Source organism: Aureispira sp. CCB-QB1, assembly GCF_000724545.1.
Classification (GTDB): domain Bacteria; phylum Bacteroidota; class Bacteroidia; order Chitinophagales; family Saprospiraceae; genus Aureispira.
Map to the genome: position 1 here is coordinate 346,029 of NZ_JHBV01000041.1, position 82,142 is coordinate 428,170.

General features: G+C 35.1%; 63 protein-coding genes and 1 tRNA gene. 30 read left to right on the plus strand and 34 right to left on the minus strand.

The features are described from left to right. Positions 1 to 54 precede the first annotated feature (54 nt). From CG11_RS21885 to CG11_RS21895, 3 genes are all read right to left on the minus strand, one after another. Entirely contained in the window at positions 55 to 939 is an 885-nt protein-coding gene (locus CG11_RS21885) for a nucleoside phosphorylase (protein ID WP_052598977.1), read from the minus strand. Between the two features lie 149 nt (positions 940 to 1,088). Further along, positions 1,089 to 1,934 carry an ion transporter gene (locus CG11_RS21890; protein ID WP_052598978.1) on the minus strand — a complete coding sequence of 282 codons (846 nt, stop codon included), beginning with the start codon at positions 1,932 to 1,934 and terminating at the stop codon, positions 1,089 to 1,091. Positions 1,935 to 2,024: 90 nt separating this feature from the next. Beyond that, positions 2,025 to 3,650, minus strand: a complete 1,626-nt coding sequence (locus CG11_RS21895) for an acyl-CoA carboxylase subunit beta (protein ID WP_052599055.1) — start codon at positions 3,648 to 3,650, stop codon at positions 2,025 to 2,027. A 455-nt stretch (positions 3,651 to 4,105) separates the two neighbouring features. On the opposite strand from CG11_RS21895, the gene CG11_RS21900 reads away from it, so the two are divergent. The 7 genes from CG11_RS21900 (at position 4,106) to CG11_RS21930 (ending at position 10,695) form a co-directional block, all read left to right on the plus strand. Next, positions 4,106 to 4,837, plus strand: coding sequence for a DUF434 domain-containing protein (locus CG11_RS21900; RefSeq protein WP_052598979.1), 732 nt, complete (start codon positions 4,106 to 4,108; stop codon positions 4,835 to 4,837). A gap of 178 nt (positions 4,838 to 5,015) precedes the next feature. Continuing rightward, positions 5,016 to 5,103: transfer RNA gene (locus CG11_RS21905), tRNA-Ser, on the plus strand. 729 nt (positions 5,104 to 5,832) lie between these two features. Further along, complete coding sequence (locus CG11_RS21910; RefSeq protein ID WP_052598980.1) at positions 5,833 to 6,951, plus strand: hypothetical protein; 1,119 nt, start codon at positions 5,833 to 5,835, stop codon at positions 6,949 to 6,951. 2 nt (positions 6,952 to 6,953) lie between these two features. Then, complete coding sequence (locus CG11_RS21915) at positions 6,954 to 7,634, plus strand: hypothetical protein (protein WP_052598981.1); 681 nt, start codon at positions 6,954 to 6,956, stop codon at positions 7,632 to 7,634. A 405-nt stretch (positions 7,635 to 8,039) separates the two neighbouring features. Continuing rightward, positions 8,040 to 8,576, plus strand: coding sequence for a dCTP deaminase (gene dcd, locus CG11_RS21920; protein ID WP_052598982.1), 537 nt, complete (start codon positions 8,040 to 8,042; stop codon positions 8,574 to 8,576). Between the two features lie 40 nt (positions 8,577 to 8,616). Beyond that, complete coding sequence (locus CG11_RS21925) at positions 8,617 to 9,609, plus strand: DUF6438 domain-containing protein (protein WP_052598983.1); 993 nt, start codon at positions 8,617 to 8,619, stop codon at positions 9,607 to 9,609. A 138-nt stretch (positions 9,610 to 9,747) separates the two neighbouring features. Further along, complete coding sequence (locus tag CG11_RS21930; RefSeq protein WP_052598984.1) at positions 9,748 to 10,695, plus strand: C45 family autoproteolytic acyltransferase/hydolase; 948 nt, start codon at positions 9,748 to 9,750, stop codon at positions 10,693 to 10,695. Between the two features lie 43 nt (positions 10,696 to 10,738). On the opposite strand, the gene CG11_RS21935 is transcribed toward CG11_RS21930, so the two are convergent. The 4 genes from CG11_RS21935 to CG11_RS21950 form a co-directional block, all read right to left on the minus strand. Further along, positions 10,739 to 12,367, minus strand: a complete 1,629-nt coding sequence (locus tag CG11_RS21935) for an aspartate:alanine exchanger family transporter (protein ID WP_052598985.1) — start codon at positions 12,365 to 12,367, stop codon at positions 10,739 to 10,741. Between the two features lie 199 nt (positions 12,368 to 12,566). Continuing rightward, a complete protein-coding gene (gene moaA, locus CG11_RS21940; protein WP_052598986.1) occupies positions 12,567 to 13,556 on the minus strand; it encodes a GTP 3',8-cyclase MoaA in 990 nt (329 codons plus the stop codon). 34 nt (positions 13,557 to 13,590) lie between these two features. Next, the gene (locus tag CG11_RS21945; RefSeq protein ID WP_052598987.1) at positions 13,591 to 14,559 is read right to left on the minus strand and encodes an XdhC family protein; all 969 of its coding nucleotides are present in this window, start codon (positions 14,557 to 14,559) and stop codon (positions 13,591 to 13,593) included. A gap of 124 nt (positions 14,560 to 14,683) precedes the next feature. Next, positions 14,684 to 16,114 (minus strand): aldolase/citrate lyase family protein, encoded by a 1,431-nt coding sequence (locus CG11_RS21950; RefSeq protein ID WP_052598988.1) that lies wholly within the window; start codon positions 16,112 to 16,114, stop codon positions 14,684 to 14,686. 219 nt (positions 16,115 to 16,333) lie between these two features. Between CG11_RS21950 and CG11_RS21955 the strand changes: the two genes are divergently transcribed. Both CG11_RS21955 and CG11_RS21960 read left to right on the plus strand, forming a co-directional pair. Next, positions 16,334 to 17,194: a LytTR family DNA-binding domain-containing protein gene (locus CG11_RS21955; protein ID WP_052598989.1), complete on the plus strand. Its 861-nt coding sequence runs from the start codon at positions 16,334 to 16,336 to the stop codon at positions 17,192 to 17,194. A gap of 173 nt (positions 17,195 to 17,367) precedes the next feature. Continuing rightward, on the plus strand, positions 17,368 to 18,396 hold the full coding sequence (locus CG11_RS21960; protein ID WP_052598990.1) for a hypothetical protein: 1,029 nt from the start codon (positions 17,368 to 17,370) through the stop codon (positions 18,394 to 18,396). A gap of 9 nt (positions 18,397 to 18,405) precedes the next feature. Here the strand turns inward: CG11_RS21960 and CG11_RS21965 are convergent, their stop codons facing one another. The 4 genes from CG11_RS21965 to alc form a co-directional block, all read right to left on the minus strand. After that, positions 18,406 to 18,642: a hypothetical protein gene (locus CG11_RS21965; RefSeq protein ID WP_052598991.1), complete on the minus strand. Its 237-nt coding sequence runs from the start codon at positions 18,640 to 18,642 to the stop codon at positions 18,406 to 18,408. 221 nt (positions 18,643 to 18,863) lie between these two features. Continuing rightward, a complete protein-coding gene (gene uraH, locus CG11_RS21970; protein WP_052598992.1) occupies positions 18,864 to 19,202 on the minus strand; it encodes a hydroxyisourate hydrolase in 339 nt (112 codons plus the stop codon). Further along, positions 19,199 to 19,702 carry a 2-oxo-4-hydroxy-4-carboxy-5-ureidoimidazoline decarboxylase gene (uraD, locus tag CG11_RS21975; RefSeq protein ID WP_052598993.1) on the minus strand — a complete coding sequence of 168 codons (504 nt, stop codon included), beginning with the start codon at positions 19,700 to 19,702 and terminating at the stop codon, positions 19,199 to 19,201. Before uraD ends, uraH begins: the two co-directional genes overlap by 4 nt. A 229-nt stretch (positions 19,703 to 19,931) precedes the next feature. Continuing rightward, positions 19,932 to 20,933, minus strand: coding sequence for an allantoicase (gene alc / locus CG11_RS21980; protein WP_052598994.1), 1,002 nt, complete (start codon positions 20,931 to 20,933; stop codon positions 19,932 to 19,934). Between the two features lie 769 nt (positions 20,934 to 21,702). On the opposite strand from alc, the gene CG11_RS21990 reads away from it, so the two are divergent. Both CG11_RS21990 and CG11_RS21995 read left to right on the plus strand, forming a co-directional pair. After that, complete coding sequence (locus tag CG11_RS21990; protein ID WP_197043909.1) at positions 21,703 to 22,554, plus strand: peptidoglycan-binding domain-containing protein; 852 nt, start codon at positions 21,703 to 21,705, stop codon at positions 22,552 to 22,554. A gap of 137 nt (positions 22,555 to 22,691) precedes the next feature. Then, entirely contained in the window at positions 22,692 to 24,239 is a 1,548-nt protein-coding gene (locus tag CG11_RS21995) for a DUF5691 domain-containing protein (RefSeq protein ID WP_052598997.1), read from the plus strand. A 40-nt stretch (positions 24,240 to 24,279) separates the two neighbouring features. On the opposite strand, the gene CG11_RS22000 is transcribed toward CG11_RS21995, so the two are convergent. The 7 genes from CG11_RS22000 to CG11_RS22030 all read right to left on the minus strand — a co-directional run bounded on the left by CG11_RS22000 (position 24,280) and on the right by CG11_RS22030 (position 30,029). Further along, a complete protein-coding gene (locus CG11_RS22000; protein WP_052598998.1) occupies positions 24,280 to 24,855 on the minus strand; it encodes a hypothetical protein in 576 nt (191 codons plus the stop codon). A 12-nt stretch (positions 24,856 to 24,867) separates the two neighbouring features. Beyond that, positions 24,868 to 25,869: a GTPase ObgE gene (gene obgE, locus CG11_RS22005; protein WP_052598999.1), complete on the minus strand. Its 1,002-nt coding sequence runs from the start codon at positions 25,867 to 25,869 to the stop codon at positions 24,868 to 24,870. A 417-nt stretch (positions 25,870 to 26,286) separates the two neighbouring features. Then, complete coding sequence (locus CG11_RS22010) at positions 26,287 to 26,745, minus strand: carboxymuconolactone decarboxylase family protein (RefSeq protein WP_052599000.1); 459 nt, start codon at positions 26,743 to 26,745, stop codon at positions 26,287 to 26,289. Positions 26,746 to 26,900: 155 nt separating this feature from the next. Continuing rightward, on the minus strand, positions 26,901 to 27,485 hold the full coding sequence (locus tag CG11_RS22015; RefSeq protein ID WP_052599001.1) for a Crp/Fnr family transcriptional regulator: 585 nt from the start codon (positions 27,483 to 27,485) through the stop codon (positions 26,901 to 26,903). Further along, positions 27,478 to 28,608 (minus strand): hypothetical protein, encoded by a 1,131-nt coding sequence (locus CG11_RS22020; protein ID WP_052599002.1) that lies wholly within the window; start codon positions 28,606 to 28,608, stop codon positions 27,478 to 27,480. Before CG11_RS22020 ends, CG11_RS22015 begins: the two co-directional genes overlap by 8 nt. Continuing rightward, complete coding sequence (locus tag CG11_RS22025) at positions 28,601 to 29,515, minus strand: hypothetical protein (protein ID WP_156039854.1); 915 nt, start codon at positions 29,513 to 29,515, stop codon at positions 28,601 to 28,603. Before CG11_RS22025 ends, CG11_RS22020 begins: the two co-directional genes overlap by 8 nt. Positions 29,516 to 29,765: 250 nt before the next feature. Further along, positions 29,766 to 30,029, minus strand: coding sequence for a hypothetical protein (locus tag CG11_RS22030; protein ID WP_052599004.1), 264 nt, complete (start codon positions 30,027 to 30,029; stop codon positions 29,766 to 29,768). Between the two features lie 546 nt (positions 30,030 to 30,575). On the opposite strand from CG11_RS22030, the gene CG11_RS22035 reads away from it, so the two are divergent. The 6 genes from CG11_RS22035 (at position 30,576) to hpt (ending at position 36,951) form a co-directional block, all read left to right on the plus strand. Further along, positions 30,576 to 31,112, plus strand: coding sequence for a hypothetical protein (locus tag CG11_RS22035; RefSeq protein WP_052599005.1), 537 nt, complete (start codon positions 30,576 to 30,578; stop codon positions 31,110 to 31,112). 91 nt (positions 31,113 to 31,203) lie between these two features. After that, positions 31,204 to 31,668, plus strand: a complete 465-nt coding sequence (locus tag CG11_RS22040) for a hypothetical protein (RefSeq protein WP_052599006.1) — start codon at positions 31,204 to 31,206, stop codon at positions 31,666 to 31,668. A 221-nt stretch (positions 31,669 to 31,889) separates the two neighbouring features. Beyond that, a complete protein-coding gene (locus CG11_RS22045) occupies positions 31,890 to 34,043 on the plus strand; it encodes an OstA-like protein (protein ID WP_052599007.1) in 2,154 nt (717 codons plus the stop codon). Next, positions 34,033 to 35,286: a PAS domain-containing sensor histidine kinase gene (locus CG11_RS22050; protein ID WP_052599008.1), complete on the plus strand. Its 1,254-nt coding sequence runs from the start codon at positions 34,033 to 34,035 to the stop codon at positions 35,284 to 35,286. The genes CG11_RS22045 and CG11_RS22050 overlap by 11 nt, the downstream gene beginning before the upstream one ends. Further along, positions 35,283 to 36,332 carry a response regulator gene (locus CG11_RS22055; RefSeq protein ID WP_052599009.1) on the plus strand — a complete coding sequence of 350 codons (1,050 nt, stop codon included), beginning with the start codon at positions 35,283 to 35,285 and terminating at the stop codon, positions 36,330 to 36,332. Before CG11_RS22050 ends, CG11_RS22055 begins: the two co-directional genes overlap by 4 nt. An 88-nt stretch (positions 36,333 to 36,420) precedes the next feature. Beyond that, a complete protein-coding gene (gene hpt, locus CG11_RS22060) occupies positions 36,421 to 36,951 on the plus strand; it encodes a hypoxanthine phosphoribosyltransferase (protein WP_052599010.1) in 531 nt (176 codons plus the stop codon). 69 nt (positions 36,952 to 37,020) lie between these two features. Here hpt and CG11_RS22065 read toward each other — a convergent pair whose 3' ends face one another. The 8 genes from CG11_RS22065 to CG11_RS22100 form a co-directional block, all read right to left on the minus strand. Beyond that, positions 37,021 to 38,025, minus strand: coding sequence for an Rpn family recombination-promoting nuclease/putative transposase (locus CG11_RS22065; protein ID WP_052599011.1), 1,005 nt, complete (start codon positions 38,023 to 38,025; stop codon positions 37,021 to 37,023). A 93-nt stretch (positions 38,026 to 38,118) separates the two neighbouring features. Next, positions 38,119 to 38,715, minus strand: coding sequence for a hypothetical protein (locus tag CG11_RS22070; protein WP_052599012.1), 597 nt, complete (start codon positions 38,713 to 38,715; stop codon positions 38,119 to 38,121). A 34-nt stretch (positions 38,716 to 38,749) separates the two neighbouring features. Continuing rightward, positions 38,750 to 39,565 carry a tol-pal system YbgF family protein gene (locus CG11_RS22075; protein ID WP_052599013.1) on the minus strand — a complete coding sequence of 272 codons (816 nt, stop codon included), beginning with the start codon at positions 39,563 to 39,565 and terminating at the stop codon, positions 38,750 to 38,752. Between the two features lie 91 nt (positions 39,566 to 39,656). Next, positions 39,657 to 40,544, minus strand: coding sequence for an alpha/beta hydrolase (locus tag CG11_RS22080; RefSeq protein WP_052599014.1), 888 nt, complete (start codon positions 40,542 to 40,544; stop codon positions 39,657 to 39,659). Positions 40,545 to 40,670: 126 nt separating this feature from the next. Then, positions 40,671 to 41,342 (minus strand): hypothetical protein, encoded by a 672-nt coding sequence (locus tag CG11_RS22085; RefSeq protein WP_052599015.1) that lies wholly within the window; start codon positions 41,340 to 41,342, stop codon positions 40,671 to 40,673. A gap of 134 nt (positions 41,343 to 41,476) precedes the next feature. Beyond that, on the minus strand, positions 41,477 to 42,667 hold the full coding sequence (locus CG11_RS22090; protein ID WP_052599016.1) for a class I SAM-dependent rRNA methyltransferase: 1,191 nt from the start codon (positions 42,665 to 42,667) through the stop codon (positions 41,477 to 41,479). Positions 42,668 to 43,051: 384 nt separating this feature from the next. Further along, positions 43,052 to 44,626: an FAD-dependent monooxygenase gene (locus tag CG11_RS22095; protein ID WP_052599017.1), complete on the minus strand. Its 1,575-nt coding sequence runs from the start codon at positions 44,624 to 44,626 to the stop codon at positions 43,052 to 43,054. Between the two features lie 43 nt (positions 44,627 to 44,669). Further along, positions 44,670 to 45,083, minus strand: a complete 414-nt coding sequence (locus CG11_RS22100) for a thioesterase family protein (RefSeq protein ID WP_052599018.1) — start codon at positions 45,081 to 45,083, stop codon at positions 44,670 to 44,672. Positions 45,084 to 45,651: 568 nt separating this feature from the next. Between CG11_RS22100 and CG11_RS22105 the strand changes: the two genes are divergently transcribed. The 9 genes from CG11_RS22105 to CG11_RS22145 all read left to right on the plus strand — a co-directional run bounded on the left by CG11_RS22105 (position 45,652) and on the right by CG11_RS22145 (position 61,266). After that, complete coding sequence (locus CG11_RS22105; RefSeq protein ID WP_052599019.1) at positions 45,652 to 46,368, plus strand: OB-fold-containig protein; 717 nt, start codon at positions 45,652 to 45,654, stop codon at positions 46,366 to 46,368. 237 nt (positions 46,369 to 46,605) lie between these two features. Next, on the plus strand, positions 46,606 to 47,286 hold the full coding sequence (locus CG11_RS22110; RefSeq protein WP_052599020.1) for an SPFH domain-containing protein: 681 nt from the start codon (positions 46,606 to 46,608) through the stop codon (positions 47,284 to 47,286). Between the two features lie 341 nt (positions 47,287 to 47,627). Then, positions 47,628 to 49,757 carry an SPFH domain-containing protein gene (locus CG11_RS22115; protein ID WP_052599021.1) on the plus strand — a complete coding sequence of 710 codons (2,130 nt, stop codon included), beginning with the start codon at positions 47,628 to 47,630 and terminating at the stop codon, positions 49,755 to 49,757. 112 nt (positions 49,758 to 49,869) lie between these two features. Continuing rightward, positions 49,870 to 51,705 (plus strand): hypothetical protein, encoded by a 1,836-nt coding sequence (locus CG11_RS22120; RefSeq protein ID WP_052599022.1) that lies wholly within the window; start codon positions 49,870 to 49,872, stop codon positions 51,703 to 51,705. An 88-nt stretch (positions 51,706 to 51,793) separates the two neighbouring features. After that, on the plus strand, positions 51,794 to 54,535 hold the full coding sequence (locus CG11_RS22125) for a C2 family cysteine protease (protein ID WP_052599023.1): 2,742 nt from the start codon (positions 51,794 to 51,796) through the stop codon (positions 54,533 to 54,535). A gap of 15 nt (positions 54,536 to 54,550) precedes the next feature. Next, positions 54,551 to 55,153 (plus strand): hypothetical protein, encoded by a 603-nt coding sequence (locus CG11_RS22130; RefSeq protein ID WP_052599024.1) that lies wholly within the window; start codon positions 54,551 to 54,553, stop codon positions 55,151 to 55,153. Positions 55,154 to 55,187: 34 nt separating this feature from the next. Further along, positions 55,188 to 60,158 carry a DNA repair ATPase gene (locus CG11_RS22135; protein WP_052599025.1) on the plus strand — a complete coding sequence of 1,657 codons (4,971 nt, stop codon included), beginning with the start codon at positions 55,188 to 55,190 and terminating at the stop codon, positions 60,156 to 60,158. A 38-nt stretch (positions 60,159 to 60,196) separates the two neighbouring features. Beyond that, positions 60,197 to 60,652: a hypothetical protein gene (locus CG11_RS22140; protein ID WP_052599026.1), complete on the plus strand. Its 456-nt coding sequence runs from the start codon at positions 60,197 to 60,199 to the stop codon at positions 60,650 to 60,652. Positions 60,653 to 60,786: 134 nt separating this feature from the next. Then, positions 60,787 to 61,266 (plus strand): HAD domain-containing protein, encoded by a 480-nt coding sequence (locus tag CG11_RS22145; protein WP_052599027.1) that lies wholly within the window; start codon positions 60,787 to 60,789, stop codon positions 61,264 to 61,266. Positions 61,267 to 61,342: 76 nt separating this feature from the next. On the opposite strand, the gene CG11_RS22150 is transcribed toward CG11_RS22145, so the two are convergent. Then, positions 61,343 to 63,637, minus strand: a complete 2,295-nt coding sequence (locus CG11_RS22150; protein WP_052599028.1) for a T9SS type A sorting domain-containing protein — start codon at positions 63,635 to 63,637, stop codon at positions 61,343 to 61,345. Between the two features lie 236 nt (positions 63,638 to 63,873). Further along, a complete protein-coding gene (locus tag CG11_RS22155) occupies positions 63,874 to 64,554 on the minus strand; it encodes a hypothetical protein (protein WP_052599029.1) in 681 nt (226 codons plus the stop codon). A 124-nt stretch (positions 64,555 to 64,678) separates the two neighbouring features. On the opposite strand from CG11_RS22155, the gene CG11_RS22160 reads away from it, so the two are divergent. Together CG11_RS22160 and CG11_RS22165 are read left to right on the plus strand one after the other, a co-directional pair. Next, positions 64,679 to 65,275, plus strand: coding sequence for a thioredoxin family protein (locus CG11_RS22160; protein ID WP_052599030.1), 597 nt, complete (start codon positions 64,679 to 64,681; stop codon positions 65,273 to 65,275). Positions 65,276 to 65,661: 386 nt separating this feature from the next. After that, positions 65,662 to 68,940, plus strand: a complete 3,279-nt coding sequence (locus CG11_RS22165) for a CHAT domain-containing tetratricopeptide repeat protein (RefSeq protein WP_081909625.1) — start codon at positions 65,662 to 65,664, stop codon at positions 68,938 to 68,940. Positions 68,941 to 69,334: 394 nt separating this feature from the next. Here CG11_RS22165 and CG11_RS22170 read toward each other — a convergent pair whose 3' ends face one another. The 4 genes from CG11_RS22170 to CG11_RS22185 form a co-directional block, all read right to left on the minus strand. Next, positions 69,335 to 70,309, minus strand: coding sequence for a transglutaminase domain-containing protein (locus CG11_RS22170; RefSeq protein ID WP_052599032.1), 975 nt, complete (start codon positions 70,307 to 70,309; stop codon positions 69,335 to 69,337). A 204-nt stretch (positions 70,310 to 70,513) separates the two neighbouring features. Then, positions 70,514 to 72,895 carry a M14 family zinc carboxypeptidase gene (locus tag CG11_RS22175; protein ID WP_052599033.1) on the minus strand — a complete coding sequence of 794 codons (2,382 nt, stop codon included), beginning with the start codon at positions 72,893 to 72,895 and terminating at the stop codon, positions 70,514 to 70,516. Between the two features lie 45 nt (positions 72,896 to 72,940). Further along, positions 72,941 to 73,804: a peptide chain release factor N(5)-glutamine methyltransferase gene (prmC, locus tag CG11_RS22180; RefSeq protein WP_052599034.1), complete on the minus strand. Its 864-nt coding sequence runs from the start codon at positions 73,802 to 73,804 to the stop codon at positions 72,941 to 72,943. A 9-nt stretch (positions 73,805 to 73,813) separates the two neighbouring features. Further along, on the minus strand, positions 73,814 to 74,872 hold the full coding sequence (locus CG11_RS22185) for an OmpA family protein (RefSeq protein ID WP_052599035.1): 1,059 nt from the start codon (positions 74,870 to 74,872) through the stop codon (positions 73,814 to 73,816). A gap of 929 nt (positions 74,873 to 75,801) precedes the next feature. Between CG11_RS22185 and prfB the strand changes: the two genes are divergently transcribed. Beyond that, a protein-coding gene (gene prfB / locus CG11_RS22190) for a peptide chain release factor 2 (RefSeq protein ID WP_156039855.1) occupies positions 75,802 to 76,888 on the plus strand; the annotation gives its coding sequence in 2 pieces (ribosomal slippage) (positions 75,802 to 75,861 and positions 75,863 to 76,888; 1,086 coding nt in all). A gap of 69 nt (positions 76,889 to 76,957) precedes the next feature. On the opposite strand, the gene CG11_RS22195 is transcribed toward prfB, so the two are convergent. Next, on the minus strand, positions 76,958 to 79,144 hold the full coding sequence (locus CG11_RS22195; protein WP_052599037.1) for a DUF3857 domain-containing protein: 2,187 nt from the start codon (positions 79,142 to 79,144) through the stop codon (positions 76,958 to 76,960). Positions 79,145 to 79,159: 15 nt separating this feature from the next. Beyond that, positions 79,160 to 81,049, minus strand: coding sequence for a transglutaminase family protein (locus tag CG11_RS22200; RefSeq protein ID WP_052599038.1), 1,890 nt, complete (start codon positions 81,047 to 81,049; stop codon positions 79,160 to 79,162). A gap of 376 nt (positions 81,050 to 81,425) precedes the next feature. Here CG11_RS22200 and CG11_RS22205 point away from each other — a divergent pair, with 376 nt between their 5' ends. Then, the gene (locus CG11_RS22205) at positions 81,426 to 82,001 is read left to right on the plus strand and encodes a Crp/Fnr family transcriptional regulator (protein WP_052599039.1); all 576 of its coding nucleotides are present in this window, start codon (positions 81,426 to 81,428) and stop codon (positions 81,999 to 82,001) included. Positions 82,002 to 82,142 lie beyond the last annotated feature (141 nt).

The following is an 82,142-nucleotide window of genomic DNA, read 5'->3' on the forward strand; positions in this document are numbered from 1 at the left end:
CTATAAGTTTTTTGTCTTAATATTTTGTTTATTATGTATGGGTAGTAAGCTCAACTACGCTCCTAAATATACTTCAAAGAACGAACGAATCAGTTTCTTTTCCAATTCCTTTGGTGCTGTTGCAAAAGCTCCTGTTGGGCGGTTGGCAAGGATAACATTCAAAGCCAATGCTTTGTGCCCCAAGACACTTGCTAGACCATAAATTGCAGATGTTTCCATCTCCAAATTTGTTACATTTAAGTTATCATAAGAAAATGGTTCCAGCAAATCAAACAATTCAGGCACAATACTCTCCGCTCTAATGGTTCTATTTTGTGGCGCATAAAATCCAGTTGCAGTCGCCGTAATTCCATGTTTCCATTCTGGTGCTTGAAACAAATCAATCAATGATTGAGAAGCACTACTGTAAGTTGGAGGAATTGGAAAGTCGAAATTTAAGTTATCTAAAAAAGCATTAAAATCTCGCTTCAATCCCTTCGTTCTCTCATTGAGATACTGTTTATAAAAGAGCATCAAACCATCAAATCCTATCCCATAATCCGCTACAACGAAACTTTCTACAGGAATATCTTTTCGGATAGCTCCAGAAGTTCCTAGGCGAATCAACTTCAAAGCCGTGTGTTCTTCTTTAAAAGTCCTAGTTTTGAAATCGACATTTACCAACGCATCCAATTCATTGACTACAATGTCAATATTATCCACTCCTATCCCACTAGCCAAACAGGTAATTCTTTGATTACCAATTCGTCCTGTTGTGGTAATAAATTCTCGTTTCTGCTTTGTCAATTCAATAGAATCAAAATGCGCAGCTACTTTTTTTACTCGCTGCGGGTCTCCAACGAGGATAATTGTTTCTGCAATATCTTCTGGACGAATTCCCAAGTGGTAAATACTTCCATCAGGGTTTATAATCAAATTGGCGTCTTTTAATGCTTCCATAGTTGTCTATTTCTATCTATTTTATATTCTCTACAAGGAGAAAAATTAATATTTAGGTCGTCTAAAAACCTAAACCTCTAAAGATAGTAAAGAAAAAACGTTGCGACAAGAAAAAATGAACATAGATAGTCCTGTACTATTGAAATGCCTTAAATCTGTGGCGGAGACTTTTTCTGCTCCTCCAACAAGGTTAAAATGCGATCTACTTTATTTTCTAGTTTTTTTACATCTTCTTTAATCATCCCTACCTGCTCTTCCAATTCATCGTTATTATCACTAACCATCGCGTCAACAAAAATAGAATTGACAATTGACAACCCGATAACACCTCCAAAAACTAGTATTACAATAAAGTACAACTTGGTAAAAAATGCCTGTAATAGATTTACTTTCCCACCTTCAGCAATAGCTTCAGGAATCGCATTCCAACCTTCTATTGTAAACACTTTGAACATACTATAGTAGGAAACAATAGGGTCACCAAAATATTCAGGTGCAATATTTTGATACATATAGCACGATAAGATGGACATGATAAACACAAAAAGAAAAAAACCTATCAAGACCATAAAAGAAGCACGCATTGCTTCTCGTATGGAATTAAAAATATGCTCTACCTGTGGAAAGAATTGTATAAATCGGAAGAATTTGAAGACTCGAAAAACTCTAAACACCAGTAAGAAACCAATGTTTGCCGTTTCATAATCAATAAACATTCGTGCAACTAAAGGAGGCAACGATAATAAAATTAAGGCAACATCAAATTTATTCCAAGTAGGTTTTAAATACTCTCTTAACCCAAAATGGCGCCCTTTAACAAGCACCTCTACCAAAAAACAAAAAGAGATAATATCATCAATCAACATAAACAGATGATGCGCCTCTACTCCTATTGTTTTAATTGGAAAACCTTGTAGAAAAATAATCACAGCATTGATAGAAATCAAGGCAAGAATTATCTTGTCATTTAGAAAGATTTTTTTTAGTAGATTCATAAACGGATTATAAGGATATTATAAATGCTGATGGTGAACTATTTACAAATAGTTCACCATCAGAAATTTAAAGTGCTGTACTTTCAAAATCTAAGTCTGAATAATACCTGGATTAAATTTCTCTACAGGTGCATTATTAGCAGCTTCGATTCCTTGAGAGATCACAAAACGTGTTTCTGTAGGGTCAATAATAGCATCTACCCACAAACGAGCAGCCGCATAATACGGTGTTGTTTGCTTGTCGTAACGATCTGTGATTTGATCCAACAATTTCTTTTTCTCTTCTGGTGTTACTTCTTCTCCTTTTGCTTTTTGAGAAGCAGTTTGTATTTGGAGCAAAACCTTGGCGGCTTGCGAACCACCCATAACGGCAACTTTAGCTGTTGGCCAAGCAACAATCAAACGAGGATCATAAGCTTTGCCACACATGGCATAATTTCCTGCACCATAAGAATTTCCCATGATAACAGAGAACTTTGGTACCGTAGAATTAGATACAGCAGATACCATTTTTGCCCCATCTTTAATGATTCCACCATGTTCTGAACGAGTACCAACCATAAATCCAGTTACATCGTGCAAGAAAACTAAAGGAATTTTCTTTTGGTTACAGTTCATAATAAAACGAGCTGCTTTATCAGCAGAGTCAGAATAAATCACTCCACCAAACTGTACCTCGCCTTTTGCGCTTTTCACGACTTGGCGATTATTAGCAACAATCCCAACAGCCCAACCATCAATTCGAGCATAAGCACAGATGATTGTTTTTCCATACCCTTCTTTGTATTCTGTAAATTCAGAATTATCCACCAAACGCTTTATTATTTCTTTACTATTGTATGGTTTAGAACGCTCTGCAGGTAAGATACCAAAAATCTCTTTAGGATCTTCTTTAGGCAATTGTGGTGTTTCTCTAGAAAAACCAGCTGTTTCAAATGTTCCAAACTTATCGACTAAATCTTTGATGGTATCCAAGCAAGTCTTATCATCTGGCATTTTATAATCTGTTACACCAGAAATTTCGCTTTGAGTCGTAGCCCCCCCCAATGTTTCTTGATCAACCGTTTCTCCAATAGCAGCTTTTACCAAATAAGGTCCTGCCAAGAAAATAGAGCCTGTACCTTCTACAATCAACGCCTCATCCGACATAATTGGCAAATATGCCCCTCCAGCTACACAACTCCCCATAATAGCAGCAATTTGAGGAATACCTTGGCTTGACATTTGAGCATTGTTGCGAAAAATACGCCCAAAGTGCTCTTTATCGGCAAAAATCTCATCTTGCATAGGCAAGAAAACACCTGCTGAATCCACTAAATAAATAGTTGGCAAGCGGTTTTCCATCGCAATCTCTTGAAAACGCAAATTTTTCTTTCCTGTAATAGGAAACCATGCCCCTGCTTTTACGGTAGCATCATTCGCAATAATCATACATTGGCGTCCACGAATATATCCAATACCACCAACAACACCCCCTGCTGGACAACCACCATAATCTGCATACATCTCATGCCCAGCAAAAGCACCTATTTCTAGAAATTCTGTATCATCGTCAATCAAATAATTGATGCGCTCACGGGCTGTCATTTTACCCTTTTTGTGTAATTTATCAATTCGCATTTGACCTCCGCCCAAACCAATGGTTTTAAGCATACGACGCATTTTAGCAACCTCTAGTTTGTTTGTATCTTCGTTTCTATTAAATTCTAAGTCAATCTTTGTAGGTGTTTCCATATTGTATGATTATAATTGATAGTGTTTTGTCATTTAATGATTTATCTTATCTTGACCGATAATTCTATCATTTTATTTTTGTACAAACCTCCAATAGTTCTAAACAAACATACGAAACTGACTATCAAACCAGTTTAAGATGCTTTTGGTATTTTTCATCTATCAAATGAATACTTTTATTTATTGAATAAATAAAAAACAAAGAACTATTAAATTTCAATACAACTTAATTTTTATGGTTGACAAAGATAGAATTTTTTGTGAAAAAATGAACAGCTACACGGTATAATTTCTAGAGCTTACTTTGCTCTTAAAAGGAACCTTTTTAATGGTTTTCGAGTTATTTCATCCAAATATTAGCAATTCTTTGCATTTAATACTGCGCTACTACTGCGTGGTCGCTCGGATTATTACAAACAATAAAACAATACCCTATCATGAAACATAGAGGCAAACATTCTCAAGACAATACTAATTTTGCTCCCAAATGGCATCCTATTTTTGCAGCGGCAGCAGGAGATTTGTCTTTTTTACTTGGCAAGCAGTATGGCGAAAAGTCCGCCTTGGCTTTGGTTGGCAACCGTTATCAACTGAATAAACGCCAACAAAGAGCCTTGAGTTTGATTACTTGCCCTTCTGACAAACTCTATACTCGCTCTCAAAAAGCTCTTCTTCCGCAAGCTTTAAACAACCAATCTGTAGCTATTGATGGGTATAATTTATTGATTACAATAGAAGCGGCTTTATCAAAAGGATATATTTTGGTTGGTCAAGATGGCTGCTATCGAGATATCGCAAGTGTACACAGCACCTACAAAAAAGTCAATGAGACCATTCCTGCTTTGCTGTTAATTGACAAAGCACTCAAAGAACTCGATGTAAAACACGTTCAGTGGTATTTTGATGCGCCCGTTTCTAATAGTGGTCGATTAAAAGTATTACTCTATGAATTAGCAGAGAAAAATAAATCTAATTGGGATGTTGACTTAGTCTTTAACCCAGACTCTACACTTATTGAGAAAGAAAAAATTTGCATTACAGCAGATAGTTGGATTTTAGATGAAGTAGGAGCTTATTTTGATTTGGCTAAATACATTATCACAAAAGAAATAACGGATGCACTTGTCTTAGATTTCTTCTCCTCCACTACGTCTCTCAAACCTGATTAAAAAAACTTAAAAAAAATCAAAAAAAAATTCAGGATCTATCTAACTGATTCTGAACAATCAACAAGCAACCTCAAAAAAAAACTTAAAAAAAAGACACATTTTTTCTTCTAAAAATTTGCAAATAAAGAAAACTGCCGTATATTTGCATCGCAGTCAACGAAACGGCTACTAAAAAAAAGGAAGTTTGGCAGAGCGGTTGAATGCACCAGTCTTGAAAACTGGCGTGGGTTAATAGCCTACCGGGGGTTCGAATCCCTCAACTTCCGCACGATAAAACCGTAAGTAATTCACTCGAATTATTTGCGGTTTTTCTTTTTATTTCCCAGTCTATTTTCTAGCATCGTCTATCTTTTTAGCTTTCTTATTCTATTCAAGAATAAACGACTTACACCCCTCCCTAAAAGAATTTTTCTTTTTCAATTATTTCTACTATCCTTTATGAACAAAATCCTCCCTAAAACAGTTACAATAAATAACTGCACCTTAAAGTAGATGCTAAAAAATAAGGCTATATTTTATCTTTCTGGACGATTACTAAAACAAACACATTGGTTTTAACCTACATGATTATTCTTATCAATACATTTTACTGATTGTTGCTAATACGAATTGAGTTTAAAACATTTCAATAAATTCTAATTTAGTTTTTACTTTAACAACAATAAAATCATCATGTTTACTGAGTATAAAAAGGTGGGAAGCCATGTATTCCAAACACACATTCGTCCCCCCAGTCTAAGCGTATTATCTCCTGTCAGTTATGCTGTTATCAAACGGGAAAGTTCCCCCAAAAAGGTATTAACCAATTCAGCAACTTATTCTACTAAAAAATACCTATCAATCGTGTCTTTTATCTTAAAAAGAGCCAGATCCTATCCGTCACAAAAAAATAAGTTAGCGTTAAACTTTTATTTATTACTTTCTACTCTGCCCTATTTTTCGGAAATTTAGTCGACCAATTCTTCAATCCTTTTTCATTTAAGTCTTTAAAATTTATGAATTTAAAACACATTTTTAATAGCTTTCTTTTTACGCTCCTGTCTATTATTTGTATGAACACCCTACAAGGTCAAAGTATAAAGCCCTATAATAAAGCTTTAATATGGCGAGGCTTTGAGCATCAATGGACCTACAACCATCGAATTAATAGAATTGGCAGCCTAGTTTCGATGCAACAAGATAGTGGATACTGTGTACATTATAGCGCAACAGGCTTGGGCTCTGATAGTACCTTTGCGACAACCCATTATACTTATGTAGAATCACCAAATGTTTTTTTTAAAGAAACTGAGATCAAAATATTGGTTAATGGACATGAAGGAGACTTATTAACAAAAACGGAAAACATTTATTTGGATTTAGATAAATGGATGCAAGGCAAATCGCATTATGATGTACTTGTCAATGGTTTTGAAGTAAAATCAATGACCAAAGCAGACCAACTTCAACTCCTCCATTTTTTGGTAGAAGACCCCCTGTACATAAAGGAAACAAAACAAATTTATCTAACAGCTAATTTTAATTTGGTTACCAACTGTAGAACACTTGAATGCGAGCTTTTTAAAGATCAAACAGCCTATGAACTTACGCTACATTTGCTGGTTATTGGTTTTGAAGAAGATGCAGGAGAAATTAGAAATTCATATACTACTAGAAATTATGCTTGGGATATTGCTGTAGAGGTAGAAGACGTTAGCAAAGAACTCACTATTCAAGGGCAAAAAGATGAATATCCTACTGCTTGTGTCGGCATCAAAGGATTGGGGATTGTATTAAATGAGGAACATTGGCTCTTGCAGTTGGATAATTACATCACTCCTCTAGATTACAACGAAGAAAATGGACAAATGCGCAGCCATGTCAATATGAAAGTTATTGCATGGAACAATGGAATGGAAAATTTTTCTGTAGCTCCCTTTAAAGCTGAATTTGCAAAACGAAAAAGTGGCTATGCTATGCTAGATACGAATCCTAGTTTAATTCAGTTTTCTGATGCTAAAATCAAGCATGGGCAAAGCAAAACATCCTTGTATTGGCGTGGTAGAAACAAAAGCTCTGAGGCTCCTGAGGCCGAAAGCATCAAAAACATTACTAAACATTTAAATTTCGATTAAATATGAAAATCATTCTATCCAATTCTCTAATGCTGCTCTTGCTTTTTTTCATAAGTACTTCTAGCATTTTCGCGCAAAAAAATGGTGTGAGTGGTTATGGACATACTGAAATTTTGTATGTCGGTTCTGAATTATCTGGAGATGTCTATCTTGGTGCTGGTGGTGGTATTGTTGTTAACGACAACTTCCAATTTGGAGTATACCTGAGAGCTCTTAACAAACCTTATAAGTACGATTTATTTGAATCAAATCCCGATAGTTTGTTTGGCAAAAACAATCATCCCTTTTCTCGAAATGATTTTGCAATTTCTAGTAGTGCTAGTAATATCGAAACAGGTGTTAATGTTGGTTTTAATGTGATGCCTGACAAACCTTTTCAAATTACATTTAATGGAATGTTAGGTCTTAACACGGTATCTTTCAGTGAACTTACTGCCATCGAAGACCCTAATAATTCTATAGGGGTCATTTTTGAAGATGATTTGTATACTATGTTTGGACTCAATAGCTCCTTGGAAATAAACTTACAAGTAAAAATTGGTGGATTTCTTAAACTTGGAGCCAAAGGAGGATATCATTTTGCAATTATAAATGGGGAAACACGCAATGGCAATCTGCTCAAAAGTCCTGCCATGTTTTCAGGTCCTTATGTGGGCGCTAGCGTTGTATTTGGTAGTTTTTAGGCTGAGTCTCTTTCTGCAAATCGTAGAAAAAGTAAGGATACAATCAAGATTTTTCAGCAGAAAAATACTTGTAGTTTAGTATATCTACGGCTTCTTTAGTCGGCAAGGAATTAATTATTTTAATTCCTTTTGGCTTTTTTTTGCATAGCTGTTGAGAGTTCTTAAATTTGCCTCGTCTAATGGAACGCTTTGTCAACTTACAATACTTTGTGACAAAATCGTATCCGTTAAACTACACTACTACTCGGTGGTATTTCAAGTTGATTACCATCAAAATCCTTTTAAACGCCCAAAACATAAAACATTTATAATCAACACCAATACAAAGATACTTTTTTGTTTTTGCAACAGCAAAGCGAAAAATCTATGCAGTACTAAACTTACACATTACTATAATAAACAATCATGATATTATCAGATAAGGAAATACTAAAAGCAATTGAAAATAAAGAAATTGTAATCGAACCTTTTGACCCAAATTGCTTAGGTACTAATTCTTATGATGTACACTTGGGAAAATATCTAGCCACGTACAAAAATCGTGTTCTAGATGCCAAAAAGCATAATGAAATTGAATCTTTTGAAATTCCAGACGAAGGTTTTGTCCTTCAATCAGGAATGCTTTACTTGGGGGTTACCGAAGAATACACAGAAACACATAATTCTGTTCCTTTTTTAGAAGGAAAATCTAGTGTTGGACGTCTGGGGATTGATATTCATGCCACTGCTGGAAAAGGTGATGTTGGTTTTTGCAACACTTGGACATTAGAGATTTCATGTACTCACCCTGTTCGTGTATACAAAGGTATGCCTATTGGGCAATTAATTTATTTTATGGTACATGGCGACATAAAAACGTATTATAACAAAAAGCAAAACGCAAAATACAACGAACGTACCATCCGTCCTGTGGAGTCCATGATGTGGAAGAACAAGTTCTAATAGGAACTCCTTTTGCTTTATTCTTAATTAATATGCGTCCATGACCACTTTTCTTGTTATTGTTGGTACTTTTCTTCCTTTTTTGATAATTTTTGGAATTGTCATTCGAAAAAGTGCACGCATTCAAGAAAAGTTGCAACGCTTGGAAGAGGAACGCAACGAGTTGCAAGACCTCAACTCATTGCTAAAAATAGAAAAAGCAGAACTCCTAAAAAAACAAGCTCAACTAGATCAAGAACTTAGCTTAGCGATACAAAATAATAGCCAACAACAAGAAGCACTAGAGTTGTATGCTACTCGACAAACGGAATTTCATATTATTAAATTTGGGCGAATTCCAGCTTGGGGTAGTCCTTCTTATAGTATTTCGGTAGATGCCTTGGGCAATGTCCTTTTTCATGGAAAAGAAGCGGTTCGGCTAATTGGCTTTTTTCAGTGGAAAATTTATAGGAAACGTATTCATAACCTTAATAACATTATCAAAAAATCAGGCTTTTTCGATATCAAAGAGCCTTCTTTTAAAAGTTCTATTGATAATATTTCGGGTGTTGTCATTGAAATTTATCTCAAAAATGGGTTTCACAAAAAAATTACTTACGATCATGCTGCCAACTATCCTATAGACTTAGGTTTTTTGGAACGAAAGTTAGATATTATCTTAGGCACTCAAAAGCTTTGGCTTTATTGGGATCAAAATGTTGTACAATTCTCTATTAAAAGAGGGCTTAACTACAAAGTTTCTTTTATTCTAAATCAAGGCTTGCTCTATACCATTTTAGGGGAAGAGTACTTTAGTGATGCGTATCAAGATGGCTGGGAAAGCCTCAATAAATTGGTGGTAGAATATGAGCACTTATTCTCAGAAGCAACCAACTATTCTTACCAAAGACACCCTCGTGACACGATCTGGGTAGAACTAGAAACTGGTTTTCGCTTTTTAATTCTCCCTGACAAACACAAAGAGCTTTACCATCGCTTTGCTAAAATTGTTGAAGATTACGGCAATGAATTGCAAAGCAAGACCGAAAAGTAGGCTAAAGGGAGGAACTTTTTTGTAAAGATGTCTGTTCCCAATCTTAGTTATTGCTAATCATAGTCATAACACCCCGTTCCATAAATCCTTATTTACATCCCCTAAGTAACATTTTAAACACTTCTACAAATCTATCCCATGGAATCTATAGAAATAAATTTGGACCTTCCTCCCAAAGAAAGGTGGCATTTTGCAGCTAACTATCGTACAGAAATCAACGAAATTATCGCTTGTTATTGGGTAGATTTAGCAGATTATGTAGCACTTATAGAAAGCGTCTTAGATAACTACAAAGCATTATTTATTCCCTCGAGTTATCTCGAAGAGATTGAGTGCATTGCCAATTATTGTGATTATACTGCCGATCAAATACTGATTGCTAATTTATATTACGACATTGTCAAGTTTGCTTTTGCTTGTACTGCCTTTGCTTTTGAAAAAGACGGTAGCATATGGCATGCCCGTAATCTAGATTGGTGGACAGAAAATGACGTTTTAAAGAAATACACCAAAATTTTTACGTTTACCAAAGGTGGTCAGACTGTTTTTCAATCCATTGGTTGGGTTGGTTTCGTTGGTGTTCTTTCAGGCATTAAACCTCACCGATTTTCAATTACCTTAAATGCAATCGTGAGCGATGAACCTCCTATGATGGCAAAGCCTGTTAGCTTCTTACTTAGAGAAGTTCTTGAAGGAGATTATCACTTTCAACAAGCGCAAAACATGCTTGAACAAACCACTATTGTTTGCGATTGTTTATTACTACTATCTGGAACAACTGCTGGGCAAATGCTCGTTATTGAACGAACACCTCAATCAAGTAAAACTAGACAAGCTGCCAATGGTTTTATTATTGTTACCAATGATTATAAAAAAATCAACTACAAAAGCAATAACCAAAGTGCTCTCAAAGACACGTCATGTGGTCGGTATAATCGCACACAGTTGTTGCTAGAGCGAGAACTTCCTTCCAATCCAATGGATTGCTTTTCCATCTTAAATGACAAAGCTGTTAAAATGCAAATCACAGTGCAACAAATGGTTTTTAATCCCCAGCAAGGACTCCTTGAAATTAAAGTTCCTTAAAATACAAGGCAACTAGGGCAATTACAATTAAATCCCATTAATTCTAATGCAACACTAAGAACAAGACTTGTGCAATAACAATCTTCATAATCAATGCCAACGGAAACATCATGGCATAACCAAATACAGGAATTCTATTTTTTGTTCTTGAGGCTGCAAAATCCAGAATAGCAGGCTGATTGGATACCATACCCATCAGAAAACTAAATGGTAATTTTATAATTTTATAACCTACAAATAAAATAGATAATGCTGTCAGTAGGCTGATAACAGCACTTGCTCCAAACACATAAATGCCTTCCATAGAAAAGCTATCAATAAAAGAATTGCCAGAACGAACCCCAATGGCAGTCAATAACAAAATCAATCCTATCTGTTCTAAAGTAACATTGGCAGAATATGGCAGCGACCAGACAATTGGTCCCGTTCTTCGCAAGGCTCCTAAAATTAGTCCTACAATTAAAGGACCTCCCGCATAGCCTAGCTTAAAGCTAAAGCTTGATCCTAGGTTTAATTCAATAGTTCCTAAAATTAATCCCAAACCAATTCCTAGTCCAAAAGAAAATAGATTTACTTTACTAGATGCTTGATAAGAGTCCCCAAAAAGTTTAGACAATTTTTTAATATCGTCCCTTTGTGCAACAAATCGAATTCGATCTCCCAACTCTAAAATCGTATCCCCATTTGCCAGCATATCAACATCTCCCCTTCTAATTCGTGTGATTTTAGCATAATATTTTTCCTCTAAATTTAGGGATGCAATAGAACGTCCAGCCACTTCTGGATTTGATACAAAAATTCTAGTGGTATCAAAATTAGAACGATCGTAAACCATAAGAGAGTCGGTTTCTTTTCCTAAGACTTGTTTCAACCTAGTCAACTCTTCTTGATTCCCAACTACAGTCAAAATATCCCCCAACAAAAAATGGGTATCTCGGCTAATTAAGTCCATCTTTTCATCTCGTATAATCCGACAAAAGGCAACTTTCCATTGATGTTTTTTTAACAACTCTCTAAGTTTGATATGCGTTGCCTCCACCTCACTTACTTCTATAGATATGCGCTTCAGTTCTTGTTCCAAAGGATAATGATCCTGCAAGTTTAGTTTTTCTTTTTCATAATTAATCCGAAATACTTTTTCCATAACAATAATGGCAATAATACCTCCTAAAACGCCCATTGGATAAGAAAAAGAGTAGCCTACGACTAGCTCTTGCGTTAATTCTGCAGCTTGCTCCTTCGGAAAAGTATTGCTCATATAATCAATTACTCCTGCTAAAGCAGCTGTATTGGTGGTACTTCCTGCATACGCTCCTGTAATCGTAGCAGCAGAAAAGCCAAATAAATACCATAAGGTAGCTGCTATACATCCCGATAAAATGAGCATGGATATAATAAACAGAAAATCTCGAATGCCATTTTTGCGATAAGATTCAAAAAAAGCTGGTCCCGAACTCAAGCCTATAGAATAGACATAAATCGACAACCCAAGCAATAAAACAATTTCTGGAATTTGTAATTGAGCATCTATAGCACCAAAAAACAATCCTGTAAACAAAATGGCAGCAACGCCTAAAGAATTTCCTTTGATGGATATATTACCAATTAAATACCCTAAAGAAGCAACAACAAAAAGCAACAACAAGGGATATTCTGCGAGGATTTGAATCATTGTTAATCGTATCATTAGTTCGCTTGAACTACACAGTAGCAGCTAACTAAGCTTGCGAGCTCACGAAGCAAAACAAGTTAAAAACTAAAAATTAGTCAACTATTATTGTTATTGTATAATAGCTATTTTATCTTTCTAAAGAAGTTAAATTCAAAGATGGGAAAAATTCCCAATAATAAGCAATTATTGGATTCAATGTTTAGCCACCAATCAAAATCATAGAGCGATTTTGTCCATGATTTTCTGGTTTAGAAAATGCTTCTAAACTCTCCCAACCACCTCTAGCAGGTGCTTTTGACTGAATACTTTTCAGAATAATTGGTCGAATATCTTCCCCTGCTCGAAATGGCGTTAATAAATCTGTTTCGCTGGTTGAAAACAAGCAGTTTTTAATTCGTCCATTCGCTGTTAAACGGATTCGATTGCACGTACCACAAAACGGATTTGTAATTGTACTAATAATAGCAAACGATCCTTGATACCCTCGTACTTTATAGTTAACAGCAGTATCGTTGGGTTTATCTGCTATCCGAAGGATATTGTTTTCATTGTAATAATTAGTTGCTTTCTCTACAATTTCTGCTAACGAGATACCTTTTTTCCAATCCCATTGATTTCCATCAAAGGGCATAAACTCTATAAATTGAATTTGTAAATTTTGAGCCTTGGTCAATTCTATAAAATCAATAATTTCGTCAAAATTAATGGCACGCATCAAAACAACATTAATCTTTACATGAAAGCCTTCTGCTAATAATAAATCAATATTTTGGCGTACTTTCTGAAAATCATCTCGCTTGGTGACCAAAGCAAATTTATCCCGATCCAATGTATCCAAACTAATGTTAACAGCCTTTAGTCCTGCTTTTTTAAATGCCGCAACAAACCGATCTACAATAATTCCGTTTGTTGTAATTGCTAATTCTACAGGGAGTGCTCCGAGTGCTTCTATAATAATAGTGGCATCTTTGCGGACTAATGGTTCTCCACCTGTTAGGCGAATTTTTTTCACGCCCATTTCGACAAATGTGGTAGCAATTGACAAAATTTCCTCATAAGTCATCAAGTGCGACTTAGGAGCCAACTCTACTCCTTCCTCAGGCATGCAATAAAAACAGCGTAAATTACAACGCTCTGTCAAAGAAATGCGTAGATAATCATGTATTCTATTATGTTGGTCCTTAATCATTAATCCCTATTTTCCTTCTAAGATTTTTTTTTCTCTAATTGATTCGATTTCTAATGTCTATCATTTCTGCCGCTACGCTCACGGCAATTTCTGCTGGGCTTTTGCATTTGATAGGAATGCCTATTGGCGTTTTGACCCGCTCAAAATCTGCTTCTGAATAACCTTTTTCTAGCAATATAGTTCGAATTCGATTGACTTTAACTTGGCTTGCCATCATTCCAATATAACAAGCCTCTTTTCGAATTAACTGACTCAATATCAATGTATCTAAAGCACTAGAAAAGCTCATAATGACAATATAATCTCGTTTTGTACTTGGAACAAAATTAGCTACTTTTTTATAGTTGGTTATAATTTTTTTAGAAATAAATTCGTCATATTCCTCTGTTGGCAAATCGGCTCGGTTGTCAATTAAGACCACCTTAAAATTAAGCCACGCAAGTTGGCGGCACAATGCTAAGCCCACATGCCCTCCTCCGATTAAATAGACTCGATCTTGATTGTTTATTATAAAACGATAGGTCCAATTTTCAATAGAACTAAAAGTATATTCAAACTTAGGCATTGCCCCATTCGCTTCCTCTACAACTAGCGTATTATCAGCAGCCAACACCAAATGATAATCTTTTTCATCTGTACAAGCCCATACTATTTTCTCAACGAATGCCTTGTGTTCTCTATTCAAAAAGAAAGTCAGGACTGTCTGTTCACCAGAACAAGACAGACCCGACCATTTACTTCTATCACTTTTATCATGGACTAGTTGCTGCCGAGTACAAGTATTGGTTGTAGTTTTTAATAATTTTTTGCATACTTCTACTTGTTTGTATTCCATAGCACCACCGCCTATTGTTCCGTACATACTAGCATCTTCACTCACCGCCATATAATGTCCTTGTCGCCCAGGGCTACTCCCTATACTTTCGGCAACAAACATTAGAGCAACCCGTTGATTGGCATTGATTTTTTGAGCAACAAATTTCCATAATTGTACTTCTTTCATTCAATAATTGTTTGAATTTGTGAGGTGCTTTTTTCCCTTTAGTTAGATTAGCAATTATTTATTAGCACTTCTGCGGTGCTACTGCATGGTTCTAACAAACTATTGGCTTCTTATAATGATTTGATTATTGTGCACGGCGACCTTTTAATATTGCTAAAAAAGAACGACTTCGAATCTCTTCTAGTGTCAATCCTGTTGCCATTGCTTCCTCTTCTGAAATTGCACCACTATTCATTCCTTTCAAGAAATAATTCAACAAGCCTTGCCCCGTTGCCGCATCATCAAAAATATCTGTTGTCAAGGTTGCTCTAGCTGCCTTATCAATAAAATTTTTCAACCGCAAAGCTGCATCGCTATAACTTTCCAAGAAAAAGGCATAAACAGCCGCATAACGAGCAATAAATTGCGCAGGGTGTAAATCCCATCCTTGATAAAATCCATTCCAAAGAGAATGACGGACATGGTCATAGCCCATTTTCCAAGCACGATGTACAATCTCTGTATTTTCTTTTAATTGAGCATAACTTAGCTCCTCTCCTCGATGAGGCCCTACAGGCATTACATTTGTTGCTCCATCCGACAACCAAATTCCAGTATGTGCCAAGGCTACTTTTGTCATATGGTGCGCAAAATCACAAACAGGATGATCCATTGTTTGGTACTTAGCAGTGATACTACAAGAAGCCGTATAATCATAAGTTCCAAAATGGCAGGCAATTAAACGCCCTTTGCTAGCACGGATAAAACGCATTAAAGGATTTCGACCTTCCTCTCCCATAATAGATTGCGTTGTCTCAACCATCATTTCCATTTTTAAAGTCCCTTTAGCAATGCCATTAGCAGCCTCCAACCATTCAAACAACTGCACTAATGCTTCTACTTGCCCTTCAATGGTTACTTTTGGGAGCATTACAACAAAATTTTCAGGCAATTGCCCGCCCGTTGCTGCGCAAAGTGTGCTAATAAAAATATCTAGGGTGCGAATTCCTCTCTCTTTTAAATCTTCACTAAAAGGCTTGATTCGTATACCAATAAAAGGCGGCAAGGTTCCTTCTTGCATCCCTTTAGCAACTTCTTCCGCCGCTCTAGCTGCTGTTGCATCTTCCTCTTCGTCACTTCTATTACCAAAACCATCCTCAAAATCAATTCTAAAATCTTCTAAAGGCTCATGCTCTAATTTTGCAACTAACTTATTGTAGACGGTATAAGCCAACCAATGAGGTTCTTTTTTCCGTTCCACCTCTGGCAAATTATCCAATCGTTCTTGAAGAATTTGAATTTCATTAGTACTCGTAGGCAAATGTTCCCAACCTTCCAGTTTTAACACACGACCCAATACACAAAAATTAGGTGCATAATATTTTAAACTACTGATAGCTTTGGTTTGTAATTTGGTAACAATTGTTGCATCAAAAAGATTAGCACCACCATATACAGTATGTACTGGTTGTCGGTCTGCTCGATCGCCTTTATAAATTTGTTGAAAAGCAAGGTTATGTTTGCTTAACTCGTTGGTAACAGCACTTTTTTGTACTGGGGTTATTGATAATTTCATATATTACTGTATCGTTAGTTTAACAATGGAGAATTCTACTTAGACATTAAAAAAAGCAAACACTGCCCCCTTCAGTCTAAACTTTATTCCAAGATAAAAATAAAAAGATAGGACTTTTAAAGCTAAAAAAAAATACCTTCTGTATATTTTCGGCAAAAAAGGAATTTCTTGTTTTTGAACGATTACTTTTTTTGTTTGACCATAATTTTTTTTAGATCTATGCAATTCTTAGTCTGGCTCCAAAAGCCTTATCCTGTTTTAGAGACCTTCTTTCAAAAAGAAGTTTTAGCCTGTAGCTTTGGGCTATTTATTTATCTATTTTTAACACTTTTTCAACCATTCAATATACAAGATATTGCTAGCCAAGAATCTAGATACATTTTAGGTTTTGGAATTGTTACAACAGTTTTCATGAGTATCAATTACTCCTTCTTTCCCCTTCTTTTCCCTGTTTGGTTTCACAAAGAATCTTGGACAGTTGGCAAAGCACTATTGTTTATTATTTTTAATATTCTATGTATCGCATTCGGCAATTATTATTACCATATTTTCAGCACTGGAAATGACCTTTATATTTTTGATTTAAGCAGCTTCCTATTCATGACGACTATGGTTGGTATTTTTCCTGTACTTTTTTTTCTTTTCACAACCGAACTCTTATTATCCAAACAATTAATAAAAGAAGCCAATACTATCAACAAGCAACTTGTAATCGAACAAAAAAATAATTCAGCAACCTCCGTCATTCATTCAATCCAATTGCAAGGAAAAGCATCTACTGATTGCCTAAACTTAGACTTGCAACAGTTTCTATTTGCTCAATCCGAAGGCAATTACTCTAAAATACACTATTTTAAAAATGATTTTCTACAAACCAAACTACTTAGAGTATCCTTAAAAGAATTAGAAATACAATTCAAACAATACACTGAAATTATCCGATGTCATCGCTCTTTTATTGTTAACAAAAATCATATTGCCTCTCTATCTGGCAATGCTCGTTCATGCAATATTCATTTTATCAATAGTAACCTAACCGTTCCTGTTTCTAGAAGCTTCTCCAAAGAGAAATTGATTTAATGAAAAACGCTCCATAAATGCTAACCTATTAAAAATGTACTTTCTAAACGCATTCTTAGAACAGAGATTCCCATTTATCCCTTTCATTTCCCATCTATCACAAAGACTTGATTGTAACGTATTTTAGTTTTTATATTGGAGCTTTATTCTTCAACCACAAAATTTAATCTACGATGAAAAAATTAGGCGTCTTTCTAGTTTATTCTCTTTGTCTTATTAGCTGTTCTACTATTATTCCAATATTTACAAAAAAGAAGCTCGCCAGCCAATCATTTAGCTCGTTGGCAACTTCTGCTGATCATTATTTTTGGAAACACTTTCACGAAGGTAATTATGACAGTATCCCACAAATACTACACCTCCTAAAAGCAGCATATATAGAGAACCCTAATAATGCTACGCTTGCTGCACATATTGGTTTTACGCATGCCTGGGCACTATCAGAACGCATTCGATTGCCTAAGCCCTCCGCTAATGTCATTGACCATGCCACATTAGCAAACAAGTATTTTAAAGAAGCCATGCAATTAGACCCCAGTGATATACGGCTAAAAGGGTTTCATGGTGATTTTTTAATGTCAGAAGGAAGCATTGACCAAGATCAAAAGAAGATCGTCAAAGGGTACCTTGAGACTAAAAAAGTCGCTAGACAATGGCCAGAATGGGGAGATTTCACCTTGAGTTATCCATTAAGTTTATCTAACAAAACAGACAAACGATTTCAAGAGTCCATAGATTTAATGTGGCACAATGCCGATGCTTGTGCCTGTGAAAAAGTAGATCGAGAACATCTAGATTGGAAAAAATATTATCCTCTATTAAATACAGATTTAACAGAAAAAAATAGGCGAGCTTGCTGGAATACTTGGATTGCTCCTCATAATTTGGAAGGTTTTTTCATTCACTTTGGCGATATTTTAATCAAATCAGGTGACTTAAAAAAAGGACTTATGATGTACCAGAACGCTAAGTCTGTTCCCGAATATGAAAGTTATCCATATAAAGAAGTTGTCGAGCTTCGAATAAAAAATGCTCAAGAAAATCTCCAACGTTTTAATCAAGCTATTGAAATTTCAAATGGCAATAGCAACAATGTCCTAATGATTAATAGCAAGATTTCATGCATGGGATGTCATCAGAAGACAAAATATATTGCTCCTGATACTTCAAGGTCTTATGTTGCGCCACATCTAAAAAGATAATCATTAAACCTATGGCTCAATATCCTCTGATACAGGGGAAGAAGTCGTAATAATAAGCCTAAGAAAAGAAATAATTAAAGCAAACATGGAGGTGTACATAATTAAAGCAATCAAATTAGCACCAGAGTCTCCCACAAAAAGCTGCGTAAAACTTTCTGTTTGTGCATCTAATAAACCTAAAATAATAGCTAAAATTACTGCAATAATTAAAATAAAGGGGGTGGATTGATTGGAGTGCATTTTCATAATAAAAATCGATTAGAACAACGAGTATCTCAAAATAGCGTTTATGTAGTCATTCTATAAACGCTATTTTGAGACCAACATTAATTTAACAGTGGAGCAATATCTTTGGTAATTGTTTAAAAACTTAGCAAACAATTCCTTCTTATAATAAAGACGTTGTCCAACTCATATTGGTTGGTATTTTTACTATGCAAATATATAAAAAAAACATATCAACTTAATCAACTCCCTCTATAAGTTGAAAATCCAAAAGGATTTAGTAACAATGGCACGTGATAATGTTCCATATTAAAAGTTTCAAATACAATTCCTATCTCAGGGTAAAATGTCTTTACATTCAGTTTTTCATAATAACTTCCCGTTTCAAAAAACATCCTATAAATTCCAGGGCTAATCGTTGTTCCTTCTTTCAATAGATCTCCAACACGTCCATCTAAATTCGTTATCCCCGTAGCGATAGTTTCCCATTCTTTTCCATCTTTTCTTTGCAAACGAACCTGCACTCCTGCTGCTGGTTTGCCCAGACTTGTATCTAATATATGCGTTGTAATTTGACTCATGCTAATAGTTTTTGAATTCTCAAAGTGGTAATTTTATGCTGTTCTCCTGCTGCAATTTTCAACTCTGTGGCTCGATCATTGGGCAATCGCTCCAATAACAAATCCAACATTTGCTGCGCTGTTTTCCCTGTTGCAAAAACAATAAAAATAAATCCAAAGCGAGCTTCATAAGCAGCATTTCCCTCAGCCAAAGCTTCAATCACCTCCATAGAGGCTTGTTGTACTAATTTTTGCTCATTACCAGCCCAATCTTTAGTTGCTTGGAATTTTTTTGCCAGACTATTAACATCGCCAATTTTAGGGTGTCCTTCAAAAGCCTCTAAGTAATCTAACTCTGAGCATGTATTCCAAATACGGTCAGAGGCTTCCTTCAAATCATGGATTGTTTCAAAAGGAAACTCGGCAGCCAATTCCTTGTACCATTTCTTAGCAGCACAACAATACTCTAATTTTTGTTCCAAATCACCCAAATTGAGTTCGTTTAATTCTTCCAAAGTCATACGTCTTTTTTTAACTTCACATTCAACATTACTTCGTCCAAAATCAGATTCACTTAATTATCAAGGATGCTTTTTATGTTTTTCATAGCCTCTAAACCGACCATAACAAACTGATGACCATAAAGAGCGAACTAAATCACTGCACAACGAGCTATCACACAACAGCACCAAATGTAATCAACGGAGTATTCATTCAAACAACAAGACAATATAGAACCAATCAATAGTCCTAAACAAAATTACCAAACAATCGCATTCTGCTCACCCCCCCATCTGGATAAATATTCAAACGAACATGAGTAAACACTTCTTCTGTTGGTATATTATTATAATAGTGTTCTTGATCTGCTTGCAACTTCTGCTTGGACAAAATTTCTTTCCAAGGCAACTCATCTACATTCTCTGCTGTTACAGCGCTATGATTGGGCAAGTTAATTCCATCTAAAGAAAAAGTATCTGGATAATTACCTTTAAAATGACAGGTGTCAATTAATGCTTGATTAATTTTGCCAGGTCTAGCCAATTTTACAACTACCCAATCACGATTATGCAAAGTTCTATTTCGTTTAGTTTCCCATCCATCACCCATATTTAGCCCTCTATTAGGCATAATTAAATTATCCATATGGCTAAAGAACATATCATTGCAAAGAATAGCCTTCGCGCCCATATTAGCCGCAGCTAAATCAATCGTGCTATTTTCATCATACATTGACCAATCTACATGCACGTGACCATACACTTTAAATCTGGCAATACCTCCATCTGGATAAATACGGAGTTTTAGATGTGTATAAATGTAATCTGAATACATATCAATAAAATGCTGTGACCCAGGTTTCAAGGCAATTTTCTTAACCAAATCATCCCAATCATCATGATTCAATACAGTGTCTACATCTGCATCCAAAGGCAAGCAACAAGCTTCTACAGAAGCATAAGGAGGATGATTTCCTAAGAAATGATTGGTATCAATATCTAATCCTCTTAGGCGTCCCATTGCCCCTAACTTTATAATACAAAAATCATGACCTTCTGTCCTCTTTCTTCTAGACTCCCATCCGTCCATCCACTTGCCTCGATCTGTATATTTGTCTTCTATAAAAATACCTCTACCAGGTTTCAATAAATTCTCCACTGGAGCAAAGAAATCATCTGTACAATACAATGCTTTTGCACCAAAACGTTCTGCGGCTAAGTTCTGTAAAGCTGTAAAATCTGGTTCTTTCATTTTACTCAATTTGATATTTTAACAATAGAACAATTCTCTTCAAAAAAGCACACGCTGCTATGACTACTTGTTCTACATTTAGGTTAACGATTATGGATTACATATGACAATAAATTGTCAAGAATTGCTAAGATAAGAATACTTCATAGAATATAGAACTTGTATAGAATTCGCTTCTCTTTTTGCATTAATTTCCCCTATTACTATTCAATTCAAAACTACAAAATAATGACTACTATGTCAGCTATTTTTTGATTAGACCTCTACAAGGTATAAATTTGTTTTTTCATCTTTTATTCCAATTTCTACTATAAAAATTCAACAAATACGATTATAATTGAGTCTAGCTCCTAAACTAAAAGTCAAAATGGGAAAATATTAAATTTTTTAAAATTTATAATCGACAGATAATCAATAGAGTTAAAAACGGCATTAATTTAGGATTTTATAAAGAAACAGAATGCAGAGCTCTGTTACTCGAATTTTTTTAAAAAAAATATTCTTTTTATGCTCATAATCAACAAAATAGAGCTCTGTTCTTTTTCCTAACTCATGATTATAAAATAAAAGAAACAACTTTTATTTTTTGTTTATTCAAAAATGGTATAACTTTAATCATTACTTTATTTGATGCCAAATAATCTCCATTTTTTTGAATATTTAGAAATAGATAAAAAATGCTTGCAAATAATCTTTTTTTAAGGTTTTTTAACTTTTTTTTGTTATTTTTAGTGGCAATAACTTTCTCTGCATGCAAAACATACTCAATATGAATCTAAAATTTGTACTTATCCTTAGTTTGATTTGCTTTTTTGGGGGCAAAACACAAGCACAGGACAACTTAGAATCTCTTTTGAGCATAGTTGAAACTGGCAAAACTTACGCTTTGTACAAAGCAAAAGCTGGAGATACTAAAATAATCAAAGAAACTAAGACACACTACTTGAAACTTGTTCCAGCAAAATATGAAACGGTATTAGATACAATCGAGCTTGCACCTGCGTTGAACGGTAATTTAGATACTAGTAATTACTTCATTCAGACCGAAGTTTTGGTTCTAAAAGAACCTGGTGCGGAATGGAAAACAGCCAAGGTTTCTCCTTTGTGTAGAAAAGATGATGGTGTGCCTCACCTTGCACTTTGCTTATTAAAAACAACGCCAGATTATAAAATTGTACATCGCAAGTTTTTTCCTTTTAAAAACATCATTGATACTACCACAACAGACTATGTTATTCCTGCTGAAACGATTATCGTTAAGCGCAAAGTATTAGTGCAAAAAGCACGTATTTACTATGTCACTGCTGAAAAGAAAAATGAGCTAGGTCCAGGAGAGAAAATAATTGAAATTCCTGCGGGTTCTTGGAGACAATGGGCAGAAATAGTTTGTCCTTTTGGAGACTTTAATGACCCTTCTATAGAAGAAATCCAAAAAGCTCTCAAAAAACAACAATACGACGTTCGAATCACAGGGAAATTTGACGAGCAGACAAAAAGACATTTGATGATGTTTCAAAAAGATAATATGCTCACAGATGATGGAGGAAATGTCACCCCCGAAACTTTAGATCGGTTGGGAGTCAAAAGAGAAAAGTTAATTCAAATTGATTTCTTAAACTAAGCTTCATTTTTTACCTTTAAAGTAGCAAACGTCATTCTAGTCTATAGAATGACGTTTGTTTTTGTTATTTACGTTGTCTAAAAACAACCAACATAGTACTATCATTTCACGACCATTCTTAATTTATTATCTGAAGCATGAATGCCTGGCAAGAATTAGTAAGACAAGCTTTGATTGGAAATATTTCTAGTAATAAAATTTCTCCACTCCTTCTGGAGCAGTTTCGCAAATATGGTTTAAGTATAGCTTCCAACCAAACTCCCGAAACTATCTTGTTGAAAGCCGCTGCCATACAAAATAAATTGTATAGCGTTGCACAGGTTCCCCGCTCTACGCCATCTGAAACGGAGCAGGTTGCGCCTAAAGAGACATGCAATTATTATCACCCTCAACGCAGGTATCAACTTCAATACATTTTGAAGCATCGATATGACGAAATGCTAATAGAATTTTTGGAATTGTTAAAAGATCAGTGTCAAATCATTTCTCCCGAACTTTTACCCGAACTGCTAGATTATGGCATGAAGCGCCCTCATCTGCAGGAGTTTATCATTGCTTGTATAGGTAATAGAGGAAAATGGTTAGCTCAATTTTCAGAACAATGGACTTACGCACACCCTTTGATAGAAACAGATGATGTATTCTTTTATGGAAAATACGAAGAACGTCTACATTTTTTACAGAAAGTTCGTGCGACAAATCCTACTCGTGCAATTGAGTTGCTTGAACAAGTTTGGGAGAGTGAAGGATTCAATACAAAAGTTGGCTTTTTAAAATTACTCCAACAAAATTTAAGTTCAGGCGATGCCTCATTCTTAAATACAGCTCATCAAGACAATCGTCAAGAAGTTCGAAACCAAGCAGCTATTTTATTGGCTTTGATTCCTGATAGTCCGTTAGTTCAAAGAATGCAACACTTAGCAACAACACTTGTTAGATACAATCTCAAGAAAAAAAGTATTGACATAGAACTGCCGAGTTCTTGTACGGCACAAATGAAACTTGATGGGATTGCTCCTCGACAAATTTTTATAAAGGACCATGGTCCCAAAGCCAATCAATTGGCTCAAATCATCTCTAAAATTCCACCGCAATGGTGGGAAAAAACATTTTGCCAAAACCCTCAACAGCTTTTTTTATTGGCTGCCAAAACCGAATGGAAAAATATATTTGTTTGGGGCTGGGCTATGGCTGCTAAGAATTTTAATTCTAAAGATTGGATTATTGCTTGTCATCGCTTTTATCTAGATACTTTTTTCAAACACAATTGGTCCAATATTTCTATTGATTTTTTATATCAAGACTTGCCCAACGATTTATTTAATGCTCTAGCAGGAGAATATTTAAAAACAGACAATCGCCTAACATTGTCCGATGACCATCCTATTATTTCATTCTTACTGGCAGAAGGGCAAGCTTGGAATGACGTTATTACTAAAAAAATTATCCAACGCATTAAAAATACAATAGAACAGGATACTTATGTATTTCAATGGAGCATTAAAGCGGTTATCAAAAGAGCAGCTTTTTCTATACCTCCCAAACTTTATGATACAGTAAGTGAAGGTTGGCCAACAGCTTCCCAAGCATGGCATTCATGGCAAAAAGAAGTAGATGCTATGCTATCGATTCTAAAAATACGACAGGAAATGTACGATTTAGAAGATTTTACCATTCATCAATAATGTGATGATCGCATCAAAAAGCATTTTATTCGCCAATTGATTAATCCCAAAATAACATCGAAAATTTCCTCAAAGTTAGCAGATTCTCGTTGCCTTCTCCCTCAACAAGAGGGTATACATCGACATACCGTACTTGTGTCATGGTATTGTACTCTCCTATGCTATGATCCAAATAGATGAGTGCTGCGATTCCATAACGGCGATCTTCTTTTATATAATTTTTGCAATAAATTTTCACATCAAATAGCCCCGTTTCTGGTACAATAGAATATTGTACGAGTATTTCGTCCTCTTCAAACTGAATGCCATCAACGATTGCTGGTAAAAAGCCTATGGGCTGACGATATTTGCAGGTTTTCCAACCTTTGATAACAGGAAAAGCATCACACAACTCTTCCACCCAAGGAATTCCTTCCTTGCGACCATCACAACTAATAATTAAGACATGATCCCCATTTTCTTCTATGGTCAATTCAGGTATTAACAAATCACAATAGCTTTCAAGCTCTGCACAAAGGGCTTCATAAGGTTGAGGGTTTGTAAAATCACTTTTTAAGAATTCCTCTAGTTCTAGTTTGTGATTGGCTAACCAAATCCAAAAATCAATTGCTTCCATTCACTATTTCGCTTAAATTTCTGAATTAATAGATTCCCACAACATATCTTTTAACTCAGCTATTCCTATTTGTGCAACAGATGAAATAAATACAGTAGGAACATTTTTAGGCAACTCCTCTTTCAACATTTCTTTTAGTTCTTCGTCTAAGATATCAGCTTTTGTAATTGCCAAAATGTGGGGTTTGTCCAATAGTTCCTCGTTGTATTGCTTCAACTCATTGACCAAAATCTTATATTCTTTGGCTATATCATCACTGTCCGCAGGAACCATATACAACAAAGTGGCATTTCGTTCTATATGCCTCAAAAATCGGTGTCCTAGCCCTTTACCCTTGTGCGCATCTTCTATAATTCCAGGAATATCTGCCATTACAAAAGAACGATTATTACGATAACTAACCATTCCCAAATTAGGCACTAAGGTAGTAAATGGATAATCGGCTACTTTTGGTTTGGCCGCAGATAGTACCGACAACAAAGTAGATTTACCTGCATTAGGAAAACCAACCAAACCTACATCTGCCAAAACTTTTAATTCAAAAATCTTCCATTCTCTGCGTCCTGCCCCAGCAGGAGAAGTATAAGTTGGAATTTGATTGGTTGGCGATTTGAAATGCCAGTTTCCCTTTCCTCCACGACCCCCAGGTGTGACAATGACCGTTTGACCATCTTCTGTGATTTCGTGTTCTATTTCACCTGTTTCAGCATCTTTTATCAAAGTCCCCAAAGGCACATCTAAAATAACATCTTTTCCTTCTGCTCCTGAAGAACGACTTGACCCACCATTCTCACCTTTTGTTGCAATCACGTGTTTTTTATATTTCAAATGCAATAAGGTCCACATTTGGCTATTTCCTCTGGCAATAATATGCCCCCCACGACCTCCGTCTCCTCCATCAGGTCCCCCAGTACTCGTCCACTTATCTCTAAAGAAATGTGCTGATCCAGATCCTCCTTCACCAGAGCGACAACAAATCTTTACATAATCTATAAAATTTGAATTATCCGCCATAAACTATCTTTATTATACGTCTAATGAGTTTTTTAACGCTTCAGATTTAATTGACTGTTAGTCATTTTTTTTAATAATGCTCAAACACAAACAAGAACCACAAAAAACTGATTAACAAAATCTTAAAAACTAAAACAAACTAAAATGTATTCTTCTAACAATCTATTGTAATAAACTATTGTTCAAACAAAACGACAAAGTTACGTTTAAAGTTTCAAAGTATAAAATGTAGGGAAAGTATCTTTAATTTTAATCTTTAGTTGACTTAAAATAAGTAGGAAGTTTTTTCTCTATTTTTAATCAAAAAAAAATGATTATCACGAAACCATTAAACAGGTTCCATGATAATCATTACTTGTCTTATTTACTAAAAACTGTCCAGCCAAATGATGACCACTTTACGTTAGCACAGTATTATTAGACTGCACCTTCTACTTGATATTTCCCAGATTCAAACTGAAATGTCTTCATCAATTTATTCCAAGTATTGATTTGTGCCACAGCCAACGTCAAATAGCAAATTTCTTCTTTACTAAAAAATGATGTTAATGGATCGTATACTGCATCTGGAAGGTTTTTTCTAGTGCCTTTTGACAATGCTTCTGCAAACGTCAGAACAACCTGCTCTTTCTCTGAGAAAAGTGATGTTTCTCTCCATACACAAAGCATCGACAAGCGCAAATCGGATTCTCCTAAATGTTTCAATTCTTTGTGGTGCATATCGACACAATAGGCACATAAATTCAACTGAGATACCCGCAAACGCATTAGCTCCAACAATTGTTCAGATAAAGAGGATTGTGCTATAAATGTTTCCAAATCTCTCAACTTTTCAAACATTGCACTCGGTACATCTTGATAGGATATTCGTCCCATTTCTTTTAAGTTTTAATGATAAAAATTTTAATAACTCAAAAGTAAGCGACCTCAAGCGCAAAAAAATTAAGAAATCTTAAGAAAGAAATTTTGCCTTAACAATAGTTCGTTGAAACCACGCAGTAGCAGCGCAGCTAACTACTATCTTAAAATAATTATTGTTTTTTCCTCAACTCGCTCAAATACTCTGGTGTAATTTCTAGGTACGAAGCTAGCATATACTGAGGAACTCTTTGAGCAAAATTAGGAATTGTTTGCATCAAAAAATCATAGCGCTCCTTACTGCCTTTGCGCATATAAAAATCCGATCTTCGTTGAATGGCAATTAGGGTTCTTTCTGTTATGATTCGAAACAAACGTTCTAGTTTGGGAACCTTCTCGTACAGCATTTCCATATCTGAATGACTCAAGCGCAAAACACTTGTTGGTTCAATTGCCTGAATGGATACCATCGAAGGAGTTTGATGTTTAAAACTTTCTAAGTTGGTGATCCACCAATTTTCTATGCCAAATTGCGTAATGCATTCATTACCTTTATCATCAATATAAAAAGTACGCACCAATCCTTGAAGGATGAAAAAATAATATCGACAAACTTGTCCTTCTTGTACCAACCAACCTCTTTTCTTAATCGTTTTTTGTTCTAGTTTTTGATAAATAAAATCTACCTCCGCAGTTTCGAATCTAAGATCGTAGCGATTCAAATAATTTTGCAGTTGAACTTTAATAGAATCAGTCATAATACTCTATTATTCTACTTGTTTCTAAGATCAATTCTTCACCATCTTTGTGCCACTTTTTTAGCCAATTTCCATTTGCATCGTACTCATACTGATAGTGGACCACATACTTATCAGCGGGTGTCAAACCACTCTCAATTTCCACACAATTACCCTGCTGATCATAGGTATAGTGCATTTTTTCGATCATAACGCCATTCTCATATTCTATAAGGCTAGTACACTGGCTTTTCTCATCAAAAATTTGCATTGTCTTTCGAATTACCGTTTTGGGTTTACCTAAGAGCTCGTCCAAGTTCTTACTTTCTTTAGTAGCTATTTTTTGGTAATAAACTTCATCCACCTCTACATTGGTTGCTTCTCGTACCGTATAAATCATCTGAATAGGATTAGCCGCAGCATCCATCGTGTATTTTTTAACAGCAACCTTTCGATTAGGCGTATAAAAAGTTTCTTTGACGACATTGCCAAATGCATCATTTTCATAAACCTTCATCTCTCTTATATAATCTTGATGTGCTCTTTGAGTAGCTTTCTTTGCCAAGAAGCCATTATTATCATAGGCATATTTTACAGTCGTAAAGACTTCTTTCCCATCAATAGATTGGCTAATTTCTCTTAACAATTGTCCTTTATCACTATATTCCAATATATATTTATAACCATTTCGACCAGTATCCACTGTCTGATAAGCAATCAACTGCCCTTTGGCATCGTATGTATTTAAAATTGTATCTGAAAAATAGGTAGAAAAATCATCTTCTGGATCATACACTCGACCACCATCATAAAGTTTCAATGGATTACCAAGACTATCAAACTCATAAGTATGCCCACTAAAGCCCTTTGAACCAAAAAAATTCCCTTCCTTAATCAAACGCCCCAGAGCATCAAACATCACAATAGAAGAATCTCCTGTTTCACTCAACGAAAGCACGGACTTAACCTTACCTTTCAATTCTGCCTTTTCTTTATCATTATTAGAGCTGATTCTTTTCTGTGTAGCTTTAGAAATAGAGGAGATAAGAGTTGTTTCCTCCTTATTAGACTCCTGTTGTGAAGTAGCTCCATTGCACGAAAAAAGTCCCCAACTAAGCAAAATAAAACACCACCACTTATTCATAATAAGTAATTTTCTGCTCTATAAATTGATCTGCTACATCATTATAATTGTAACGAATTTGAGTCGTCCAATTTCCGTTTTGGTCATACTCATACTTGTACTTGTAAGTATCCGAAGGATTGACGACTCCATTTCCTGTAAAGGCAATATCTTTTATTTTATTTCCTTTTGTATCGTATTCGTACTTTCTTTTATAACTAGGGGCATTATCTCCTGTAAAGATAGACTGTTGTATTTCTTGCCCTTTTTCGTTATAAGTGTACAGTTGTTTTAGCTGAAGTTCATCTTTCTCATCATAAATATTAGTTTCTCTCAATCGTCCTTGATCGTCATAAGCATTCACACTTCTACTTTTACCCTTACTTTCAACAAAAGAAGCTCTATTCTCAATCTCATTTCCATCCTCATCATATACATAAGTCATTTGTTTGACAATTTTTCCATTGACCGACTCTTCGCTAGATATTAATTGATTGTTAGTATTATATTCATAAACTATCGTTCTTGTTACATTGTCATCTGAATAATTGCTTTGAGATAGTTTATTCTTGTCATTGTAACTATAGCTCCAAGTACTAATCGGCTTATTTTCTTCATTATAGGTCAGTAACTCCACTTTATTTCCCAATTCGTTGTAAGTTGTTTTTATACCTCCTTGGGCGGCTCCATTAGTCACATAACCATCTTTCACAGTAGCATCATATACCAGTACCTCTCTAGATTTTATTTTCCCTCGTAAGTTTTTTTTAGCCAAATCATTCTCAACTTGCACCTTGGGTGAATCTTGTTCCAAGCTGGCGGTAGTACTATCTACACTATTTTCGGCAGAAGTATCGGAGGTACTCTGCTCTGTTGTACAAGCAATCAAGTTCCACATCAAAAATACTAGGATTAACTTTTTCATCATTTTATATGTTTTATCATTTTTTCGGTATAACTGCAATAGATATTCTGATTGTAGTTCTAATACGCTGCTCTCGCAAAAATCAGCACAACGATTTATTATTGTAGTGCACTTAGTTTTATGCAACAATTTACGAGCTTAAAAGAATACAACGATCTCTACGCAAAGCTTCAAAATTTATAGGAAAAAATATAAAAAAAGAATAAAATTATTAACTTAAAACTTAGTTTTTACAACTACCTTCCGTTTAAGATTACAGTAAGATTTTAGCTAAAAAACGACTATATCGTTTTATTCGCGTAATTGTAAAAAAAATAATAGCTAAACTGTCTTTCTTTTTCCACCATTTACTTGCCTCCAATTTTATAATATTGACATCGTTTTTTATCGTCAACAATCGGTTGTTTTCAAATATTCTATCTACAATGCCAAATGAAATTTTAGACAATTCCTCTACATCAGAACTGGTTGTTCGTTCTACATTATTAAATTTTGTTGAAATATTATTATTATTCACTTACACTATATTCCTCTTATATATTTGTTTGGGTTTTGATTCCAACCTTACCATAGGTTACCCGATTGTTGTTCTTATCATTCTTTTAAATTTAAAGTTTATCTATTCCTGTAGGAAAGCTTTTTTAGAATATCAACAGACTCAAGAGATAAAAAATATTCGTAAAATTAAAGATGGCATAAGCAGATTGGTTTTTATCTGTACAGGGATTTGCATTAGCCTTATTGGCATAGCGATTATTAGTTATAACCTACCATTGCTACTAGCCTCTCCCCAATCATTATCACTTAACAGCTTAATCCTCTTTATATGGACATTAGTAGTCGCTGCTGTCCCCTCCATGCAAATTTACTATATGTCAAAGACAGCCAACATATTCCACTTCATTACAAACCAATAAATGTACGCTTTATTTTGCCCTCTTGCACAAAGAGCCTTTATTATATCTTTATTCAAAATACACTCCTAATAAGTTATTAATTGGTTATATTAATTCACCTTTTAACGATTTCGCCCAAAATATGTTTATTCAAAATTCTATCTACAATGCCAAATGAAATTTTAGACAGCCCCACGCGTGGTAATTTCCAAAAGATTCGCAAACCCTATACTAGTATCTTAGAATATATTATTCTTATAACCAACGGTATATTTATTGTTCTTGGTGTTTTTATTTGTTGGAGTATTGCATTAACAGAAGAAAACTGGCTTTTTTTGATTAACCCTACCGTTTTTGTACTTCTATTTGGCATCCCCCCTTTTCATTTTGTTTACAAATGGCGAAAAGCATCCCAAGAATATGAGGCAACTCAAAACACCAACTTATTAAAACCACTTTCTAGCCACGTTGCCATTTTTTTAGCTCCTGTTATTTTAGGGCTTTGGATACTCATATTTCTATTTTTATCCAGTTTTTTCTTCGCTTTAACAGAATTTGACAGCAATGCTACTCAAGGTAATTCCCTCTTTTTATGGCGATTAATGGTACTTTTTTTGCTCATTGCCTTAGGTCCCATTCAGTTCTTTTTCATTCGTAATACCAACAAAATCAGCCAAAAACTTCTTCGTCAACAGCCTACATAACACACCAATATATTCCTTGTACTAAACTTCGATTCAAAAACCATTGCACAACAACGAATGACAACCTCATCTGATAAAAAAGCAATCCATTATGCACGAACACAACTTGCTAGACGATCTTCATACACCAAAGCTAAGGAAACCTATTCATACCGTGCTTGAATGGATATTATTAATTGGGCATTTGCTACTAGGAATGTACTGCGTTTACGAAACATTTCTTGCCTACTCAATTACTGAAGAAATTATCTTAATCTTGCTTAGTAGCCTTGCCATAGGTTATATTTATTCTTGGCATTATTTTTCGATAAACTATGATCATAATAATTCAAAGAATACGGTTGTCCCTGTTTATCTAAATCCGCTGAGATTTTTGAGCTTTTTTATCAGCACTTTTTTCTTTTTTATTGGCTTTCTTTTTACAAATTTTGAAAGGTATAAATTTGATGTTAGTTGGAATTTAGCGCAGTGGATTACACTACTTTTTCTTATTGTAGGGTTGTTGCAACTGGTTTATAGTTTATTAACACCAACCACTAAGAATAGAATACAATAAAAGTAAAAAGTCTTAACATTTTTAAGCCAAACAAACTAAAGCTGTTAATTATAGACTAAAGCAGATTTTTGTAGGTGGTAATGTATATTTTTTGTTTAAATTTACACATTAATTGATCACTTAGAGTTATCATTAGTCTACTAAAATCACACAACAACAGTGCAACTCACAAGCAGCCTATTAACTCACTAGACATTCAAACTACCTAGCACAAAGCATTTATGCCACTAAAATATCTTTTGCCATTTTTATTTATCTGTCTCTGTTTTCATTCCGTTAGTTGGGGGCAAATCTCTGACAAACCACCTGTAAAGGATAAACTAGAAAGTGATAGTTCTAAGATAGAGATTATCAATATTGACAAACTTAAGGAACGGACAACTCCACAAGGGATTTTTAGAGACTTAACAGGCAATGTTCATCTAAAGCAGAAAGAGATGCATATCTGGTGCGATACGGGTTTCATTTTTCCCAACAGGCAAGTTGAAGCATTTGGCAACGTTCAGATGTTACAAGATGACAGTATCCGAATCTTTTCCGATTCACTTTATTACGATGGCATTCAACGCTTTTCCAAACTCCGCCAAAATGTAGTCCTCAAAGATACAAGTATGACCTTGTTTACAGACAAATTAAATTACGACTTAAATACTCGAATTGCTACTTTTCCTGATGGTTCCTTAATTGAGAGTGATACAACAACTTTAATTAGCAAAAAGGGAACGTATAATGCCAATACCAACATAGCGCATTTTTCAGACTCTGTCCGCATCACCAATCCTAATTACAAACTAACAGCTGATTCTCTAGCGTTTAACACTCAAACAGAAATGGCTTATTTCTTGGGACCAACCAAGGTGTATAATGAAGAAAAAATGGTCTACTGTGAGGATGGATTTTATGACAGCAAAAAGAATTATGCAGAACTTTATAAAAATGCTCGCTTTGAAAATCGAGAAGATGGCAAATTGGAAATAGCAGAAGGTGATACGATTATTTATGATGGTGCCAAGGATATGTATTATTTAATAGGAAATGCCTATTTTCAAAATGACGATCAAGAAGTCTTTGCCGACACCATCCTAATGGATGGTAAAACTGAACAATATACTTTTAGAGGAAATCCCAAATTCAAAAGTCGAGATACCACAACAAATCAATCGATTATTGCCAATAATTCTGACTATGATGCAATGAGCAAAACGATGATTTTTAGAGGGGATGTTAGGGTCTCACAAGATCATCAAATTATCACGACAGACAGTTTGGATTACAACACAGAAACCAAAAGCGGCATGGCGAAGGGGAACGTTGTTTGGCAAGATACTTCTGCCAATTTAAAAATCACTTGTGGTCAGGCTTTTTACAACGATAGCACAAAATACCTCTTAGCTCATTTAAATCCTATTTTGACCACTTTAATTGACAACGATACTATGTGGTTACGTGCCGACACCTTAATTTCTTTGCCTGATTCTGTCGATGTCGATCAGCGCCATTTGTATGCTTTTCATCATGTAAAAACATTTAAATCCAATGTTCAGTCGCTCTGTGATTCATTGTATTATGATGCTATAGATTCTACCTTTTATTTTTATCAAGATCCTATTCTTTGGGTAGATGGCACGCAATTTACAGCAGATACGATTCATGTTGCTATGAAGGCATCCAAAATAGATCAAGTACGTTTATTTGAAAAATCCTTGATCGTTAACACCAATGAGGGCACTTTTTTTAATCAAATCAAAGGGAGAAACGCCATTATACAATTTCAAAAAGGAGAAATAAGAACAATGAATGTTCGAGAAAATGGGGAAACCGTTTACTATGCCGTAGATGGAGAAGGCGCCTATATGTTAGTAAATGATATTGATTGTGCTTCTATGGTATTGTTTTTTGACGAAAATCAGATACGACGAATCCGCTACGAAGGCAAACCTAAAGCTGTTGTCTACCCTATGCATCAAGTTGATCATAAAAGTTTATATTTAGCAGGCTTCAAATGGCTCGATAGTTTGCAAATTAAAACAAAATATGAATTCCTTGGTATTCCAGAACCTATTATCCTTGATAGTGTTCTTCTCGATAGTAGCTATTTGGATAGTACTAAAATAGATAGTACATTGCTACTTGACAGTTTTGCAACGGAACAGTTGGATTCTAACAGCAGACACCAAATCGATAGTCTTTCAGCAAAAAAAGCGAACAAATTGGGCAGCTCTAGTAGTTCAAGCGAAGATAAATCAAAAGCTTCTAGTCAGAAAAAATCCAAGTTAAACGCTCAAGCTATAGATCCGAAATCTCAAAAGAAGAAAAAGAAAAAATCCAAAAAGAAAAAATTATTTTCCAAAAATCGCCAAGCTAATGAAGGATAAAATTTCCCTATTTATTAAAAGTATTCAAGATTGTGTGATTATTATCAATACCCGAGGTATTATTGTTGATAGTAATCCTGCTATTTATAAAGTGTTGGGATTTACTCCTGAAGAGTTAAAAGGTAATAATGTTTCTATGCTAATGGGAGCTCCACACCAAGCCAAACATGATCAATACATTCAAAATCATCAAGCAACAGGAATTGCAAAAATAATTGGCATTGGACGAGAGGTTATTGCAGTTCACAAGGATGGCACAAAGGTTCCTGTTCGCCTAAATATTAGCGAGTTAGAATTGGACGGTCACTTTTTTTATGTCGGTATGTTGCATGATTTGACCAATCAACTTTCAATTCAAAATCATATTAATAAAGTAAATTTAGGCTTAGAAGAAGAAGTCCAAATGAGTAATCGAGCATTGAGAGAGGCTATGGAAAAAATGACTCAAAGTAAACTCTCTTTGGAACAGGAAATTCTAGAACGAAAAATCATACAAGAACAATTACTTGCCGCTCAAGAAAAGATTAAAGATGCCCTTCAGAAAGAACGAGAATTGAGTGAGTTAAAAACTAGATTTATTTCCACGGCTTCCCATGAATTTAGAACTCCTCTGAGTAGTATTCTTTCGTCTGTATCTTTAATTGAACGATACACCACTACCGAAACACAAGACAAACGTCTCAAGCACATTAATAGAATTAAATCCTCTGTCCAAAATCTTACTCAAATCTTAGAAGACTTTTTATCTTTATCCAAATTAGAAGAAGGAAAAAAACAGGATGCTAAGCATATTTTTGACCTTAGCGCCTTAATTCATGCTACAATAGAAGAAGTAAGTACCTTTGCAAAATCAGGGCAAGAGATAGAGTATCAGCACAGTGGAGATATTAGTGTTATCTATTCTAATACTCAAAACATAAAAAATATTCTCATCAACTTACTTTCTAATGCTATAAAATACTCTCCTTCCAATAGTAAGATTTATATTAGCACTATAATTGATGCTACCACCATTACAATTAGTGTTAGAGACAAAGGCATTGGGATTCCTTTGGATCAACAAAAACACCTATTTTCACGTTTCTTTAGAGCAGATAATGCTATTGCGATACAAGGAACGGGGTTGGGGCTTTATATTGTAAAAAAATATTTAGAAAACATTAATGGAACGATAGACTTTGTTAGTCAACCTGGCGAAGGAACCACGTTTACCATTAACATTCCTAAAGAAGATTTTCAATGAAAAAAATTCTAGTTATAGAAGATAATTTAGAGGTTCGAGAAAACACCTGTGAAATTTTAGAACTTTCGGGCTATGAAGTATTTAGTGCTGAAAATGGCAAATTAGGCGTTCAAGAAGCCTTGGATAAAATGCCCGATTTGATTATTTGTGATGTTATGATGCCTGTTTTGGATGGTTTTGGCACCCTCAAGGTTTTGCATAAAAATCCTAAAACCACTCATATTCCATTTATTTTCTTAACCGCTAAAGCGGAAAAAGAAGACTTTCGAAAGGGAATGAATTTAGGGGCTGATGACTATATTACAAAACCGTTCACAGATATAGAATTGCTAGAAGCAATCGAAATTCGCTTGGAAAAAAATCAGCATATCGCTGCACCTACTTCCACTCATAATGTCTTTTTTAATGTAGAAGAACATTTTCAAAATGTCTTAAAAGAATTCTTAAAGGATAAAGAGCATCGTTTTTACAATCAAAAAGATCTTATCTTTAGAGAAGGTAGTCATCCACGTTCTGTTTTTTGGATTAAAAAAGGCAAAGCACAAACGTTCAAAAGTCATGAATATGGCAAGGAATTAATCTTGTCTTTATATGGCAACCAAGACTTTATTGGAATTAGTGACGCCTTCAGAAATAGTCCTTATCAAGAATCAGCTGTTGCTATTGATGATACAGAAATGGTTTTGATTCCCAAAGATGAATTTATGGAGTGGATGCGCTCTGATAATAGCATTGCTCAACATTTTATTCATTTACTTGCAATTAAAGCAGGCGAAAAAGACAAACATTTGCTTGAATTAGCCTATAGCTCTGTTCGAAAACGTGTTGCAGACTCATTACTTCGTTTATTCAAACATTACAAAGAAGATGATGAGCGTTTATTCCAAATTAGCATACGACGTGAAGAATTGGCTCATATTGTTGGTACCACCAAAGAAACAGTGACTAGAACACTCTCCGAATTTAAGGAAGAAGGCTTGATAGATGTTAAAGGGAGCAATATTACCTTGCGAGACATAGAAGGCTTAGAAGCTACTCCTGCTTAAGTTTTTTAATTATTTCGTAATAAGTTATTCGATTCAGCTTAAATCTCACTATTAATAATAACAGTACTATAATTTCAAATAAATTATCATGATAACTTGTAAGGACAAACAATTTGAACTTTTTTTGACAAGCGATGCTATTCAGACACGTCTAAAAGAAATTTGTGCAGCGATTAATGTTGATTATGTGGATAAAAAACCTGTATTTTTAGGTATTTTAAATGGTGTATTTAGATTAGCAGGAGATGTTTTCAATTATGTAGATATAGAATGTGAAGTAAGTTTTGTAAAATTGAAGTCTTATGTAGGTACACAAAGTAGCGGTGCTTTAACAACTATGTTGGGATTGGATGTAGATCTAAAAGGACGTCATGTAATCCTTATGGAAGATATTGTTGACACAGGACGCACTTTGCATAATTTTTTGCCAGAGTTAGAAAAAATGAATCCTGCATCAATTGCTGTTTTAACCTTGTTAAACAAACCTGATGCTATGGAGCATGACATTCCTATGAAATATATTGGTTTCAAGGTTCCTAATAATTTCTTGATTGGTTATGGTTTAGATTATGATGGATGGGGACGGCATCATAATGACATTTACACAATTGTTCAATAAACCTGAGAAATTTCTCTTCTTTGAGAGCAAAGAAAAATAACTCAGAATGACGAATAGTCAATTGATACGCTATTCTGAGTTATTGTTAAGAATTTTGTTTACTTTTTCTTCCGAAATATTCAACGCACTAGCAATGATAGAAGTAGGAATATTATTTCGATACATCCCTAAGACAGCCTCTATTTCTTTTCTCAATAACCCTTTTTCCAAGCCTTCTTCTCTACCTTTTTCCAAGCCTTCTTCTCTACCTTTTTCCAAGCCTTCTTCTCTACCTTTTTCCAAGCCTTCTTCTCTGCCTTTTTCCAAGCCTTCTTCTCTTGCCTTTAGTAAATCTTCCGCATCCGCCATTTTAGTATGCTGTTCACTAGCAATATCTCTCAATCGTTTAAGATAATATTTATACTCCTGCTGCTCTTCATAACTTAAGCTCATTTTATCCAGCTTTTTTTTAGCAGCCTCCAGTCCTTTAGCTGTGAAGTTCTCTTTTACCTCCCCATTCTTTAAAAAATAAATCCATTCATCTAGTTTATCTTGAACAGCATTGTTGAATTGGCTAACCTTTATCAACCAATATTCAGGAAAGATTTCATAAACACTATCTTTTTTGTAAAGTACTTTTTGTTTGTCCGCCAAGTTCAAAATATCTCCATGATGAATACCTTTAAATTGGTTTTTACCATGGTATATATAATCTTTCCCCTGCCCTAAATCAAAGTAAGCAATAGTTATAGATATTATTTTCTTTACTTTTGCATAAGCTTCACCTTCGCTAATGTGTTCTGTAATAACTTTAGAAGTTCCATATAAAATTCGATGGAAATAATCATATTCCTTGCTGTTTTGGACCTCTATAATAACTAAATCCCCCTTCGAATCCTCTACTAGGATATCTACCCGATTGTGCTTATCATTTTCATCCTCTTTATTGCTTTCACTTTCCAATATTTGTTTGATTTTGATATCTTCAGCAAGTAATTCACTTAAGAATCCTTCTAAAATATCAAAATTAGCTTTATTTCTCAAAAGCTTTTTTATTGCCCAATCAAATCGTATGAGTTTTTTTTCTTTTTTCATATTATAAATATACAAAACAATGGGTTAAAATGCCAAAAAAATGAAACAATTTGTTTTTTTTTATAATTTCAATATTCGTAGTCCAATGATAGGCTAATCAATTCGTTTATAAGATAGTAATAGACTTTTTTCCTGAACAGAGTTTAAGTCTTGAGAAGTTTGCTCCATTATCAAATCAAAATGCTGCTTCATTTTAGGTTTATATACGGTATTTTTTTCTATTTCTAATATTTTGTATGCAATCTTGTCCAACACACTCCAATCTTCAGGGCATAAGTCTAGCCACCAAGAAAAGGAAGTCTCATATATTTCATTTTCAATAGATAGCTCAACTTGTTCACCATCTCTCCACTCCAATTGATTATCATTTAAAGGAAAAATACTTGGAAGGGTTGTCTTGATTAAATTCAACAACTGATTAAAAGGTGCACTAGAGCTTATCTCCCCTTTTTCCACTAAGATATAATCTTTTTTATTCGTGCCATTACTTCGTTTCAAAGTTGACTTTATTACATTCCATTCTTGGTCAAAGCAATACATTTGAAGGTAAAAAGCATCTACAAAAGGATTGCTATAAAAAAAATGAATGGAGATTGTACGTTCTGTCGTTTCTCTATAGGCATTTCGGAGAATAAATTTACTTTGTTCTATTTCTGAAAATTTTTCAGGGAACCATTCTTTCTCATTCATAACAAATTAGTATAAAGAAATTTACGCACAACCGTCAAAAGAAATTAATCAATACCTCCCTCCAACGATTGGCTTCTTTAGAATTGCTGGCATCAGCAGCTAAACGATTACAAGCAACTTGAACATTATCCCGAACGAACTCTTTTGGTGTTCCCATCACAATTGTTTTCATATACGACTCAGCTGCTTTCTGATAAGATTCTTCCTCAAAATACAAATGCCCTAATTGTAAAAAAGCTTGTTTTTTACTTTTGGGATACTGTTCCATCATCCACTCTAGCAAGTACTTTGCTCTAGACACATCTCCCAAATCCAAAGCTGCTTTAATTTCTTTTTCGCATTGTTCAAGGCTAGTTAACTCGGCTCGAAAGCAAGCATTAAATGCTTCTACTAAAGCATCTACCTTAGCATTTCCCCTTGATTTCAGCAAAGTTATTGTTCCTTCTTCTGTCAAAGCAAAAGAGAGTATAGGATTAGCATCCAATAAAGCAAGGTTATTATTATTAAAAAAGTTGAACCCAATTCTTACACCTTGCAATAGAACTTTAAATTCTTCTATATGCTGTTGAAAATCATCCCACACCACTTCCTTTACATCATCCAAAGATTTTCTTATTGCTTGTAACAATTGAACCACATAATCATTGCTTTCCCAAACTGTAACATACACTAAAAGTGCTTCTATCATTTCGAGAGCATCATAAATCGCATTATAGCTCGCATTAGAAAGACGATGTGCAGGTGATTCCCAATGGTCTAACCCCTTACACAACAAAGCCAACGCCTGCTCAAAGTTTCGGGAAGAATAAGCCGCAAAAGCTTGGTGTGTAAATTCAATATGTTTTGACATTGCTATATAACTCTATTTTTCGCTAGATGTTTTGGGAGTGTCATAATCTACTATTTTTAGGCTACAATACAATCCTTATTGATGCAAGAATTTATATTTTTTCTGTAATAAAATCCGCAATCAATTTCGTATAAATGTCAAAACCCATAACCATTGGCACAGTACTGTGTTCTCCACCAGGAACTCGTCGAATTACTTTGTGTGTTCCATTATAATTTTGCTGAATCAATTCGCCATGATGAATGCCAACAAAAGCATCATCTATCCCATGAATCCATAAGAAGGGAGCTTGCACTTTTTGAATTTCCACAGAGTTATCAATTTCTAAATTACCATAAAAAGAACCAGGAAATGACACTTTTGCAATGTCTTGCACCATAAAGTCAAAAGAAGCAAATGGTGCTTCTAATATCAGTTTGCTAGGTACCATTGTTCGAGGGTTTGCTGTTAATTCTGTAGAAGGAGCGCCCCCCATACTAAAGCCATAAATCACTAACCGATCGTTGGTTAAACCTTTATCTTTCAACCACCTCATACAAGCATCTACATCATAATATAGCCCAGCTTCTGTTGCTTTCCCCGTCGATTTTCCATATCCTCTATAATCCATAAACAACACCCCAAAACGATTTTTTCCTCCTGCATTTGCTAGTAGTTTGGCTCTTTGCCAATAATAGTCCATGTGTCCCGCATTACCATGACAATACAAAATTATGGTATCTTGATTGATCCTAGATATATCTCCAATATAAGTGGCGTAAATCGTTTCTCGATCATCTACTGGACCTGATTCCAATGTCATTAAATGAACTAAGTGATCGGGAATTGCATAAGAAGCACCTAAAACAAATTTTTGTTCTTCGTCAAAAGCATCAAACTTATATTCCTCTATTTGAGTGGGATTGTATAAAAAATTGTCTAATCGACATCCCACCAAAACAATTGAGATAATCAACAAGAAAAAAACTAATTTTTTCATAACACTTGATTTTGCCTATTCACTAAATCCAATAGTTAGCTGCGCTGTTACTATAAATCATTACTTCATTATAAATTATTCTTATTTGACTAGGAATACCTAACAACCAAAGTAATGTGTTCCAACTTAAAACTTTCGATATACAGAAATATACACTCCCCATGATCCATAACCATCTACTCCATTAAATTTTAGAGGCGTTCCCATGTTACTAATTCCTGGTGCAATATATTTTCCTTCTATTGTATAACGCATCTTTTTGTTTTCAAAAGTATGTCCCAGAGAAAAACTAGGATAATACAATTGCGTATTAACACGTCCTTGTGCACGCTGCCAAAAATCAAACCACGACCCCCAATTTAAGTAAAAATAGTGCTTGTGCTTAGGGATATAATTCCAATATAAATTAACATCTAAGACTGGGTACAATCTAAAATTTGCTTTAAACACATCTACAAACATTTGACTACTTGCGCCAATACTTAGTCCAGGAAGATACCCTTTTTGAGGGCGCAAAACCTCCCCCACAACTCCAAGATCCCATTGAATTGTTCCAAAAATAGCTGAAGTAATGTGTGCAGCTCCAAAAACTGTCAAATTAGAATCCACCCCATATCCAACGGTTACCGAAGAAAAAGGTACAGGAATTTTTGTACCTGAAAAATCTATAATTGGACCGCCAAAATCCAAACCTACTGCCACCTCCTTTTTTTCTAAGGGTTTTACGATACGTGTAGAATTACAGGCGGACAAGACTACTAAATAAGTGATTAGCAACAAAGGGATACATTGTTTCATATATTTTAACGATTATTTTTTGTTTGTCTTAATCTTAACAAATATTAACCTGTTAATTATTCCATTCATGAACAAATCAATGCCTAACCAAAAGCTCATTAGGAGAAATAGAACTTCAAGCCCCCTTTGTCCATCTATTCTACATACAGTACCAAGCCTTTTAAGTAGTTCCCTTCAGGATGAAATATATTAACAGGATGGTCGGCTGGTTGTGTCAATCGATGCAAAACCCTTACTTTTCGTTTTGCCTCAATGGCAGCAGCAGTTATAGTATTATAAAAAAGTTGGTTATCAACAACTTGAGAACAAGAAAATGTCAATAAAATACCACCTTTTTTCACTAATTTCAGACCTTCTATATTCAAGCGTTTATACGCTTGTATTGCTTTATGACGCTTCGCTACTGTTTTGGCATAAGCTGGTGGGTCTAATACCATAACGTCATATGTTTCTTGTTTATCTTTTAAAAATTGTAAGACATCTGCTTTGTAACTTTGGTGATTGGCACTAGCAAAGCCATTCAAAGCAACATTTTTTTCGACCAATTCTATTGCCTTTGCCGATGCATCTACAGAATGAACCTCAGAAGCCCCTGCCTGTAAAGCGTATACAGAAAAACCACCCGAGTAACAAAATGCATTTAATACTTTTTTATCTTTACAGAATCGACGCAGCAAGTTTCGGTTATCTCTTTGATCCAAGAAAAAACCAGTCTTTTGCCCCGTTTCCCAATTCACTTCAAATTGACAACCATTCTCAATAATAACATCCGAAGCGATACTTTCTCCCCAAAGCGGTCCATTTTCCATGCTTTGTGCATAATCCTTGGGCAACGAGTTTTTACTTTTATCATAAATCCCCGTAATTCTATCCCCAAACACTCGCTGCAAGCCTTCTGCTATTAGATGCCTAGACAAGTGCATTCCTATAGTATGTGCCTGCACCACAACTGTTTTGTTATATACATCGACAATCAATCCTGGCAAGCCATCCCCTTCTCCATGAACCAATCGAAATGCTGTTTTTTCTAAATCAACTAGTCCAATTTTTTGGCGCATATCAAAAGCTGCTTGCAATTTTTGATACCAAAAATCAGCATCAGGAACAATCTTTTCAAATGAAAAAATCTTTATAGCAATACTTCCTTCGTGGTAGTGTCCCATTGCCAAAAAATCTCCTTGTCGACTGTAAACTTCAGCAATACTTCCATCTTTTGCTACTCCTTCTTTGCGGGCAATAGCTCCCGAAAAAATCCAAGGGTGAAAACGGCGAACAAAAGTATCTTTCTTATTTTTTAAGTGTATTTTTATAATTGAGTTGTCCATAATTGTATTTCCTACATCTCATTCAGAATTGTATTCCTTGCAACAAAACAAATAAAATGTATGGAGTATTAATTTTAGCAGCCTTTAATTAAATAGTAAGTAATAATGTTAGTAGTTCGTTGATTTTTTACTTTTTTACCAAAAAGATAAAAAAGCACATTTATATTAGTTTGATAATCAAAATTTTAAACAAAACACAACAAAAACACAACTTGTTGATTATCAAATTAATAAAGTTTTTCAACGAACTATTGAATGTGTTACAATTAAAAATTGTAGGCTGATTGATAAAAAAAGATAAACATTAAATTAACATAAAAAAAACATTTGCTGATCGAATTTTCATTTCGTCATCAAAAATTGACAAATTAGCTACCGTATATTCTAAATCTCTTCAGAAAACACTTTAGAAATGCTCAACTTTCGCTCAAGTTCCCTTACGCTAGTGTTTAGAGCATTCTTGTTTTTACAAAAATCATAAACGATCCGATCTGGGCGAATCAGTAAAAATTGTGCTTTATTTTCTTTCATCCAAATCTGCAAGGCGCCCTCCTTATCATACAAATTTTGAGCATAGCGACCATCTTGTACAAATTTTTGTTTTTGAGGGGTCAACTGTATAAATTGAGTGCCTAACATTGCCAAATACTCCAGCGCTCTAGGAGTTAAAGCATCTACAGGATTTTCATTAAACCCTAAGACTACAAAGTTGTGATTCAAAGCTTGATTAAAAGAAATGATATCTCCTTTGTGATTGGCAACTTTAGGAGAATGCATCACACGCCCACACGCCTTAGACGTTCCCACAAGACCAGCTTTTAGACTAGTAGCCAAATCTAAATTCCTCTTTAAAAACCACTTCGGTATAATTGGAATAAAACTTTTGATCCACCGAAGTCTACTAGACTGAAACAACCGTTTTATCCACAAGTTTAACTTAATCAAACGCTCTACATCTGCTTGCCTTTCCTTTTGATAGGTTTGTAACAAATCAATAGAAGCCTTTCCTTGTTGTATTAAACCTAATTTCCAAGCTAAGTTGTACAAATCTTTAATACCTGCCGAAAGCCCCATTCCTAAATAAGGTGGCATCACATGAGCAGCATCGCCCAATATTAAGACTCGTCGATCCTGCCATCGTTCCAAGATTTTAGAATCAAAATTATAAACAAAAGCTGACTCAATATCTAAATTAGTAGGATTCAATTCAGATAACAAACTACGCACTTTTTCAGGTGTTTGTTCGGCTTCAATATTTTCAGTCTCAATTTGAAACTCCCAGCGTTGCTGTTCTTGCCCTTTTGCCATTTTAATAACAGGAAACTCTGCATCATAAATTGTTTGGGCATATTTTTGAGAAGACGAGGAAGTTTCTTTTCCTACCGTATCTACACAAAGGATAGAAGAATGAAAATTATAATTCTTAATATCAATATTTAAGAAATCTGCAATGCGACTGTACTGACCATCGCAAACCAACATAAAATCCGCGGTTAAGGTAACAAATGCTTGTTTTCCTGTTGGCGTGATATAAATAGTCACATTATCATTATCTTGTTCAAAAGTTTCTACCTCATATCCCAAGAAAAGATGAATATTTTTATGTGCAGCAGCCTTCTGTTGTAATACTCTCTGAACACTAGGTTGATAAAAGCCAACCAAAGGCGCAAATTGACTGCGACGCGTTTGGTTGAATTCTAATAAAACACGTTCTTTTTTATCTATAATTTGGGTACCTTCCAAAGGGTGTAGTAAGTCTTTGATAGAATCCATCAACCCTAGGTGTTCTAAAATTAACAGCACCTCATCATCCATTCGAGCAGATTTTGCTAACAAAATATCTGTGGCCTGTTTTTTTTCTACTACCACTACCGACATTCCCATATCTGCTAATAAAAGAGCAGCTAAATTACCTAACATGCCATACCCCGCAATTAGAATATCATATTCTTTTTTCATCTAAGGAGTTTATTCTTAATTTTAGTTTTCTAACCATCTCTCATTAAAATGTGCGACCTTCTATTTTTTCAATAGCGGCTCTCCACTCATTCGGCACTCGCACACTATGCCCCTTTTTTACATCAATCAAAACAATAGTACACTCCGCAATTGCTGCTACACCAACTTTAGGACTCACCATTTCGCAAGTCATTTGCAAACTAGCATGTCCCAATTTAGTAACCCCTACATTCATAGTTAAGGTATCGGGATAAACAACAGGTTTTTTATAACTACAAGAAATATTTGCCAATACAGGAATTTCATCTCCTTTAAATCCAGCTAGTTCAGGTATGTCATCAAAATATTTTACTCGAGCTGATTCAAAATATTTTAAATAAACAGTATTATTAACATGTCCAAACGCATCCATATCGCCCCACGCTACTGTCTGTTGTGTTTTTACTTTAAAATTCATTTTTTGTTGTTTAAAATAGTCGTCCGTTAATCACTTTGCATACTTGTCAATCTTCTTGCGATTTATTGAAGTTGTTCAAAATGATTAATTCTAATCATCTAGCAAAATTAAGAAAGAGTTTGACTTTTTAGAAAATTATGTTCTGTTTAGGAACTTAATTTTTATTTCTGGCGTAATTTAATACAAATAGTATTACCATTATACAAAATAGTTTTACTTTAAAAATAAAAATTAAACTTTTATGCATTCAAGATTTTTTATTCTTTTTTTTGAAAAAATGAATACCTATTTTAACTTTTAGATTATATTTAGTTTAGTAGCTCGTTGATTAGCATCATGAGCGCTTTGCTTTTAGTTAGCTTCGCTATTCATTTCCCCCGATATAAATGATAACCACCACCACTGACTAATTGTACACATTATGCTAGAATTAGTCATAAAACTTAGAACTTTAAACCAAAATCATAAACTTTTGATTGCTGCTAACTTTGAAATGAGTCACTTTACTACTAGTTGATTGACGTTTAGTTGTAATTAAAATACTAGAACCACTATAAATTTTAACTCTATGGGAGAATTAATCACTGCTGCTTTCTCGACCTCCAATCTTTTTTTAACCTTATTATTGGGTTTGGTAACACTGTACTGGCTTAGTGTTATTGTTGGAGCAATTGGAATGGATTCATTAGATTTTGACTTAGACCTAGATGCTGATATTGATGTAGACGTAGATGTGGATGTAGATGCCGACATTGCTGCGGATGTAGATGCTGATGCTGATACGGATACAACTAGTGTTGGATCTGCAGGTGGTGGTAGCCTATTTTTAGGAACACTTCGTTTTTTCAACTTTGGTAGAGTACCTTTCATGGTTTTACTGTCAACAATCATTCTTTGTTTGTGGTCCATATCCATTTATTGCAACCACGATGCTAGTTGGATCAACCCAGGAAACTCTACTTCAATGGCAGCTGTTCTTTTCTTCCCAAACTTAATTATAAGTCTACTTTTTTCCAAGCTATTAACAGCTCCCTTGGTTCCAATTTTTGCAAAATTAAATACAGCTGAAAAAGCCCTTGTGATTGATGGCAAAGTTGGTACTTTAATGACAAGCATCAAAGAGGAAGAAACAGGTCAATTAAAAATTGATATCAATGGCTCTATTGTTTCTTTGAGTGTACAATCCAATGATGGGAAAGCCATCCAAAAAGGAGAAAAGGTCGTTGTCATAGAAAAAATGGACAATGGCAAAGCTTATATAGTCCAAAAGATTGAACATCATTAATGCTCTACTCTTTCATCCTCATAATTTGTCCAAAGCCAACTCCCTGATACTAAAACAATCGATAACTTTGATTAACATTTCACTGATCACATTACTCCGTTAGAAAATCGTATTCGTTTGATTCATTATCAATAGAGTTATCAAATCATTGCAAGCTTAGTGTTTATTTTTCTATTAAAAAGTAAATACTAAGCTTCCGAAAACTTTCCCTAACCACCCTAAAAAACTACTAACAATATGGGGTTTCAAATCCTGATGATTACTCTGTGTTTTTCATTCGTTCTACTAATTGGATTCGTCCTACTAATAGCTTGTACTCACAAAAAAGTACCTCAAGGCAAAGCTCTAATTCGTACTGGTTTTGGTGGCGCTATCGTTGCACTAGATTCGGGAATTTTTGTGCTGCCAATTTTACATAAAGTAGAAGAAATAGATCTAACACTCAAGCACCTTATTGTTGAAGAAGAAGTATGGACAAAAGAAGCAACTACATCAATTGTAAAAGCATCTTTCTACTTTCGTGTTAGCAACGATTTGAACGCTATCCTTGAGGTAGCTCAAAGCATTGGATGTAAAGAAACTTCGACAGTTCAGACTATACAAGAACTTTTTTATAGTAAATGTGTAGAAGCACTCAAGATCGCCGCTTTTGAGTACACTCACAAAGAATTGCGGCAACATCGTAGAGCATTCAAAGAAAAAATTTTAGTTACAATTGGAACAAACTTCAATGGCTATATCCTGGATGACTGTGTGGTAGAACAGGTCAAACAGCTCTCTCCTCCTCCATTAACACAGAGTATCTTTGTTTTATTGGATCAGAATGTTCCTTTGAAAAAAGGCGAAAAAGTTATAGTCGTAGATAAAATAAATGACGGAAAATCTTATATTGTACGTCGATTCTCAAATTCGGGATAAAAATTAGCCAAACCTTAATTTTTAATAAAATTCTGGAACTTTAGCAAAAGAAAAAACATTATTATAATACACTTACTATTACACAAAATAGTATTCCTATTACACTCAAACAAACCCTATTTCTATGAGCACACAAAACAACCATTATACTGTTTTATTGTGGATTCGGATGCCCTGTCTATATATTCCTCAATATTACCCTCCTGATAGTTATGTCTAAACGACTGAACTAAAAATCAAAGTGACCAAAACATTATAAAACTCTTTCATAAAATAAGCAACACAATTTGTAAATTTTAGATGCAGATTTATGTTGCTTGCCTAACTCAAAATTAATACACATGGGATTTACAATTTTGATGATTGTCCTTGGTGGAATCGTTGTTATACTACTAGGATTTATATTATTAGTGGCTCGTGCCCACAAAAAGGTTCCTCAAGGAAAAGCACTAATTCGTACAGGATTTGGCGGTGCCAAAGTAGCCCTTGATTCGGGTATCTTTGTTATTCCTATTCTACACAAAGTAGAAGAAATGGATATTTCGCTAAAAACAATCGAAGTTGAACGTGCTGGTTCTGAAGGTTTGATTTGTAAAGACAATATGCGTGCAGACATTAAAGTGGTGTTTTTTGTGCGTGTCAATAAAGACGAAAAATATGTCGTTGAAGTAGCTCAAACTATTGGTTGTTCGCGTGCCTCTGAACAAGCTACTCTGAATAGTCTATTTGATGCTAAATTTTCAGAAGCATTAAAAACAGTGGGAAAAGGCTTCGATTTTGTAGATTTATATACAGAACGTGAAGAATTTAAAAAAGGTATTCTCAAAACAATTGGTACCGACTTGAATGGTTACATCTTAGATGACTGTGCTATTGATTACCTAGAACAAACGTCTCTTTCTGATTTGGATCAAAAAAATATCTTGGATGCACAGGGTATCAAGAAGATTGAAGAATTAACTTCTATAGAGCAAGAAAGAACGAACCAAATTCGCCGTAATCGTGAGCAGACCATCAAGGAACAAGATGTTGAAACTCGAAAAAATATTTTGCGCTTAGAAAAACAACAAATTGAAGAAGAGCAAAAACAAAAACGAGAAATTGCTGAGTTGACCACAGAGCAAGAAAATGCAGCCAAGCAAGTGATGATTAACAAAAATTTGGAAACCGAATTAATCCAAAAACAATCAGAACAAAAATTAGGTGAGGCTGAAGAGGACAAACAACGCCAAATTATTTTAGCTCGACTCAACAAAGAAGAGTTAGAAAAAGTGCAACAGCAATTAGTAGAGACCGAAGAGCAAAAAGCGATTGAAAATCGTGAAAAAGTAGTGGGTATTGCAAAAATTGAAAAAGAGAAAATCTTGGAAGAAAACAAACGTGATATCCAAGTCATTATCAAAGAAAGAAAAGCAGAAGAAAAGAAAACGGTAGAGGAAGATCAAAAAATTGAAGATGTCAAACAATTGGCAGCAGCAGAGCGTGCTAGAAAAGTAGCTGAAATTGAAGCTTCTAAAGAGGCTGAAATGCAAAAAATTCTTCAAACTCGCAAAGCGGAAGCAGACAAGCTTTCGGCAGAAGTAAAAGCTCAACAAGTAGTAATTGAGGCAGATGCTAAAAAAGCAGCTTCTCAAAAAGAAGCAGAGGCTCGTAAAATTAATGCAGAAGCCTTAGCTGCGGAGGAAGCTACCGTAGGTCTAGCAGAAGCTGATGTCATGAAAGCGAAAGCCGAAGCGAAAGAAATGGAAGGAACCACAGAAGCTAATATCTTACAGAAAAAAGCAGAAGCGGAATCTAAAGCCATTCAATTAAAAGCGGAAGCGGAGCGTGTCAAAGGATTGGCGGAAGCAGAAGTCATCAAAGAAAAAGGTCAAATTGATGCTACCGTAACAGAGCAAAAAGGATTGGCAGAAGCAAAAATCATTGAGCAAAAACTAAGCTCTGAAGCTAAAGGTATTGAAGCCAAAGCTAATGCGATGAAGCTTTTGGATGGTGTTGGTAAAGAACACGAAGAATTCAAACTCAAATTGGAGCAAGAAAAAGCAATTAAATTGGCTGAAATTCAAGCTCAATTGGGAATTGCAGAATCTCAAGCTAGAGTTCTTGCATCTGCATTGCAACAAGCTAAAATTGATATTGTTGGTGGTGAAACGAAATTCTTTGATAGTATTATCAATGCTATCAATAAAGGAAAGTCGATTGATCGCATGATTGGCAATAGTGACAACTTGCAAGCTATCAAAGGGGCTTTATTGGGAAGTGGTGATGATAATTTGATCGCTAGAGTCAGTAGCTTTGTAGAGCACTATGGTATTAGCACTGAATCGGTGAAAAATTTAACGCTATCTGCTTTGTTGTCTAAAATATACGCCAAAGCTTCTGGTGATGACAAAGATGTTGTCATGGGTTTGATCGAAACGGTTAGCCGCTTAGGCATGGGCGGTGAAGAAGCTAGCAAGTTATTAAAATAAAGCTTATAACCAAGATCCCTACTAGTCGATACAATAACTAGATATGCTCTGATGATAAATGAGGAGATGCTAAGCATCTCCTCCTCTTTTCAAAACTTCTATAGATACCTATATGCTACAACGCCTTTTCATATTTATTCTATTTACAATAAGTTGTTTGACAAATGCTCGTGCTGCTACTTTTCCAAAGTATCAAGAAGTAGTAGAAACTCTTATTCATACAACGGATCTTTGTGCTGTCAATTTTGGACCAGGCACTAAATTGAATATTGAAAAACGCATAGATGGGTATTGGGTAAGTATTGCTACTTGGGACTTATCTGCTCTTCATTACGATTTCCAGCAAAGGCAACTTTTTTGGACCGCAAAAGAACAAAAATACAATGTTGTGCAGTTTACAATCGAAGGAGCTGACAACACAACAATATCAAATCAGCATCTTTTGTCGCCTTATCGAAGTGATGGTCAGCAAGATCCTTATAATGTCCATCTATTTTACGGGTATAATGGCTGGTACCAAGAAGTGATTAAGTGGTATGCCTCTATTGAAAATCAACGCACATTAGAGGATTTTGAATGTTACTCTTTGGGAAGGGCTTACTCTGATTATGCCAAAATCCTACTGTCTGACCCTGGCACCGTTTATTATGCGCTTTCTGAAGATTTTTTAAGCACAGATGTCGCTAACTCTGAGCGTATCCACTTATATCAGTCTATTAGCGATAAAGCGATTCATTATTTCTATCAAACACATCTTCAAAATCCCAATTGGAGTACAATTACAGGTAATATCTTTACGAAATATTCCAATGAGGTAGTGATACAATATCAAAACTTAGCTTCACACGTCAAACACAAGGAAGCTTTAAAAGTTTTTAAAAATACAAATCTGTATACCGAGGCGACTTTGGCTTTTGCAAGTAATATGTTAAAAAGTTGCCCTCCCAATGCGATCTTGTGGACGTATGGTGACAACACTTCTTTGCCAATGTTCTATTTGCAGCAAGTGCACAAGGTTCGTCCAGATGTTTTGGTAACAGATGCGTATCAATTGAGTTTATGGCGTTATATTGATTATGTACAGAATAAAAAAATTCACGATAATCCCATTACGCTTCCTTTCGATCCTACGCTTTATTACAAAAATAATAACGACTATATTTTAGTTAACGACAATGATAAATACTCTAAGATTGACCATTTACAACTGATTTTAGAAAAAGAAAATGAGGTTAAAACTTTTGAATCAAAGACCATTCAACTTCCTTTGGAAGGAGAAAAGCAATTAAGCATTGAGATCAAAGGCAATTATTTAATAAAAAATGAATGGATTAGCCTCTTTATTTGGGCTTATAATCAACGACCACTCTGCTTTTTATACGATTTTAAAATGGGGTATCTTTCATTTACTAAAAATTTAGCTATAAAAGAGCAGCTCCACCCTTTTGGGACTATCTATCGACTTGATCACGAGACCTATACCATTCCAAGTGACGAAGAGATAGAAAAACGTTATGATATTATTACCAAAGATTTGGAATGGCCTTTAATGGAAACAATTGCCAAAGAAGATTATTCTCCTTTCAATCAATATATGTGGTCGGTTATTATGCTGGCTAATGATTTGCACAACAGTGATAAAAACCATCAAGTTATTGCGCTTTTGGAGGATTTTAGGTCTAAATTTCCATTAGATACGACTGCAACTAGTTTTAATAATCTTTTTTATTTTATTGATTTGTATTTTAAGGCTGCCGTTCCAAGTAAAGCAGAACTACTCATTGCCACAATATTTGAAGGTTTATTGGCTAAGAAAAACTTAGACAAAACAGAATTCCGTTTTGTCCAACAAGTAGACACTATTTTACAAAAACAAAAAATTGATAAATTCAACAAAATTATACAACAACTATATTTAAAATATAACAATACTCCTACATGGGAATAAAATGATTTGTCCTATACAAATTTATTTCTTTGAGGTTGTTCAATCCTAAATTTTCATTAACAAAAGACATTTTTAATTGTAGTACACCATGCCTAATAACGAAGCATTTCACAAAGACATTATTAAGTTTCAAAAACTAATTCAAGTTTTTCTAAAAAATTACAACTCAGATTTACACACGAATTTAAATGAACTTAATCAGCAATTGTTAGAAGTTCGCAAGATTACGATTCCTATTATAAAATCTTATCAAGCAAAATCGACGGATATCTCTTTGGCTACCAATGATGATACCGATAAAGAACCAACAACCTGTAACATTACAAGTGTTCGTATTTTGGAACCTTTAGAATATAAAGGTGCAAGGCGTTTTGTCCTCCCCAAAGGAGCCATTCAAATACAAATAGAAACAGATACTACTACTTGCAGTATTGATTCGCTTGACAAAAAAGTCGTCTACTCAGATGGCAAAGAAGAAAATGCGCAACTAAATAATGTTAGCCGCCAAGGCAAAATCATCAAGGCATCTATCCCCGTAGATTTTACAGGGCTTGCTGCAAAAACAACGGCATCTGTAAAAATTGGCACCTATTCTTCAGAGCGAGTTATGTATATTCCTAGTAGCAATGTCGATGTTTCTTCTGATAAAGCAATAAAAGATACAGTCGAAAATTATACCCGCTGGGCAAAAACAATGAATCTTGACTATAGTAATCTTTCTGAGAAAGATATGACCGTCATTTGTCCTAGTTTAAGCATCAAGGATGGTGAGGTTGTTGTTGTCGATTTTGAAAAAGAATTGCATAAAATTCCTTTTGTTCAGAAAATTCAAGGAGGGCTTAACTTACAAACACTTCCTTTCGGAGATTTGGAAAATTTAGTTGATGAATGTTCCAGTATTGCTTATATTTTGCGACGAGCGCTGGCTTCTATTTCTTATTATAACGATATTCTAAATGGTTTGGGAGCATTGGTTGAAGATACAGAAACGGTTCAACTAAGCAACACACTAAATCAGGCTTACAAGAAACAATGTACAGATAGTCAGAATGTATTGACAACAATCAACAATCAGATCAATGCAATAGCAAATTTTAAAGTACTGGTGATGGCTGAATTGATTGCTAAAAGCATTCCAGAAGACTTAATCAAACAATCCAATGCTTTAAAAGAAATGGTTGTTAGGCACAACGCTACACTTGATCCTATCTTGACAGAAACGAATGCCTACTTCGATGGTTCGGTCACATTCAATACCTTTCAAGAGTGGAAAGCCGTGCTTGATAGAATCAACCCTATTTGTGCACAAGCTCAAGCCGAATGGGATACTCCTTGGAATGCCTTAAAAGCTGCTGTTGCTTCTTATGAAACCAATAATCCTGAAGGGGCTAAAAATAAGTATTACACACAATGGAAAAGAACGGATTATAAGAGTTTACAAAATCATATCGTATCAGAGCAAGACCCTACGATCTCGACTATTAGTACGATTAAATATACCTTACAATCCATCCAAGATGCTGTTGACAAAACAGGTGGCGATGGCACCATGGAATTTGCAGAAGGCGAAAATATAGTATCCTTGGATGAAAAAAATAAATTCAAAGATAAAACGATAGCTACTACCTTTGACTTTGAAGATACAGGCAAACCTGTTTTTAAGGATGGTCCTCAAAAAACAGATGTTAAACAGGGTCAGGTTGGAGATTGTTACTTAATGTCTGCTTTAATTTCTTTAACTAAAGACAATTCAGCCTTGCTTCGAAGCATGATTGATGACCAAGGAGACAAATGTGTTGTCACACTTCATCAAGGAGGAGTGCCAATTAAAGTGGAGGTAGACAAAAAGTTGATTATTAAGAAAATGCCAGGATATGTAGATTCTACTCCTGCGGCACAATATGGTGATGATATTTGGGTCGCCATTATAGAAAAAGCTTACGCCAAACTATTAGGAAGTGACAAAACAGATCCAGGTGGAAATTTGATAAAAATAGAAGGTGGTTCTACTACTCAAGCTTTAGAGGTTCTATTAGGAAATAAAGTAAAAACTCCTAAAGAAATTTATTTAGATGCGAATGGGGCAATTGTTCAAGAAAACCCAACAGAAACCGTTACCAACCCGATTGTATTGTCTAATATCAAACTGGATGTCTTAAAAAAAGTGGTCAAAGCTGCGAATGATGCAGATTATGAAATTCACGTTAGTTCTCCAGACAAATATAAAGGCTATACTTTGGGAGATCACGATATTTTGCCCATTGATGCCCACCATTACATGAGTTTTAACCATGCCTATTCTTTGGTTGATGCAACGAACAATACTGTTACGATTCGAAACCCTCATGGTGATTCAGAACGAGAACAAGGACTATTTTCTGAATCGGTAAAAATAGATGTAACCAATTTGGTCACAGCGATTGAGGCACTTGAAAAAGATTATACAACCAATGCAAGTGTTGACAAGAGTAAAAAAACAGCAATGGATAACGCCATCAAAGCTATTAATGAAAACACCCTCATTGCTTCTAGATTTAGTCGCAGAATCGGTAACTGGAATGATTGGATTGCTGATCTAGTCTTGGACAACAACGATAATAAATGGAAACCGAATGGAGAGTTAAGAAGTAGGGCTGTTCGACGTTTGGGAACACGCATTACAGATCTCAAAGAAAACATAGTTGAAATTGCTGATCATAAAGATAAAAATAACAAATTGAGAGATGGTTTTCTCAACAAAACCGTTCGCCTCAATGCAGAACAGACGATTACTTACGAGGTCTTAAAAGAGTATTTTGATAGAGTTAATTTATCTATTATAAATCCTTAAAAGAACTTGTTACAAATGATTCAGATACAAAAATCTGCTTATGTTATTTTCCTAGCTTTTTTCTTGATGTTCTTGCATCAAGAAAAAAGCCAGGCTCAAGCATATCAACGTATTCCTCTTTCCAAAGGGGCATCCGTTTGTGTAATTGCTGATAACATTGTAAATAAACCTAAAGACAAAAGCCGTTACCAGAAACCTTGGGATAATATACAGTTTAATGGAAAAAAAGGTCTAGTTAGCATTCGTGTAATCGAAACAAGTGCCATTAAGGAGTTTGATAAAACAACTCCAACAGCATCTTTGATTCGATACATCTTAGAGGATTATTTTCCTATTGATTCTAATTGCATCTTTTCAGACACCTTAAAAATGGGCAAAATTAAGCAAACCTATCCTTTTGTAGATTTAATACAAACCTCTAAATTTCAAAACTATGAGGGATATTGGGGCTTTTCTAGCAACAAAATTCGTTGTATTCTTTCTGAGGATTGTCTTTATATTTTATATGTTCATTGCAATCAACTTGGAGACACCAAAGAAACAGCAATTCAAACACGAAAGGATACTAAACGTGATTTTGGACGCTTAATTTGCTCTTTCCAAATGCCTAAACAATAAACATCAAAACAACCCAACACAAAACAATTCAATCATGGCTGATGACAATAAAAACATAGAAGAAGTAGAAGTAAAAGAGGAAAATACGCAATTGGAAAGTGGCACCTATGAGATTATCAAAGGGCGGCTTAACAAGAGTGGTGATGACCTTCGACAACGTTTGGAGCAGTTGAATGCTGAGCGCAAAAAAGTATTTGGCTCCATTGAAATGCAACTCATTAGCAACGAACGCATTGAAACCAAACATGAATGCATCGCCAGAGATATTTTTGCTTTAAACAATACCTGTATTTTTGGTTATAACATCCGAATGGGGCTCAAAGATATTGAGCTAAAAGATGTTTTTAGCATCTATGAGTTTAAGGACGACCATAGTTTTAAAGCAACCAATTTGGATTTATTGACGGTTGGCAATGAAAAATTTGTCTCTGATTTTAAGAGTTTATACCGCTACTCTAAAGAGGTCTATTTTCTAAAATTTGCAAAGGATAAAAACGATCCTTTCTTCTACATGGTTTTTAAAGATGGGAATAGCGAGAAAACTTTTAAATGGGAAATTAAGGGGGACAAATTAATTTATGATGCGAGCCCTGGTGATAAAAAGTATTACTATCCAGATCAATTTGAATTTAAATGGGAATCGGTTCGCTTAGAAATGTATCGCCAAGGTGAACACCCCCACATTTCTATTTTAGATAAGGTTTTTGTAGAAACAGTTGGTGGCGATCTAACCATCAAGATTGAAGACAATACCGATACAGGTAAAGGCATCTATGCAGAGGATGTTAAACATGCCAATCAAAAAATTAGCGATGCAACGGTTAGTTATGCCGATTTGGACAATCTTATTGCCATCCGAATTAAGCCTTACCAAGAAGATTTTCGATATTTTATTTATAATGTAAAATTGCAAACCGTTCAACGGGTTGATGCTTTGGAAAACTCAGGCGTATTATTACCAGGCAAACAAGGATTGGTTTTTTCTAATGGATTTTATTTGCAAACAGGTGACTTTAAAATGTTTGACAAAACCTCTGGAACGGGCAATCTGTTTGAACGTCGTATCCAATCTCCTAATGGAGAAGATCACCTCTATGTTTTTCACAATCCTTCGGATGGTTCGTATATTTTGTTGTCTTATAATGTTATCGAACAAACGGTCAATACTCCTATTGTTTGTCATGGTTACACCTTGTTTCCTAATGGAGAACTGTGCTACTTTAGAAGTGAAGAGGCTAAAACATCCCATCATTTAATTCAAATTTGGCAAACGCCTTATATCAAAGGAAAAATCATTCCGTCAGAATACACGGACTCTTTCCTATACAAAGTATCGAATAAAGATATTGTCCGAGCGATGGCTGAAGCTCAGGAGTTACTCAGTCTTTTGGGCAAAGACGATACATACAATGATTTATATTATGACTTAAATAAGCGAGCCAATGTATTGTTAGATTCTTACTATTGGATTAACAATAAGGAAGCTTTTAATTTGGGGGAGCCCTTGAGTGCCATCAAAACATCTGCTAATACGGCTATTGATGAATTTGAAAAAGTCCAAAGCATCAAAAAAAGTACTAGGGAGGCTATTCGGGCAACTCAAAAGAAAGCCGTCGCATTATTCAAAGATATTAACTCTACTTCTTATTTAAAAATTGACCAATTCGTACAGCACTTGGCAGATTTGAGGGTTATTCGAGGAGAGGTTATTTCACTGCGAGAATTGCGTTATACAGATATTCCACTCATTGAAGAACTGGAAACCCAAGCCGCAGAAATCAATGCCAAATTGTCTAATGAGTGTGTCGATTTTCTATTAAAAGATGATGCTCTACAACCTTACCTAGAGCGTGTTTCAGAAGCGCAAGATGAGATTGAGCAGGTAGAAACAGGTCGACAAGGCAAGCAACTCGAAGACCGTATTGATGCGATTGGAAAAGAACTGGAATTGTTGATAGAAATTGTTTCTAATCTTAAAATTGATGACCCAACGCAAACTACTCGTATTATTGATAATATTACCAGTATTTTTGCTACGCTCAATCAGGCTAAAGCTGCTATCAAACGACGTTTGAGAGATTTGACAGGAGCCGAAGCCGTAGCGGAGTTTGCTGCTCAATCTAAGTTGTTAGACCAAGGTTTGATCAATTATCTGGATATTGCTGATACCGTTGCCAAATGCGACGAGTATTATACCAAAATGATGATTCAGATTGAGGAACTGGAAAGTAAATTTGCAGAATTTGATGAATTTATTGTCAAAATAGCTGACAAAAGAGAGGAAATCAACAGTGCCTTTGAATCTCGCCGTTTGTCTATTATTGAATCTATCAACAAACGAACCTCTGCCCTACAAAGTGCTGCTGAGCGCAATCTAAAAGGCATTCAAAATAGGGCTAAGAACTTCAAGGAAGTAAATGAAATCAATGGCTTTTTTGCCTCTGACTTGATGATTGAAAAGGTACGGGATACCATCCAAAAGCTGGTGGAATTGGGAGATACCAATAAAGCCGATGATATTCAAACCAAGCTTAAAACAATTAAAGAAGATACAATCCGTCAGCTTCGAGATAAGAAAGATTTATTTTCTGGCGATGGAAATTCAATTAAGTTCGGAAGGCATTTCTTTTCTGTCAACAAACAAAAATTGGGTTTGTCTATGACCTTAAAGGATGGTAAGATGTATTATCATCTAACAGGTACTGGTTTTTATGAAGAAGTTGTGCATGAAGAATTTTTAAAAACCAAAGATGTTTGGGAACAAGGTATTGTTTCAGAAAATAATGCCGTGTATCGTGCCGAATATTTGGCTTATGTTGGCTTTAGACAACTACAAAAAGAAAATGCTGACTTAATTTCTGAAGAAGTATTGCCTTTTGTGCAAAAATTGATTAATCAAAGAGCGACTAAAGAAGAAGGTTATAGCAAAGGAATTCATGATTTGGATGCCTCAAAAATTTTAGAAGCACTACTCTATCTAGCCAAGCACATTGACTTATTAGTTTTTGATGCAGATGCACGGGCTATGGCAAATTTATATTGGACTAAATTTATATCTGAGGAAAATAAAACTACGTTCAATAAACAATTAAAAAGTGCGGGGATAATTTTACAAGTATTCCCAAAAACACACGAATTTGACTTTTTGTTGCACAACTTAGAGGAAGAATTAACCGCTTTTGCTACTCAAACAAAGCTTTTTGAAAAGCATTTGGCTCCTCAAGCAGCACATTACTTATTTAAAGAAATCTCTAGGCAAGATCATTTTATTGTTAGTGGAGATGCTCATGATTTGTGGGTTGGTTTCCAAGAGTTCTTAGAAAAAAAGAACGCTATGAAACATTTTACGACAGCACTTAAATCTTTAGATAATAATTTAGTAGAGCAATATCAGTTGACTAAAAAATGGCTCAATGCTTTTGTGGAGCAAAGTGAAAATTCAGATTTCCCACAATATGTCAATGAAGTTGTAACAACAATTCTTACTGAGAACTATCAAGAAAGTCATGTTGTTAATGTCAAAACGCAACAAGAAATAACAGGGCTCCACGGCTCGCATAACGTTGTAGGAAAAGGTGGTACGTACCATTTAGATTACAATGAATTCATGCAAAAATTAGATCACTATACTCGTAGCGTCGTTACCAAATACGAGCAATTTGTAGAGATGAAACGCCGCTTGGCCAATGATTTTAAAGAAGAATTGCGACTGAGTGAATTCCAGCCTAGGGTCTTGAGTTCTTTTGTTAGAAACAAACTGATTGATCAACTTTATCTCCCTATTTTTGGTGATAACTTGGCGAAACAAATTGGTACAGTGGGTGACACAACTCGTACGGATAGAATGGGTATGTTACTCTTAATTTCGCCTCCTGGTTATGGTAAAACAACCTTGATGGAGTATGTAGCAGATCGCTTAGGCTTAATTTTCATGAAAATTAATGGTCCTGCTATTGGGCATCATGTCATCTCTTTAGATCCAAGAGAGGCTAATAATGCAGCGGCAGCCAAAGAACTTGAAAAGCTCAACTTGGCACTGGAAATGGGCGACAACATCATGATTTATCTTGATGATATTCAGCATTGTAATCCTGAGTTTTTGCAAAAGTTCATTTCCTTAACCGATGGGCAACGTAAGATAGAAGGAATTTATAAAGGAATTACCAAAACATACGACCTAAGAGGAAAACGAGTTTGTGTGGTTATGGCTGGTAATCCATATACAGAAAGTGGCGATAAGTTTCAAGTACCAGACATGTTAGCCAACCGTTCGGATATTTATAATTTAGGAGATATTATTGGAGATACCAAAGATGTCTTTGAGTTAAGTTATATTGAAAATTCACTAACATCGAATGCCATTCTTCAAAAAATGTCTGCCAAGAGTGCCAAAGATATTTATTCGGTCGTTAAAATTGCTCAAACAGGAAGTCGAGAAGGCGTCGAATTTGAAGGCAATCATACCAATCAAGAGATTAGCGAATATGTAGAAGTTATCAAAAGAATGTTAACAATTCGAGATGCTATTCTCAAAGTAAATTTGGAATATATTCGCTCTGCGGCAATGGAAGATACTCATCGCACAGAACCTGCATTCAAACTACAAGGTTCTTATCGAAACATGAACAAATTAGCAGAAAAGGTTACGCCAATTACGAATGATCAAGAGTTAAAAACATTGATTATTTCTCATTACGAAGGAGAATCTCAGACTCTGACATCTGGTGCGGAATCCAATATGCTAAAATTCAAGGAGATGATTGGAGCCTTGACAGAAGAAGAAGCATTGCGTTGGGAGCAAATTAAAAAGGCTTTTAACAAGGATAGAATGCTTCAAGGTAGCAAAAACGATCCAATGGTTCAAGTTGTTGCTCAACTGTCGCAATTCTCCGAGCATTTAAAAGATATTCACCACTCTATTCAAGAAGGAATTGAAAAAGGGGCAACCATTAGTGATGCCAAACCTGCAAAAAAATCGGGTGGAATTAGCTTTAGAAAAAAGTAACACTATTTATTAATATTATTCATCAAACCTATTTTACCATGAGTTTTACAGAACAACTAGACAGTGGCATGAACACTGAATTAAGCATCACCAACGAATCTAAGGGATTTTTATTAACCGCCTGCAAGTGGGCTAAGTTTCTAGCAATTGTTGGATTTGTCGGTATTGGTTTATTGGTAATAGTTGCAATTGCTATTCTTTTTATTGGTTTTGCGCCTGGAGGATTTGATAGTCCTTTTGGAGGCATGCCCGTGATGATGATGCTAATCTATTTAATACTGGCTTTATTTTATTTTTTCCCCACACTTTATTTGTACCGCTTTGCAGTTCTTACCAAACGAGGTATCGAAAACACGTCTAGCGACTTAGTGACCACTGGTTTTGAAAACTTAAAAGCTTGTTTCAAATTTGTGGGCGTTACCATGGCAATTATCCTTGGTTTTTATGCGGTTATGCTAGGAATTGGTCTTTTGACAGCAATGGCAGGTTTCTAGGTTTAGATCGCGCCATTAGAATAAATTAGACATTTAATTTGTGACCGTTTCGTTTATATGTATTATAAAATAGTCGTCATACAAATGAAGCGGTTACAAACTATTTCTTCTCTGAATTTTGATAACACCTACCTATGCTCCAACCAAATAATTCTCCCACTATTCTAATATTGGATTTAGATGGTGTCTTAATTACGACTCCGCCTTGGAAACAAGACATGATAGCAACAGATGGTTATTCAGAGTTTAACAAAATTTGCGTTCAACAACTTAACCGCTTATTAAAAGCACATCTATTTGAAATCTGGCTTAGTTCTTCCCGAAGAAAAAGTCAAAGTCTTTCCTTTTTTAAGCAGCTCTTCTCAAATCGTGGTGTCCATACGCCCCTAACGGGAATGCTTCCTATTTCTCAAGATCACCAAAGTAGAAAACAAGAGATTGAATTCTTTTTAGAACAGAAATCACCAGTTCATTTTTTGATTATAGACGATGATAAATCGTTAAATGGTCTGGCTCCCCAATTAAAATCTCAATTAATTTTGACCAGTTATTTAAAAGGGTTTGATGAAGAGAAACGTATAGAGGCATTAAAAAAATTATCTCTTTCCCTTTGAGGTCTTCTCGTTACACCAATATATTAGGAACTAACAAAGTTGCTCTATTATAACAACTCTGCTAGTTCCATCAATTCTAATCTTTAATAAATCTTAATGTCTTCACATTGTCTTTATGTACTATTTCTATGAAATAAACTCCTCTTACCAAAGAGGTAACGTCATACATAGCTTGTGTACCATTTAATTCATCGTGGAACATTATTCTTCCTTCTAAATTGAAAACTTTCACTTGATAAGTAGCATCTTTTTCTACTTTTAAGTACAAGTTCTTTCCCACAGGATTAGGGTAAATCATTGCTCCTTGTAACTCAAATTTAGATACCTCTGTCGTAACAGGTTCTGTTGTGAAACTCCATACTGTAGACCATGGCGACTGCCCTGCATTATTGCGACCTCTTACTTTCCAATAATAAGTTGTGTTCCCACTAAGATTAGACAGTGTTGTATTTAGCTGAGTCGCTGTCACGTCTTGAACTCCTGTTGTGAAATTGCTACTAGTACTATATTTAATTTGATAATTACTAGTATTTGAAATAGAATCCCAAACCAATTGAATGGATGCTACAGGAATATTTGAAGCGCCATCTAGTGGACTAGATAATAAAGGTGCTGCCACTAATTGATATTGTGTCGTAAAGCTCCATGTCGATCCAAAGTTAGACGTATCATTGGCGTTTATAATCGCTGCGCGCCAGTAGTAAGTCGTTCCAAAGTATAAATTTGACAACGTGTGTTCTGAAGAATTGATCCCTGAATTGCCTGACACATACAACGGTGACGTAAACGATGGGCTCGTATCTACTTCATAGATATATCCGTTATTACCTGACATTGCCGACCAATCTATTGTTGTTGTTGTCCCCAATCCTTGCGCGCCATTACTAGGAGAAACATTATTCACGCCATCTCTTGTCGTAAAGCTCCATGTCGATCCAAAGTTAGACGTATCGTTCGTGTTTATTACCGCTGCGCGCCAGTAGTAAGTCGTCCCAAAGTATAAATTTGACAACGTGTGTTCTGAAGAATTGATCCCTGAATTGCCTGACACATACAACGGTGACGTGAACGATGGGCTCGTATCTACTTCATAAATATATCCGTTATTACCTGACATTGCCGACCAATCTATTGTTGTTGTTGTCCCCAATCCTTGCGCGCCATTACTAGGAGAAACATTATTCACGCCATCTCTTGTTGTAAAGCTCCATGTCGATCCAAAGTTAGACGTATCATTGGCGTTTATAATCGCTGCGCGCCAGTAGTAAGTCGTCCCAAAGTATAAATTTGACAACGTATGTTCTGAAGAATTGATTCCTGAATTGCCTGACACATACAACGGTGACGTGAACGATGGGCTCGTATCTACTTCATAAATATATCCATTATTACCTGACATTGCCGACCAATCTATTGTTGTTGTTGTCCCCAATCCTTGCGCGCCATTGCTAGGAGAAACATTATTCACACCATCTCCTGTCGTAAAACTCCATGTCGATCCAAAGTTAGACGTATCGTTCGTGTTTATTACCGCTGCGCGCCAGTAGTAAGTCGTTCCAAAGTATAAATTTGACAACGTATGTTCTGAAGAATTGATTCCTGAATTGCCTGACACATACAACGGTGACGTGAACAATGGGCTCGTATCTACTTCATAAATATATCCATTATTACCTGACATTGCCGACCAATCTATTGTTGTTGTTGTCCCCAATCCTTGCGCGCCATTGCTAGGAGAAACATTATTCACGCCATCTCTTGTCGTAAAACTCCATGTCGATCCAAAATTAGACGTATCATTCGCATTCATTACCGCTGCGCGCCAGTAGTAAGTCGTTCCAAAGTAAAGATTTGCTAAAACTCTTCCTGAACTATTTGCTGGAGTTGTTCCTATTTCACGCAAAGGAGAATTAAATATTGGGCTTGTATCTACCTCATAAATATATCCTGTAGCTCCTGATATATACGCCCAATCAATAGTAGTAGTAGTAGATTGATTTTGTGCACCATTGCTAGGAGAAACATAGGGTAACGTATTGCTTGTAGTAAAGCTCCATGTCGTGCTATATGCTGAAGTATCAATAGGTCCTTTGGTTGCTGCTCGCCAATAATATGTTGTTCCAAAATACAAATCTACCAAAGTAACACTTGATCCACTAGCATTCCCTATTGTATGCAAAGGAGAGTTAAATGCTGGTGTTGTATCCAATTCATAAAGATAGCCCGTATTTCCTCCGACAGAAGTCCAGTCCAAGGTTATTCTTGTTGGCTGTCCCATTGCTCCATTAGACGGAGCTATATTGTTGGGCGGATTAATTGCCCAAACATTAAAAGATATAAAAAGCGTAGTAAATAAAATAAAGTATTGCATTGTTTTAGATTGTGTTAAGTAAATTATAGATCCACGCAATAGTCGTATTGCATGAACTGCCCATCTTTCTGACAAAAAGGCAAGCAGGTAATATACTTTCTCTTTCCCCAAATACTATTCCTCCAAAAAAAAGAATGCAATCATATATATTTGTAGATACTTGTATAGAAGTAGCTTTAATAACATAATCTACTATCTATCAAGCTTCAAATAATAACTCATAGTATTCTTAAAATTTAGCCTTCGATATCTTCTACAAGCTTATTCTGTATTTCTTTCATCGTACCATCTGTCTGACGTTCTTGAATAACTGATTGGTAACGTTTCTCGTCAATATAATCCTTGTTTTCAATTCGGGTGGCAACAAATTTGCCCTCTTGATATTCATAAATTGTTTCAACGTAAGATGCTGCTGAGTTTCGTTCAAAAGACAAAATCTGCTTTTTATGAGTATCAATACTTGGAAGCGATAAATCCATGTCTGTATTTTCTTCAAATTGTTGGGTTGTAGGGTTATAAATCCAATAAGCATAATAAATATTGGCATTCCCTATGACCTTAGGAATTCTTACATCGGGAAATCCATCAAAATTAAGATCTTCAAAAGTAGGCATAGATGGACCATCCTCTTCATACGGTAATTCTAAGTCATCTAAGGTCTGAAAGATGCCTGTCTTTCCTTGAAGATGAATATCAATTTTCGAGATAGATTCTTTTGCTCTATCTGTGGTTATTTTGCCTTCAAAAACCAATAATTCAGGGTCCTCTTGTGCTGTATTTTTTGTTATTTCTACTTCCGTTTCTATAGTATCCGCTGGAGTGCTAGTACTTGTTTCTTGAGTGGATTCAGAAGGATTGCAAGCCAATAGACTTACTGTTGAAAAAATGGCGGCGTAACAGGTGTTTTTTGTTATCATTTCTACAAATTTAAAAGAAGTTGGTTGTAATATAGTTAAGCTTAACACAACGTTAAGAAACAGAATAAATCTTCAATTTTAAAAGGATTGTTGTATTTTGTTGATAGAAAAACAAAAATCAGATATGAAACAATTACTACCATTCTTTGCATGTATACTTTTAACGCATTTTTCACTTGCACAAGCACCTGCCAATACCGCAACTATTAAATGGATGACTTGGGATGAAGCTGTTGCCCAAGCTAAAAAGGATGAAAAACCGAAGAAAATATTTATTGATTTTTATACGGATTGGTGTGGATGGTGTAAACGTATGGATGCTTCTACATTTGCCAATCCGACAATTGTAGATTATATGAATCGCAATTATTATGCGGTCAAATTTGATGCGGAATGTATGGATACAATTGTTTTTAATGGCACAACATTTATGAATTCAGAGCCAACGTTCAAAAAAACAGGCGCTAGAGGCAAAGTACACATCCTTGCCTATTCCTTATTGGAAGGGCAATTGAGCTACCCTTCTTATGCTATTTTGGATGCTAATTTTAGCCGTTTGCATATTCTAAAGGGCTACAAAGATGTAGAACCCATGCTTGGAACTCTAATTTTCTTTGCTGGAGAAGAATTTAAACATTACCATAATTATATTCATGCTCAGTGGCAACGAAATCTTAAGTTGCAACAGCAACAACAAGAGGCTGCGACTAAAGCTAAATAATTGTTTGAATTGCAACACTTTCTCTCGCTTAGAAATTGCTAATAGCCTTTTATCTGTTGATAATAAATCGATTAGACAAACTAATCATATCAGTATGATAAAGCTTTTTAGCAATTAAAAAAAAAGACTTTTTGCTTTTTCTTAATTCCTACATCCACCATTACTTCGTTAAAACCGCGTAGTTAACTAAAAGCAAAGCGCTCACGAAGTAAACTAATACGATTTTCCAGCGGAGTAAAACACCATAAAATTAACACCTCCATAAAAGGCTATAAAAACAAATAAAAAAGAACAAAATATTAAGACTTCCCCCGTCTTCTTCCATATATCCCCCTTTTTTTGTACTTTTACCCAACTCATTCTTTTACCTTTTCTGTCCCTATACTATGAAATGCTACCTTGTCCTCTTGTCCCTATTCCTAGGTTCTTTTTCATTCCTACAAGCCCAAACCTTAGATACTATACAACTCCAAGCACTCAGCTATGGAGAACTTGATAGTATGATGATGCTAGAATATAATAAAGGAAATTTTGCAGGAGCCATTCCTTACCTAAAACAAGGTGTCAAGAAAGCTAAAGCAGAATTTGGCTCTATGGATTCTACCTATAGTGTATTTCTTGGCAATCTTGGCTTCTTTTACAATCAGTTGGGGCAATATTCCGATGCTGAGAAAATTTATTTGGAGCAAATTACGGTAAAAAAAGAACTCTATGGGGAGCAACACCCCAAATACTTGAGCGCGCTCAATAGTTTAGCTATTTTATATTTTAGAATGGGCAAATACGATGCTTCGGAAAGCTACTATAAACAAACCATTCAACTTAGCAAACAACACTTAGGAGAAGATCACGCTACCCACGCCAATGCCCTTAATAATTTGGCATCTTTATATATTCAAATTGGCAAATTCGAAGAAGCAGAGCCCATTTATATGCAATCCATAGAAATCATCAAACGTACTGCGGGAGCAGAACACCCTGACTATGCATTTGCACTCAACAACTTAGCTTACTTATATTACCAAATGGCTCAGTTTGAATCCGCTGAACCTCTTTGGTTGAAGGCTACTGCTATTCGAAAAAAAACGGTTGGCGAGCAACACCCTGATTATGCTAGTTCTTTAAATAATTTATCCAAGTTGTATCAGAAGCTTGGAAAGTTCGAGGAAGCAGAACCTCTAATGTTTCAAGCGACAGAAATTATCAAAGCTTCCTTTGGCGAAAAGCATCCCAAATATGCAACTTACCTAAGTAATTTGGCTTCCTTATATGAGTCTATGCTGCGTTATGAAGAAGCAGAACCCCTCTATCAACAATCCATCCGAGTTGCAAAGAAAAGATTGGGGGTTCAACACCCTGATTATGCTAGTTCTCTCAATAACTTAGCTCATTTATACCATGAAATTGGTAAGTATGAAGCCGCAGAACAACTTTACTTGGAGGCTCAAAAAGTATGGGAAAAATCGGTGGGGAAAACGCATCCTGATTATGCTATTTCTTTAAACAACTTGGGTAGCTTATATAGTTCTACTGGCGACTATACAACTGCGATTCCTCTATACCAACAATGCTTGAATATTTATAAGCATTCTTTGGGAGTTACCCACCCTTCTTACGCTACCTGTTTGAACAATATGGCGATTTTATATGAAAAAATGCAACTTTCTGATACAGCTTTTGCTTATTGTATGGCAAGTATTGCTACCAATAGTAGAAATTTTGAAGCCATATTCCCTAATTTTTTTAAAAGAACAGATTCTCATACAACTGCCCCTTTGTACCTGCCTCATAACTGTTGCCGTGATCTTTCTCCTAAAGACTTCTTGAAACTATCTCAATTAGATTATAACAGTGCTCACGTTTTTAATAAGTCGTTATTCAATTTGCTAGGAATTTCTAAAACACAAGGCAAAACATCCAAACAAAAGCTAGAAGCCCATTACAATATTTGCAAAGCGGCCATGCAGGTTAACGAGCATATCCGAAATAGTTTTTCGGCAAAAGCTAATAAATTGAGAGTGTTAAAAAACAACAGCATCTTTGTTAAATACGGTATAGACGCTGCCTTAATGCTGGATGATGCCACTTATTACGATGAAGCCTTTAGCTTTTCAGAACAAAATAAATCCGTTTTATTAGCCGATGCTGTCAAAGGAAATCGAGCAAGAGTCTTAGGTGATTTACCCGATTCTTTGGTGTTGAAAGAAATTAAACTCCAGAAAAAAAAGGATCAACTAAAAAAACGAAAGGCAGAAAGTTCTTCGAACGAAGCAACTATAGCAATTACAGCGGAAGAAAATGCACTTAATCAAGAAATTGATGTGTTCTTGAACTCTCTTAAAGACAAATACCCCAAATATCATCATTTAAAATATGAAAACATTACAGTAAATGCCAAAGAAATACAAACTTCTCTAGCTCCCAAAACGTTACTGTTGGAATACTTCGTCACCGACTCTATGACGTATCTCTTTGCGATTAGTCCAACTAGTATAGAGCTATTTCCAATTGATGTCAAGAAGGAAAAACTGAAAAAACAAATTGAAACCTTACGATTTGCACTTAGTCGTTACGATTATATCATTAACAAATCTGAACTTGCTCAAAAACTATATACAGAATCTGCGTACTGGTTTTATAAGGAAATGTTGTCCGTAGCACTTCAAGGTAAGGAGATAGAGAATTTAATTATTATCACAGATGGCGAGTTGGGACATTTGCCATTTGAAGCGTTTCTATTGGAATCAATACCACAAGGCAAAATTAATTATGCTTCACTTCCCTATTTGGTAAAAGATTATAATATTAGTTACAACTACTCTGCAACTCTTTGGAAAGAAAACCTAGAGATTCAACAAAATCGCAAACAGACGAATAACCACAACAATCACCAAATGTTTGCTTGTGCTGCTAGTTATCCTAAAGTAGATTCCTCTCTATTAGATTTGCGTTTGCCCAATATATTTGACATGCGTCATTCCCTAGTTCCATTGCCTCAAACAAAAACAGAAATCAAAACGTTGTCCAAAGTGTTCGATGGATTGTTTTTGACCAATGATTCTACTAGCGAAGCTTTTTTTAAAGAACATGCCCACGAATATGGTGTCATTCATTTGGCAATGCATGGTCTTCTTCATCCTAGAGTTCCCATGCTATCTTCATTAGCATTTACAGAAAATAAGGACAGCTTGGAAGATAATTTCCTTCAAGCTCACGAGGTAGCTCATTTGCATTTGAACGCAGATTTAGTTGTTTTAAGTGCTTGTGAAACGGGCTATGGAAAATTTGAACAAGGAGAAGGAATTGTGTCCTTGGCGCGCTCTTTTATGTATGCCGGTACGCCATCTCTTGTGGTCTCACTTTGGCAAGTTAATGATCAGTCTACTTCTGTTATCATGAACTATTTTTATCATTACATTGCAGATGGAATGCCTAAAGATGTCGCATTGAGACAAGCAAAATTAGATTATTTAACATTGGCGAAAGACTTTGCAGGGCATCCTGCATTTTGGTCGGCTTTTATTCAATTAGGAGATACTACATCGGTCAAAATTTCTAGGAGAAGGAATTATTCTACTTGGGGTATTGGGCTTGGGATTTTGGTTGGTTTGAGTTCTTTAATTGCTATTTTTGTAGCTCTAAGAAAAAAGAAAGAGTTGGTATAAAATCAATAGTTCGTTGAAAAACTTTATTAGTTTGATAATCAGCAAGTTGCACTTCTGTTGCGTTTTATGTTAAAATTCTGATTATCAAACTAATATAAATGTGCTTTTTTATCTTTTTGGTAAAAAAGTAAAAAATCAACGAACTACTAATAAAATCTAACTAGGAACTAATTTACTTTGTAGTTTTTCTTTAGCATCATTCCGTTAAAAAATCGTATTAATTTACTTCGTGAGCGCTACGCTTTTAGTTAGCTTTGTTACTCCCTACGGTCGTGAGCTCGCACAGCTCGGTTCACTGCTACTTCGTTACCGTGTGAGGGCTTCGTTGTTGATTGTCAGCAAAATGCGCCCCAAGTACCTCGAGCATAAAACCTAGTAATCAAAGCATTTTGTATTACTTTAGAAGGTGCTGCGCAAATGCAATTCCTCTATAACAGGACTTTTTATGTTCTTTCTTTTTTTCCTCGTCTTCTAGCTCATTGTACCAATCAATTGCTTTTTTGTAATAGACAATAGCAATATTCAATTCGTTTGGGCTGCAACCTTCTTTAGAGTGATCGTATGCTGCTCTGTAATAAGTATTGGCTAATTCTTGAACCAAAGGAATGGTTGGATTAAAGCGATAAGCACTCATAGCTGTTGCAATAGCTTGATGGTTAGAATCTAAGTTTTCAAAGACCTGAATGCTATCTTTATAATTATAATAAATGGTCGCTTTAGAGAGCATTGTTTGTACAGAATCATATTTAGCAAACGCTCCCAAACTAATAGGATAATCTTTTAATTGCCATCTGGGGTCAGAAGGCAACCGTTTTTCCAGTAAATAATTGGGTTCTGCAAAAAGATTACTTATTTCTAGTTCTGCATAAAAGATATCGTCTCTAACATATCCACTCCCCCAAGTAGCATCTACGATTTTGTACACACCATCTACTTTGACCATATTCCAAGCATGATTGGTGTCTTTATAATTTGCTCTAGTATTCGCAAATCGCTCCTTTGCATAGCCAACAATTACATAACAATCTATCTTAGCGACGACACACATATCTTTTAGTAAATCGGCATAACCTTGACATACAGCAACCCCTGTTTCTAAAGGTTTTGACTCTTGAGTCAGATAAGAACCGTCTGCCAAACCTTTGACATCATACGCTACATTTTTAGTAATCCAATAAAAGAATACTTCAACTGCTTCAGATTGATCTTTAGTTGGCTTTTTTAAATATGCTACTAATTTGTTCAAATCCTTTTTTAAGACTTGGGGGCAATTTTCTGCATGATGTAACAATTCAGTGTTGATCAAATTTTTACTAAACAAAGAATTGACAAACAATAGAAACACCCAAAATATCAACTTAATTTTCATGGATTGGTGTGTCAAAGTAGGTTGTTATATCTAACAATAGTTCGTTGAAAAACTTTATTAGTTTGATAATCAATAAGTTGTAAATTTATTGCGTTTTGTGTTAAAATTTTGATTATCAAACTAATATAAATGTGCTTTTTTATCTTTTTGGTAAAAAAGTAAAAAATCAACGAACTACTAATCTAAAAAACGATGAATAAATTACTACTTAATCACCACCATACGACGAGGAGCAGACTGATAATGTCGGCCTAACAATTGGTAAAGATAAACACCTTCTTCCCAGTTATCAACCGCTATCTCAATTCCTTTTTGTTGCTTATCTAAAACAACTGTATACATTTTTTGACCTAAAACATTCGTAACTTGTAGGGTAATGTTTTCTTCAACATCCGAAGGTATCTCTAAGGGAATATAAGCTTTCAGAATTGCTGGATTCGGTTGATTTTGTCCCAATTCTAATGTCGTATTCCCTAGTATTTGCTGATTTCCAACCGTTGGGCTGAGCATATTCACTGTAAAATCGTCAAAATAAAAACCATCCTCATTGACCCAAACGTCAGAAACTAAACGCAATTTAATTTGAACTGCTGACTCTCCTAAAAACTCGTTTAAAGACATTCTTTCAGCTACCCATGTTGATTGCGTTCCATCGTATAACGGTTCATTGGGATCTTGATTATTGGTTCCTATATCTGTATACAAACCACATAAGGGCTTATAAATACCATTACTTCCAGCAGCCATTACTTGCACATAGTCATAATCTGCCTCAATATCCCACTTCGCCCAAAATGCTAAATTAGCATCTGTTGCCGTGCTTAAATCAAAGCTTTGATTGAGCACAATTTCAGATGTTGTATTATTAGCATAACCTCCTATTCTAGAATCTGTTAAACAGCCTGTTGGTGAATAATAATCGGCAGTCGTTACTTCCCAATTTGAATTAGCACCTTGGTTTGTCCAATTCAACAATGTATTTCCATCATCATTAAATGCCACCGCATAGTTTCCATAAATGCGCTCAATTGTATCACTTTGAGTATAAAACCCATTGTCCAATTCCAATACATAGCGCACTGTTTCTCCATTAGTAATTGTAGGCACCAAATTAAAAGTAATAGAGTCTTGTATCGTCGTAAATTGTGTCAAATTAAAGGCTTTGGGGCTGGCAACGGACGCAATGTTTGTTGACAAAGGCGTAACACGCACCGTCAATACTCCATTCATCATTCCGTAACGTGTCAAATCAAAATTCGCTTGAGTATTTAGTTGCGTAATCAAAGCATTGCTCTTATCAGTTGCTTCGCCATAAATTAATAAAAGATGCGCCATTGCTAAATTCTGCCACATCGTTCCTTGACAATGCCCTACAATAGTAGATGCTGCGGGCCAAAATCCGTCAGGACTCGCCTCTGGAGTCATTGTCAATATCTTGTTTTTTGTCGTTTGCTCTCCGTAAAACCAATCATCAGCATCGCCATTCGTAGAATAACCAATCGTTTCCATATTGGTTCCATACTTGTATTTATTTTCCTTGGTCATAATACTAGCATACGTTCGATAGGCATTAGAATCAGGTGTTAATTGATCGTTATACGCCCAAGGATAAATTAGCAAATTCCCATAAGTATGATAATTGAAAGAAAACGTAAAATCATGTGCATTGCAAAAATCACGCATATTCTGAGTCTCTGGTTCCGAAAAAGCAGATGGTCCTCGGTAAGTATCAGACGTAGGGTTGCCAGAAGATCCCACATTATCATGAGCAAAGGCATAACCATAATTTCGATTCAAATCTACTCCATAGCTGCTCCCATTGTTTCGGCGATTCTTGCGCCACATTCCTCCTCCATTAGGATTCGTAGACTCATTGTACACATAGCCATCGGGATTCAAACAAGGAACAAAATACAACTCTGTATTTTCTAACAAGTATTGTATTTCTGTGTCTGTATCATAATTTTCTAGTAGATACCACATATAGTAAATTAACTGTGATAATGCTAGTGGTTCCCTAGCATGATGAATGGCCGTATACAAAGCTTCAGGTTCGTTTTCATCTACATTGGGATTATCTGATATTTTAATCCAGTAGATTGGTCTATTTTCATGCGTTAGGTTGTTCGGATCAATAACTGTTTTAGCCGTAATAAGATTAGGATATTTGCTTGTCATGCTATCCAAATTATCTAACATTTGTTGGTAGGTTAAAAAACCTCCCATGCTTCCCAATGCAAAATTGGCGGGCGGAGCATATGCCCCAGCCCCTGTATTAGGGTTGCAATTAGCCGTTCGAGGATTTCCTATTTCATTTTGTTCTGCATAATAAGCCGCTACATCCTCTACCAATACATCGTAACGAAAGCCATTGGTTTCTAGCAATCGACGATCTGATTGAGAAAAATCACTTTCAAAATGGACCGACCGGCGATGTTGTCCATGGTCACAAGTTACCCCCAATTGCATCAAATCTTGCGCAGAGCGATTATCCAAATAAACTCTAAGTTTTGAATACTTCTCTTGCTGCCCCCAAATAGTAGACGTTCCTAAAAAGAATAGGATAAATAAACAATACGTTTTCATACTTTTTATATTTGTGGTAAGGTATCAATCGTCTACTACTTTAACTTAAAGTAGTTGTCCTAGAACGATTCTATCTCTATTCGACATATCTGGTAACAAGGCGCAATTTTCAAACCCTTTATTTTCTAACAACGCTAATACCTCAGCACCAAAATATTCGTTAATTTCAAAATATAGCCAACCTTTTGTACACAAATGTTCTTTTGCAAAATCGGTAATTGCAGTATAAAACTGAAGGGGGTCTTGATTGGTAACAAAAAGTGCTAAATGAGGCTCATAAGCCAAAACATGTTCTGGCATCAATGATGTTTCTGAATTTTGAATATACGGAGGATTACTCACAATTAAATCATATTGAGGTAATTTTTGTATTTGTTCGGTATCCAAAATATCAACTTGTTGAAATGTTATCTCAACTTTATTTTTCACTGCATTCTTTTGCGCAAGAGCTAGTGCATTTTTAGATACATCTACGGCGGTTATTGTGGCTTGTGGCAATTGTTTTTTTAATGCGATCGCAATACAACCACTTCCTGTTCCGATATCCAAAATTTTTGGAGCATGACCAACATATTTTTCTATGATAGCATAAACCAGTTCTTCCGTTTCTGCCCTAGGGATTAACACACTTTCATCTACTTCTAATTTCAGGTCGTAGAAGTCTGCTGTACCAACAACATACTGCCAAGGCCTTCTTTGTAATAACTCTTGTACCATTCGCTCCAACTCGCTTTTCTCTTCGTTGGTTATCATTTGGATGCTATTGATGGGATTTTTAATATTAAAAGCATCCTCCAAAACGTACTGTGCAATAGTTGTTGCTTCTCGTTCTTCATATACCTGTTCTAATTCTTTTTTTAGGTAAAAAAAACAGGTTTTAGCACTCCATTCTTGCTTTAGTTCATGCATATTCACTATCTATTCAATTACTTTTAATTCTACTCGGCGATTCATTTGTTCCTGCACAGGATTGCTAGCTCTAGGATGTATCATCTCAGAATTTCCATACCCTTTGTAAGTGAGCCTATCTGGGCTAATTCCATGCTCAATCAGATAAGCATGCACAACCTTTGCCCGTGCCTCTGATAATTTAAAAGAGGAAGAACTTTGAGGTACAGGTGCTTGGTTGGGTTTGTTTATGTGGCCACCTATTTCTATTTTTAAGTTAGAATTATATTTTATAAATGCAACCACTCCTTCTAAAGCTTTTTCAGATGCATTCATCAACAAAGGAGTTCCTCCTTGAAAATACAAATCATTCAAAGCCATCTTTCCACCAATAATGGCAGGTTCTAGGTTAAAATCTAATTTTGTTGTCGTTTTATGTTTGGTCTTTGCCAACTTAGAAACAAAGAAATAACCTTTGGTGTATGCTCTTACTTCTACATTCGTTTCCATTTCCACCTGATATTCATAAGCCCCATATTCATCTGTTTCAATGGTATCCTTTCCAGCTAAAGAATTAAAAATCAGTCGTGTTCTCAATGGCTGGTTGTTAGTAGCATCTACAACCTTTCCTTTGACAACGCAAATAGACGCTTCTTTTTCTTTAGGCACATATGGGCGCACTACCTCAATCGTTACTCTTCGGTTTAGTGCCCTTCCTGTAGCCGTTCCGTTACTTTTAAGAGGAACATATTCTCCATGAGAATCTATTTTTAGTTGTAAGGAATCAACACCCATTTCAAAAAAAGCTTTGTAAACAGCATCGGCACGACGATCCGATAAAGCTTGATTCGACTCGTAACTTCCTAGCGAATCAGTATGCGCTTGAATCCAAGCTCTTGCTTCTTTATCACTATTAATAGCCTCAGCAGCTTCTTTCAAGGTTGCTCTAAATTTGGGCAATATTTTAGCTGATCCTGAATTAAAATAAATAGCTTCAGAATATAATAACAAATACCGTTTTCGCTGGGCGGAAGTAGTAGACAAGTATATAAAAAAAACAATTAGGACGAGGGTAAATTTGGCATTCATAAAGTTCCGTATTTAAATGCGATCAAATCTAATGATTGAATGTTTTGACTTGTTGATATAGAAGTCCACTAATCCGTAAAACTAAACTTACTGAGCAGAATATAATAAACAAAGCTCAATAGGTTTGTGAACTAAATTAAGAGACTATTGGTTGAGTTATAATTAAGTAAAAAATTGCCAATTTCAGACCAGTATATTTCGTTTGGTAAGTTTTTGTTCAAACAATATTATTCATTAGCAAATCATACGCATTTTCTAAATTCTGTATAGCCGCTCGCCTATTTTATTTTAGATGCCAACAGTTTCAGTTTTTTTATACAATTTGCAAAAAACGAAAAATATTTATAATTATATATTAATTAGCTTTCTTTTAAGGGGTGCTGTGCAGTTGATAATCAACAAATTGCAATGCTATTGCATTTCGTGATATTTTTTTAATTATCAGACTAATATAAATCTACTTTTTTATCTTTTCGTAAAAAAAATAAAAAAGCAACCACCACACAGTAGCAGTACAACTCACTACTATTAAATATAATGTTGTAAAATAAGTGATTTTTGTCAAAAAATATAAAATGCACAAACTAATTCGTTATAATTGCAAGTCTATAAAATTAATACATCATGCTTTTTTTCGTTTTTTTATACGAAACAAAAAAAGCATCTTTGCATCATTTTGATTATCAGCTTTTTAAAGCAGCAAACAATAAAAGCATACTTTCTTAATAGTCAAACGAATGCAATTTTTCCATGAAGTAATGTAAAGTAACGATTACCACAAATCGATTTTATGAGAAGCAAGCAGTTCTAATATTTTCCTTGATTAAAAAAGCGAAAATACGCATTCATAAACTTCTTGCTAGATACATGACTCGGTTTGTATTTAATCTTTAAATATTTAATTAAAATCACAATCTGACCACAATATTATGACAATTGATCAATTAAAAGAACTTCAAAGCCAGCTGGGCATATTAGGGAGGTATCTTTGACGTCGATAACCGACGCATGCAAATTAATGAAGAAAAACAACATACTTATGACCCTGATTTTTGGTCAGATCCCAAACGAGCCGAAAGTATTTTAAAAAGCATTAGCGAAAAAGAATTTTGGCTAAAAAAATACGATGCAGCCGCTACTGCTTTAGGTGATTTAGAAGTTTTGCAAGAGTTTTATGAAGCTGGAGATGTTGCCTTAGAAGAGGTAGAGAATCAATACTCAGCTACTCAAAAAATCTTGGATGATTTAGAATTCACGTCTACACTTAGTGAGCCTGAAGATATGCTGAGTTGTATGGTGAAAATTAACGCTGGAGCTGGTGGTACAGAAAGTTGCGATTGGGCTGAAATGCTCTTGCGAATGTATACAATGTGGGCTGAAAAATCAGGACACAAAGTAAAACAATTGGATTATCAAGCGGGAGATGTAGCTGGTATCAAGACCGCTACCTTAGAAATTACAGGAGAGCACACTTATGGTATTTTAAAAGGAGAAAATGGGGTTCATCGCTTGGTTCGCCCTAGTCCATTTAATGCCCAAGGAAAACGACAAACTTCTTTTGCTTCTGTATTTGTCTATCCTATGGTCGATGATAGCATCGAAATAGAAGTCAATCCTGCTGATATAGAATGGGATACATTTAGAGCAAGTGGTGCGGGAGGACAGCATGTTAACAAAACTGAATCTGCTGTTCGTTTGCGACACTTACCTTCTGGGTTGGTTGTCGAATGTCAAGAGCAACGTTCTCAACACAAAAATCGAGAAAAAGCAATGAAGATGCTAAAATCTGAGTTGTACCAGTTGGAAATTGAGAAACAAAATGCAGCTAAAGCAGAAATTGAAGGGGGCAAGATGAAAATCGAATGGGGTTCTCAAATTCGTTCTTACGTTTTGGACGATAAACGGATCAAAGATCATCGCTCCAACCATCAAACTCACAATGTCAAACGTGTATTGGATGGCGACATTGATGATTTTTTAAAAGCCACACTTATGGCTTTGAAAAATATGTTGTAAAAAAAATACCAATTTGAACCTTTCTCAAATTGGTATTTTTAATTTCACGACCTTACATCTTTTCGTTTTTTACGAGCGCTTTTTCTTTAACAAAATTTCTTTGGTCAAAAATTCACCTCCTGGAATCAAAAAGGCTTTCATCATGTCCCAGTTTTTGGCAGGCTCATAATTATTTTTATAATATTTATTAAACGTAATAGTTAGAATATTTCCATTAAGACTAGCCGAAGATTTTAGACTGCCTGTTTCGTTGTCAATATTATTTGTAAAATTATCCAACCCCTTCACTTCGTATCCTTCTGGTATCGTAATCTCGATTTCATACTCATATCCTCTAGGGTAATTCATGTGAATATCAACTGTTCGTTCCATCTCATCTTCCGCCAAAATAAGCTGTCCACCAACCAAACGCCCTGCTTTGATAACATAATTTGGTCCTACTTTTTTGACCAAATCCGACAACTCACAATCAAATGTGTACTCCAAACTCTTCTCATCAATCGTATTGGCTGTTGTCAAGCCCTCATAAGCAATTAATTCTGTATTCCCCTCTCCTAAGTCAAAATGTGATTGAGCAATCGCTTCCATTGCTTCGTCTCTTTCTTCTTTTTGAGCTTGTATAAAGTTTTTCATCTCTGAGCTCTTATCCTTAGAAGGATGTCCCCACAGTTTGGTTTTGTACAACTTATTCTCATTCCAAATCATATCCATCCAATCAACAACATCGTACTGGTAACTTTCGATATGGTGCCCCGTGTGAATTGCCTTAGAATTTGCTCTTAGCACCATCATATCATCTTCCTTAAAATGCACTTTGGTTTCGTGCCTACTAATGTTAGACTTATAATCTGAAGCGGGCAACAACGCCTTTTTAGTTGTCAACTTACGCCCTCTTGTATTTTCTGCCTCTACGACATACCCTTCTGCATTTTCAATTTGAAAGGGAAAATGGTTAAAACGCGTGTAAGGATTAGGTCTATAAAAATAAATGTTAGAATCATCCAATTTGGCTCGAATCAGATAATCCGTCTGGTTTTTATTAATAACATCCTCAATACGACCAGATTGACGTCCTACAACGACCACAATATCATAAGGAATTTTTAGTTTCTTTAGGGCATAAATAATATGTCCCGTAAACTCAATATTTGAAAGCTTTCGAAAGCTATTGGCATTCCCATAATAACGATCGTACACATAGTGCTTGTTGGTAAAATGATGACGCATATAATAGTACAGTTCCTCCAATGTCTTAGTCTTCGAAATTTCTTCTTTTTTATATTTTCGTCTCAAATAGCCTTTAAAAGCAGCATACTCATTAAAAGCACTTCTACTTTTTTCATAATAATCTCTATACGTATCAATAATATCCTCTGATTTTAGTGAAGACGTGTGTAAAGCTCCTCCCTTTGTTCTTCGAAGGGCTAAGTTATCTTTGGAATAGCCAACATACATTCGAATATAAGGCCCTGTCTGATAATAATAGTTCCATCTTGTCGAATTGATTTTTTCTACATTTTCCTTATGAATAGAAAATTCAAAACAGTTATCATTAATCGTCTTTTCAGACAAATTAATTTCGTGTTTGCCAGATGTAAACTGAACATCCCAGTCTCGATCAGTCGTTACAGAGTAATTAAAATCTTTGATTGGATAAGCTCGATTTAGAGTAAACTCATCAATAACACCATAGAAAAAAGAAGTCGCCAAATCATGCGTATACAAAGCATAGTCCAAAATATCACCTACTTCTAGATTTGGTACCGCAACTTTTCGTTTACCATTGTCATCTTCAATAATTTCTTTGTTATCAACAATGATTTCTTTACCATTAGGCTTAATAATCTTGATGTTCATGAACTCCTTATCCCTAGTCTCGTCATACATATTGTATCCTCCATGGGCACCACTAACATAATACACTTCAGAAAAGTTTTCCAAAGCAGCTTCATCCAAAATCTTAACCCGATAATGTGAAATATAAGATACGTGCAGTCTGGCACTAGCAACATAAGCAACCGCTTTGACAAAACGAATCTCATACTTTCGTTCGTAACGCAAAAAAACAGCCGATTGATTGTTCCAATCTTCAGGATATTCTTCCTCCGCTTTGTTATAAGCATGCTGCTCCCAACAATATTCTTGCACATTTTCTTGGGTATAGTCCTCAAGGAGTATACTAGAAACATCCTTTTGTGCTAATACATTAGCAGTGAACAATAAACAACTAACGCAAGCTAAAATTATTAATCTCATGGGTAAAATCTATTTCTATTTTTTTATCAAAACAATTGGTTCATCATAAGCTGCTTTTAACGATTGAATCGCTTTATTCCAAGCTGCTATGTTTTCTTTCTTAACTTCTGAATTGGGAATTTGGATTTGTACAGAGTAGAGGACTTTTGCTCCTTCCAATTTATAGTCCAAATCAAATTGAAAATCTTCGTTTTCAACCACAAACGACTCGGGCACACTTTCTAGCTCATATCCTTCTGGCAGTTGGAATTCGATTCGGACATGGTCATTGTGTTTATGAGACATCCAAAGAGGAAATTGGCGATCTTCACCTAAGTCATAATGCTCAAAAATACGATATGGATCTAAATATAGGTAAACCTCATTATCAAAGGTACTAACTTTATTTTTAATTATAATATCTCCTCCCAAGATCAATTCATCCATTGAACGATCCATAGAGGGCACTTTCATATTTTCGATGGTAATAAACTTATCAAACAAAGCTAAATAACGTTTTAAAGATTCCTCTTTTTCATCTGTTCTTGTTTGATTGTACAAATACATTATCCTAGACATTGCCTCTCCTTTTTCACTTATTTGTACCGATCCAACCAAAGCATTATCAGCATTCATACTAAGTTTTAATTGATAATCTCTAGTATTTCTATGGTGCTCCTGTGTTGGGATTTTGCTTCTTATAAACGAAGTACCATCTTCAATTAAAACCTCTTGGTTTTGGATTCGTTCAGCATACGCCCCTAAAAGAGTGTATTTTTCTGTCCCGTCCAAATAGATAAAATCATCCCCTTGTTTTACAGCACAAATCATATGATTATCAGAAGCAAGACAGGGCGTAGAATAATTGGTCGCCACAGACTTTGTTCCCAACCAAACCAATCGAGCATCGAAGCCTGCTAATTTGAGCATTTCCTTCATCAAATTTGCCATTCCCTTACAATCCCCATATCGGTTAAAGAACACCGTTTGGCAGTTTTCGGGTTGGTACCCTGCAATTCCATCTTCAAAAGCAATGTAACGAATGTTGTCTTGTACCCAATAAAATATGTTCTTAATTTTTTCTTCATCCGAACCAGCAGAAGCCGTTAATTCCTCGACAATTTCCTTCAACTCTTCTGGCTTATTTTCTACCTCTGCCACCAACTTTGCATACCAAGCATACAAAGCATCGAGCGAATTAAAAAATTCTTCACTAATATCATTGTCTTTGTAAGTTTTGGGTAAGATCAAAACATGTGGATAAATATAACTTGCCCCTGGCAAGCTCTCTTCGTCCGAGAATCCGTCTAAATTCTCAATAGAATATTCAATTTCTAAATTGTTGCCTTTCTCGTTTTCCGTTTTATGCACCGTATAACCATCAAAATTAACGGGCACCAAATCAACATCAAAAGCCTTGGGAATTGTAAATTTTATAGTGCGTTGTAAAGCGCTTTGGGGCGAAGTCAAATATACTTTGGTCAAGTACTTAATGTCTTTGTAAGTCTTTTCGGTTTTTATAGAGCGAGTCAAGCCTTTTTGACGCAAACTATAATTGGCATATTGCATTCGAATGTCGGAGTGAAAAATATCATTAGACTGATAATAATCGTCATTTACAAAGGCACTCGTCTCAAACTTATCTACGGTAGAATAATCATCATAATGAACTACATAGCTAAACTTTTGATTGCCTTTTAAACTTAAAAATTCTTCTGATCGTTCTTCTACAACAACTAAATCCTTTGTCTTCTTGTCTTTCTTGAATTTAAAATGAATCACCGATTCTGTTAAAATAAGACCTTCTTCTGGGAAAATAGTCGCTGCTTTTTCCATTAAGGCAGAAGATTCTTGAGCGATTATTGAGAGTGGTAAGCATAAGTAGAGGAAAAAATAAATCCTCCATTTCAAATTTTGCATTTTCATGATTTAGTAGTTCTGTTTTGAGTAAAAATAATGAAAACTTTCCGTTTTCATCAAATTATATGGTTTATCCAACAAATAAATATTTTTTTTGTTCCAATCGAATGGTTTTATTTCTCGATAAAACCAAGTCGTCGTTTTCGTTTTTTTTTAAAAAAAACTGTGTAATTTCCAAAAACACCTAACTACAAACCAACTATACATTACAAAAATAAAATTTAATAAAAAACAGGTCATTCAGTGAACTTTTTACTTCTCTTTGTTGTTATAGGAATCATAGAAGCTAATTTTTTAAAATAGCTTTTCCTAAATCTATAGTATAAAAAAGCAATTCATTTGACCTAAATGAATTGCTTTTTTAGTTTTAATAAATATGTCCATGCCCAACACCAAAAAACTCTCTGATTTTTTCTCAACCAACTACCCATTAAACCGAGAGGGCATAGAAGAAACGATTGCAGCTTTCGAACTTAGAACGATTCCTAAACATAAAATTTTGCTGCAAGAAGGAACGCAAGAACAAACATTGCGATTCCTTAACAAAGGTACCATTCGAGAGTTTTATATTGGCAAACACAAAGAAACAAACATCAACTTTTTTACTCGCCCTCAATTCATCACTGATTTCTCTTCTTTCATCCATGGCAGTACAACTAAAAGGAATCAAGAAAGTTTGAGTAAATTAGAAGTTTTAGTTTTGGGCAAAGAAACTTTTACGAACTTACTAAGAAAACACAGCTGTGGACGCTCTTTTATTGAAGCAGCTTTTTTGAAAATCTTGCAACATCAAGAATTGCTAGAATATAACCGTATTACCAAACCACCAGAGGAACTTTATGAAAATCTACAGCAACAACGCTCCGATTGGCTGCAAAAAATTCCTCAGTACCATATTGCGTCCTATTTAGGTGTTACACCAGAAACATTGAGTCGAATTAGAAAACGAATTTCTTGATCTGAATCAATGAACTAAACGTAGAATTTGAGTCTATTTGTGATGAGCATTACTTATTTAACTCAAGTTACGCAAAGATTAAAGAAATTAAGTTATAAAGTTTAACTTTATAGAATGGAAGATAAATTAGACTTATACACA

Coding starts and splice junctions, on each gene's coding strand:
- CG11_RS22085 (WP_052599015.1), bottom strand. CDS start 41,342: ATGAAACAATGTATCCCTTTGTTGCTAATCACTTATTTAGTAGTCTTG.
- CG11_RS22015 (WP_052599001.1), bottom strand. CDS start 27,485: ATGACTGATTCTATTAAAGTTCAACTGCAAAATTATTTGAATCGCTAC.
- CG11_RS22150 (WP_052599028.1), bottom strand. CDS start 63,637: ATGCAATACTTTATTTTATTTACTACGCTTTTTATATCTTTTAATGTT.
- CG11_RS21925 (WP_052598983.1), top strand. CDS start 8,617: ATGACCACTTTTCTTGTTATTGTTGGTACTTTTCTTCCTTTTTTGATA.
- CG11_RS22175 (WP_052599033.1), bottom strand. CDS start 72,895: ATGAAAACGTATTGTTTATTTATCCTATTCTTTTTAGGAACGTCTACT.
- CG11_RS22155 (WP_052599029.1), bottom strand. CDS start 64,554: ATGATAACAAAAAACACCTGTTACGCCGCCATTTTTTCAACAGTAAGT.
- CG11_RS22095 (WP_052599017.1), bottom strand. CDS start 44,626: ATGAAAAAAGAATATGATATTCTAATTGCGGGGTATGGCATGTTAGGT.
- CG11_RS22010 (WP_052599000.1), bottom strand. CDS start 26,745: ATGGGACGAATATCCTATCAAGATGTACCGAGTGCAATGTTTGAAAAG.
- CG11_RS22130 (WP_052599024.1), top strand. CDS start 54,551: ATGATTCAGATACAAAAATCTGCTTATGTTATTTTCCTAGCTTTTTTC.
- prmC (WP_052599034.1), bottom strand. CDS start 73,804: ATGCATGAACTAAAGCAAGAATGGAGTGCTAAAACCTGTTTTTTTTAC.
- CG11_RS22200 (WP_052599038.1), bottom strand. CDS start 81,049: ATGAAAATGCAAAATTTGAAATGGAGGATTTATTTTTTCCTCTACTTA.
- CG11_RS22075 (WP_052599013.1), bottom strand. CDS start 39,565: ATGTCAAAACATATTGAATTTACACACCAAGCTTTTGCGGCTTATTCT.
- dcd (WP_052598982.1), top strand. CDS start 8,040: ATGATATTATCAGATAAGGAAATACTAAAAGCAATTGAAAATAAAGAA.
- CG11_RS22100 (WP_052599018.1), bottom strand. CDS start 45,083: ATGAATTTTAAAGTAAAAACACAACAGACAGTAGCGTGGGGCGATATG.
- CG11_RS22045 (WP_052599007.1), top strand. CDS start 31,890: ATGCCACTAAAATATCTTTTGCCATTTTTATTTATCTGTCTCTGTTTT.
- moaA (WP_052598986.1), bottom strand. CDS start 13,556: ATGATTAAGGACCAACATAATAGAATACATGATTATCTACGCATTTCT.
- CG11_RS22165 (WP_081909625.1), top strand. CDS start 65,662: ATGAAATGCTACCTTGTCCTCTTGTCCCTATTCCTAGGTTCTTTTTCA.
- CG11_RS22040 (WP_052599006.1), top strand. CDS start 31,204: ATGCACGAACACAACTTGCTAGACGATCTTCATACACCAAAGCTAAGG.
- CG11_RS22110 (WP_052599020.1), top strand. CDS start 46,606: ATGGGGTTTCAAATCCTGATGATTACTCTGTGTTTTTCATTCGTTCTA.
- CG11_RS22145 (WP_052599027.1), top strand. CDS start 60,787: ATGCTCCAACCAAATAATTCTCCCACTATTCTAATATTGGATTTAGAT.
- CG11_RS22115 (WP_052599021.1), top strand. CDS start 47,628: ATGGGATTTACAATTTTGATGATTGTCCTTGGTGGAATCGTTGTTATA.
- CG11_RS22160 (WP_052599030.1), top strand. CDS start 64,679: ATGAAACAATTACTACCATTCTTTGCATGTATACTTTTAACGCATTTT.
- uraH (WP_052598992.1), bottom strand. CDS start 19,202: ATGAGTCAAATTACAACGCATATATTAGATACAAGTCTGGGCAAACCA.
- CG11_RS21900 (WP_052598979.1), top strand. CDS start 4,106: ATGAAACATAGAGGCAAACATTCTCAAGACAATACTAATTTTGCTCCC.
- obgE (WP_052598999.1), bottom strand. CDS start 25,869: ATGGCGGATAATTCAAATTTTATAGATTATGTAAAGATTTGTTGTCGC.
- CG11_RS22140 (WP_052599026.1), top strand. CDS start 60,197: ATGAGTTTTACAGAACAACTAGACAGTGGCATGAACACTGAATTAAGC.
- CG11_RS22125 (WP_052599023.1), top strand. CDS start 51,794: ATGCCTAATAACGAAGCATTTCACAAAGACATTATTAAGTTTCAAAAA.
- CG11_RS22055 (WP_052599009.1), top strand. CDS start 35,283: ATGAAAAAAATTCTAGTTATAGAAGATAATTTAGAGGTTCGAGAAAAC.
- CG11_RS21965 (WP_052598991.1), bottom strand. CDS start 18,642: ATGAAAATGCACTCCAATCAATCCACCCCCTTTATTTTAATTATTGCA.
- CG11_RS22050 (WP_052599008.1), top strand. CDS start 34,033: ATGAAGGATAAAATTTCCCTATTTATTAAAAGTATTCAAGATTGTGTG.
- CG11_RS22035 (WP_052599005.1), top strand. CDS start 30,576: ATGCCAAATGAAATTTTAGACAGCCCCACGCGTGGTAATTTCCAAAAG.
- CG11_RS21915 (WP_052598981.1), top strand. CDS start 6,954: ATGAAAATCATTCTATCCAATTCTCTAATGCTGCTCTTGCTTTTTTTC.
- CG11_RS22135 (WP_052599025.1), top strand. CDS start 55,188: ATGGCTGATGACAATAAAAACATAGAAGAAGTAGAAGTAAAAGAGGAA.
- CG11_RS21950 (WP_052598988.1), bottom strand. CDS start 16,114: ATGAAATTATCAATAACCCCAGTACAAAAAAGTGCTGTTACCAACGAG.
- CG11_RS21935 (WP_052598985.1), bottom strand. CDS start 12,367: ATGATTCAAATCCTCGCAGAATATCCCTTGTTGTTGCTTTTTGTTGTT.
- CG11_RS21910 (WP_052598980.1), top strand. CDS start 5,833: ATGAATTTAAAACACATTTTTAATAGCTTTCTTTTTACGCTCCTGTCT.
- CG11_RS22105 (WP_052599019.1), top strand. CDS start 45,652: ATGGGAGAATTAATCACTGCTGCTTTCTCGACCTCCAATCTTTTTTTA.
- CG11_RS22170 (WP_052599032.1), bottom strand. CDS start 70,309: ATGAAAATTAAGTTGATATTTTGGGTGTTTCTATTGTTTGTCAATTCT.
- CG11_RS22020 (WP_052599002.1), bottom strand. CDS start 28,608: ATGAATAAGTGGTGGTGTTTTATTTTGCTTAGTTGGGGACTTTTTTCG.
- CG11_RS21885 (WP_052598977.1), bottom strand. CDS start 939: ATGGAAGCATTAAAAGACGCCAATTTGATTATAAACCCTGATGGAAGT.
- CG11_RS21930 (WP_052598984.1), top strand. CDS start 9,748: ATGGAATCTATAGAAATAAATTTGGACCTTCCTCCCAAAGAAAGGTGG.
- CG11_RS22090 (WP_052599016.1), bottom strand. CDS start 42,667: ATGGACAACTCAATTATAAAAATACACTTAAAAAATAAGAAAGATACT.
- CG11_RS22065 (WP_052599011.1), bottom strand. CDS start 38,025: ATGAAAAAAGAAAAAAAACTCATACGATTTGATTGGGCAATAAAAAAG.
- hpt (WP_052599010.1), top strand. CDS start 36,421: ATGATAACTTGTAAGGACAAACAATTTGAACTTTTTTTGACAAGCGAT.
- uraD (WP_052598993.1), bottom strand. CDS start 19,702: ATGACTTTGGAAGAATTAAACGAACTCAATTTGGGTGATTTGGAACAA.
- CG11_RS22025 (WP_156039854.1), bottom strand. CDS start 29,515: ATGATGAAAAAGTTAATCCTAGTATTTTTGATGTGGAACTTGATTGCT.
- CG11_RS22000 (WP_052598998.1), bottom strand. CDS start 24,855: ATGGAAGCAATTGATTTTTGGATTTGGTTAGCCAATCACAAACTAGAA.
- CG11_RS21960 (WP_052598990.1), top strand. CDS start 17,368: ATGAAAAAATTAGGCGTCTTTCTAGTTTATTCTCTTTGTCTTATTAGC.
- CG11_RS22080 (WP_052599014.1), bottom strand. CDS start 40,544: ATGAAAAAATTAGTTTTTTTCTTGTTGATTATCTCAATTGTTTTGGTG.
- CG11_RS21890 (WP_052598978.1), bottom strand. CDS start 1,934: ATGAATCTACTAAAAAAAATCTTTCTAAATGACAAGATAATTCTTGCC.
- CG11_RS21995 (WP_052598997.1), top strand. CDS start 22,692: ATGAATGCCTGGCAAGAATTAGTAAGACAAGCTTTGATTGGAAATATT.
- CG11_RS22120 (WP_052599022.1), top strand. CDS start 49,870: ATGCTACAACGCCTTTTCATATTTATTCTATTTACAATAAGTTGTTTG.
- CG11_RS21990 (WP_197043909.1), top strand. CDS start 21,703: ATGAATCTAAAATTTGTACTTATCCTTAGTTTGATTTGCTTTTTTGGG.
- CG11_RS22205 (WP_052599039.1), top strand. CDS start 81,426: ATGCCCAACACCAAAAAACTCTCTGATTTTTTCTCAACCAACTACCCA.
- CG11_RS21945 (WP_052598987.1), bottom strand. CDS start 14,559: ATGAAAGAAGTACAATTATGGAAATTTGTTGCTCAAAAAATCAATGCC.
- CG11_RS21955 (WP_052598989.1), top strand. CDS start 16,334: ATGCAATTCTTAGTCTGGCTCCAAAAGCCTTATCCTGTTTTAGAGACC.
- CG11_RS22185 (WP_052599035.1), bottom strand. CDS start 74,872: ATGAATGCCAAATTTACCCTCGTCCTAATTGTTTTTTTTATATACTTG.
- CG11_RS22195 (WP_052599037.1), bottom strand. CDS start 79,144: ATGAGATTAATAATTTTAGCTTGCGTTAGTTGTTTATTGTTCACTGCT.
- alc (WP_052598994.1), bottom strand. CDS start 20,933: ATGAAAGAACCAGATTTTACAGCTTTACAGAACTTAGCCGCAGAACGT.
- CG11_RS22070 (WP_052599012.1), bottom strand. CDS start 38,715: ATGAATGAGAAAGAATGGTTCCCTGAAAAATTTTCAGAAATAGAACAA.